The 111214-nt window shown below is 67.8% G+C and carries 112 protein-coding genes (1 of these 112 cut by a window edge); 48 read left to right on the top strand and 64 right to left on the bottom strand.

Features of this window, described 5'->3' with window-relative positions:
- The 7 genes from glmU to OXQ95_RS06790 form a co-directional block, all read left to right on the top strand.
- Positions 1-105, top strand: partial view of a bifunctional UDP-N-acetylglucosamine diphosphorylase/glucosamine-1-phosphate N-acetyltransferase GlmU gene (gene glmU, locus OXQ95_RS06820; protein ID WP_267380932.1) — the end only. Its footprint begins 1251 nt before the window's first position; the window shows 105 of its 1356 coding nt (coding positions 1252-1356); its start codon lies off the left edge, out of view; the stop codon is at positions 103-105.
- Between the two features lie 25 nt (positions 106-130).
- The gene (locus OXQ95_RS06815; RefSeq protein ID WP_242095881.1) at positions 131-361 is read left to right on the top strand and encodes a CopG family transcriptional regulator; all 231 of its coding nucleotides are present in this window, start codon (positions 131-133) and stop codon (positions 359-361) included.
- 4 nt (positions 362-365) lie between these two features.
- Positions 366-731, top strand: a complete 366-nt coding sequence (locus OXQ95_RS06810) for a type II toxin-antitoxin system VapC family toxin (protein WP_267380931.1) — start codon at positions 366-368, stop codon at positions 729-731.
- Positions 732-746: 15 nt separating this feature from the next.
- On the top strand, positions 747-2570 hold the full coding sequence (gene glmS, locus OXQ95_RS06805; RefSeq protein WP_267380930.1) for a glutamine--fructose-6-phosphate transaminase (isomerizing): 1824 nt from the start codon (positions 747-749) through the stop codon (positions 2568-2570).
- On the top strand, positions 2567-3484 hold the full coding sequence (locus OXQ95_RS06800; protein ID WP_267380929.1) for an ROK family protein: 918 nt from the start codon (positions 2567-2569) through the stop codon (positions 3482-3484). The genes glmS and OXQ95_RS06800 overlap by 4 nt, the downstream gene beginning before the upstream one ends.
- Before the next feature lie 65 nt (positions 3485-3549).
- Positions 3550-5427: an EAL domain-containing protein gene (locus OXQ95_RS06795; protein ID WP_242095877.1), complete on the top strand. Its 1878-nt coding sequence runs from the start codon at positions 3550-3552 to the stop codon at positions 5425-5427.
- Positions 5427-7283, top strand: coding sequence for a CHASE4 domain-containing protein (locus OXQ95_RS06790; protein WP_267380928.1), 1857 nt, complete (start codon positions 5427-5429; stop codon positions 7281-7283). The genes OXQ95_RS06795 and OXQ95_RS06790 overlap by 1 nt, the downstream gene beginning before the upstream one ends.
- A gap of 177 nt (positions 7284-7460) precedes the next feature.
- On the opposite strand, the gene OXQ95_RS06785 is transcribed toward OXQ95_RS06790, so the two are convergent.
- Both OXQ95_RS06785 and dinB read right to left on the bottom strand, forming a co-directional pair.
- Positions 7461-8588 carry an SET domain-containing protein-lysine N-methyltransferase gene (locus tag OXQ95_RS06785; RefSeq protein ID WP_267380927.1) on the bottom strand — a complete coding sequence of 376 codons (1128 nt, stop codon included), beginning with the start codon at positions 8586-8588 and terminating at the stop codon, positions 7461-7463.
- A 69-nt stretch (positions 8589-8657) separates the two neighbouring features.
- Entirely contained in the window at positions 8658-9740 is a 1083-nt protein-coding gene (gene dinB, locus OXQ95_RS06780) for a DNA polymerase IV (protein ID WP_267380926.1), read from the bottom strand.
- Positions 9741-9893: 153 nt separating this feature from the next.
- On the opposite strand from dinB, the gene OXQ95_RS06775 reads away from it, so the two are divergent.
- From OXQ95_RS06775 to OXQ95_RS06765, 3 genes are read left to right on the top strand one after another with little or no spacing between them, the layout of a single operon-like run.
- Positions 9894-11312, top strand: coding sequence for a phospholipase D-like domain-containing protein (locus OXQ95_RS06775; RefSeq protein ID WP_267380925.1), 1419 nt, complete (start codon positions 9894-9896; stop codon positions 11310-11312).
- The gene (locus OXQ95_RS06770) at positions 11309-13045 is read left to right on the top strand and encodes a copper resistance system multicopper oxidase (protein WP_267380924.1); all 1737 of its coding nucleotides are present in this window, start codon (positions 11309-11311) and stop codon (positions 13043-13045) included. The genes OXQ95_RS06775 and OXQ95_RS06770 overlap by 4 nt, the downstream gene beginning before the upstream one ends.
- Positions 13042-14070 (top strand): copper resistance protein B, encoded by a 1029-nt coding sequence (locus tag OXQ95_RS06765; RefSeq protein ID WP_267380923.1) that lies wholly within the window; start codon positions 13042-13044, stop codon positions 14068-14070. Before OXQ95_RS06770 ends, OXQ95_RS06765 begins: the two co-directional genes overlap by 4 nt.
- On the opposite strand, the gene OXQ95_RS06760 is transcribed toward OXQ95_RS06765, so the two are convergent.
- The 10 genes from OXQ95_RS06760 to OXQ95_RS06715 all read right to left on the bottom strand — a co-directional run bounded on the left by OXQ95_RS06760 (position 14067) and on the right by OXQ95_RS06715 (position 19925).
- On the bottom strand, positions 14067-15674 hold the full coding sequence (locus OXQ95_RS06760; protein ID WP_267380922.1) for an AraC family transcriptional regulator: 1608 nt from the start codon (positions 15672-15674) through the stop codon (positions 14067-14069). The genes OXQ95_RS06765 and OXQ95_RS06760 overlap by 4 nt on opposite strands.
- Positions 15675-15828: 154 nt before the next feature.
- Entirely contained in the window at positions 15829-16284 is a 456-nt protein-coding gene (locus OXQ95_RS06755) for a hypothetical protein (RefSeq protein WP_267380921.1), read from the bottom strand.
- Positions 16281-17351, bottom strand: coding sequence for a hypothetical protein (locus OXQ95_RS06750; protein ID WP_267380920.1), 1071 nt, complete (start codon positions 17349-17351; stop codon positions 16281-16283). The genes OXQ95_RS06755 and OXQ95_RS06750 overlap by 4 nt, the downstream gene beginning before the upstream one ends.
- A 16-nt stretch (positions 17352-17367) precedes the next feature.
- Positions 17368-17718 carry a hypothetical protein gene (locus tag OXQ95_RS06745; protein WP_267380919.1) on the bottom strand — a complete coding sequence of 117 codons (351 nt, stop codon included), beginning with the start codon at positions 17716-17718 and terminating at the stop codon, positions 17368-17370.
- Positions 17719-17745: 27 nt separating this feature from the next.
- Positions 17746-18399, bottom strand: a complete 654-nt coding sequence (locus tag OXQ95_RS06740; protein WP_242095866.1) for a RebB family R body protein — start codon at positions 18397-18399, stop codon at positions 17746-17748.
- Positions 18399-18605 (bottom strand): RebB family R body protein, encoded by a 207-nt coding sequence (locus OXQ95_RS06735; RefSeq protein ID WP_242095865.1) that lies wholly within the window; start codon positions 18603-18605, stop codon positions 18399-18401. The genes OXQ95_RS06740 and OXQ95_RS06735 overlap by 1 nt, the downstream gene beginning before the upstream one ends.
- Before the next feature lie 47 nt (positions 18606-18652).
- Positions 18653-18967, bottom strand: coding sequence for a RebB family R body protein (locus OXQ95_RS06730; RefSeq protein WP_242095864.1), 315 nt, complete (start codon positions 18965-18967; stop codon positions 18653-18655).
- 45 nt (positions 18968-19012) lie between these two features.
- Complete coding sequence (locus OXQ95_RS06725; protein WP_242095863.1) at positions 19013-19279, bottom strand: RebB family R body protein; 267 nt, start codon at positions 19277-19279, stop codon at positions 19013-19015.
- A 38-nt stretch (positions 19280-19317) separates the two neighbouring features.
- The gene (locus OXQ95_RS06720; protein WP_242095862.1) at positions 19318-19587 is read right to left on the bottom strand and encodes a RebB family R body protein; all 270 of its coding nucleotides are present in this window, start codon (positions 19585-19587) and stop codon (positions 19318-19320) included.
- A gap of 41 nt (positions 19588-19628) precedes the next feature.
- A complete protein-coding gene (locus tag OXQ95_RS06715; protein WP_242095861.1) occupies positions 19629-19925 on the bottom strand; it encodes a RebB family R body protein in 297 nt (98 codons plus the stop codon).
- A gap of 321 nt (positions 19926-20246) precedes the next feature.
- On the opposite strand from OXQ95_RS06715, the gene OXQ95_RS06710 reads away from it, so the two are divergent.
- Genes OXQ95_RS06710 through OXQ95_RS06700 form a run of 3 tightly spaced genes read left to right on the top strand, consistent with a single transcriptional unit; the run spans position 20247 to position 22495 of the window.
- Positions 20247-20972: a Crp/Fnr family transcriptional regulator gene (locus OXQ95_RS06710; RefSeq protein WP_267380918.1), complete on the top strand. Its 726-nt coding sequence runs from the start codon at positions 20247-20249 to the stop codon at positions 20970-20972.
- Between the two features lie 6 nt (positions 20973-20978).
- Positions 20979-21188, top strand: coding sequence for a hypothetical protein (locus OXQ95_RS06705; RefSeq protein ID WP_242095859.1), 210 nt, complete (start codon positions 20979-20981; stop codon positions 21186-21188).
- 29 nt (positions 21189-21217) lie between these two features.
- A complete protein-coding gene (locus tag OXQ95_RS06700) occupies positions 21218-22495 on the top strand; it encodes an MFS transporter (RefSeq protein WP_242095858.1) in 1278 nt (425 codons plus the stop codon).
- A 3-nt stretch (positions 22496-22498) separates the two neighbouring features.
- Here the strand turns inward: OXQ95_RS06700 and OXQ95_RS06695 are convergent, their stop codons facing one another.
- The 7 genes from OXQ95_RS06695 to OXQ95_RS06665 all read right to left on the bottom strand — a co-directional run bounded on the left by OXQ95_RS06695 (position 22499) and on the right by OXQ95_RS06665 (position 29995).
- On the bottom strand, positions 22499-24115 hold the full coding sequence (locus tag OXQ95_RS06695) for an alpha-glucosidase (protein WP_267380917.1): 1617 nt from the start codon (positions 24113-24115) through the stop codon (positions 22499-22501).
- A gap of 57 nt (positions 24116-24172) precedes the next feature.
- Positions 24173-25513, bottom strand: coding sequence for a HAMP domain-containing sensor histidine kinase (locus OXQ95_RS06690; RefSeq protein WP_267380916.1), 1341 nt, complete (start codon positions 25511-25513; stop codon positions 24173-24175).
- A 24-nt stretch (positions 25514-25537) separates the two neighbouring features.
- A complete protein-coding gene (locus OXQ95_RS06685; protein WP_267380915.1) occupies positions 25538-26257 on the bottom strand; it encodes a response regulator in 720 nt (239 codons plus the stop codon).
- A gap of 52 nt (positions 26258-26309) precedes the next feature.
- Complete coding sequence (locus OXQ95_RS06680; RefSeq protein ID WP_267380914.1) at positions 26310-26852, bottom strand: hypothetical protein; 543 nt, start codon at positions 26850-26852, stop codon at positions 26310-26312.
- Positions 26853-26949: 97 nt separating this feature from the next.
- On the bottom strand, positions 26950-27723 hold the full coding sequence (locus tag OXQ95_RS06675; protein WP_267380913.1) for a thioesterase family protein: 774 nt from the start codon (positions 27721-27723) through the stop codon (positions 26950-26952).
- On the bottom strand, positions 27720-29237 hold the full coding sequence (locus tag OXQ95_RS06670; RefSeq protein WP_267380912.1) for a class I adenylate-forming enzyme family protein: 1518 nt from the start codon (positions 29235-29237) through the stop codon (positions 27720-27722). Before OXQ95_RS06670 ends, OXQ95_RS06675 begins: the two co-directional genes overlap by 4 nt.
- Positions 29238-29311: 74 nt before the next feature.
- A complete protein-coding gene (locus OXQ95_RS06665) occupies positions 29312-29995 on the bottom strand; it encodes a glutathione binding-like protein (protein WP_242095851.1) in 684 nt (227 codons plus the stop codon).
- A gap of 152 nt (positions 29996-30147) precedes the next feature.
- Here OXQ95_RS06665 and OXQ95_RS06660 point away from each other — a divergent pair, with 152 nt between their 5' ends.
- Positions 30148-31368 carry an acyl-CoA dehydrogenase family protein gene (locus OXQ95_RS06660; RefSeq protein WP_267380911.1) on the top strand — a complete coding sequence of 407 codons (1221 nt, stop codon included), beginning with the start codon at positions 30148-30150 and terminating at the stop codon, positions 31366-31368.
- An 82-nt stretch (positions 31369-31450) separates the two neighbouring features.
- On the top strand, positions 31451-32509 hold the full coding sequence (locus OXQ95_RS06655) for an acyl-CoA dehydrogenase family protein (protein ID WP_267380910.1): 1059 nt from the start codon (positions 31451-31453) through the stop codon (positions 32507-32509).
- Positions 32510-32674: 165 nt separating this feature from the next.
- On the opposite strand, the gene OXQ95_RS06650 is transcribed toward OXQ95_RS06655, so the two are convergent.
- From OXQ95_RS06650 to cysD, 3 genes are read right to left on the bottom strand one after another with little or no spacing between them, the layout of a single operon-like run.
- Positions 32675-33838: a CaiB/BaiF CoA-transferase family protein gene (locus OXQ95_RS06650; RefSeq protein WP_267380909.1), complete on the bottom strand. Its 1164-nt coding sequence runs from the start codon at positions 33836-33838 to the stop codon at positions 32675-32677.
- 17 nt (positions 33839-33855) lie between these two features.
- Complete coding sequence (cysN, locus tag OXQ95_RS06645) at positions 33856-35757, bottom strand: sulfate adenylyltransferase subunit CysN (RefSeq protein WP_267380908.1); 1902 nt, start codon at positions 35755-35757, stop codon at positions 33856-33858.
- Positions 35757-36800, bottom strand: a complete 1044-nt coding sequence (cysD, locus tag OXQ95_RS06640) for a sulfate adenylyltransferase subunit CysD (RefSeq protein ID WP_267381110.1) — start codon at positions 36798-36800, stop codon at positions 35757-35759. The genes cysN and cysD overlap by 1 nt, the downstream gene beginning before the upstream one ends.
- On the opposite strand from cysD, the gene OXQ95_RS18795 reads away from it, so the two are divergent.
- The gene (locus OXQ95_RS18795; protein ID WP_267381124.1) at positions 36759-37235 is read left to right on the top strand and encodes a hypothetical protein; all 477 of its coding nucleotides are present in this window, start codon (positions 36759-36761) and stop codon (positions 37233-37235) included. The two genes, cysD and OXQ95_RS18795, sit on opposite strands and share 42 nt — an antisense overlap.
- 117 nt (positions 37236-37352) lie before the next feature.
- Here the strand turns inward: OXQ95_RS18795 and OXQ95_RS06630 are convergent, their stop codons facing one another.
- From OXQ95_RS06630 to rpsF, 10 genes are all read right to left on the bottom strand, one after another.
- Entirely contained in the window at positions 37353-39440 is a 2088-nt protein-coding gene (locus OXQ95_RS06630) for a catalase (RefSeq protein ID WP_242095844.1), read from the bottom strand.
- An 86-nt stretch (positions 39441-39526) separates the two neighbouring features.
- Positions 39527-40000: a DUF4142 domain-containing protein gene (locus OXQ95_RS06625; RefSeq protein WP_267381109.1), complete on the bottom strand. Its 474-nt coding sequence runs from the start codon at positions 39998-40000 to the stop codon at positions 39527-39529.
- Between the two features lie 41 nt (positions 40001-40041).
- Positions 40042-40827 carry an SDR family NAD(P)-dependent oxidoreductase gene (locus OXQ95_RS06620; RefSeq protein ID WP_267380907.1) on the bottom strand — a complete coding sequence of 262 codons (786 nt, stop codon included), beginning with the start codon at positions 40825-40827 and terminating at the stop codon, positions 40042-40044.
- Positions 40828-40838: 11 nt separating this feature from the next.
- Complete coding sequence (locus OXQ95_RS06615) at positions 40839-42041, bottom strand: zinc-dependent alcohol dehydrogenase (protein ID WP_267380905.1); 1203 nt, start codon at positions 42039-42041, stop codon at positions 40839-40841.
- Positions 42041-42619 carry an SRPBCC family protein gene (locus OXQ95_RS06610; RefSeq protein WP_267380903.1) on the bottom strand — a complete coding sequence of 193 codons (579 nt, stop codon included), beginning with the start codon at positions 42617-42619 and terminating at the stop codon, positions 42041-42043. Before OXQ95_RS06610 ends, OXQ95_RS06615 begins: the two co-directional genes overlap by 1 nt.
- Before the next feature lie 82 nt (positions 42620-42701).
- Positions 42702-43304, bottom strand: a complete 603-nt coding sequence (locus tag OXQ95_RS06605) for an urea carboxylase-associated family protein (protein ID WP_267380901.1) — start codon at positions 43302-43304, stop codon at positions 42702-42704.
- Positions 43301-44008, bottom strand: coding sequence for a guanitoxin biosynthesis heme-dependent pre-guanitoxin N-hydroxylase GntA (gene gntA / locus OXQ95_RS06600; RefSeq protein ID WP_267380900.1), 708 nt, complete (start codon positions 44006-44008; stop codon positions 43301-43303). Before gntA ends, OXQ95_RS06605 begins: the two co-directional genes overlap by 4 nt.
- Before the next feature lie 183 nt (positions 44009-44191).
- Entirely contained in the window at positions 44192-44779 is a 588-nt protein-coding gene (gene rplI / locus OXQ95_RS06595) for a 50S ribosomal protein L9 (RefSeq protein WP_242095838.1), read from the bottom strand.
- Between the two features lie 12 nt (positions 44780-44791).
- Entirely contained in the window at positions 44792-45016 is a 225-nt protein-coding gene (gene rpsR / locus OXQ95_RS06590) for a 30S ribosomal protein S18 (RefSeq protein WP_010543816.1), read from the bottom strand.
- The gene (gene rpsF / locus OXQ95_RS06585) at positions 45016-45465 is read right to left on the bottom strand and encodes a 30S ribosomal protein S6 (protein ID WP_242095837.1); all 450 of its coding nucleotides are present in this window, start codon (positions 45463-45465) and stop codon (positions 45016-45018) included. The genes rpsR and rpsF overlap by 1 nt, the downstream gene beginning before the upstream one ends.
- Before the next feature lie 194 nt (positions 45466-45659).
- Here rpsF and fabD point away from each other — a divergent pair, with 194 nt between their 5' ends.
- From fabD to mltG, 6 genes are all read left to right on the top strand, one after another.
- Positions 45660-46595, top strand: coding sequence for an ACP S-malonyltransferase (fabD, locus tag OXQ95_RS06580; RefSeq protein WP_267380805.1), 936 nt, complete (start codon positions 45660-45662; stop codon positions 46593-46595).
- Positions 46596-46624: 29 nt separating this feature from the next.
- Entirely contained in the window at positions 46625-47053 is a 429-nt protein-coding gene (locus OXQ95_RS06575; protein ID WP_267380803.1) for a GxxExxY protein, read from the top strand.
- A gap of 2 nt (positions 47054-47055) precedes the next feature.
- Positions 47056-47793 (top strand): 3-oxoacyl-[acyl-carrier-protein] reductase, encoded by a 738-nt coding sequence (gene fabG, locus OXQ95_RS06570; protein WP_267380802.1) that lies wholly within the window; start codon positions 47056-47058, stop codon positions 47791-47793.
- A gap of 89 nt (positions 47794-47882) precedes the next feature.
- On the top strand, positions 47883-48119 hold the full coding sequence (locus OXQ95_RS06565) for an acyl carrier protein (RefSeq protein ID WP_055843503.1): 237 nt from the start codon (positions 47883-47885) through the stop codon (positions 48117-48119).
- A gap of 119 nt (positions 48120-48238) precedes the next feature.
- A complete protein-coding gene (fabF, locus tag OXQ95_RS06560) occupies positions 48239-49495 on the top strand; it encodes a beta-ketoacyl-ACP synthase II (protein WP_242095833.1) in 1257 nt (418 codons plus the stop codon).
- A gap of 4 nt (positions 49496-49499) precedes the next feature.
- A complete protein-coding gene (gene mltG, locus OXQ95_RS06555; RefSeq protein WP_267380786.1) occupies positions 49500-50468 on the top strand; it encodes an endolytic transglycosylase MltG in 969 nt (322 codons plus the stop codon).
- A 19-nt stretch (positions 50469-50487) separates the two neighbouring features.
- On the opposite strand, the gene eda is transcribed toward mltG, so the two are convergent.
- From eda to OXQ95_RS06515, 8 genes are all read right to left on the bottom strand, one after another.
- Positions 50488-51093 (bottom strand): bifunctional 4-hydroxy-2-oxoglutarate aldolase/2-dehydro-3-deoxy-phosphogluconate aldolase, encoded by a 606-nt coding sequence (gene eda / locus OXQ95_RS06550; protein WP_242095831.1) that lies wholly within the window; start codon positions 51091-51093, stop codon positions 50488-50490.
- The gene (gene glk, locus OXQ95_RS06545) at positions 51090-52058 is read right to left on the bottom strand and encodes a glucokinase (protein WP_242095830.1); all 969 of its coding nucleotides are present in this window, start codon (positions 52056-52058) and stop codon (positions 51090-51092) included. The genes eda and glk overlap by 4 nt, the downstream gene beginning before the upstream one ends.
- A 32-nt stretch (positions 52059-52090) precedes the next feature.
- Entirely contained in the window at positions 52091-53902 is a 1812-nt protein-coding gene (gene edd / locus OXQ95_RS06540; protein ID WP_267380785.1) for a phosphogluconate dehydratase, read from the bottom strand.
- Positions 53903-54004: 102 nt separating this feature from the next.
- The gene (gene pgl, locus OXQ95_RS06535; RefSeq protein ID WP_242095828.1) at positions 54005-54709 is read right to left on the bottom strand and encodes a 6-phosphogluconolactonase; all 705 of its coding nucleotides are present in this window, start codon (positions 54707-54709) and stop codon (positions 54005-54007) included.
- 37 nt (positions 54710-54746) lie between these two features.
- Entirely contained in the window at positions 54747-56210 is a 1464-nt protein-coding gene (gene zwf, locus OXQ95_RS06530) for a glucose-6-phosphate dehydrogenase (RefSeq protein WP_267380783.1), read from the bottom strand.
- Positions 56211-56253: 43 nt separating this feature from the next.
- A complete protein-coding gene (argC, locus tag OXQ95_RS06525; protein WP_267380781.1) occupies positions 56254-57186 on the bottom strand; it encodes an N-acetyl-gamma-glutamyl-phosphate reductase in 933 nt (310 codons plus the stop codon).
- Positions 57183-57467: an SH3 domain-containing protein gene (locus tag OXQ95_RS06520; RefSeq protein WP_242095825.1), complete on the bottom strand. Its 285-nt coding sequence runs from the start codon at positions 57465-57467 to the stop codon at positions 57183-57185. Before OXQ95_RS06520 ends, argC begins: the two co-directional genes overlap by 4 nt.
- Positions 57468-57495: 28 nt before the next feature.
- Complete coding sequence (locus tag OXQ95_RS06515) at positions 57496-57816, bottom strand: MarR family winged helix-turn-helix transcriptional regulator (RefSeq protein ID WP_267381108.1); 321 nt, start codon at positions 57814-57816, stop codon at positions 57496-57498.
- A gap of 249 nt (positions 57817-58065) precedes the next feature.
- Here OXQ95_RS06515 and secG point away from each other — a divergent pair, with 249 nt between their 5' ends.
- From secG to OXQ95_RS06480, 7 genes are all read left to right on the top strand, one after another.
- Positions 58066-58413: a preprotein translocase subunit SecG gene (secG, locus tag OXQ95_RS06510; RefSeq protein ID WP_242095824.1), complete on the top strand. Its 348-nt coding sequence runs from the start codon at positions 58066-58068 to the stop codon at positions 58411-58413.
- Between the two features lie 84 nt (positions 58414-58497).
- Positions 58498-60132, top strand: a complete 1635-nt coding sequence (locus OXQ95_RS06505; protein WP_267380777.1) for a CTP synthase — start codon at positions 58498-58500, stop codon at positions 60130-60132.
- Between the two features lie 129 nt (positions 60133-60261).
- Positions 60262-62721: a TonB-dependent receptor gene (locus OXQ95_RS06500; protein ID WP_267380776.1), complete on the top strand. Its 2460-nt coding sequence runs from the start codon at positions 60262-60264 to the stop codon at positions 62719-62721.
- A 382-nt stretch (positions 62722-63103) separates the two neighbouring features.
- On the top strand, positions 63104-64354 hold the full coding sequence (locus tag OXQ95_RS06495; protein WP_242095821.1) for a lipoprotein-releasing ABC transporter permease subunit: 1251 nt from the start codon (positions 63104-63106) through the stop codon (positions 64352-64354).
- Positions 64347-65030 (top strand): ABC transporter ATP-binding protein, encoded by a 684-nt coding sequence (locus OXQ95_RS06490; RefSeq protein WP_267380775.1) that lies wholly within the window; start codon positions 64347-64349, stop codon positions 65028-65030. Before OXQ95_RS06495 ends, OXQ95_RS06490 begins: the two co-directional genes overlap by 8 nt.
- Positions 65027-65617 carry a GNAT family protein gene (locus tag OXQ95_RS06485; protein ID WP_267380773.1) on the top strand — a complete coding sequence of 197 codons (591 nt, stop codon included), beginning with the start codon at positions 65027-65029 and terminating at the stop codon, positions 65615-65617. The genes OXQ95_RS06490 and OXQ95_RS06485 overlap by 4 nt, the downstream gene beginning before the upstream one ends.
- Positions 65614-66093 carry a glutathione peroxidase gene (locus OXQ95_RS06480; RefSeq protein ID WP_267380771.1) on the top strand — a complete coding sequence of 160 codons (480 nt, stop codon included), beginning with the start codon at positions 65614-65616 and terminating at the stop codon, positions 66091-66093. Before OXQ95_RS06485 ends, OXQ95_RS06480 begins: the two co-directional genes overlap by 4 nt.
- 3 nt (positions 66094-66096) lie before the next feature.
- Here OXQ95_RS06480 and OXQ95_RS06475 read toward each other — a convergent pair whose 3' ends face one another.
- Entirely contained in the window at positions 66097-66684 is a 588-nt protein-coding gene (locus tag OXQ95_RS06475) for an HdeD family acid-resistance protein (RefSeq protein WP_267380769.1), read from the bottom strand.
- An 88-nt stretch (positions 66685-66772) separates the two neighbouring features.
- On the opposite strand from OXQ95_RS06475, the gene dnaE reads away from it, so the two are divergent.
- Together dnaE and OXQ95_RS06465 are read left to right on the top strand one after the other, a co-directional pair.
- Positions 66773-70261 (top strand): DNA polymerase III subunit alpha, encoded by a 3489-nt coding sequence (gene dnaE / locus OXQ95_RS06470; RefSeq protein ID WP_267380767.1) that lies wholly within the window; start codon positions 66773-66775, stop codon positions 70259-70261.
- A gap of 31 nt (positions 70262-70292) precedes the next feature.
- On the top strand, positions 70293-71882 hold the full coding sequence (locus OXQ95_RS06465; protein ID WP_267381107.1) for a long-chain fatty acid--CoA ligase: 1590 nt from the start codon (positions 70293-70295) through the stop codon (positions 71880-71882).
- 3 nt (positions 71883-71885) lie between these two features.
- On the opposite strand, the gene OXQ95_RS06460 is transcribed toward OXQ95_RS06465, so the two are convergent.
- The 10 genes from OXQ95_RS06460 to OXQ95_RS06415 form a co-directional block, all read right to left on the bottom strand.
- On the bottom strand, positions 71886-72032 hold the full coding sequence (locus OXQ95_RS06460; protein WP_267380765.1) for a hypothetical protein: 147 nt from the start codon (positions 72030-72032) through the stop codon (positions 71886-71888).
- Positions 72033-72082: 50 nt separating this feature from the next.
- The gene (locus OXQ95_RS06455; RefSeq protein ID WP_267380763.1) at positions 72083-73153 is read right to left on the bottom strand and encodes a PA0069 family radical SAM protein; all 1071 of its coding nucleotides are present in this window, start codon (positions 73151-73153) and stop codon (positions 72083-72085) included.
- Between the two features lie 40 nt (positions 73154-73193).
- On the bottom strand, positions 73194-73931 hold the full coding sequence (locus OXQ95_RS06450; protein WP_267380760.1) for a 3'(2'),5'-bisphosphate nucleotidase CysQ: 738 nt from the start codon (positions 73929-73931) through the stop codon (positions 73194-73196).
- 39 nt (positions 73932-73970) lie between these two features.
- Positions 73971-74189, bottom strand: a complete 219-nt coding sequence (locus OXQ95_RS06445; RefSeq protein ID WP_242095812.1) for a hypothetical protein — start codon at positions 74187-74189, stop codon at positions 73971-73973.
- 66 nt (positions 74190-74255) lie between these two features.
- Complete coding sequence (locus tag OXQ95_RS06440; protein ID WP_267380758.1) at positions 74256-75545, bottom strand: N-succinylarginine dihydrolase; 1290 nt, start codon at positions 75543-75545, stop codon at positions 74256-74258.
- Positions 75542-76561, bottom strand: a complete 1020-nt coding sequence (locus tag OXQ95_RS06435; RefSeq protein ID WP_242095810.1) for an arginine N-succinyltransferase — start codon at positions 76559-76561, stop codon at positions 75542-75544. Before OXQ95_RS06435 ends, OXQ95_RS06440 begins: the two co-directional genes overlap by 4 nt.
- Positions 76558-77757: a hydrolase gene (locus OXQ95_RS06430; protein ID WP_267380755.1), complete on the bottom strand. Its 1200-nt coding sequence runs from the start codon at positions 77755-77757 to the stop codon at positions 76558-76560. The genes OXQ95_RS06435 and OXQ95_RS06430 overlap by 4 nt, the downstream gene beginning before the upstream one ends.
- Positions 77758-77795: 38 nt before the next feature.
- Positions 77796-78698: a DUF481 domain-containing protein gene (locus OXQ95_RS06425; RefSeq protein WP_267381106.1), complete on the bottom strand. Its 903-nt coding sequence runs from the start codon at positions 78696-78698 to the stop codon at positions 77796-77798.
- Between the two features lie 49 nt (positions 78699-78747).
- On the bottom strand, positions 78748-79245 hold the full coding sequence (locus tag OXQ95_RS06420) for an RNA pyrophosphohydrolase (RefSeq protein ID WP_267380753.1): 498 nt from the start codon (positions 79243-79245) through the stop codon (positions 78748-78750).
- Between the two features lie 22 nt (positions 79246-79267).
- Entirely contained in the window at positions 79268-80245 is a 978-nt protein-coding gene (locus OXQ95_RS06415) for an alpha/beta hydrolase (protein WP_267380751.1), read from the bottom strand.
- Positions 80246-80313: 68 nt separating this feature from the next.
- On the opposite strand from OXQ95_RS06415, the gene OXQ95_RS06410 reads away from it, so the two are divergent.
- The 3 genes from OXQ95_RS06410 to OXQ95_RS06400 are packed head-to-tail and all read left to right on the top strand — an operon-like array spanning position 80314 to position 83877.
- Positions 80314-81213 (top strand): histone deacetylase, encoded by a 900-nt coding sequence (locus OXQ95_RS06410; protein WP_267380749.1) that lies wholly within the window; start codon positions 80314-80316, stop codon positions 81211-81213.
- Between the two features lie 43 nt (positions 81214-81256).
- Positions 81257-82621, top strand: coding sequence for a deoxyribodipyrimidine photo-lyase (locus tag OXQ95_RS06405; RefSeq protein WP_267380747.1), 1365 nt, complete (start codon positions 81257-81259; stop codon positions 82619-82621).
- A gap of 41 nt (positions 82622-82662) precedes the next feature.
- Entirely contained in the window at positions 82663-83877 is a 1215-nt protein-coding gene (locus OXQ95_RS06400; protein ID WP_267380745.1) for a cyclopropane-fatty-acyl-phospholipid synthase family protein, read from the top strand.
- Here the strand turns inward: OXQ95_RS06400 and OXQ95_RS06395 are convergent.
- On the bottom strand, positions 83874-84584 hold the full coding sequence (locus tag OXQ95_RS06395; protein WP_267380743.1) for an SDR family NAD(P)-dependent oxidoreductase: 711 nt from the start codon (positions 84582-84584) through the stop codon (positions 83874-83876). The genes OXQ95_RS06400 and OXQ95_RS06395 overlap by 4 nt on opposite strands.
- 16 nt (positions 84585-84600) lie before the next feature.
- Positions 84601-86058: an amidophosphoribosyltransferase gene (gene purF, locus OXQ95_RS06390; protein WP_242095802.1), complete on the bottom strand. Its 1458-nt coding sequence runs from the start codon at positions 86056-86058 to the stop codon at positions 84601-84603.
- Positions 86059-86162: 104 nt separating this feature from the next.
- Here purF and hisI point away from each other — a divergent pair, with 104 nt between their 5' ends.
- Genes hisI through OXQ95_RS06370 form a run of 4 tightly spaced genes read left to right on the top strand, consistent with a single transcriptional unit; the run spans position 86163 to position 89272 of the window.
- Positions 86163-86519: a phosphoribosyl-AMP cyclohydrolase gene (gene hisI, locus OXQ95_RS06385; protein WP_267380738.1), complete on the top strand. Its 357-nt coding sequence runs from the start codon at positions 86163-86165 to the stop codon at positions 86517-86519.
- On the top strand, positions 86516-87004 hold the full coding sequence (locus OXQ95_RS06380; protein ID WP_267380736.1) for a hypothetical protein: 489 nt from the start codon (positions 86516-86518) through the stop codon (positions 87002-87004). The genes hisI and OXQ95_RS06380 overlap by 4 nt, the downstream gene beginning before the upstream one ends.
- A gap of 32 nt (positions 87005-87036) precedes the next feature.
- Positions 87037-87465 carry a MerR family DNA-binding transcriptional regulator gene (locus OXQ95_RS06375; protein ID WP_242095799.1) on the top strand — a complete coding sequence of 143 codons (429 nt, stop codon included), beginning with the start codon at positions 87037-87039 and terminating at the stop codon, positions 87463-87465.
- A gap of 4 nt (positions 87466-87469) precedes the next feature.
- Positions 87470-89272: an acyl-CoA dehydrogenase C-terminal domain-containing protein gene (locus OXQ95_RS06370; protein ID WP_267380732.1), complete on the top strand. Its 1803-nt coding sequence runs from the start codon at positions 87470-87472 to the stop codon at positions 89270-89272.
- A gap of 124 nt (positions 89273-89396) precedes the next feature.
- Here OXQ95_RS06370 and OXQ95_RS06365 read toward each other — a convergent pair whose 3' ends face one another.
- Genes OXQ95_RS06365 through OXQ95_RS06355 form a run of 3 tightly spaced genes read right to left on the bottom strand, consistent with a single transcriptional unit; the run spans position 89397 to position 92823 of the window.
- Complete coding sequence (locus OXQ95_RS06365) at positions 89397-90614, bottom strand: cell wall hydrolase (protein WP_267380730.1); 1218 nt, start codon at positions 90612-90614, stop codon at positions 89397-89399.
- On the bottom strand, positions 90614-91534 hold the full coding sequence (cysK, locus tag OXQ95_RS06360; RefSeq protein ID WP_267380728.1) for a cysteine synthase A: 921 nt from the start codon (positions 91532-91534) through the stop codon (positions 90614-90616). Before cysK ends, OXQ95_RS06365 begins: the two co-directional genes overlap by 1 nt.
- The gene (locus OXQ95_RS06355; protein WP_242095932.1) at positions 91531-92823 is read right to left on the bottom strand and encodes an MFS transporter; all 1293 of its coding nucleotides are present in this window, start codon (positions 92821-92823) and stop codon (positions 91531-91533) included. Before OXQ95_RS06355 ends, cysK begins: the two co-directional genes overlap by 4 nt.
- 148 nt (positions 92824-92971) lie before the next feature.
- Here OXQ95_RS06355 and pdhA point away from each other — a divergent pair, with 148 nt between their 5' ends.
- The 4 genes from pdhA to OXQ95_RS06335 all read left to right on the top strand — a co-directional run bounded on the left by pdhA (position 92972) and on the right by OXQ95_RS06335 (position 96665).
- The gene (gene pdhA, locus OXQ95_RS06350) at positions 92972-94018 is read left to right on the top strand and encodes a pyruvate dehydrogenase (acetyl-transferring) E1 component subunit alpha (protein WP_242095795.1); all 1047 of its coding nucleotides are present in this window, start codon (positions 92972-92974) and stop codon (positions 94016-94018) included.
- Complete coding sequence (locus OXQ95_RS06345) at positions 94018-95439, top strand: pyruvate dehydrogenase complex E1 component subunit beta (protein WP_267380725.1); 1422 nt, start codon at positions 94018-94020, stop codon at positions 95437-95439. Before pdhA ends, OXQ95_RS06345 begins: the two co-directional genes overlap by 1 nt.
- The gene (locus OXQ95_RS06340; RefSeq protein ID WP_267380723.1) at positions 95436-96110 is read left to right on the top strand and encodes a squalene/phytoene synthase family protein; all 675 of its coding nucleotides are present in this window, start codon (positions 95436-95438) and stop codon (positions 96108-96110) included. Before OXQ95_RS06345 ends, OXQ95_RS06340 begins: the two co-directional genes overlap by 4 nt.
- 75 nt (positions 96111-96185) lie before the next feature.
- Positions 96186-96665, top strand: coding sequence for an EF-hand domain-containing protein (locus OXQ95_RS06335; protein WP_242095792.1), 480 nt, complete (start codon positions 96186-96188; stop codon positions 96663-96665).
- A 136-nt stretch (positions 96666-96801) separates the two neighbouring features.
- Here the strand turns inward: OXQ95_RS06335 and trmFO are convergent, their stop codons facing one another.
- Positions 96802-98115 (bottom strand): methylenetetrahydrofolate--tRNA-(uracil(54)-C(5))-methyltransferase (FADH(2)-oxidizing) TrmFO, encoded by a 1314-nt coding sequence (trmFO, locus tag OXQ95_RS06330; RefSeq protein ID WP_267380721.1) that lies wholly within the window; start codon positions 98113-98115, stop codon positions 96802-96804.
- Positions 98116-98174: 59 nt separating this feature from the next.
- Here trmFO and OXQ95_RS06325 point away from each other — a divergent pair, with 59 nt between their 5' ends.
- Positions 98175-98606 (top strand): DUF488 domain-containing protein, encoded by a 432-nt coding sequence (locus tag OXQ95_RS06325; protein ID WP_267380719.1) that lies wholly within the window; start codon positions 98175-98177, stop codon positions 98604-98606.
- 10 nt (positions 98607-98616) lie between these two features.
- On the opposite strand, the gene OXQ95_RS06320 is transcribed toward OXQ95_RS06325, so the two are convergent.
- The 5 genes from OXQ95_RS06320 to yaaA all read right to left on the bottom strand — a co-directional run bounded on the left by OXQ95_RS06320 (position 98617) and on the right by yaaA (position 103710).
- Positions 98617-98973 carry a DUF952 domain-containing protein gene (locus tag OXQ95_RS06320; RefSeq protein WP_242095789.1) on the bottom strand — a complete coding sequence of 119 codons (357 nt, stop codon included), beginning with the start codon at positions 98971-98973 and terminating at the stop codon, positions 98617-98619.
- Entirely contained in the window at positions 98970-101738 is a 2769-nt protein-coding gene (gene gyrA, locus OXQ95_RS06315; RefSeq protein ID WP_267380718.1) for a DNA gyrase subunit A, read from the bottom strand. The genes OXQ95_RS06320 and gyrA overlap by 4 nt, the downstream gene beginning before the upstream one ends.
- A gap of 107 nt (positions 101739-101845) precedes the next feature.
- Complete coding sequence (locus OXQ95_RS06310) at positions 101846-102181, bottom strand: hypothetical protein (RefSeq protein ID WP_242095787.1); 336 nt, start codon at positions 102179-102181, stop codon at positions 101846-101848.
- 96 nt (positions 102182-102277) lie between these two features.
- The gene (locus OXQ95_RS06305; protein WP_267380716.1) at positions 102278-102961 is read right to left on the bottom strand and encodes an SDR family NAD(P)-dependent oxidoreductase; all 684 of its coding nucleotides are present in this window, start codon (positions 102959-102961) and stop codon (positions 102278-102280) included.
- Positions 102958-103710 (bottom strand): peroxide stress protein YaaA, encoded by a 753-nt coding sequence (gene yaaA / locus OXQ95_RS06300; protein WP_267380713.1) that lies wholly within the window; start codon positions 103708-103710, stop codon positions 102958-102960. Before yaaA ends, OXQ95_RS06305 begins: the two co-directional genes overlap by 4 nt.
- 160 nt (positions 103711-103870) lie before the next feature.
- Between yaaA and OXQ95_RS06295 the strand changes: the two genes are divergently transcribed.
- Positions 103871-105160 carry a hypothetical protein gene (locus OXQ95_RS06295; protein ID WP_242095784.1) on the top strand — a complete coding sequence of 430 codons (1290 nt, stop codon included), beginning with the start codon at positions 103871-103873 and terminating at the stop codon, positions 105158-105160.
- 72 nt (positions 105161-105232) lie between these two features.
- On the opposite strand, the gene OXQ95_RS06290 is transcribed toward OXQ95_RS06295, so the two are convergent.
- A complete protein-coding gene (locus OXQ95_RS06290) occupies positions 105233-105700 on the bottom strand; it encodes an Lrp/AsnC family transcriptional regulator (RefSeq protein ID WP_242095783.1) in 468 nt (155 codons plus the stop codon).
- Positions 105701-105886: 186 nt separating this feature from the next.
- Here OXQ95_RS06290 and OXQ95_RS06285 point away from each other — a divergent pair, with 186 nt between their 5' ends.
- The 4 genes from OXQ95_RS06285 to OXQ95_RS06270 all read left to right on the top strand — a co-directional run bounded on the left by OXQ95_RS06285 (position 105887) and on the right by OXQ95_RS06270 (position 110874).
- A complete protein-coding gene (locus OXQ95_RS06285; protein WP_267380710.1) occupies positions 105887-107629 on the top strand; it encodes a HAMP domain-containing sensor histidine kinase in 1743 nt (580 codons plus the stop codon).
- A gap of 16 nt (positions 107630-107645) precedes the next feature.
- The gene (locus OXQ95_RS06280; RefSeq protein ID WP_267380709.1) at positions 107646-108635 is read left to right on the top strand and encodes a WalW protein; all 990 of its coding nucleotides are present in this window, start codon (positions 107646-107648) and stop codon (positions 108633-108635) included.
- Between the two features lie 63 nt (positions 108636-108698).
- Positions 108699-109016, top strand: a complete 318-nt coding sequence (locus tag OXQ95_RS06275; RefSeq protein WP_267380707.1) for a hypothetical protein — start codon at positions 108699-108701, stop codon at positions 109014-109016.
- 130 nt (positions 109017-109146) lie between these two features.
- Entirely contained in the window at positions 109147-110874 is a 1728-nt protein-coding gene (locus OXQ95_RS06270) for a tyrosine-type recombinase/integrase (RefSeq protein WP_267380705.1), read from the top strand.
- Between the two features lie 8 nt (positions 110875-110882).
- Here the strand turns inward: OXQ95_RS06270 and OXQ95_RS06265 are convergent.
- A partial coding sequence (locus OXQ95_RS06265) for a hypothetical protein (protein WP_267380703.1) occupies positions 110883-111214 on the bottom strand: 332 nt, incomplete at its 5' end.

Here is a 111214-nt window from a genome sequence, read left to right as displayed (position 1 = left end):
GTCGAGGCCGACGCGCTGGCGCTGGTGCGGCCGCCGCAGGAGGCCAAGCCTGGCTGGGCCAGCCGCTTCCGCGAACGCATGGCCGCGAAGAAGGCTGGCAAGTGATATCGTGCCCCGATATCATATGGTCATGAGAACCCTGGTCGATCTTCCCGAAGACGATATCCGCTGGCTCGATGCGCGGGCCGGCGAGGTGAAGACGTCGCGCGCCGCGCTGGTGCGCGAAGCGGTCGCGGCCTTTCGTGCCGAGACCAACAAGGACTGGATCCGCCGGGGTGCGGGCTATTGGAAGGGGCGCACCGACATCGGCGACACCGTGGACTATCAGCGCGCGGTGCGCGAGGATCGGACCGTCGACTAGCCCCATGGAGGAACCGTTCTTCGATACCAGCATCCTCATCGACTGGCTGATCGGTCGTCCGCAGGCGGTCGACGAACTGGAGCGTTTCCCGCGGCACCGGATCAGCCGGATCGTGTGGACCGAGGTGCTCGCCGGAGAGGCGCCGGAGACGCGGCACCGCGTCCGCGACCTTCTCGCTTCGTTCGAGCTGGTCGAGGTGGACGGTCCGATCGCGCTGGCCGCGGCCGACATCCGCCATCAAAGCCGCATGAAACTGCTCGACGCATTGATCCTTGCCACCGCCTGGGTAAACGGGTCCGTGCTCGTCACCCGCAACACGAGGGACTTCCCGGCGACCATGCCGGGAGTCCGCATTCCCTATACCCTCTAGTCCAAGAGCAGCCCCATGTGTGGAATCGTAGGTATCCTGAGCACCGAGGACGTGGCCGACCGGCTGCTCGACGGGCTGAAGCGACTCGAATATCGCGGCTATGATTCCGCCGGGATCGCGACCGACCATGATGGCGCGATCGATCGCCGCCGTGCCTCGGGCAAGCTCGTCAACCTGGCCAAGGAACTCGCGGCCAACCCGCTGCCGGGCAAGACCGGTATCGCGCACACCCGCTGGGCGACGCATGGTGGCCCCACCACCAACAACGCCCACCCGCACGCGACGGGCGAGGTCGCAGTGGTGCACAACGGCATCATCGAGAATTTCAAGGCGCTGCGCGACGAACTGATCGCGCGGGGCCGCACCTTCACCAGCGAGACCGACACCGAAGTCGTCGCGCATCTCGTCAGCGAAAAGGTGGAGGCGGGCATGGAGCCGGTCGACGGGGTCCGCGAGGTGCTGCCACGCCTGCACGGCGCGTTCGCGCTCGCGATCCTGTTCCGCCGGCATCCCGATCTGCTGATCGGCGCGCGGCTCGGTTCGCCGCTGGTGATCGGGCACGGCGATGGCGAGATGTATCTGGGATCCGATGCGCTGGCGCTCGCCCCGCTGACGCAGCGGATCGCCTATCTGGACGAGGGCGACTGGGCGGTGCTGACGCGCGACGGCGTTCAGGTTTATGACCAGGCGAACGCGCCCGTCGAGCGGCCGATCACGATCTCGGGCGTGACGGGGGAGCTCGTCTCCAAGGGCAACCACCGGCATTACATGCTGAAGGAGATTTACGAGCAGCCGATCGTCGTCGCGCAGACGCTGCGATCCTATCTCCAGCGGCTGGAGGGCAAGGTGGTGCTGCCGATCCCGGACTTCGACCTGTCGGGAATCAAGCGCGTGACGATCGTCGCATGCGGGACGAGCTTCTATGCGGGCATGGTCGCCAAATACTGGTTCGAGCAGTTCGCGCGCGTGCCGGTCGATCTCGATGTCGCGAGCGAGTTCCGCTACCGCGCGCCGGTGATGGAGCCGGGCGGGTTGATGATCGTCATCAGCCAGTCGGGCGAAACCGCTGATACGCTCGCGGCGCTGCGCCACGCGAAGTCCGAAGGCCAGACGATCGCCGCGGTCGTCAACGTGCCGACCAGCAGCATGGCGCGCGAGGCCGATCTGTTGCTGCCGACGCATGCCGGGCCCGAAATCGGCGTCGCGTCGACCAAGGCGTTCACCTGCCAGCTTGCGGTGCTCGCCGCGCTGGCCGCCAATCTGGCCAAGGCCAAGGGCCGGCTTTCCGAAGCCGACGAACGCCAGCTCGTGCGGCATCTGGCCGAAGCGCCCGCCTCGATCAACGGCGCGCTGGCCTATGACGATGCGATTCAGGCGATGTCCGGCGTGGTCGCGGTGGCGCGCGACGTGCTCTATCTCGGGCGCGGCACCGATTATCCGCTGGCGCTGGAGGGTGCGCTGAAACTGAAGGAAATCAGCTACATTCATGCCGAGGGCTATGCCGCGGGCGAGATGAAGCACGGGCCGATCGCGCTGATCGACGAGAATGTGCCGGTGATCGTCATCGCGCCCTCCGGGCCGCTGTTCGAGAAGACGGTGAGCAACATGCAGGAGGTGCAGGCACGCGGCGGCAAGGTTATCCTGATTTCGGATTATGACGGCATCCAGGCGGCGGGCGAGGGCTGTGTGGCGACGATCACCATGCCAAAGGTGCATCCGCTGATCGCGCCGATCGTCTATGCGGTGCCCGTGCAGTTGCTCGCCTATCACGTGGCGGTGGCCAAGGGGACCGATGTCGACCAGCCGCGCAACCTCGCCAAGTCGGTGACGGTCGAATGAGCGAGGCCCCTCTCGTCGCCGGCATCGAACTCGGCGGCACCAAGATCAACTGCATCCTCGCCAGCGGCCCCGACACGATCGAGGACGAGGTGCGCATCCCCACCACCCGGCCCGAGGAGACACTCGCCGCGGTGGAGGCGGTGCTCGATCGCTGGAGCGGGTTCGTGGCGATCGGCATCGCGAGCTTCGGCCCGATCTCGATCGACCGGCATGCGAGCGATTACGGCCACATCACCTCGACGCCCAAGCCCGGCTGGGCGGGCACCGACATCGTCGGGCGCATCCGCAGCCGGTACAACGTGCCCGTCGGCTTCCACACCGATGTGGTGGGCGCGGCGCTCGCCGAGGCGCGCTGGGGTGCGGCGAAGGGGCTGGCCGACATCGCCTATGTGACGATCGGCACGGGCGTCGGCGCGGGGATGATCGCGGGTGGGCGGCCGGTGGACGGGCTCACCCATTCCGAGCTCGGCCATATCCGCCCGGTGCGCGCGCCTGGCGACGACTGGCTCGGCATTTGCCCGTTCCACGGCGCCTGCCTCGAAGGACTGGTGTCGGGCCCGGCGATCGCCGCGCGCACCGGCATCGCCGCCGAAGACCTGCCCGCCGCGCATCCTGCCTGGGAGACGGTCGCGCAGGCGATCGGGCAGTTGCTCCACACGCTGGTGCTGACGGGCATCCCGCGGCGGGTGGTGATGGGCGGCGGCGTGATGGTCGGCACCAGCCACCTGTTCCCGAGCGTGCGTGCTGCGATGACGCGCAGTCTGGGCGGTTATATTACCTTGCCCGAGGTGGCGCTGGCGGACAGCTATGTCGTTCCGCCCGCGCTCGGGGGAAGGGCCGGCCCGCTGGGGGCGATCGTGCTCGGCGCCCAGGCGCTCGGCGAACAGCTGCAGAGTTCGTTTACGGCGCCTTAACCGCGCCTGGCTACCACCGTCCGACCAAGGCGCAGCGATCCCGGCTGCGGAAGGACGATGACCGCATGCGCATTCTGATCGTCGACGACGAACCCGCGATGCATGACAGCTATGCGCGCAGCCTAGCGCCGCGCGCCGCAGAGGGCGCCGCGCTGTCGGCGATGGCGGCCGAATTGTTCGGGGACGACGACGATGCCGAGCCGGACGGGCCGGAATTCGATCTGACCCACTGCCACCAGGGCCTGGACGCGATCGCCGCCGTGGAAGCGGCGCTGGCGGCCGGCACGCCCTATCCGGTGGCGTTCATCGACGTTCGCATGCCCCCCGGCATCGACGGCCGCGAGACTGCGCGCCGCATCCGCGCGCTCGATCCCGAGATCAACCTGGTGATCGTCACCGGCTATTCCGATTTCTCGCCGATCGAGATCAGCAAGGTGGCCGGGCCGCCCGACAAGATCTTCTATATCGCCAAGCCCTTCGAAGTGGCCGAGATCGTGCAGACCGCGACCGCGCTCGGCAAAAGGTGGGAGGTCGATCGCGAACTGGCGACCGCACGCCGCATGCTCGGCGCGCAGGTCGCGCTGCTGGAGGAGCAAAGCCTCGAACTCGCCGCGAACGAGAGCCGCGCGATCCATATGGCGACGCATGATTCGCTGACCGACGCGCCCAACCGCCTCGCCTTTCTCCGCGCGCTCGGCGATCGGGTGAAGCGCGACGGCCCCTATGCGACTGCGATGGTCGATCTCGACCGGTTCAAGCTCGTGAACGACACGCTCGGCCATCTGGCCGGCGATGCGCTGATCCGCGACGTGTGCGCGATCCTGCAGGCGTCGGCGCCCGAGGGCGCGATCGTCGCGCGGCTCGGCGGCGACGAATTCGGCATCCTGTTCGACACGCCGGGCGAAGAGGCCGCGGTGATGGCGTGCGACCGGATCGTGTTGGCCTGCACCGGCACGCATCAGGTGTTCGGCAATTCGGTTCAGAGCGGTGCGTCCGCCGGCCTCGTCGTGATCGACGGCGCGGGGTGCGACCCGATCGACGCGATGCGCCGCGCGGATCTCGCGCTCAACGATGCCAAGCGCGCCGGGCGCGGCGTCACCCGCCTGTTCGACGAAAGCATGGACGAGGGCATCCGCTTTCGCCGCCGCGTTGAGCACGGGCTGGGCCAGGCGATCGCACGGGGCGAGCTGAGCCTCGTCTATCAGCCGATCGTCTCGCGCGATGCGATCCAGGTCATGGGTTTCGAGGCGCTCGTGCGCTGGAACACCCCCGAATATGGCCCGATCAGCCCGGCGACGTTCATCCCGATCGCCGAGGAATCGAACGTCATCCACGAACTCGGCGACTGGATCCTCGACGAGGCGCTGGCGGTGCTGAAGCGCTGGCCCGATCAATATGTCTCGGTGAACTTCTCGCCGCGCCAGTTCCGCCGCCACAATTTCGTCGGCCATATCATGGAAAGCGTGCAGCGCGCCGGCGCCGTGCCATCGCGCGTTCAGATCGAGATCACCGAGACGGCGATCTTCGACGATGCCGAACGCGCTGCCGAGACGCTCTACAAGCTGCGCCAGATGGGCTTCCGCATCGCGCTCGACGATTTCGGCACCGGCTATTCCTCGCTCTACAATATCCGCAAGTTCGCGCTCGATTCGCTCAAGATCGATCGCAGCTTCATCGACGGCATGGGCCGCGAGCGCGAAAGCGCGGCGATCGTCCATTCGATCATCCATCTCGGCCGCGCGCTGGGGCTGGAGGTGATCGCCGAGGGCGTGGAGACCGAGGCGCAGGTCCAGGCGCTGCGGATTGCGGGCGCCAGCCATCTCCAAGGCTATTTCTTCTCGCGGCCGGTGGCACCCGACATCGCGTGCGAACTCGCGCTCCAGCGCTTCCTCGGCGGCGCGGACGATCGCGGCGACGAACCGGGCACCGGAACGCTGGGTTGATGCGGATGCCCGGCCGGTCGGCGCGCGCGGGCCGCCTGATTCGCAGCCCGGCTTCGCTCGGCGCGAAGCTCGTCCTGTTCATGACCGGCGTCGGCATCGCCGGCGCGGTGGGCATCACGCTGATGCTCGCCGCCGTCATCACGCCCAGCTTCGACCAGCTGGAGGCCAAGGCGATCGCGGGCCATGTCGAGCGCACGCGCGCGGCGCTCGCCGAATATGCCTCCAAGGCCGAGAGCGCGGTGCGCGATTATGGCGACTGGAACGACAGCTATCTCTACATGGCGCATCCGACCGCCAAGTTCGAACGCGACAGCTTCTCCCCGCTCGCGATGACCAATCTGGGCGTGCAGGGTATGGCCTATGTCGCGCCCGACGGCCGCGTGGTGATCGCGCGCTGGCTGGGGCAGGGCGGTGCGGGCCAGCCGGCGATGCGCGATGCGCTCATCGCGGTCACCCGACGCGTCTCGCTCGCACGCGCGATCGGGCACAGCAATTCCGGTCGCTTCTATGCGCGGCTGGGGCCCGAGGTGGCGGCGATCGGCGTGGCGCAGGTGCGCCGGTCCGACGGCACCGGAGTCCCGCGCGGCTATGTGCTGATGGCGCGCACGATCACGTCGCGGCGCCTGTCCGAACTGCTCCAGCTGGGCGCGCGGATCGATCCCGCGATCGCCGACCGGGAGGTGACCACGCCTGGCCACGCGACGATGGGCATCGCGGTGCCGATCCGTGGTGCCGACGGCCATGCGGTGGCCAGCGCGCGTTTCAGCGTGCCGCGCGACATCTCGCTGCTCGGGCGGCGCATGCTGATGCTCGCGGTCGCGGGATCGACGCTGCTGCTGCTGATCGTGCTGATCGTGCTGCGGCGGATGATCGGCCGGCTGGTGCTGCGCCCGCTCCACCGCGTCGAGAGCCATATGCAGCGGGTGCGCGCCTCGGGCTCGATGAGCATGCTGGAGGAGGAGGATCGCCGCGACGAGATCGGCTCGCTCGGCCGCAGCTTCAACGCGATGTTGCGCCAGTTGAAGGATCTGCGCGAGCAGGTGGAGGTGCAATCCTTCGCGCTCGGCCGCAGCGAAAGCGCGGTTGCGGTGATGCACAACGTCCGCAACGCGCTGAACCCGATCAGCACCATCCTGAGCCAGGGCGTCGGCCAGGCGCCGCCGATCGACCGCGCCACGATCGCGCGCGCGATCGGCGAACTGGCGCGCGACGATCTGCCCGCGCCGCGCCGGCAGAAGCTCGTCGCCTTCGTCGCCGCCGCGTTCGAAGCCGACGACAGCAGCCGCGAGGCGACGCGCAGCGAGCTTCGGGTGGGGCGCGAGGCGATGGCGCATGTGCTCGAGATCATCGGCCAGCAACAGGCACACGCGCACGAACGCCCCGCGCTGGAAGTGTGCGACGTGACCGAGATCGTCGCGCGCAACGCCACGATCGCGCGCTATGCCCCGCAGGCCTCGATCGCGTTCAGCTTCCCCTCCGGCTTCCACCGCGCGCTCGCCGCGCGCGTGATCCTCAGCCAGGTGATCGGCAATCTGTTCGGCAATGCCGCCGAGGCGATCGCCGCACGCGGCACGGGCAGCGGATCGATCGCCGTCTCCGTCACCGAGACGGCCGAGCATGTGACGATCGCGATTCGGGACGATGGCGAGGGCTTCGATGCGGAAACGGGGGCGACCTTGTTCCAGCGCGGCTTTTCCACGCGGGCGCACAAATCGGGCGGGCTGGGGCTCCACTGGTGCGCCAATGCCATGAACGCGATGGAGGGATCGCTGCGCCTCGAAAGCGAGGGCCGCGGCTGTGGTGCGGTGGCGATCCTGACGCTGAAGCGGCCCGCCGAGCTGGCGGTCGCGGCATAGCCGGACGTAACGTCTGGAGCGGATGACGGTCGTTCCAGTGTCCCACTCCGTTCGTGCCGAGCTTGTCGAAGCACGCTCTCCCCAATCGAGCCGTCGCCATGCGGCACAGGCCCCCTTCGGCGGAGCTCAGGACAGGCTTCGACAAGCTCAGGGCGAACGGAGCAAGGGAACGATAGGCTAGGCAGCCTTCTCCCGCGCCGGTTCACGCAGATAGGGCGCCACCAGGTCGCGCTCGCGGAACCAGGCCTGGCGTTCGGGCGGAAGCGTGGCGAAGTCGCCGATCGTGCCGCGGCATTCGGGCGCGCCGCAGCGGCATTCCATCTGCCAGTGCGAATTCTGCAGCGTCGTCGAATAATCCCAGACGATCTCCTCGCCGGCCGGGATCGCGCGGATCGCGACCAGCACCACGCCCTCCGGCGTGAAGCGCACACCGGCATTGGGTGCGCAGCTATGGTTGATGAGATCGTCGATCCGGCCCGAGGGCCCTAGATAGCGATCGGGCGCGACCTGGACGAAGCGGTCGTCCGCGCCGCTGACCCCGCCCGGCAGCCGCGCGGCCGCCACCTGCCGGCCACCGAAGCGGACGATCGTCTCGCCCTCGGCCAGCCCCTGCACCGCGTAGACGGCCTTGCCGAGATGCGTCTCGCGCACCGCGAAGGGATTGCCGCGCTCCATCGCGTCGAGCACGCGCAGCCGCCCGTCGCGATAGCCGAAGGCGCGCACCGGGTTGAGGGTGCCGAGGCCCACCATCAGCCACACGCTCGCATGGCAGAGCAGCTCGACCAGGATATAGCTATATTCGCCAAGGCCAGACCCATGGCCGTGAGTCGCCACGAGCAGGGTGGCCAGATCGCCCAGCGTCCACAGCCCCCAGGCGGGCGAGCGCTCGCGCGCGCGATCCGCCCACACGCTTTCCCAAGTCGGCCAGAAACTGATCGGCACCGCCGCGACGACGAGCATATGCGCCCAGAATGCCTCGCGAAAGACGAGCCACAGCAGGATCGCTGACAGGGCGGCCGTCATGCACAGCCCCTCGACCGGCGTCGGCCGGCGCCAGCGCGAGCGCCCCCACATCGACAGCGTGACCGTCACGCAGGCGAGCGCTGACAGGCCGAACACCCAGGCCTGCGGCGCGCCGGGGTTGACCGCGGCATAGGTCGCGGCCTCGACGCCCGTCGCCGCGCTCCAGATCAGCCAGGAGGCGCGGTTCGGCTCGACGAGATGCCGCGTCAGCCCGACGATATAGACGCCGTACCCTGCAAGACTCGCCACCATCGCTGCGATGAACCAGGGTTCGATCGTCATGCCCCGCCCGTTGAATGCCCGGGAACGTGGTAAACCAAAGGTTAAAATCCGTCCATGGCGATGCGCGGATCAAAGCGGCAGGCTGGGCTGCACCTCCGGTGCCTCGTCGACGATCCCCGACAGGGTGAGGCCGAGCAGCCGGACGCCGTCCGCAACTGGCAGTTGCGCGGCCAGCAGCGCGCGGCCGATGGCCAGGAACCGGGCCTGGTCGCAAACCGGCTCGGCCAGCGACCGCGCGCGCGTGATCGTGCGGAAATCGGCGTGGCGCAGCTTCAGCGTGACGGTGCGCCCGAGCGTGCCCGCCCGCGCGATCCGCACCCATGCCGCCTCCGCCACGCGCGCGAGCCCCGCGTCGAGATCGGCGGGATCGGTGAGGTTGGTCTCGAACGTGCGCTCGGCGCCCACCGATTTGCTCGGCCGGTCGGCGCGCACCGGGCGATCGTCCTGCCCGCGCGCCGCGCCGTACAGATAATCGGCATAGGCGCCGAAATGCGCCTGGAGAAAGGCGAGCGGACGATCGCGCAGGTCCGCGCCGGTCAGGATGCCGAGCGTCTCCATGCGCTTGGCGGTGACCGGGCCAACGCCGTGGAAGCGTTTCACCGGCAGCGAGGCGACGAAGGCAGCACCCTTGGCGGGCGGGATGACGCAGACGCCGTCAGGCTTGTTCTGGTCCGAGGCGAGCTTGGCGATGAACTTGTTGTAGCTGACCCCGGCGGAAGCGGTGAGCCCCGTATCGCCCTTGATGCGCGCGCGGATCTCGTCGGCGATGGCGCGCGCCGAGCCCAGGCCGCGCACGTCCTCGCTCACGTCGAGATAGGCTTCGTCGAGCGACAGTGGCTCGATCAGCGCGGTATAGTCGGCGAAGATGGCGCGGATCTGTTGCGAGATGCCGCGATACACGTCGAAGCGCGGCGAGACGAAGACGAGATCGGGGCAGCGCCGGATCGCGGTGACCGAGGGCATCGCCGATCGCACGCCGAAGGCACGCGCCTCGTAGCTCGCCGCCGCCACCACGCCCCGCGCGCGCGATCCGCCCACCGCGACCGGGCGACCGCGCAGGCCCGGATCGTCGCGCTGCTCCACGCTCGCGTAGAAGGCGTCCATGTCGACATGGATGATCTTGCGCGGCGGGAAAGGGGCATCGTCGGCCATCCGACTGACAGCGTTAAAGAAATACCGGGCAAAGGGAAAGTGTTCCGCTTTCGTTCGTGCGCGCCGTGTGGCCGGCGGGGCGGCGCGGGCGGCAATCGGTTTGCCTTTGCCCGCGCAAGCCGACATGGGCCGGCCGACAGCGGAGGAGGGAACATGCAGCCGGGTCGCGATTGCTGGCGGATCGAACGGGCCGACGCCATGTCGGTGATCGTCGATGCCGCGGATTATTTCCGCTACGCCCGCCGCGCGATGCTGGGCGCCAAGCGCCGGATCATGATGGTCGGCTGGGATTTCGACGCGCGGATCGTGCTCGACAGTGAGGCGACCGAAGGGCCGGCGACGATCGGCGAGTTCGTCTATTGGCTGGTGGAGCGCAATCCCGATCTCGAAGTGTTCCTGCTGCGCTGGGACGTCGGGGCGCTGAAGGCCGTGCTGCGCGGCACGACCGTGCTGACGGTGCTGAAATGGATGCGCCATCCACGGATCCACACCCGGCTCGACGGGCATCACCCGACGGGTGGGTCGCATCACCAGAAGATCGTGATCGTCGACGATTGCCTTGCCTTTTGCGGCGGCATCGACATGACCAGCGACCGGTGGGATACGCGCGAGCACCGCGACGGCGATCCCGGCCGGATGACGCCGCGCGGCAAGCCCTACAAGCCCTGGCACGACGCGATCAGCGCGGTGAACGGGCCGGTGGCCGCCGCGCTCGGCGAACTGGCGCGCGACCGGTGGCGCGTCGCGGGGGGCGGCACGCTCGAGGCCGTCACGACGGCAGGCCCTTGCTGGCCCGAGGGGCTGGCGAAGGACTTCACCGGGGTGGACGTGGCGATCGCGCGCACCGTGCCGCGGATGAAGGACCAGACCGAGGTGCGCGAGAACGAAGCGCTGTTTCTGGCGCAGATCGCGGGGGCGAAGCGGCATCTGTATATCGAGAGCCAGTATTTCGCCTCGCGCCGCGTGGCCGAGGCGGTGGCGCGGCGGCTGGACGAGGCGGACGGGCCCGAGATCGTCGTCATCAATCCCGAACATGCGCAAGGGTGGCTGGAGCCGGTGGCGATGGACACCGCCCGCGCGCGGCTGATGGAGGCGCTGCGCCGGCGCGACCGGCATGGGCGGTTGCGGATGTATCATCCCTATACCGCGGCCGGCGCGCCGATCTATTGCCACGCCAAGATCCTGATCGCCGACGATCGCGTGCTGCGGCTCGGCTCCTCCAACGTGAACAACCGCTCGCTCGCGCTCGACACCGAATGCGATCTGGCGATCGCGGTCGAGGCGCCCGAGCAGCGCGCCTGCGTCACCGCGATCCGCGACGGCCTGATCGCCGAGCATCTGGGCACCGACCGCGCGACCGTCGCCGCCGCGATCGCGGCGCGCGGCTCGCTGATCGGCGCGATCGAGCATCTGCGCGGCACCGGCAAGACGCTCGGCTCCTACCATATTCCGGACCTGAGCAGCGTCGAGACCTGGCTGGCCGACAATGAGGTGCTCGATCCGGAAGGCCCCGAGGAAATGTTCGAAGCGCTGTCGAAACGGGGATTGTTCCGGCGCTGGCGCCGGGCGTGAGCCGCGCCGTCGATCGGCGGAGCGTGCTGCGCGGCGTTGCGGGCACGGCGGCGCTGGCGGCGTGGCTGCCGGCCTGGGCGCAGCCGGTGTCGGCGGGGATCGCGGCGCCGCTGCCGGTGGTGTCTGGCACCGACATCGCGCTGACGATCGCGGGGCAGACGCTGGTGATGGACGGCCGGGCGACGCGCGCGATCGGGATCAACGGCACGGTGCCCGGGCCGCTCATCCGGCTGCGCGAGGGGCAGGACGTGCGGCTCCACGTCACGAACGGGCTGGACGAGGACAGTTCGCTCCATTGGCATGGGCTGCTCGTGCCGGCGCGCTATGACGGGGTGCCGGGCATCTCGTTTCCCGGCATCGCGCCGCACACCCGCTTCACCTATGCGTTTCCGGTAAACCAAGCGGGCACCTATTGGTATCACAGCCATTCGGGATTGCAGGAGCAGCTGGGCGTCTATGGCCCGATCGTGATCGATCCCGCAGCCCCCGACGCCGCGCCCTATGATCGCGAGCACGTCATCGTCCTGTCGGACCATAGCGCGCAATCGCCCGAGGCGATCCTGCGCCGGCTGAAGCTGCAGCCGGGCTATTATGATAATCAGCAGCAGACGCTCCGCGGCCTGCTCGCCGGGCGCGACCAGCCGCTTGCCGAGCGGTTGCGCTGGGGGCGGATGCGGATGGACCCGACCGACATCGCCGACGTGACCGGCGCGGCCTATACCTATCTCGTCAACGGCCATGGCCCGCGCGACAATTGGACGGGCCTGTTCGCGCGCGGCGAGCGCGTGCGGCTACGGATCGTCAACGCCTCGTCGATGACGACGTTCGACGTGCGTATCCCGGGCCTGCCGATGACGATCGTGCAGGCCGACGGGATGGACGTGAAACCCGTCACCGTGGACGAGTTCCAGATCGGCGTGGCCGAGACCTATGACGCGATCGTCATTCCGCCGGACGATCGCGCCTATACGCTCGTGAGCGAGAGCGTCGACCGGTCGGGCATAGCGCGCGCGACGCTCGCGCCACGCGCCGGGATGGTCGGGGCGGTGCCGCCGCTGCGCCGCCGCCCGGTCGCGACCATGGCGGATATGGGCATGGCGGGGATGGCGGAAGGGCATGCCATGACGGGCATGGCGATGCCGGCAGCGGCCACGCCCGCACCGATGGCGATGGGTGCGATGCCGATGCGCGACTTCGCGCGCACGCCGCAGGTCGCGCGCGATTCCGGCGTGCAGACGATCGCGCCGATGCCGGCCGACCGCACCGGCGATCCCGGGCAGGGGCTGGCCGATGCAGGACACCGCGTGCTCACCTATCGCGACCTCGTCGCGGCGGCGCGCAACCCCGATGTGCGCGCGCCGGGGCGGACGATCGACGTCCATCTGACGGGAAATATGGAGCGCTATATGTGGTCGTTCGACGGCATGAAGATGTCGGACGCGATGGAGCCGCTGCCGTTCGTGCTGGGCGAACGCGTCCGCGTCCGGCTCGTCAACGATACGATGATGGCGCATCCGATCCATCTTCACGGCCATTTCTTCGAGCTGGTGACCGGACAGGGCGACCATGCGCCGCGCAAGCATACCGTTATCGTCCAGCCGGGCGGCACCGCCAGCTTCGACCTGACCGCGGATGCGGTGGGCGACTGGGCGTTCCACTGCCACATGCTCTATCACATGCATGCGGGAATGATGCGCGTCGTGAGCGTCAGGCCCGCGGGCGAGGCGGCATGAGATGGCCGCTCGGGCTGGTCGCGCTGCTGCCCGGCATGGCGGCGGCGCAGGCGATGCCGGGCATGACGATGCCGATGCCCGTCAGGCCCTCGGCGCCCGTCAGGCCGATCGTCAAGCACCCGGCGCATCATCCTCCCATGCACGCAGACCGGCATCCCGCCGTCCCCGCGCACGCTGAACCCCTGAAGGCCGAGGCGAAGCCGGATGCCATGTCGGCCATGGACATGACGGCGATGCCGGGGATGACCATGCCGCCGGCTGCGCAAGCCTTAGCCGGAACCGCGCTGCCAGCCGGCGACGCACCCGCGCCGGCGGCACCGCGCGACCATTATGCCGATCGCGACTGGCCCGTCGCCGCGATGGCGGCGGCGCGGCGGCGGATGATGGCCGAGCAGGGGGGGCAGGTGTTTTACCAACTGCTCTTCAACCTGGCCGAGTTGCAGGTACGCGATGGGCGGGTCGGGTATCGCTGGGACGGCGAGGCGTGGATCGGCGGCGACCGCGATGGGCTGGTGTTGAAGAGCGAGGGTGATGGCGGCCGCCACGGCGTCGATGCCGCCGAGCTCCAGGCGCTGTATTCGCGCGCGATCGGGCCCTATTTCGATCTTCAGGCCGGACTTCGCCACGATGTCGCGCCCGCGCCGCGCAGCTATGCGACGCTCGGGATCGAGGGACTGGCCCCCTATATGGTCGAGACCGAAGCCGCGTTGTTCCTGTCCGATCGCGGCGACCTGCTCGGGCGGATCGAGGGCTGGTACGACGAACGCCTCAACCAGCGCCTCGTGCTTCAGCCGCGTGTCGAGCTGAACCTCGCCGCGCAGGACGTGGCGCGCAGCCGCATCGGCGCGGGCCTGTCGAACGCCGAACTGGGCCTGCGGCTGCGCTACGAGATCGCGCGCGAATTCGCCCCCTATGTCGGGCTGTCCTGGGACCGACGGCTCGGCGCCACCGCGCGCTACGCACGGGCCGATGGCGAGGATCCTTCGCAGGCGAGCCTCGTCGCCGGGGTGCGCTTCTGGTTCTAGCCGCCCACCTGTGCGCGGCGGAAGGCGCGTGGCGGCTGGCCGACGATGCGGCGGAAGCTGCGTTCGAAGTGGCTGAGATCGGCGAACCCGACGCTTAGCGCCACGTCGGTGACGGGGCGGCGGTGATCGCCGCCGAGCAATTCGCACGCCTTGTGGATGCGGATATGCGCGAGCAGCGTCTTGAACGGCATGCCGATCCCGCTGCGAAACAGGAAGCTCAGATGCGAGGGACTGACCCCCGCCGCCCAGGCGAGCTGGCCGATACTCAGCGGATCGGCGAAATGTCGGCCGAGATGCGAGAGCGCGCGGGCCAGCGCATCGTGCAGGCCCTGCGTACCGCTGCCGTCGCCGAGCGCCGCACGCACCCAGCGCGCAGCGTCGGCGGCGGGCGCTTCGTCGTCGCCATCGTCCTCATATCGTGGCGGATCGGGATCGTCGTCGGCCACGAGCCCTGGGGCATGGTCGCGCACCGCGCGGCGGTCGATCGGCCTGCCCTCGGTCATCACTGCGAGCCGCGCGATCGTCCGGTCGAGCTCGAACAGGTTTTCGGGCCAGTCATGCGCCTGGCACAGGCTGACCAGCGCGTCGGTGCGCTTGTCCTCCGCGCGATAGCCGTTGCGTTCGAGGACATGGCCGATCAGCGCGGCGATGTCGGCGGCGCGTTCGCGCAAGGGTGGAATGGTGGCGGATAGATAGTCGAGCTCCGTCAGCAGCGCGCGCGAGAACCGCCCCTCCGCCGCGCGCGCGTGAAGATCGGCGGTGGTGGAGGCGATCACGCGCACCGACCGGTCGCCCCGCCGATCGAGCCATTGGCCGAGCCGCGACGGAAGATATTGCGGCAATTGGCGTTGCAGCTTGGGGTCGAGCGCGTCGATGTCGTCGAGATAGAGCGTGCCGCCCGCCGCGCGATCGACCCAGGCGCCGGGGCCGCCGTCGGGCTCGGCGCAGTCGATCTGGACGAACGGCCCGTCGCCCCGCGCGCCGCAGCAATGGAGCGTGGCGGCGAGCTGCGCCTTTTCGGTGCCGAACTCGCCGCGCAGCAGCACCGGCAGGTCGCCCCGCGTCGCGATCTCTAGAAAGCGTTCGAGCGTGCGCAGCGGCCGGCTCATGCCGACGAGCATCATCGGGCAGCCGAGCCGCGCCTCGCTCCAGCGTCGCACCTCGTAGCGCTTCACCAGCGGCCCGAGATTGGCGGCGACCTGGCGGATCAGGCCGTCGACCGCGCCGCCCGGCGGCGGCGGCGAAGGCAGATCGAGCCGCAATTCGCCGAGCGGCTGCCCGGCATAGGCGATCGCATAGACCTGCTCGCCCGCGGTGGACGCCGGTGCGTTGGGATGGATCCGGGCAATCTGCGTCGCGACCAGCGCATCGATCGACTGCGCTGCTGGTTCGGGGGATTCGCTCAGCCAGTCCGACACCGTCTGTCCGCCATGATGGCCGATCACCAGCGTGCCGTGCCCGCGCAGCCGGATCGACCCGCCGCGCGGCGCCACCTGCGCGGCCACCGCCCGCATGACCGCTTCCAGGAGATCGGGCAGGGTGCGGTGTGCATCCCCCAGGCCGTGCAGGAGGGCGTCGACCTTCGGATCGCTCGAAAAAGCCAAAGGATCGATCCCCCCCCCACTCCGGCATGCGCGACGCCGCCAATGCCTGCCATGGGTTAGAAGGCGATCGGCCCGGCGGAGCAACAGCCGGCGCATCCGATGCGGACCATCGATTGCTCCGGCGTGGTGGCTTGTGCGGCGTCCGGCCGATGGCTTAGCCGCGCCAGGTGCCGCTACCCGGCTGAAGCGCCATCGCCGCCATCGCCTGCCTCACCGCGGTATCCGCGGCGGCCAGCGACTGGTCGATCATTGCGACGTTCTGCACCAGCGCCGCGCGCGTCGCGCGCAGGGCGGCGTTCATCGCCATCGCGGCCGCGTCGGACGACGAGGGCGTCGCGGCCGACGCGCCGGGGATGGGGCCGGGGAACGGCGCAGGCTGTGAGCGCGACGCCGCGAGGCCGGGGCTCTGTTCGGCCTCGCGCACCGGATCGGCGCTGCCGTCGCCGAGGCCCGGCTCGTTCTCGGCGGCCTGCACGTCCGTCTCGCTCGCGGCGACGCTGCCGTCGCTATACGGGGCGGCCATGTTGCCCGGATGATAGGCGGTCATGAGCTTTGCCATTTCCGCCTGCAGATCATTGTAATTCTGCGTCAGCGATCGAACGTCGGTCATCGATAGGGCTCCTCGGCCGGGGTTGTTGACGGTGTCTGCGGTGCATGGGCGAGGCGCGCGAGCGTGATGATGCCCGTCGCGCCGAGCTCGACGATCGCCTCGTCGGTGTGCGACGCGATGTCGAAGGTGCAGGAGGCGCCGTCCTGGCCCAGCCGCCCACGGCCGAGGTCCGGATCGCCCAGCAGCACGCGTCCGCGCGCCAGATAATCGCGCACCAGATCCTGCGCGGCGGTGCCGGTCTGATCGGTATAGCCGGCATGCGCCACGATCTGCTGCACGGCCAGCGATGCGCGCGCGAAGCCGACCTGCCGGCCCATCAGCAGCCATTCGGCGATAGCCGCGCTCACCTCCCACGGCGCCACCAGTCCGGGCACGCTTGGGGAATCGAGTGCGGCGAAGCTGAGCGGGAGCAGCGTGTCGAGCGCGCGCTGCATCGCCGACGCCCGGTCCGCCGCGGTAACGGGCGCGCCGGGCCGCATCGCGAAGGCGAGATAGGCACGCGTGTAATCGATGAACTCGAGCGGGGTGCGCGCCTGCGCGACGCCGAACGCGGCCGCCTCCGCCATCATCCCTACAGGCGGCGGCGTGGCGCGCGCGTCGAGGTCGAGCGTGCGCAGCGCCAGCCGGTCTTCCAGCGTCAGCACCTGGAACACGGGGCGATCGCCCAGGCCGATCTGCGACAGCAGCGCGGTGCCGTCCGCAAGCTGCGCCGCGGTGACCAGACCGTGCGTCGTCAACACGCGCGTCAGCTCCACCGCGGAGGGCGGCGTGCCCGTGCTGGCTTCGGCCTGTGCCAGGATGCGCAGATCGGCGATGCCCGTCGCCATCAGCTTCGCCGGGCTGACGAGGACGCCGGTCTTCGCCAGCAGCACGAACGGTGCGCCGTGCAGCCCGGACTGGACCGCGCAGACCAGCGCGACCTCGTCCGCGAACTGATAGCGGGCGTGCTGGTCCGCCATCGCCCAGTCGATCCATTGGCGGCCGCCATCGATGAAGGCCAGCACCAGCCGCCCCAGATCGGACAGCCCGGACGGCCGGTACAGCCGGCTTGCGACGGAGACGGTCATGGCGCCATTCCCTCTCTCAGCCCGCTGGGAAGTCGCTGAGGATCTTCGCCGCGGCGGCGCCGATCAGGCTGAAATCGTCGGTGGCGCTCTTGACCAGATCCTGGGCGTAGGTGAGCGCGGTGGCGTATTTGGGCTCGCCCGTCGCCAGGAACTGCGCGATCGCGACGCCGGCCGCGGTGGTGGCGATCGTCGAGATGTGGCGCAGCGCATCGGCCGCGTCCTGCACCGCGATGGCGCTGGATTGGGCGACCGACTGGTACGCCTTGCCGGCGCCGCTGGTCAGCACGACCTGATGCGCCATCGTCGCCTTTTGCGACTGGGTGATGACGTCGATCACCTGGGGATTGACCTCGACGGGATCGGGCATGACGCGTCCTCGGATTGGGGTGGCGACTTAACGGAGCGGGGGTGGCACGGGCGGTTCGGTGGCCTTGTCCGCGAGGTTGACGGGCACCGTCTGCGACGTGATCGAGATGGCCGTCGTGGTGGCTTTGGCGACGGCGGCCGGGTCCACGCTGGGCGTTGGATCCGTAGCGGCCGCCGTTGGGCGCATGCCCGGCGCGAAATAGCCTGGGGTCTTCGCAGCAGCGGCCGATGGGGCGACGGCCGGCGGCACGAGCCCCTCCGTCGCCGCCCGCGCCGCGGCGACATTGCGCTCGGCGGCGGCCTCCTCGTCGCGCAGGCGGGCCACCGCATCGGCCATGTCGGCGGTGGCCTCGGCGATGATCGTGGCGGGCGATTTGGGCACCGGTTCGAGCGGCTGGACGCCGTGCGGCGGCAGCGGATCGGGGATGGGCGGCACCGGCGGCGGCGCGGCCACGCCGAACGGCGTGCCGAGCATCTTGGCGCAGGCCGCCGTCACCGCCGCGGAGCCGATCATGCTGGCGCCCTGCTGGCGCGAGACGGCGTTGTACATCGCCATGCCCAGCGTCTCGATCATCACCGTATCGAGCATCGCGAACGCCTGGGCCGGGGCCTGTCCCCCGGTCAGCGTGACGACGTTCGAGACCGAATCGACGATCTGGCTGTTGACGGTTCCTTCGGACATCAGCTTGCGCCTCCCTTGGCGACGATGAGGACGAGTATCTGTGCGAGCGCCGCGCCACCCAGCACTTGCCCGCGCTGCTGGGCGGCGACCGCATTGGCCATCGCCAGGCCGATACTGTCCGCCCCGGCAACATAGACCATGCCCATGGCGATGGCGGGCGCATCGGCGACCGAGAGGAAGTCGGCGGTGGAGGGCGTATCGGCCATGCGGCGCCGCTTCGGGATCGCTCATGCGCCCCGGCGACCGACTGCGATCAGTAATGCAGCCCCGCCACCCCGCGCGTCCGTGTCGTCTTGGTGCCGCTGCCGTCGATGTCGCTCGTCGCCGAGCCATCGGACGCGGTGTCGATCGACAGCAGCGTCGAGACCGCCTGCGTGGTCGAAGCCTGCATCGTCACATAGCTTTGCTGCTGGTTGTTGGTCGCGTTGTGGGCGGCGTTGGAGAGCGCCTGGCCGGTCGCGACGAACAGATTGCCCATCGCAACGGCGGGCGCCCCGCCCAGCACTTCGGTGTTGGCCTGCGCGACGGAGTCGGTGATCTGATCGTTGATGGCGGTCGGGAATGCCATGATGGTTCCTCCTCATGAAAGCGGCGGCTCGGGCGGGCGCCCGGTTCAGCCAAGGATCTTCTTGGTGGCGACGCCGTCCGACGCGGTGCCGAGCGAATAGAGCAACGCGACGCCCGTCGTGGTCGCCGCCTGCGCGGTCACGTACATCTGCTGCTGCGCCATCGTGGCGTTGTGCGCGGCGTTGGCGAGCGCCTGGGCAGTCGCCTGGTACAGATTGCCCATCGCGACCGCCGGAGAGACGGCGAGCACCTGCGTGTTCGCCTGCGTCACCGTATCGGTGATCTGGTCGTTGACGGCGGTAGGATAGGCCATGCGGCAAGGTCCTCAGGCGCGGGAACGGGAAACCGCGGTCAGGCGGTCAGGATCGTCTTGGTGGCGATGCCGGTCGACGCCGTGTCGAGCGAGTAGAGCGTGGCGACGCCCATCGTCGTCGCGGCCTGCGCCGTCACATAGCTCTGCTGCTGCGCGTTGGTCGCATTGTGCGCGGCGTTGGCGAGCGCCTGGGCGGTCGCTTGGTACAGATTGCCCATCGCGATCGCGGGGGCGTCGCCCAGCACCTTGGTGTTGGCCTGGGTGACGGAATCGGTGATCTGGCTGTTGACGGCGGTGGGAAAGGCCATGGTGCGGTCCTACTCGGTTGAGAAATCCTGGGGGCGGTCGATCAGCCAAGGCCGCGCGGCGGGCGCGGGATGCTGTCGAGGATGTCCTTGGTGGCGACGCCCGTCGACGCGGTGTCGACGGCATAAAGCGTGGCGACGCCCATCGTCGTCGCGGCCTGCGCCGTCACATAGCTCTGCTGCTGGGCGCCCGTCGCATTGTGCGCGGCATTGGCGAGCGCCTGGGCGGTCGCCTGATACAGATTGCCCATCGCGATCGCGGGGGCGTCGCCCAGCACTTTGGTGTTGGCCTGCGTGACCGAATCGGTGATCTGGTCGTTTACGGCGGTTGGAAAAGCCATCATGTCCTCCTCGGCTGCGATCCGGCGGATGGATCGTCGGTACGGGGCGATCTTAGGTGGGCGCGGTGCCGCGCGATTGGGCGAACCGCGCAAACTTGCAGCGCCGGTCGCGGAATCGATGCCCTGCGATGCGCCGATCCGCCGCTACCCGGCACAATCGCGCAAAGCTCCGTGGCATTTCGACGATCGGTCGTCCCGGCGGCGGACGGGTGCGTGCCGGTTTGCCGATTGCCTCTGCGCCCCCTGCCGCGTTATTCCCCGCGCACGCACGATCGGGATCCGGGCGGGCATGGGACTGGGGACCTGAAGTTGGATAAGGATATGCTGACCGCCCGCTGGCTTCTGGGGCGAGGGCGCGATCAGCTCGACGGGGACGAGCTGCGCGCGATCGAGGATTCGATCTCGGCGGTGCGCGAACTCCGCCCGCGCATGCAATTGGTACGCGCCGGCGAACGCGTCGAGACGAGCACGTTGCTGCTGGACGGGTTCATGTGCCGCTACATGGACGATCGCGATGGCGAGCGGCAGCTCGTGGCGATCCACGTCCCCGGCGATTTCGTCGATCTCCATGCCTTTCCGATGCACCGGCTCGATCACGACGTAGCGACGATCACGCCTTGCACGATCGCAGTCTATGATCATCGCACCTTGACCGAACTGACCGAGCGGATGCCCCATCTCGCGCGGATGCTGTGGTTCAGCACGCTGCTGGATGCCGCGATGCACCGCGAATGGATCTTCCGCCTCGGGCGACTGGGCGCGGAGGGCCGCGTCGCGCATTTCTTCTGCGAGGTGAACGCGCGGTTGGACATGGTCGGGCTCGCGAGCGGCGGCCGCTTCGCGCTGCCGGTGACGCAGACCGACCTGGCCGAGGCGTGCGGGATCACCGGCGTTCACGTCAACCGCGTGCTGCGGACCTTGCGGGAGCGCGGGCTGCTGACCTTTCGCCAGGGGCAGGCGACGATCGGCGACGTCGCGGCGTTATGCACGATCGGAGAGTTCGATCCCGGTTACCTCTATGGGACCGCCGCAGAGCGGAAGGAGTAGGTTCACATGCCGATCAAGCAGAACAGTCCCCAGACCGAGCCGGGCGTCGTGAGCGTGGAGCAGGGCCAGATCATCCTCGACGGGCCGGATGGCGTCGCGGTGGCGATGACCGCGGCGGCCGCGGCCGAGACCGGGCGCCGGCTGATCGCGGCCGCCGAGCAGGCGACCGGGAGCGATCGCGACGCTGGCGAACCGGTCGACGGGTTGCTGGCCTGAGCGGCCACGCGGCCCCGGCCGGATCGTCGGTGCCGGGCCGCGGCGTCCGGCTGCGGTCGATCCTGGGCGGATCGGCCGGCAATCTGGTCGAATGGTTCGACTGGTATGCCTATTCGGCGTTCGCGCTGTATTTCGCGCCCGCATTCTTCCCCGCCGGCAACCGCACCGCGCAATTGCTGAACACCGCCGCCGTCTTCGCGGTCGGGTTTCTGATGCGGCCGGTGGGGGCATGGGCGATGGGCGTCTATGCTGATCGTCACGGGCGCAAGGCGGCGCTGACGCTGTCGGTCACGCTGATGTGCGCGGGCGCCTTCCTGATCGCGCTGTGCCCATCGTACCGGACGATCGGCTGGGGCGCGCCCGCGGTGCTGGTCTTCGCGCGGTTGCTGCAAGGGTTGAGCGTCGGCGGCGAATATGGTGCGAGCGCGGTGTATCTGTCCGAGATGGCGGAGCGGTCGCGGCGGGGTTTCTATTCGAGCTTCCAATATGTCACGCTGATCGCCGGGCAGCAGGTCGCTTTGTGCGTGCTGCTGATCCTCCAGGCCTGGCTTCCCGAGGCTGCGCTCGACGCCTGGGGCTGGCGGATTCCGTTCGCGATCGGCGGGCTGCTCGCGATCGCGGTCTATCGGATCCGGCGGGGGCTGATCGAGACGCCCTCGTTCCGCAACGTTCAGCGCGGCGACGGGGCGCGATCGAGCGGGATGGCGCTGCTGCGCGATCATCCGCGCGAGGCGCTCACGGTGATGCTGCTCACCGCCGGCGGCACGCTCGCCTTCTACGCCTATACGATCTATCTCCAGAAATTCCTGGTGAACACCTCAGGGCTAACGCGGCAGAGCGCGACCGGGGTGATGGCGGTGGCGCTGACGCTCTACATGCTGCTCCAGCCGGTGGCGGGCGCCCTCTCGGATCGGATCGGGCGCAAGCCGCTGATGGTCGGCTTCGGCGGTGCGGGGGTGGCGTTCACCATCCCGATCTTCCTCGCGCTCGAACGGGTGCGAAGCCCGCTCGCCGCACTGGCGCTGGTCTGCGCCGCGCTGGTGATCGTCACCGGCTATACCGCGATCAACGCGGTGGTGAAGGCCGAACTCTTCCCGGCGCATATCCGCACGCTGGGCGTGGCATTGCCCTATGCGCTCGCCAACACGCTGTTCGGCGGCACCGCGGAATATGTCGCGCTATGGCTGAAGAATGCCGGACTCGAGCGCGGCTTCTACGTCTATGTCACCGCGATGATCGGCGTGTCGCTGGTCGTGTATCTGCGCATGGCGGATACGCGCACGACCAGCCGGATCGTCGAGGATTGAGCCTCAATCGGCCTCCGCGATGCACGCGCCGAAGCCGCCGAAGGTCCAGTCGCCCACCTGGTTGACCCGCTCGGCGATGCGCCACCGCTCGGGATCGGCCGGCGCCCAGCGTACCGGCTCGCGGCGCATGTTGAACACGCAGAGCAGCCGCTCGCCGGGCGCGGTGCGTTCGATCGCGAGGATCGTGTCGCTCGCCTCGACCACGCGCAGTTCGCCGCGAGTCAATGCCACGCTGTCCTTGCGGATATGGAGCAGATGGCGGGTGAGATGGAGCAGCGAATGCTCGTCGCCCTCCTGCCGGTCGACCGCGAGCGCGGGATGGTCGTGTCCGACGGGCAGCCACGGCTTGGCGGTGGAGAAGCCTGCGTAGCGCTCGTCCGCGCGCCACGGCATCGGCGTGCGCGCGCCGTCGCGCGACAGCGTCAGCGGCCAGTTGGCGATCGCTTCGGGATCCTGCAGATCCTCATAGGCGATGGTCACCTGCGGGAGCCCCAGCTCCTCGCCATAATAGAGGAAGGCGTTGCCGCGCAGGCAGAGCAGCAGGAGCATCTTCATGCGCACGAACGCGTCGTGATCGGCGGCGTCGCTCCAGCGTGTCGGCGCGCGGGGCACGTCGTGATTCTCGAATGCCCAGCTCGGCCAGCCTTCGTCGGCATGCCCCGGCCAGCGTCCGATCGCATCCGCCACGGCGCGCGGCGTGAGCGCGGGCGTGTAGAGCAGTTCGAAGCCATAGGCGCTGTTCAGCCGATCGTCGCCGCGGGTGAAGAGCTTCATCTCGCGGTCGCTGTCGGCGCCGCCCACCTCGGCGACGGTGAAGCGCTCGCCCGGATAGGTGTCGAGCACCGCGCGCAGCCGCTCGAGAAAGCGCGGGATGTCGGCATGGCCCTGGTTGTGGACATGGAGCTGAAAATCGAACGGCCGGGTGCGGGGCGTTCCGTCGTCGGGTGCGGGTGGATTGTCGGTCAGGGCCGGATCGTGCATCGCGAAATTGATCGCATCGAGCCGGAAACCGTCGACGCCGCGATCGAGCCAGAATCGCGCGGTGTCGCACAGCGCGCTCTGCACCGCTTCCAGATGCACGTTGAGCTGCGGCTGCTCCTTCAGGAAATTGTGCATGTAATATTGGCGGCGGCGCGCGTCCCATGTCCAGGCGGCGCCCCCGAACACCGATTGCCAGTTGTTGGGCGGCGATCCCTCGGGCTTGGGATCGGCCCACACATACCAGTCGGCGCGCGGGTTGGTGCGATCGGCGCGGCTTTCGGCAAACCAGCCGTGCTGGTCCGAGGTGTGCGCATAGACCTGATCGATGACGACCTTCAGCCCCAGCGCATGCGCGCGGGCGATCAGCGCGTCGAAATCGGCGAGCGTGCCGAAGATCGGATCGACATCCTCGTAATCCGCCACGTCATAGCCGAAATCGGCCATCGGCGAGGTGAAGAACGGAGACAGCCAGATGCCGTCCACGCCCAGCGCCGCGACATAATCGAGGTGCCGCGTGATCCCGACGAGATCGCCCACGCCGTCGCCGTTGGAATCGGCGAAGCTGCGCGGATAGATCTGGTAGATCACCGCGCCCTTCCACCAGGGATCGGCCGCGGGCGAGGATGGGGCATCGGTCATGGCAGGGCTCCCGGTCGTTCGGCAGGGCAACGTCGTTGCGCCTTTGCCGATCCCCGATCAGCGCGGCAAGTGGATCGTGGCCAGCAGGCCTCCGTTCGGGCGATTGGCGAGCACGATATCGCCGCCCGCCTCGCGCACGATCGCGCGGGCCAGCGCGAGGCCCAGGCCAATCCCGCCGGTCTCGCGGTTGCGCGACGTCTCCAGCCGGGTGAAGGCATCGAACACATCGCCCAGCCGGTCTTCGGGAATGCCCGGCCCCTGGTCGGCGACCGCGATGGTCACCGCATCCGCGTGGCGGGCGACGCCCACCGTCGCGGAGCCGCCATATTTGACGGCATTCTCGATGAGGTTGCGCACCGCGCGGCGGATCAGCGACGGCCGCAGCCGCAGCGTCAGCCGGCCTGCCTCGAGGAAGGTGACGTCGGCGCCGAGATCGCGAAAATCCTCGACCACGGCATCGACGAGCGCGGCCAGATCCACCTCGGTCGGCGCTTCGCTCGGACGGCCGAGGCGCGCGAGCGACAGGATGTCGTCCAGGGTGCGGTTCATCTCGGCGACCGTGTCGATCATGCGTGCCCGGTCGGTATCGTCCTCCACCGATTCGATACGCACGCGAAGCGCCGCCAGCGGGGTGCGCAGATCATGGCCGATCGCGCCCAGCATCCGGTCCTTCTCGTCCAGCATCGCATCGACGCGCGAGCGCAGCGCGTTGAAGGCGGCAATCACCGCCGCGACGTCATGCGGCCCGCTGAGCGGCAGCGGCGCGGCGCCGTCGCCCGGGCGGAAGCGGCTCGCCGCCAGCGCCAGTCCCTCGAGCGGGCGCGAGATGTGCCGGCCGATCCACAACAGCGGCACCAGCACCATGCCGTAGAGGAGCAGCGTCTGCGCGACGAGCCGCCAGATCAACCAGCCGTCGCTGCCGGGCCACGGCACACGCTGCACGAACCATCCCCGCCCGGGCTGCTCGACCGCGACCAGCAGCTCGTAATCGGTCCATCGCGGACGGGCATGATGGTGGCGCGGCGCCGGCAGGTCGGGCGGCGCGCCGGGTTGCGCCGGGCGGATGCCGGTGGCGATCCGGCCGACGCGGACGCCGTCTTCCGCCAGCTCGCGGCGCAGATCGGATTCGACGCGCGCCTCGCGCGGCAAGCGCGGATCGATCGGATCGGCATCGAGCCGCCGCACGCGGCCGTGATCGCCATCGGGCGCGCGGCCCTGCGCGGCGCGGTCGATCGCGTCGGCCACGCGCGCCGCGACCGGGCCCGCCACCTGTTCGTAGCGCAGCGTGCGCCGCTCGTGCAGGATCAGCGCGAAGTTGATCGCCTGCGCCACGAACAGCGCGATGCCGACCAGCAGGGCGAGCTGCCCCGCCAGCCGTCCGGGCCAGAGCCGCCTCACGAAACGTCGATCACCGGCGGCGCGTCACAGGCGCGTGACCTCGGTGGCGAGCATGTAACCGCCGCCCCACACCGTCTTGATGATCTCGGGCGCCTTGCCGTCCGCCTCGATCTTGCGGCGCAGGCGGCTGATCTGGTTGTCGATCGCCCGGTCGAACGCCGCCGCCTCGCGGCCTTGCGTCAAGTCGAGCAACTGGTCGCGCGTCAACACCTGGCGCGGGCGGGTGACGAGCGCCAGCAGGAGATTGTATTCGCCCGTCGACAGCGGCACCGAGACGCCCTCGCGGTCGATCAGCACGCGCTCGCCCGATCGCAACAGCCAGCCGGCAAAGCCATAGGCGCCGCTTTCGGGCGCATGCTGCCGCGTGCTGCCCGCGATGCGGCGGCGCAGCACCACCTTGATCCGCGCCGCCAGCTCGCGCGGCGAGAAGGGCTTCACGACATAATCGTCCGCGCCCATCTCCAGCCCGACGATCCGCTCGGTTTCCTCGGCGCGCGCGGTGAGCAGGATGACGGGCAGGTCGCTGGTGGCGGCGATGTGGCGGCAGAGGCTCAAGCCGTCCTCGCCGGGCATCATGATGTCGAGGATCACCAGATCGATGGCATAGGCCGCGATCCGCGTCCGCGCGGCAGCGGCGTCCGCCGCCTGGGTCACGCGAAATCCCTGCTTGGCAAGGTAGGCAGCGAGCGGCTCGCGGATCGAGCGCTCGTCGTCGACCAGCAGGAGGTGGGGCGGTTCGCTCATCGCGGTCGGCATGCCACCGGCCGAAGAGGGCGTCGGTCGGTGGCGGGGCGCTTCACTGCGCGCCGGGGGTGCCAGGCGCGGGCGGCGGCGGTGTGTCGCCGTCGCGGCGCTCGTGCCGCATCTCGCGCATATTGGCGATCTCGGTGCGGTCGATGCGGCCGTCATGGTTGGCGTCCATCCGGTCGAACCGCTCGGCGGCGTGCGCCATATAATCGTCGCGGGTCATGTCGCGGCCGCCACGGGGACCGCCGCCGGGCCCGCGACCGTCGTGCCGCATTTCGCCCGACGGGGGTGAAGGCGGGGGCGCCGGGCTGGCGCCATCGGCGATCCGGCGATCGCGCATCGCCTGACGATAGGCCTCGCGCTCCCCGGCGGTGACGTGGCCGTCGTGATCGGCATCCATCTGCGCGAACCGCTGTGCGGCATCGGCCAGATATTCCTCGCGCGTGACGACGCCGTCGTGATTGGCGTCCGCCGCCATGACGTTCATGCCCGGCGGCCCCATGGGTGCCGGCCGCGGCGGCGGCGTCTGGGCACCGGCTGCGGCGGCGATGCTGCCGCCGGCGATCGCGAGCGCGAGAAGAGCGGTCTTCATGGGTTCACCTTTTCTGTTTGGCTGGCACCGGGATAGGCGGCCGATGTCGCCGCGCTGTGTCGCGCGATCGACCCAAGTGTCGCAACATGTATCCGCGTCAGGCGAAGATCGCCACGCTCTGCATGCCTTCCGCGACGAGTTCGCCGGTGGCATTCCACATCCGCATCGTCTGGCTCGATCCGCCCGCCCGCGCATGATCCGCCCGCGCCGACAACAGCCACCAGCCATCGCGGGTGGCGGGCGTGGCGGTGAGCAGGTTGACGATCCAGGTGAGCGAACTCACCGGGGCGGGGCCGCCACCCAGCAGCTTCAGCGCCGCGGGCGGCAGCGCGTCCGCGATCGCCATCAGCTCGACCATCGGATCGAGACCGTCGCGCGCGCGCAGCCGCACCCAGCGCTGCCATTCGGCTGGCGAATGCGCGCGCTTGCGATCGAGGAACTCGAAATTGCCGGTAAAGAAATCGGCCGGCCCGACGTAAAGCGCCGCATCCGGTTCGGGCGGCCCATCGGGCGCCGCCACGCGCGCGTCGTGCGCGATCGCGGAGTCGCGTTCCGCCATGAAGGTGTAGGTCGCGCGGTAGCCGAGCCCCGCCTCCGACACGATGTCGGCCTGAACGAAGGCGGCGTTGCGCCCGCGCCGCAGCACCTGCGCGGTGACGCTCACCATGCCCGCCAGCGGCCCGATGAACGCGACGAGCGCGCTGCGGAGCGGCGGCAGATCCTCGTCCGCGCCACGGGCGGCGTGGATCGCCAGCGCGCTCGACAAGCCGCCATAGGCGGTGCGGCCCTGCAGCCAATTGGCCGGGATCGTGGTGCGAAACCCGCCGGCGATCGGCTCGGCGCCCGCCAGGATCGCGGCGATGGCGGTCATGCAAGCGAGTCGCGGAGTTCGCGCTTCAGCACCTTGCCAATCGCGCTGCGGGGCAGTTCATTGACGCGGTGCAGCGCGGAGAGCCGCTGGGTGCGGCCGAGGCGCGCGTTGGTCCAGCCGAGGATGTCGTCCGTCGCCGCGCCGCCCGCGCGCCCGACATAGACGCCGACGGGCGTTTCGCCCCAAGCCTCGCTCGGCATGCCGATCACCGCGCATTCCACCACGTCGGGATGCGTCGCGAGCACCGCCTCGAGGTCGGTCGGGTAGATGTTGAACCCGCCCGAGATCACCAGATCCTTCTTGCGGTCCATCAGGATCAGGAACCCGTCCTCGTCGAACCGGCCGACATCGCCGTGGCGGATATAGCGGTTGCCCGCCGCATCGTGCCATTCGGCGTCGTGCGTGGCAGCGTCGCGGCCGTGATAGCCGTTCATCATTGCCGGGCTGCGGCCGACCACCTCGCCCATCGCGCCGGGGGGCACCTCGCGTCCGTCATCGTCGATCAGGCGGATCTCGTGACCGGGCATCGGCTGGCCGACGGTGTGGAGCTTGTCGGGAAAGGCGGTGGCGTTCAGCCCGCACGACGCGCCGCCCTCGGTCATGCCGTAATATTCGACCAGCAGCCCCGGCCAGCGCGCGACCACGTCCGCCTTCAGCGCCGCGGAAAAGGGCGCGCTGGTGCTCGTCTTGAAGCGGAAGCTCGCCAGATCGAACGCGTCGAAATCGGGCAGCGCCATGATCCGCTGATATTGCACCGGCACCAGCATCGTGTGCGTGGCGCGGTGGCGCTCGGCGAGTTCGAGATAGCGGCGCGCGTCGAACTTCGCCATCAGCACCACCGTGCCGCCCCAGCCGAGCGTCGGCAGAAAGCTGACGAGCGTGGTGTTCGAATAGAGCGGCGTGGCGATCATCGTCACCGCACTGTCGAACCCCGCCGCGGCGTTGCGCGAGATATGCTGCCAGCGCATCGCGTGGCTCTGCACGATGCCCTTGGGCGTGCCCGTGGTGCCCGACGAATAGATGATGTTGAACCCGTCCTCCGGCGCGACCGCGACAGGCCGGGGGCTGGCGCCCTCCGGCGCCAGCCAGTCGTCCAGCCCCTCGGGCAGCGACACCAGCCGCGCCGGGATCGGCCGACCGCCCAATGCCGCGCGGTTGGCGGCATCGGCGAAGAGGATCGGCGCGCCGCTATCCGCGACCATCGCGGCAATCGCGTCGGGGGTGGCCGAGGGCGCGATCGGGGTGGCGACGCAGCCCGCGCGCACCGCGCCCAGGAACAGCGCGGCATAAACGGTAGAGGGTGCGGCGAGGATCGCCACCGCCTGCCCGTTCGCCACGAAGTCGCGCTGAAGCGCCGCGGCCACGCGGTCCATCATGGCATCCAGCGCGGCATAGGTCAGGGTGCCGGCATCGTCCGCCACCGCGATCCGCTCGGGGCGTTCCAGCGCGTGGGCGCGGATCAGATCCGGCAGCGTGGCGAAGCCGGAGGCGAGCATGTCGGGTGCCGTCGTCATGCCGTATCGCTAGGCGAACCGACCGGCGAACGCCATACGCGATCTTCTAAAACGCGACGCGCCGGGGTAAAGCCTCAGCGCTGGCCGAAAAGCACCTTGCGCTGTTCGTCGGTCATCTCGGGCGGGCTCGCCTGGATCGCGGCGCCCTTGGCATAGGCAGCCGCGGTGGCGGGTCGTTCGGCGATCGCCTCGAACCAGCGCTTCACGTTCGGAAAGTCGTCCAGCGACTGGCCCTGCGCTTCGTGCGGCACGATCCAAGGATAGCAGGCCATGTCCGCGATCGAATAGTCGCCGGCGACGAACGCCCGGCCCTCCAGCCGGCGATCGAGGACGCCGTAGAGCCGCCGCGTCTCGTTCACATAGCGGTCGATGGCGTAGGGGATCTTCTCGGGCGCGTAGCGATTGAAATGATGGTTCTGCCCGAGCATCGGGCCGAGGCCGCCCATCTGCCACATCAGCCATTCGGTCGTCGCCGTGCGGCCGCGCAGGTCCGGCGCGATGAAGCGGCCGGTCTTGTCGGCGAGGTACAGCAGGATCGCGCCCGATTCGAAGACGGTGACGGGTTCGCCGCCATCGGCGGGCGCTCGATCGACGATCGCGGGCATGCGGTTGTTGGGCGAGAAGGCGAGGAACTCGGGCGCGAATTGCTCGCCCTTGCCGATGTTCACCGGGTGGATCGCGTAATCGAGCCCGGCCTCTTCGAGAAACAGCGCGATCTTGTGGCCGTTGGGGGTGGGCCAATAATGAAGTTCGATCATGCGCGCGCTCCTGGAGTGTGGGTTGCGGGACGAAGATGGTGTGCCTGCTCGGCCCGGCAAGCGCGGCCCTCAGCAAAGCGCTGGCGATCCGCGCCGATCCGTGGCATGGGCGGCCATACCCGATCTTCGGATTCGGCCCCAGGAGACATGCCATGGCGACCGCCGCCGAGCTCGACCGACCCGCAAACGCGACCGACGCTTTCCGTGAAGAGGCGCGCGGGTGGCTGGCCGCGAACTTCCCGCCCGCGCTGAAGGGCAAGGACAATGCGATGTCCGCGATCGACGGCCCGGCCGAGCCGAGCGCCGACGAAGCGGCATGGACCAAGGCGATGGGCGAAAAGGGCTGGGGCGTCCCCACCTGGCCTGCGGCCTATGGCGGCGGCGGGCTCGACCGGGCGCAGGCGCGCGTGCTGACCGAGGAGATGGCGCGGATCGGCGCGTGGAACCCGATCGGCGGCATGGGCGTGATGATGTTCGGCCCCACGCTCCTGGAATATGGCAGCGAGGCGCAGAAGCTGGAGCATATCCCCGGCATCGCCACCGGCAAGGTCCGCTGGTGCCAGGGCTATTCGGAGCCGGGCGCCGGATCGGATCTCGCCGCGCTCCAGATGTTCGCCGAAGACCAGGGCGATCATTATGTCGTCAACGGGCAGAAGACCTGGACGAGCGGCGGCCAATGGGCCGACAAATGCTTCGCGCTGGTCCGCACCGATCGGACGAAGAAGCATGAAGGCATCAGCTTCCTGCTGATCGACATGGATGCGCCCGGCGTCGAGGTGAAGCCGATCCGGCTGATCTCGGGCTCGTCGCCCTTTTGCGAGACCTTCTTCACCGATGTCCGCGTGCCCAAGGCCAATCTGGTCGGCCGGGAGGGCGAGGGGTGGACGATCGGCAAGCGGCTGCTCCAGCACGAACGCTCCAGCCTGTCGGGCGGCGGCGGCTCGGCGGGGCGGATGCTCACCGGCAAGACGGTGAGCGAACTCGCCAAGGATTATCGCGGCACCGACGAACAGGGGCGGCTGGCGGACGCCGATCTGCGCATGCGGATCGTGCGCCACGAGATGGACACGCGCGCCTTCATGCTGACGCTGCGCCGCGCCGCGCTGGAGGCCAAGTCGAACCAGGGCCCGTCCGCCGCCACGTCGATCATGAAGAATGTCGGCGCGCGGATCATCCAGGACAAGGCCGAACTGGGCGTCGAGATCATGGGCATGAACGGCCTTGGCTGGGAAGGCGAGGGCTTCGACCCCGCCGAGATCCAGCAGACCCGCACCTGGCTGTGGGGCAAGGCGGTGTCGATCTATGGCGGCTCCAGCGAGATCCAGAACAACGTGATCGCCAAGCGCATCCTCGGCATGCTCGATCACCAGTAAATTCACGGTTTGGAGAGGGGAGAGGCGGGGGGCCGGTTTCGGCCGGACCCCCCGCCGCCACTCCGCAACAGGGTAGAGGCACATGGCCGTTCTGAACGACGAACAGACGATGCTGCGCGACATGGCGCGCGAATGGGCGGACAACGAAGCGCCCGTCACCGCGCTGCGCCGGATGCGCGACGTCGGCGACACCGCGAGTGCCAGCTGGGGCGAGATCGGCCAGATGGGCTGGGCGGGGATCGTCGTTCCCGAGGAGCATGGTGGATCGGCGTTCGGCTATCTGTCGCTGGGCCTCGTGCTCGAACAGCTTGGCCGCAATCTCTCTGTCACGCCGCTCGCCTCCACCGGCCCCGCCGCGACGGCGATCGTGATGGGCGACGATGCGGGCGCCAAGGCCGAATGGCTGCCGAAGATCGCGGCCGGCGATGTCATCGCGACGCTGGCGATCGACGAGGGGCCGTTTCACGATCCGGCCCGGCTCGCGACGACGGTCGAGGACGGACGGCTGACGGGCACGAAGGCGTTCGTCGCGGAGGGCGATGCCGCGACGCTCTTCGTCGTCTCGGCCGAGGACGGGCTGTATCTCGTGGCGGACGGCGAAGGAGTCGCCCGTGCGCCGCGGCACATGGCGGATTCGCGCGATCATGCCGAACTGCGCTTCGACGCTGCGCCTGCGATCCGGCTGGGTGGTCCCGAACTCACCGCCGCTATCGTCGATCGCGCGACGGCGGTGCTCGCCGCCGAGATGCTGGGCATGGCGGAACAGGCGTTCGCGACCACCAACGACTATCTCAAAACGCGCGTTCAGTTCGGCCAGCCGCTCGCCAGCTTCCAGGCGCTCCAGCACAGGATGGCGAAGATGTTCACCGAACTCGAGCTGATGCGATCGGTGGTGGAGGGTGCGCTGGAGGCGATCGACGCCGGCCGTTCCGATCTCGACCAGGCGGTCAGCCTCGCCAAGGCGGTGGCGGGCGACACGCTGAAGCTCGTCAGCCGCGAGATGGTGCAGCTTCACGGCGGCATCGGCATGACCGACGAGCATGACGCCGGCCTGTACATGAAGCGCGCGGCGGTGTTGGAGACGATGTGGGGCAACGCCGCCTATCACCGCGAACGCTTCGCGCGCCTCAACGGTTATTGATCGGACGCGGGCACCTCGCACAGGATGACGCCGGCGAGTTTCCCCCAGTTTCGTTCGTGCCGAGCTTGTCGAAGCACGCGCGCTGCAGCCGCACCGTTGCTCGCGGCGCAGGCGCTTCGACAAGCTCAGGGCGAATGGCGAGGGGTAGTTCGGCCTGAAAGATCCCTAGCGCGGCAGCCAGACCGCGCCGGCATGCTCGCCCAGGCGTGGCGAGGGGCGGCCCGATCCCATCCGTTCGCCGTCGATCACGATCGGCGGCGCGAGCCCGGGCAGCGTGCCGCCGGCCTTTTCGGGCAGGGAGAGCGCCATCGCCCGCGCGCGGACCTGCGGATCGGCGAACACCTGATCGATCCGGTTGACCGGCCCCACCGGCACCCCCGCCGCCTCCAACGCGGCGAGCAGGCCGGCGCTGGTCGCCAGCACGGTGCGCGCGGTCACCAGCGGCAGCAGCGTCGCGCGGTTCGTCACGCGCGCGGGGTTGGTGGCGAAGCGCGGGTCGGCGGCGAGGTCGGGTATGCCCAGCACGTCGCATAGCCTGGCGAACTGGCGGTCGTTGCCCACCGCCACGATCAGGTCGCCGTCCGCGGTCGGGAAGCTCTGATAGGGCGCGAGGTTCGCATGACCGTTGCCCATCCGGCCCGGCACCACGCCGCTTGCCATCCAGTTCAGCGCCTGGTTGCCGAGCGCGCCCACCTGCGTGTCGAGCAGCGCCATGTCGATAATGCCGCCCCGGCCGGTCGCGTGGCGCCGCTCGATCGCCGCCATGATCGCGACGACCGCATAGACGCCGGTGAACAGATCGGCATAGGCGACGCCGGTCTTCTGCGGCGGCCCGTCGGGCTCGCCCGTGATCGACATCATCCCCCCCATGCCCTGCACGATGAAGTCGTAGCCGGCGCGCGGCGCATAGGGGCCGGTCTGGCCAAATCCCGTGACCGAACAATAGACCAGCCGCGGGTTGCGCGCGGTGAGCGCCGCGGCGTCTAGGCCGTATTTGACAAGGCCGCCGACCTTGTAATTCTCGATCACCACATCCGCTTCGTCGGCCAGCGCGCGCACCTCAGCCTGCCCCGCGTCGGTCGCCAGATCGATCGCGACCGATCGCTTGCCGCGGTTGCAGCTATGATAATAGGCCGCGCCCAGATCGGTCCCGTCCGCGGCGCTCAGGAAGGGCGGACCCCAATGGCGGGTGTCGTCGCCCTCGCCGGGGCGCTCGACCTTGACGACGTCGGCCCCCAGATCGGCGAGCAACTGCCCCGCCCAGGGTCCGGCCAGGATGCGCGCGAGTTCGAGGACGCGGAGGCCGGCGAGGGGAAGGGGAGCGGTCATTCGTTGCGCCTAGCACATCAGCCGAGCCCGAGCAGCGCCTCCACGATCTGCTGCGCCGCGGCCTCCGGGCTGGTCGTTCGCGTGTCGATCCGCAGCTCGGGCGCTTCGGGCACCTCATAGGGGCTGTCGATGCCGGTGAAGTTGCGCAAGCGCCCGGCGCGCGCCTTGGCGTAGAGCCCCTTCACGTCGCGCGCCTCGGCATCTTCCAGCGGCGTGTCGATGAAAATCTCGAGAAACTCGCCCGGCGCCATCATCTCGCGCACCATCTGCCGTTCGGCGCGGAACGGCGAGATGAAGGCGGTGACGACGATCAGCCCGGCATCGGTCATCAGCCGTGCGACCTCGCCGACGCGGCGGATATTCTCGATCCGGTCGGCATCGGTGAAGCCCAGATCGCGGTTGAGGCCGTGCCGAACATTGTCGCCGTCGAGCAGGAAGGTGTGGCGGTTCATCAGCGCGAGGCGCTTCTCGACCAGGTTCGCGATGGTCGACTTGCCCGCACCCGACAGGCCGGTCAGCCACAGCACCGCGGGGCGCTGGTTCTTCAGCGCGGCATGGTGCGCACGGCCGATGTCGGTCGCCTGCCAATGGACGTTCTGCGCGCGGCGCAGCGAGAAGTTGAGCATCCCCGCCGCCACCGTCGCATTGGTGATGCGGTCGATGAGAATGAAGCCGCCCAGCGCGCGGCTTTCGCCATAGGGCGCGAACACGATCGGGCGGTCGGTGCTGAGCGTCGCCACGCCGATCGCGTTCAGGTCGAGCGTCTTCGTTGCCAGATGTTCGAGCGTGTTGACGTTGACCTGGTATTTGGGCGGCTGAAGCGTCGCGGAGACGGTCTGCGTCGCCAGCTTCATCGCATAGGCGCGGCCGGGCAGCAGCGGCTCGTCCGCCATCCAGACGATCGTCGCCTCGAACTGGTCGGCCACCTTCGGCGGATCGCCGGCGGCCGCGATCACGTCGCCGCGCGAGCAATCGATTTCGTCGGCGAGCGTCAGCGTCACCGACTGACCGGCAACCGCGTGCGGCAGATCGCCGTCCATCGTCACGATCCGCGCGACCTGCGACGTCTTGCCCGATGGCAGCACGCGAATGGAGTCGCCCGCCGCGATCCGCCCTTCGGCAACGAGCCCGGCGAACCCGCGAAAGTCGAGATCGGGGCGCGACACCCATTGGACGGGCATGCGGAACGGCCGCCCCTCGGTTTCGTCCTCCAGCGGCACCGTCTCCAGATGCGCCAGCAGCGCGGGGCCGGCATACCACGGCGTGTTCGCGCTCGCCGCGGCGATGTTGTCGCCCGCGAAGCCCGAGATCGGGATAGGGGTGAAGCCGGCGAGCCCCACGCTTTCGGCAAAGGCGGCGAACTCGGCCACGATCGCGTCATAGCGAACCTGGTCGTAGCCGATCAGGTCCATCTTGTTCACCGCGAGCACGAAGCGCCGGATGCCGAGCAGATGCGCGAGATAGCCATGCCGCCGCGTCTGGGTCAGCACGCCCTTGCGCGCATCCACCAGGATCACCGCCAGATCGGCGGTGGAGGCCGCGGTCACCATGTTGCGGGTATATTGTTCGTGGCCCGGCGTGTCGGCGATGATGAACTTGCGCGCGGGCGTCGCGAAGAACCGGTACGCCACGTCGATCGTGATGCCCTGTTCGCGCTCGGCCGCCAGCCCGTCGACCAGCAAGGCGAAGTCGATCGCCTGCCCCTGCGTCCCCATCCGGCGGCTATCGCGCTCCAGATCGGCGAGCTGATCGGCGAAGATCGTCTTGGAATCGTAGAGCAGCCGGCCGATCAGCGTGGACTTGCCGTCGTCCACCGATCCGCAGGTGATGAAGCGGAGCAGCGCCTTGTCGCGGTGCGCGGCGAGATAGCCGTCGATGTCGGACGCGATCTGCGCGTCGGGGCGGTAATCCTGGCCCATCAGAAATACCCCTCCTGCTTCTTCTTCTCCATGCTCGCCGCCTGATCCCGGTCGATCGCGCGGCCCTGGCGCTCGGACGTGGTGGTCAGCAGCATTTCCTGGATCACCTGCGACAGCGTCGTCGCCTCGCTCTCCACCGCACCGGTCAGCGGATAGCAGCCGAGCGTGCGGAAGCGGATCGAGCGTTCGACGGGCACCTCGCCCGGTTCGAGGCGGAAGCGGTCGTCGTCCACCATCAGCAGCATGCCGTCGCGTTCGACAGTCGGGCGGGGGGCGGCGAAATAGAGGGGGACGATCGGGATCGCCTCGGCCTGGATATATTGCCAGACGTCCAGTTCGGTCCAGTTCGAGATCGGGAAGACGCGGATGCTCTCGCCCTTCGCCTTGCGCGCATTGTAGAGATGCCAGAGCTCGGGACGCTGGTTTTTCGGATCCCAGCGGTGGTTGGCCGAGCGGAACGAGAAGATCCGTTCCTTGGCGCGGGCCTTCTCCTCGTCGCGTCGCGCGCCGCCGAACGCCGCATCGAAGCCGTGCAGGTCGAGCGCCTGTTTCAGCCCCTCGGTCTTCCACAGATCGGTGTGAAGCGCGCCATGGTCGAACGGGTTGATCCCGCGAGCGAGCGCATCGGGATTGCGGTGGACGAGCAGCTCCATCCCGGCATCCGCCGCCATCCGGTCGCGCAGATCGTACATCGCGCGGAACTTCCACGTCGTATCGACATGAAGCAGTGGGAAGGGCGGCGGCGCGGGGTAGAAGGCCTTGCGCGCGAGATGCAGCATCACCGCCGAATCTTTGCCCACCGAATAGAGCATCACCGGTCGTTCCGCCTCGGCGACGACCTCGCGCAGGATGTGGATTGATTCGGCTTCGAGGCGCTGAAGATGGGTGAGGATCGCGGTGGGCATGCCGCGCGTCTTGCCATGATGCGGCGGCCGATGGGGAGCAGCATTTCTTTTTCGCCGCCAAGCCGCATAGACCGACCCGCCGCAATGGAGAGACGCATGGAAACGCCGACCGAGAGACTGAACCGCATCCGCGACGATTGCCGCCGCATGGTCACGCGCCGTGCGCTGATGGCGGCGGGCGCGTCGGTGGTGCCGGTGCCGGGCGCGGACATGGTCGCCGATATCGGCATCCTGACGACCTTGCTGCCCAAGATCAGCGAGCGTTTCCGACTCGATCACGCCCATGTGGCGAAGCTCGATCCGCAGAACGCGCAGAAGGTTCTCGTGTTCGCCTCGACACTCGGCAACAGCGTGATCGGAAAGACGATTTCGCGCGAGATCGTGGTGCGGCTGCTGAAGCGGTTCGGTATCCGGCTGGCGGCCGGTTCGGCGGCGAAATATGTGCCGCTGCTGGGCTCGGCGCTGGCCGCGGGTATCGGCTTCGGCGCGATGAAGCTGATCGGCAACCGTCATATCGACGATTGCTACCGCACCGCGCTGGCGATGGCGGAACAGGGCAAGCTGGAGGCCTGACATAGTCGTTCCCCAGCGGAGCCGGGGCCCAGTCGAGAAGGCCGGAGTGGCGGAGCGTATTCCCGCCATCAGCGCTCCACACCTGGGCCCCGGCCTCCGCCGGGGAACAGGTGGCTTTTACGCCAGCGTGCGGACCTTCGGCTCGCGGTCCCAGTAACGCTTCTTGGCCGCCTCGACGAAGCCATCGAGATCGGTGACGCCTTCGTCGGGCTCCACGCCTGCCTTATCGAGCAGCGGCTGGGCGTCGGCGTTGGCTCCGATCGCCTTCAGGTGGCCGAAGCCATCCATCACCCACTGTACCGCCGCGCCTTCCTTGACCAGCTTCGCGCACGCTTCGGCCGACAGGATGACCGCGCAGGCATCGACAGTGGGTGAGGGCTGGCCGAAGAGCTGGGCATCCGCGGCGACCGCGCTGCCGTCCGACAGCGGCACCTTGCCGACCTTAGGCGCGATGATCTTGGCATGGCCCTTGGCCGCCGCGATTGCGCTCGTCACCGCGTTCAACGCCGCCGCATCGGTGCCGTCGGCGATCAGGATGCCGACCGTCTTGCCCTCCAGGCTGTGCATCTCGAGCGGGCCGCGGATGATGCGCAGCGCAGGCGAGGGATCCATGTCGATCACCGGCGCCGCGGTCGGCGAAGCCTCGGGCAGGTCCATCGCCAGACCATCGGCGACGCGCGTGGCGAGACCTTCGTCCACGTTGCGCAGATTGGCCATCATCTGCAGACGGACATGATCGAGCGACACCTTGCTCAGCTCGAACACGAGCGCCGACGCGATATGCGCCTGCTCGGCCGGGTCCATCGAGCGGAAGAACAGCCGCGCCTGGCTGTAATGGTCGGCGAAGCTCTCGGGGCGGATGCGCAGCTTCTGACCCTGTTCCTCGGACGGGAAGGTCTTGTAGCCGTTGTCCGGATCCTCGCGGAACCCGCCGGGCTCGCCCGCCTTGGCCAGGCTGTTCGGCTCGTAATTGGCGCGGCCCTTGGGCACGCCCATCTGCATATGGCCGTCGCGCTGCTGGTTGGAATAGGGGCTGCCGCTCGCGGTGGCCTTGGCGGCGTTGATCGGCAACTGGTGGAAGTTCACCGAGCCGAGCCGCGAAAGCTGCGTGTCGGTATAGCTGAACAGGCGGCCCTGCAGCAGCGGATCGTTGGAGAAGCCGATACCGGGCACGACATGGCTCGGCACGAACGCGGCCTGCTCGGTCTCGGCGAAGAAGTTGTCGGGATAGCGATCGAGCACCATCTTGCCGACGATGCGGACGGGCAGCACCTCTTCGGGGATGATCTTCGTGGCGTCGAGCACGTCATAAGGCTGGCTGTTGGCGAAATCCTCGTCGAAGAGCTGCAGGCCCAGCTCCCACTCGGGATAGTCACCACGCTCGATCCGCTCGAACAGGTCGCGGCGCTGGAAATCGGGATCGGCGCCGGCGATCTTTACTGTCTCGTCCCAGATCGTCGAGGCCAGGCCCGCCTTGGGTTTCCAATGAAACTTCACGAAGGTCGACTTGCCCGCCTTGTTGACGAGGCGGAAGGTATGGACGCCGAAACCTTCCATGTTCGCGAAGGTGCGGGGCAGCGTGCGGTCCGACATCGCCCACATGATCATGTGCGTCGATTCGGGCATCAGCGAGATGAAGTCCCAGAAGGTATCATGCGCGGTCGCTGCCTGCGGATAGCCGCGATCGGCCTCCATCTTGGCGGCGTGGATCAGGTCCGGGAACTTGATCGCGTCCTGGATGAAAAACACGGGGATGTTGTTGCCGACCAGATCCCAATTGCCCTCGCGGGTGTAGAATTTCACGGCGAAGCCGCGCACGTCGCGCGGGGTGTCAATCGATCCGGCGCCGCCCGCCACGGTCGAGAAGCGCGTGAACACCTCGGTGCGCTGCCCCTTCTTCTGGAACAGGTCCGCGCAGGTGATGTCGGCAAGGCTCTCGGTACATTCGAAATAGCCGTGCGCGGCCGAACCGCGCGCGTGGACGATACGCTCGGGGATACGCTCGTGATCGAAATGGTTGATCTTCTCGCGGTAGATCTCGTCCTCGAGCAGGACGGGGCCGCGGTCACCGGCCTTCAGCTGGTTCTGATTGTCGGCGATCGGCGTGCCGTGGTTTGTCGTCAGCACGGGATGCTCGTCGTCGTTGCGCTGGTGCGTCTCGCCGCCATTGCCGGGGTTGAGCGAAGCGGGGGTGAAATCGGTCATGGCGGCAGTCTCCGGATATAAAGGACGCGGCCGGTTTCCCGGCCGCGTGAAACGTCATGAACGGGCGACCATCGGCCGCCCGATCCTTACATGGACTGGAGCATCGCGATGTGGCCCTGCACGACGGGCACGATCTTCGATGCGGCCATCTTGAGCGGATCGACCGTGCCGTTGTCCGCATAGGTCTGATGCAGCGTCAGCGCCTGCTGATGCGCGGCCTTCTGCTGGGTCACGTACAGCCGATCACGCGCGGTGCCCTTGGCGGCGCGCAGCTTGGCCAAATCGCTGCTCTGCATCGCGTTCAGATGGGGCGGCGCCACTTTCATGCCGGCCTGCATCGCCGCGGCCTTCACGTCGTTGGTGCTGGTCGTGTGATCGGTCACCATCTGATTGGCGAAAGTCTTCAGATCGGCGTTCTTGGTGGAGGCCATCTCGACCTTGGCGGACTCGATCTCGAACAGGTCGCCAGCACCCGCCTTCATCACATAGGTCGTACCGGTCATCGCCTGCGCACTGGCCATCGTCGGCATCGCCAGCAGCGCGATCGCGCCCAAAATCATCTTCACGGCATTTCTCCTCTGTTCATCCAACGTTACGCGCATCAGTCGTTCGCGGTTCCGGGCTCGGCCATCTTGCGATGCTGCTCGGCCAGAATGGCGTTGGGCGTGACGTTCGCGATCGCCGACTGGATCTTGTTCTTCCAGCCCGAGGCGACCGCGGCCTTGCCCGCCATCAGCGCGTCCCAGCCATCCTTGGCGACATCGGCCGGATCGCTCTTGCTGTCCGACGCGCCGACCGAGGTGTCGAGCATGTCGCCGCGCGCGAAGAACTCGGTCTCGACCGGACCCGGCATCAGATTGGTGATGGTGACGCCGTCGGAATCCTTCAGCTCGTTCTGGATGGCGGCGACGAAGCTGTCCACGAAGGCCTTGGTGCCGTTGTACACCGCCTGGAACGCACCGGGAATGTAGCCCGCGATCGAGCCGGTGACGAGCACCTTGCCCCCGTTGCGCGCGACCATTGGCGGCAGCACCTTCTGGAGCAGATAGAGCGTGCCGACGATATTGGTGTCGACGACATGACGCCAGTCGGCAAACTTCTGGTCCAGGAACGCGTGGCCGAGGCCATGTCCGGCGTTGGCGCAGAGCAGATCGACCTGACGCCCGTTCGTGGCGGCCAGCAGGCTGTCGACGCCTTCCACGGTTGACAGATCGGCGTTCACCGACGTGACGGCCGTGCCGAACTGCTTGAAGTCCTCGGCCGCGGCATCGATCAGCGGCTCGTTCGCCACCACGAGAATGTCGTAACCGTTCTTGGCGGCGAGCGTCGCCAGTTCAAAGCCGATGCCCGTCGAGGCCCCGGTGATGATCGCGAATTTGTCAGCCATATCCATTCTCCTCAAGCGGGCATTTCGACTTTGGTCTTCGCCAGACCAGGCTTCAGCACGATCTTGGTCGCGACATCCTGATGGTCGTGGAACAGCTTGTAGCCGTCCGCCGCGTTCTCCAGGGGCAACCGGTGCGAGATCAGGAAGGTGGTATCGATCTTCTCTTCCATGATCGCGTTCAACAGGCCCGGCAGATAATGCTGGACGTGCGTCTGCCCGGTCTTGAGCGTCAGCCCCTTCTCCATGAAGGCGCCGAGCGGGAACTTGTCGACGAAGCCGCCATAGACCGCAGGCATCGACACGCGGCCACCCTTGCGGCAGGCGATGATCGCCTGGCGGATCGAATGCGGGCGATCGGTGCCGAGGAACATCGATGCCTTGATCTGGTCGATCACATTGTCGACGAACAGGCCGTGCGCCTCCAGGCCGACGGCATCGATCACCGCATCGGGGCCGATTCCGCCCGTCATCTCCATCAGCGCCTCATAGACCGCGCTTTCCTTGAAGTTGATCGTTTCGGCGCCGAAGCCTTTGGCGAGCTCGAGCCGGTGCGGGAAATGGTCGATCGCGATGACGCGCTCGGCACCCATCAGGAACGCCGACTGTACCGCGAACAGGCCGACCGGGCCGCAACCCCATACCGCCACGGTGTCGCCGGGCTCGATCTGCGCGTACTCCGCCGCCTGCCAGCCCGTGGGCAGGATGTCGGAAAGGAACAGCACCTTGTCGTCCTCGATTCCATCGGGGATGACGATCGGGCCGACATCGCTGAACGGCACGCGAACATATTCGGCCTGGCCGCCGGCATAGCCGCCGGTCATGTGGCTATAACCGAACAGGCCGCTCATCGGCTGGCCGTACAGCTCCTGCGCGATGTCCTGATTGTCGGCGGGCAGGCCGTTGTCGCACGCCGAATATTGGTGTTTGCCGCAATGATAGCAGCTTCCGCATGCGATCGTGAACGGCACGACGACGCGTTGGCCCTTCTTCAACGTCGATTTGGATCCGGTCTCGACCACTTCGCCCATGAACTCGTGGCCGAGAATGTCGCCCGCCTTCATGGTGGGGATATAACCGTCGTAAAGGTGGAGGTCCGAGCCGCAGATCGCGGTCGAGGTCACCTTGATGATGCAGTCGCGCTGGTTGACGATCTCGGGATCGTCCACCGTATCGACGCGAACGTCATGGCGGCCGTGCCAGGCAAGTGCGCGCATCAGCCCAGTTCCTCTTCATGTTCGGCGACGGTGCGCGCAGACGTCGCGATCTCGCCGGTTTCCATCAGTTGCTTGAAGCGACGCAAGTCGCGGCGTGCCTGGATCGCGGGTTCACGCTGAAACATCTTGGCGATCACCTTGCCGATTAGTCCGGCGGGCGGGTCGTAGAGGATCGTGGCGGTCACAACGGTGCCGCGGGCGCCCGCGTCGCGGAAGTCGACCCGGCCGCTGTTCGCGATGTCGGCGCCCTCCTCGGCGGTCCATGCGATGAAACGGTCCTGCGCCTCGTCAGTCACGCGTGCGTTCCACTCGACCGTGCGGCCGCCGGGAGCCTTCACCACCCAATGCGAGCGCGTGGCGTCGAGCGTGTCGATCCGCTCCACATTCTCCATCACCCGCGCCAGATTGGAAAAGTCGCGCCAGAAGGCGAAGAGTTCAGCCGCGGGGCGGTTGATCGTCACCGCGCGGCCGACGATCGAGTCGCCTTGCGCATCGGGAAACAGCACGCCGGCGCGTTCGACCGCGTCGCTGTCCTTGGATGCGGTCAACGGCGCATCGTCGGGGTGGGTGTGAGACATGCGTCGCTCCTGTGTTCGTCGCTGATTTCAAGCGCTTCACGACACGCGATGTTCCCCCCGCTTTCGGCCTAATCACCAAGAGTTAACCAGGATCAGCACGATCGATGCGGTAATGGATCGGCTTGAAGCTGCCGCCGTTCGAGGCCGGCGCCGAGCACGCCGTGAGGCCGATCACGAGATCCATCGCGGCGCGGAACACGATGCGGTCACCCGCCTTGCTGGTGGGGGGCAGGACCGAGATCTTGCCGGTTTCGGCATCGACCGGCACGTTCATGAAGCAGTTGAACGCGATCGGGATCCGGTCCGGCACGATCCCATAGGGCTCCAGCGCCTCGGCCAGATTGCCGAAACAGCCGCGATGCGGCGGCAGGTCGGGATAGAAATGGTGGAACGTGTCGTAGGAACAGGGCGTGAGCAGGAAATCATGCCGGCCGACATCGTCCGCAACGATCTCCAGCATCACCGACGAGCGGTTGGAATAGAGCCGATTCCCGACCGTGAGCCGGATCGTTTCGGCATAATCGAGCGTGCGGCCCGACGAGATCGCCTCGTGGATGTCATGCGCGTTGAAGGCGAGGAGGTCGGACACCTGTTCGCCGCGCGGATCGATCACGCTCAGCAGATCGCCCTTGGCGAGCGTGAACGCCGCCCCGCTGCGTTCCGGGATCTCGATCGTGTCGCTCAAGAGGGCTCGCCCGAATAGGAAAAGGGGCAGCGCCAGCCTTCGCCGACCATGCGGCCGCTATATTGCCGCGCTTCGCTCGCCTCGCCGTGGCGCGCCAGCATGGGGTTGCGCGTGCCGGCGATCGCCTCGTCGCGCACCATGATCTTCTCGCGCATACCCTCGTAACGCCCCTGCGCGCGCAGCGTCTCGAACTGGTCGTGCAAGTTGAAGACGAGCGTGGGCCGCGCGAAGCGTCGCGCCGGGCGGCTGGCCTTGGGGTGAAGGCCGACGATGAAGAACGCCTCGCCGCCGAAGCTCAGCGAGAAATGCGGGCTCTCCGGATCGGTCGCAACCGTGCCGTCATAGGGTTGCCCGCGCCACACATCCTTGTCGGACAGCGACTGGACGCGACGCCACAATGCGGCCTCGAACGCGGCCTCGTTCAGATCGTCGGGCCCTTCGAACACCACCGCGAAGCTGCGGAAGAGCGCGGGCTGCTCGCGATACGCCTCGGCGAAGCGCAGAAGGCCGTCATGGATGCGGAGATCGTCCCAGGCGCTGTCGATCGCGTTGCAGGCGAGCACGTGGAGCGTGCCCTTGGCGAGCGCCGCCTTCGCGCCGACGCAGGGAAACGCCCGATCATCGACGAACCGGTGCATCATCCGTTCGAGTTCGTCCTGCGCATCGTGGCGCCACGGGAATAAGGGTGTGATGGATCTGGTCATGGGTCCGGACACTACGAAGCGTCGCACGGCCCTGTTCCGAACGATCGTGTTGATCGAAGTCAACGAGTACGGCTTCGTCCCACCGCGAGACGGGATGCGCGGAGGCCCAGACGCAAAGAGACCGCCCGGATCGCTCCGGACGGCCCCTGTGTGCGACGATGTCTGTCCGACGCGGCGAAGGGCTCAGCCCTGCGCTTCGTCTCCGGAGACTTCGGCGGTCGCGCCGGGCTCGGCGTTGGGATCGTAATCCTCGACGAAGCCGGCCTCGTCCTTCTCGAACATCGCTTCCATGACGTTGACGCCCGACGCCTGCATCTCGGCCTCTTCGGGCGAGCGTGCGACGTTGACCTTGACGTTCACGGCGACCTCGGGATGCAGCGCCACCTTCACGGTGTAAACGCCGATCGCCTTGATCGGCTTGTCGAGCGCGATCGCGGAACGGGCGACCTTGTGGCCGTCCGCCTCGAGCGCCTCGATCAGATCGCGCACCGCGACCGAGCCGTAAAGCTGGCCGGTGTTCGACGCCTGACGGATCAGCGTGACGGAGGCGTTCTCGAAACCCTTGGCTTCCTTCTCGGCATCGGCGCGGCGCGTGGCGTTGTCCGATTCGATCCGGGCGCGGTTGGCCTCGAACACCTTGCGGTTGGCTTCGTTGGAACGAAGCGCCTTCTTGTTGGGGAGAAGATAGTTGCGGGCGAACCCGTCCTTGACCTTCACCACGTCGCCGATGGCGCCGAGCTTCTCGACGCGCTCCAGCAGAATGACGTCCATATCGGGCGCTCCTTACTTAACGATGTAGGGCAGCAGGCCCAGATGACGCGCGCGCTTGATGGCCTGGGCCAACTCGCGCTGCTTCTTCGCGCTCACCGAGGTGATGCGCGAGGGAACGATCTTGCCACGCTCGGACACGAAGCCCTGGAGCAGCCGGACGTCCTTATAGTCGATCCGGGGCGCGTCCTTCGCGGAGAAGGGGCAGCTCTTGCGGCGGCGGAAAAACGGACGGGCCATTATGCGGCTTCCTCTTCACGGTCACGACGGGGGCGGTCGCCACGATCCGGACGATCGCCGCGCGGGCCGCCATCGCGTCCACCGTCACGGCCACCTTCACGGTCGCCACGACGCTCGCGATCGCGCTCCTGCTTGCGCATCATCACGGTCGGGCCGGTCTCCAGCTCGTCGACCTTGACGGTCATGTAGCGGATCACGTCCTCGTTGATCTGGGTCTGGCGCTCCAGCTCGGCGACCACCGCACCCGGTGCGTCGATCTCGAGCATGACGTAATGCGCCTTGCGGTTCTTGGCGATCTTGTAGGCGAGCGAACGCAGGCCCCAGCTCTCGGTCTTGACGACCTTGCCCTTGTTGTCGGTGATGATCTTCGCGGCGTTTTCCGCCAGCGTGTCCACCTGCGCCTGTGCCAGATCCTGGCGCGCAAGGAACACGTGCTCGTAGAGAGCCATGCCCGTCCTCATATCTTGGCCGATCGCTGACGGACGCCCCATGCGCCACGCCCCTCCGGCTGTCGTCTCGTATGACGGACGGGCCACTGCCACGTCCGAAGCGGCGCCTATAACGCGAACGGCCGCAAAAGCAACCATTGCCCCGCGCGGCGGATTGCCTCTAACCGCAACACCACGACAATGCAGGAGAGGTCATGCGCGCATTCGTTTTCCCGGGGCAGGGCAGCCAGGCGGTCGGCATGGGCGCCGCGCTCGCGGACGCCAGCGCGGTGGCGCGCGCGGTGTTCGAGGAGGTGGACGAGGCGCTCGGCCAGCATCTCTCGCGGCTGATGCGCGAGGGTCCCGCCGAGACGCTGCAACTCACCGAGAACGCGCAGCCCGCGATCATGGCCAACGCCATCGCGACGCTGCGCGTGCTGGAGCGCGAGGGCGGCGTGCGCCTTGCCGACAAGGCCGATTTCGTCGCCGGCCACAGCCTGGGCGAATATACCGCGCTCTGTGCGGCGGGCGCGATCGACCTCTCGACCACCGCGCGGCTGCTGAAGCATCGCGGGCAGGCGATGCAGGCGGCGGTGCCGGTGGGCGTCGGCGCGATGGCGGCGCTCCTCGGCGTCGATCTCGCCAAGGCGCAGGCGATCGCGGATGCGGGCGCCGAGGGCGAAGTGTGCACCGTCGCCAACGATAACGATCCCGGCCAGGTGGTGATCTCGGGCGCCAAAGCCGCAATCGACCGCGCAGTCGCCAGCGCCAAGGATCACGGCGCCAAGCGGGCGCTGCTGCTGCCCGTCTCCGCGCCGTTCCACTGTCCGTTGATGCAGCCCGCGGCCGATGCGATGGCGACGGCGCTGGCCGATGCGCGGATCGACGCGCCGCTGGTGCCCGTCTTCGCCAACGTCACCGCAGCGGCGGTGTCGGACCCGGACACGATCCGCCGGCTGCTGGTGGAGCAGGTGACGGGAATGGTCCGCTGGCGCGAGTCGGTGCTGGCGATGCAGGCGGCCGGCGTCGAGCGCTTCGTCGAATTCGGCGGCAAGGTGCTCGCCCCGATGGTCAAGCGCACGGCGCCCGAGGTGGAGACGACGAGCGTGGTGACGATGGACGACATCGAGGCACTGATCGGCCGGTTGTAGTTTTCGCGCAAAGACGCGAAGACGCCAAGATGTTTGACCTGGAGGCAGCGGCAGCGGACGTCGTCGATGTGTCGCCGCGGCTGCACCGGGATCTCGGCCCCGGTCTCCTCGAAAGCGTCCATGAGGCCGTGCTTGCAGCTAAGCTGCGGGGCATGGGCTATCGGGTCGAGCGCCAACGATCGATCGCGATCGAGTTCGAGGGGCTGCGTTTCGACGGCGCGTTCGAGGCCGATCTGGTCGTCGGCGGAACCCGGCTCGTCGAGATCAAATCGATGGTGCGGTTGAGCGCTGTGCATGCCAAACAGCTTCTGACCTATCTCAGGCTCACCAGACAGCCGCTGGGCTTGCTCATCACCTTCGGCGGCGCGACGCTCGAGGAAGGGATCCGCCGCCTCGTCAACGGATACCACCCCTTAGCGTCTTCGCGTCTTTGCGCGAACAGGATCATCGGAGAATAGACATGTTCGACCTTACAGGCATGACCGCACTCGTCACCGGCGCGTCCGGGGGGATCGGGTCGGCGATCGCGCAGGCGCTGGCGGGGCAGGGCGCGCGGCTCGCGGTTTCGGGGTCCAATGCCGGCAAGCTGGAGGCGTTTCGTGTGTCGCTGGGTGCGGATCACGTCGCGCTGCCGTGCGACCTGTCGGACGGCGGCGCGGTCGATGCGCTGGTGCCGGCCGCGGCGGCGGCGCTCGGGCGGCTCGACATCCTCGTCAACAATGCCGGCGTCACGCGCGACAATCTGGCGATGCGGATGAAGGACGACGAATGGGACCAGGTGATCCGCGTCAACCTGGAGGCCGCGTTCCGGCTGATGCGCGCCGCCGCCAAGCCGATGATGAAGGCGCGTTTCGGGCGAATGATCTCGATCACCTCGGTCGTCGGCACCACGGGAAATCCGGGTCAGGCGAACTATGCCGCGTCCAAGGCGGGCCTGGTCGGCATGAGCAAGGCGATGGCGCAGGAACTCGCCAGCCGCCATATCACCGTCAACTGCGTCGCGCCCGGCTTCATCCGCTCCGCCATGACCGATGCGTTGCCCGACGCGCAGAAATCCGCGCTGCTGGCGCGCATTCCGGCGGCCGATCTCGGCGGCGGGAAGGATATCGGCGCGGCGGTCGTCTATCTGGCCAGCCGCGAGGCGGGCTACGTCACCGGGCAGACGCTTCATGTGAACGGCGGGATGGCGATGATCTGAGGCGCGCGGATACTTGCGCGCGCCTTGGCCCCGTTCTACGGGCGTTCAGGTAATCGAAGAAACACCCCATACGTGAAGAGGGAATGACCATGAGCGAGACCGCCGACCGCGTGAAGAAGATCGTCGTCGAGCATCTCGGCGTCGAAGCCGACAAGGTGACCGAGGATGCCAGCTTCATCGACGATCTGGGTGCCGACAGCCTCGACATCGTCGAGCTCGTCATGGCGTTCGAGGAGGAATTCGGCGTCGAGATTCCCGACGATGCCGCCGAGAAGATCACGACCGTGAAGGACGCGATCACCTATATCGACGAGCACAAGTCGTAAGACCTGGCGCACGGCCAAACCCAACAGGGTGATCCTGCCTATCGGGCTGGATCGAACGGCTTCCCGTCCGGGTCTACCGGTGCGGGGAGCCGTTTCGTTTATGGAAACTGGAGAGTGAGATGCGGCGCGTTGTCGTAACCGGATTGGGCCTTGTGACTCCGCTCGGCGCGGACGTCGAGACGGCATGGGCGAACATCATCGCCGGCAAATCGGGCGCCGGGCCCATCACCCGTTTCGACGCGTCGGACCAGAAATGCACCATCGCGTGCGAGGTCAAGCCGGCGGATCATCCTTACGGCTTCGATCCCGACAAGCGCGTCGATCATAAGATCCAGCGGCAGGTCGATCCGTTCATCATCTACGGCATCGACGCCGCTGGCCAGGCGCTGGAGGATGCGGGCCTGACCGAGATGACCGAGGCCGAGCGCTTCCGCGCCGGCTGCTCGATCGGATCGGGCATCGGCGGCCTGCCGGGCATCGAGAGCGAATCGCTCGTCCTGGCGGAAAAGGGGCCCAAGCGCGTCAGCCCGCACTTCGTCCATGGCCGTCTCATCAACCTGATCTCGGGTCAGGTCTCGATCAAATACGGGCTGATGGGGCCGAACCACGCGGTGGTCACGGCCTGCTCGACCGGAGCGCATTCGATCGGCGATGCCGCGCGGATGATCGCGATGGACGATGCCGACGTCATGCTGGCGGGCGGCGCGGAGGGCACGGTGTGCCCGCTCGGCATCGCCGGTTTCGCGGCGGCGCGCGCACTCAACACCAGCTTCAACGATCGGCCCGAACAGGCCAGCCGCCCCTATGACCGCGACCGCGACGGCTTCGTGATGGGCGAGGGCGCGGGCGTGGTGGTGCTGGAAGAATATGAGCGCGCCAAGGCACGTGGCGCCAAGATCTATTGCGAGGTGGTCGGCTACGGCCTGTCCGGCGACGCCTATCACGTCACCGCGCCCGAGCCCGAGGGTTCGGGTGCGTACCGGTCGATGCAGATGGCGATGCGCAAATCGGGATTGGCGCTATCCGACATCGACTACATCAACGCGCATGGCACGTCGACGATGGCCGACATGATCGAGCTCGGCGCGGTCAAGCGGCTGTTCGGGGATGCGGTCGGCGGCCTGTCGATGAGCTCGACCAAGTCGGCGATCGGCCATCTCCTCGGCGGGGCCGGCGCGGTCGAGAGCATCTTCTGCATCCTGGCGATGCGCGACCAGATCGTGCCGCCGACGCTCAACCTCGACAATCCATCGGAGGGCGCCGAAGGCATCGATCTGGTGCCGCACGTCGCCAGGAAGCGCGAGGTCCGTGCGGTGCTGAACAACTCGTTCGGCTTCGGCGGCACCAACGCCTCTTTGGTGATGCGGGCGCTCTAGGCCGGTGCGCAGGCTCGGCTGTTTCGGCCTGATCGCGGCGATCGCCGTCCTCGTGGCGGCGTTCCTGATGATTCACGGCTGGGGCGGCGCGGGCCCGGCACCGCGCACCCTGACCGTCAGCGTGCCCGAGGGCGCGACGCTGGCCGGGGCCGCGCGCGACCTCGAACGCGCGGGCGCGATCCGCTCCGCCACGCGCTTCCGCCTGCTCGCCCGCGTGTTCGGATCGGGCGCGCCGATCAAGGCGGGCGAATACCGCATCCCGGCGCATCTGAGCCAGTCGGACATCCTCAGCCTGCTTCAGGGCGGCAAAACGGTGCAGCGCCTGGTGGTGGTGCCCGAGGGCTACCCCTCTGTGCTGGTCCATGACGCGCTGATGAAGGCCGATGGCCTGGTCGGGCCGGTGGCGGTGCCCGCCGAGGGATCGATCCTGCCCGACAGCTATGCCTTCGCGCGCGGCGACACGCGTGCGTCGGTGGTGACGCGGATGCAGCGCGCGATGGACGTCTATCTCAAGGCCGCCTGGGCGAGGCGCAAGCCGGGCATCGCGGTGACGACGCCGCGCCAGGCGATCATCCTCGCCTCGATCGTGGAAAAGGAAACGGGTAAGCCCGCCGAACGCCGCATGGTGGCCGCGGTCTATGGCAATCGGCTGCGCATCGGCATGCCGCTCCAGGCCGACCCGACCGTCATCTATCCGATCACCAAGGGCCGTCCGCTCGGCCGCCGCATCCTGCGCTCCGAATTGCAGGCCAAGAACGGCTACAACACCTATGCCAGCGCCGGGCTGCCGGTGGGGCCGATCGCCAATCCCGGCCGCGCGTCGATCGACGCGGTGCTCGATCCGGGCACGTCCAAGGCGCTGTACTTCGTCGCGGATGGCACCGGCGGCCATGTCTTTGCCGACACGCTGGCCGAGCATAATGCCAATGTGAAGAAATGGTACGCGATCCGCCACGCCCGCGGCGAGATGTGACCGGAGCGACGCCCGGCGATCAGCCCCGCAGGGCGTTCGCCGCGCGCGCCTTCATCTCCACCTCGGCCATGGTGCCGCCCGTCACCCAGCTTCCGCCGACGCAGCGCACCGGCTTGAACGCCAGCCATTCGGGCGCCGAGGCTTCGGTGATCCCGCCCGTCGGGCAGAAGCTGCACTGATAGAAGGGCGCGGCGAGCGCCTTCAGCGCCTTCAGCCCGCCGCTGGCCTCGGCCGGAAAGAATTTGAAGTTGGTAAGGCCCAGATCCAGCCCGCGCATGATGTCGCCGGCATTGGCGATGCCCGGCAGATAGGGGATGCCGCTTTCGAGGATCGGCGCGGCCAGCCGCTCGGTGAGGCCGGGCGAGACGATGAATTCGGCGCCTGCGTCATGCACGGTGCGGAATTGCTCCGGGTTCACCACGGTGCCTGCGCCGACGATCGCGCCCTCCACCTTTTTCATCTCGGCGATGGCTTCCAGCGCGCAGGGCGTGCGCATCGTCACCTCCAGCACGCGCAGCCCGCCGGCGACCAGCGCCTCGGCGAGCGGTCGCGCGGTGGCGGCGTCGTCGATCACCAGCACGGGGATGACGGCGCTGGTGCGCATGATGTCGGCGATGTCGGTCATTGCGTATGCTCCTGGGCGAAGGCGGCGGCCGCGCCGAACAGGCCGGGCTGCGGATGCGTGATGAGCTTGACGGGGATTGCCGCCATCAGCGTCTGGAAGCGGCCTTTGGCCTGGAACCGCTGGTCGAAGCCCGAACGGATCAGCCGGTCCTTGATGCGCAGCCCGAGCCCGCCTGCGATCACGACACCGCGCGCGCCATGCGCCAGCGCGAGATCGCCCGCCACCGCGCCGAGCGCGAGGCAGAAGCGGTCAAGTGCTGCGAGCGCGATCGAATCGGTGCCCTCCAGCGCCTCGGTCCAGATCGTCTTGTCGTCGCGGCTGTGGACCGGGCGGCCCTCCATCTCGGCGAGCGTCTCGTAGATTGCGACGATGCCTGGCCCCGACACGATTCGCTCGGCCGACACGCGCGTGAAGGTCTTGCGCAGTCGCGTAAGGATCGCATCCTCGATGCCGTCCAGCGCGGCATAGTCGATATGCCCGCCCTCGGTTTCCAGCACTTCGTAGCGGTCGTGCCGCCGCAGCACCTGCGCGACGCCGAGCCCGGTGCCCGGGCCGCAGACGGTGGTCACGCCCTTGGACGGCAGCGGCGTATCGGGACCGCAGAGATGCTCGAAATCCCCTTCGGGCAATTGCGCGACGGCATGGGCGATCGCGCCGAAATCGTTGACGACGACATAGGTGTCGGCGTGAAGCCGCTCGTGGATCAGCGACTGGCGGATGATCCACGGGTTGTTGGTCAGCCGGATCACGTCGCCGGTGATCGGCGAGGCGACCGCGATCGCCGCCGCGCGCGGCAGTCGGCCGCCTTGTGTAGAATGGAATGCCTCCCACGCGGTCTGCAAACTCGCATGATCCGCGGTTTTCAGCGTCACCGGTTCGCCCAGATGGACGACCTTGCCATTCTCCACCTCGGCAATGGCGAAGCGTGCGTGCGTGCCCCCGATATCCGCTGCGACGACGTCCATCTGCGTTCCCTTCGTTCCCTTGGGCGTGCGGTTCAGAGCCCGGCGGCAGCCAGCACCGCCGATGCGCCCTTCTCGGCCTCGTCGGCAAGTCCGCGGAACAGGCCGAACAGCTCGCGGCCCATGCCCTCGGCCGGCCCCGGTGCCGCATCCGGCACGCGCGCCGCCCATTCGGCCGGGTCGACCAGCGCCTCCAGCGTGCCGTTCACCGCATCGACGCGGATGAGATCGCCGTCGCGGATCCGGCCGATCGCGCCGTCCAGCAGCGCCTCGGGCGAACAATGGATCGCGCACGGCACCTTGCCGCTGGCGCCCGACATCCGCCCGTCGGTGACCAGCGCCACCTTGAAGCCGCGATTCTGCAACACGCCGAGTGCCGGCGTCAGCTTGTGAAGCTCGGGCATGCCGTTCGCGCGCGGGCCCTGGAAGCGGACGACCACCACGACATCGCGTTCGAGCTTGCCCGCCTTGAACGCCTCCAGCACGTCGAGCTGATCGTCGAAGACCGCAGCCGGCGCTTCGATCACCCAGCGTTCGCGCTCGACCGCGGAGACCTTGATGCAGGCGCGGCCGATATTGCCTGCCAGGATGCGCATCCCACCATCCGCCGAGAACGGCGCCGCGGCGGGGCGCAGGATGGTCTCGTCGCCGCTGTCGGGTGTATCGCGCCAGCCGAGCGTGTCGCCGTCGATCACTGCGGTCTTGGCATAGGCCGGCAGCCCGTCGCCGGCGACGGTCAGGATGTGGCCGTGCAGATGGCCGCTGCCGAGCAGCTCGCGGATCACATAGGGCATGCCGCCCGCCGCCTCGAAGCCGTTCACATCGGCCGATCCGTTGGGATAGACGCGCGCGATCAGTGGCACCGCGCGCGAGAGCCGGTCGAAATCCTCCCAGTCGATCACGATCCCCGCCGCGCGCGCGATCGCGGGCACGTGGAGCAGATGGTTGGTCGATCCGCCCGTCGCGAGCAGGCCGACCGCCGCGTTCACGATCGCGCGTTCGTCGACGCAGGCACCGATCGGCCGGTAATCGTCGCCACGCACGCCGATCCGCGCCAGCCGGTGGACGGCGGCGCGGGTGAGTTCCTGGCGAAGCTTGGTGCCCGGATTGACGAAGGCGGCGCCGGGCATGTGCAGGCCCATCACCTCCATCATCATCTGGTTGGTGTTGGCGGTGCCGTAGAAGGTGCAGGTGCCCTTGGAATGATAGGCGCCGATCTCGGCATCGAGCAGTTCCTCGCGGCCGACCAGCCCCTCGGCGAACTTCTCGCGCACCGCGGCCTTCGCCTTGTTGGGCAGTCCGGTCGGCATCGGGCCGCCGGGGATGAGGATCATCGGCAGGTGACCGAAGCGCAGCGCCCCCATCAGCAGCCCCGGCACGATCTTGTCGCAGATGCCGAGCAGGGCTGCGCCCTCGAACGTGCCGTGGCTGAGCGCGATCGCGGTCGACAGCGCGATCGTGTCGCGGCTGAAGAGCGACAGCTCCATGCCCGGATAGCCTTGGGTCACGCCGTCGCACATCGCCGGTACGCCGCCCGCCACCTGCGCGGTGGCGCCGGCCTCGCGCGCCCACACCTTCATCAGCTCGGGATAGCGGTAATAGACCGCATGGGCGGAGAGCATGTCGTTATAGGCGGTGACGATGCCGATGTTCATGCCCGTATCCGCCTTCATGGCGTCGCGGTCCTCGTCGGTGCCGGCATAGGCATGGGCGAGGTTGGCGCAGCCCAGACTGGGGCGGCGGATGCCGTTTTCGCGCTCGCGCTCGATCAGCGCGAGATAGGCCGCGCGGCTCGGCCGCGAGCGTTCGATGATGCGGTCGGTGACCGCCAGGACTTCGGAATTCATGCCGTCACTCTTACCGTTCGTGCTGAGCTTGTCGAAGCACCGTTCTTCTTGGCTACGGGCGGGACAGCCCTTCGACAAGCTCGGGGCGAACGGGGAAGTGGATCACGCCGCCCAGTGGATGTCGACCGGCAGCTCCACCTCGGAAAGCACGCGGCCGATCGGATAGGGCGACGACGGGCCCTGTTCGATCGCCTGTTCGAGCAAGGTGCGCTTGTCCTGCCCGGTCAGCGCGATCATCAGCGCCCGCGACGAGGCGATCGCCGCGCGCGACAGCGTGACGCGCGGGACGGGGGCTTCGGGCGGCAGCGGCTCGGGCATCACGCCCAAGGCGCGGCGCTCCTTGGGGCCGTTCAGCGCCTCGTCGTAATCGGGGCCGGGGAAGATCGACGCGGTATGGCCGTCGCCGCCCATGCCGAGCAGGCAGAAATCGAGCGGCCAGTGGAGATCCTGCATCAGCGCGTCCGCCGAACGCCCCGCCGCCTTGTAGTCGGGCACGGCCTTGGGGACGATCGGCATCACCCGCGCCCCCTTGGGCAGGAAGATCTTGGCGAGCTGCGTGACGTTCGACAGCGCGTCGCCCAGCGGCACGATCCGCTCGTCGCCGGGGATGATCGTCACCTTCTTCCAGTCGAGCTTCGCCGCGCTCAGCTTTTCATAGGCGGGGAAGGGGGTCTTGCCGCCCGCCAGCGCGATCACCGCCGAGCCGCGCGCGTCGATCGCGCTCTCGATGATGAACTGGATGTCGCCCGCCACCGCCGCGGCCATTTCGGCGGCGTCGTCATAATCCCACCATTCGATCTCGGTCATGTGCGTTCCTTCAATCTCGTCGTTCCCGAAAACGGGATCAGTCGTCCTGCCACGTAACCCCGTCGCGCTCGGTCAGCGCGATCGCGGCGGATGGGCCCCAGCTTCCCGAGGCATAGCTTTTGGGCTTGGTGCCGTTCGCGTCCCAGCCGGCGCGGATCGAATCGATCCACGTCCACTGCGCCTCCACCTCGTCGCGGCGGACGAACAGCGTCTGGTCGCCCTCGATCAGGTCGAGCAGCAGCCGCTCGTACGCGATGCGGCGGCGCGTGCCCTTGAACTCGCTGTCGAGGCTGAGGTTGAGCGGCACCTCCTTCAGGCGGATACCGTCGCGGTCGAGCCCCGGCTCCTTGGCCATCACCAGCATCTGGATATATTCCTCGGGCTGGAGGCGGATAACGAGGACGTTGGGCTGAAGCATCCCGCCGCGGTTCGAGAACATCGAATGCGGCACCGGCTTGAACTGGATCGCGATCTCGCTGCGGCGCGCGGGCATGCGCTTGCCGGTGCGCAGATAGAAGGGAACGCCCTGCCAGCGCCAATTGTCGACATGCGCCTTGATGGCGACGAACGTCTCTGTGGAGGACGGCTTGCCGAGTTCGGCGACATAGCCCTTCACGATCTTTCCGCCGGACGCGCCTTCGGCATATTGGCCCGTCACCGTGCAGTGCGGCACCTCTTCGGGCGTCATCTGCCGGAGCGAGCGGAACACCTTGGCCTTCTCGTCGCGGATGGCGGTGCCGTCGAAGCTCGCGGGCGGCTCCATCGCCACCAGCGCCAGCAACTGGAGCATGTGGTTCGCCACCATGTCGCGCAGCGCGCCCGCCGTGTCGTAATAGCCGGCGCGCTCTTCCAGGCCGACGGTCTCGGCAATCGTGATCTGGACGTTGTCGATCCCGCGCGCGTTCCACACCGGCTCGAAGAAGCTGTTGCCGAAACGGATCGCGAGGATGTTCTGCACCGTCTCCTTGCCGAGATAATGGTCCAGGCGGAAGATCCGGTCTTCGGTGAAGGCGGTGGCGACGGTGTCGTTGATCTCCTGGCTCGACGGCAGATCGTAGCCCAAGGGCTTTTCAAGCGCGATCCGCACCGTGTCGCCGGCAAGGCCGACCTTTTCCAGCCCCTCGACGGCCGATTCGAACAGAGACGGCGCGGTGGAGAGATAGATGGCGAGCCCGCCGGAGATGTCGCCCAGCTTGTCGGCGAGCGGCTGGAAGCCGTTCGGGTCGGACAGGTCGATCGGCTGGAACTGCAGCCGGTCGAGAAAGGTGCCGAGCGCGCTCTCGTCCTTGCGATCGTCGGGCAGGAACTGGTCGAGCGCCTTCTTGGCGAACTCCTTGTAGCTGGCGTCGTCATAATCCGAGCGCGCCGATCCGGTGATCGTCAGCGCGTCGGGCAGCAGGCCGTCGGCATGGAGGCCATAGAGCGACGGCAGCAGCATGCGCTGCGCGAGATCGCCGGTCGCGCCGAACAGGAGCAGCTTGGCTACGGTATTGCGTGGCATAAGGCTTCCTTGGGTCTGGACCGTGAAATCGGTGGACGGGGAATCAGAGGACGAGGCCGGCCAGTGGATCGAGCCCGGCCATGATGTTGAGATTCTGCACCGCGGCGCCACCGGCGCCCTTGCCGAGATTGTCGTAGGTGGCGATCAGCCGCGCCTGGCCGCTGCCCGGATTGCCGAACACGCGCAACGTCATCCGATCGGTGCCCGCATCCTCTTCCAGCCGCACCGCAGCCGTGTCACCCGCCTCCGCCACGCGGACGACGCCCCCATCGGCATAGGCCGTGCGCAGCGCTGCGTCGATCGCCCCGATCGTCGGCGCGCCGGGCAGGCCGTGGAGCGCGAGCCCCACCTCGCCCAGCATGCCGCGATAGGCGGCGGCGACGGCGGGGAGGAAGATCGGCGGGTGCGCGAGGCCGGCATGGTCGCGCATCTCGGGCAGATGCTTGTGCGTTAGGCCAAGGCCATAGGCGCGAAAGCCGGTGGCCGCCTCGCCGCCCTCGAATTCGGCGATCATCGCCTTGCCGCCGCCCGAATAGCCCGACGCGCCCGAATAGACGAGCGGCCAGTCCGCGGGCACCAGCCCCGCACGCACCAGCGGGCGGACGAGAGCGAGGAAACCGCTGGGCCAGCAGCCCGGATTGGTGACCCGCGCCGATCCAGCGATGCGCTCGGCCTGATCGGCCTCGAGTTCGGGAAAGCCATAGGTCCAGCCCGGCGCGACGCGGTGCGCGCTCGATGCGTCGATCACGCGGGTGCGGCCATTGTCGATCAGCGCCACCGCCTCACGCGCGGCGTCGTCGGGCAGGCAGAGGATCACGAAATCGGCGTCGTTCAGCGCCTCGCGCCGCGCGGCGGCATCCTTGCGGCGATCGTCGGGGATGGTAATGAGCGCGACGTCCGCGCGCCCAGCAAGCCGCTCGCGGATCTCCAGGCCCGTGGTGCCCGCGGCGCCGTCGATGAACACGCTGGCACTCATGATGCGATCCGATCGAGCGCGGTCAGGTCGACATAGCCGACCAGCCCCGATGCGGTGGCTATGCCCCAGGCGTGCGATCCCGAAATGTCGAGCACGTCGATCATGTCTCCCTTGGCCAGCACCGCCAGCGTCGCCGAATCCGTCTCGGGCGTGGCGCGCAACGGGCAATCGCAAACGACGGGCCGTGCCATCGCCTCAGCATAATGCGGCGCGAACACGCGTTCCGCCAGCCGCACGTCGGCGATATCGGGGCGCACCGCATGGGTGAGGGGATCGAGCACGGCCGAACGCCCCGTCAGCGCGAACCGCCTACGCGCTGGCGGTTCGGGCGACGGGGGCATCGCCTTCGCCGATGAAATGCCCGAACTCTTCAAGAAAATCTGCCCCTTCTTCGGTGCGCGCCACGAAGATGTTGCGCTTGTCGCGGTCGTCGCGCTGGCGGCGCAGATAGCCGAGCGCACCCAGTCTGTTCAAGGCACGCGTCACCACGGGCTTCGAGACGTTCAGCGCGCGGGCGAGGCCGCGCACCGTATGGGGCCCGGGATCGAGATACACGACCATCAGCAGCGCCATCTGGCGATTGGTGAGATCGGGCTCGCCCGACCGGACATAGTCGACCAGCGCCGTCATCCAGGTCGATAGCGCACCGGCAGCGGTGGAGGCGATGGTGGATGCCACTAATTCGATCCGCCGTTGGCTGTGAGAGATATGGGCGTCATTACGCGGTCATAACGCCCGCCCGTCCCGCGAGTTTCGTGGCGCCGCCGGTCAATTGCGATCGGCGTGTGCGGGCGAGCGCGGTTGATCGTCGCGGCGCGCTGGCCTATGTGCCGGCCTTCGTCGCCGCGGGAGACCCCCGCGCCAATTGGGATGTGCCGCTTGTTCCCCTTCCTTCTCGTCGTCCATGCCCTGATCGCCGCAGGCCTCGTCACGGTGATCCTCATGCAGCGTTCGGAGGGTGGTGGACTTGGCATGGGCGGCAGCCCGTCGGGGCTGATGTCGGCACGCGGTGCGGCGGATTTCCTGACGCGCGCGACGACGGTGCTGGCCGCTTTGTTCATCGGCCTCTCCATCCTGCTCGCCATGCTGGCGGCGACTCACCGCGGCAGCATCAACACGATCGACACGTCGCTCGCCCGCACCCGTCCGGCGGTGCAGCAGACGGCGCCCGGCGCGGCTCCGACGACGGCGCCCGCCGACAATTCCGCGGTCCCGCTCGCCCGCTAAACCCACCCATTCGCCGATAAAGCCGCCCGTGCGATCCGCGGGCGCTTGTCGTTCGTCCCCAACACACGCTACGAGACTCCTCCCATGGCCCGGTACATCTTCATCACCGGCGGCGTGGTTTCGTCGCTCGGCAAAGGACTCATGGCGGCATCGCTCGCCGCGCTTCTCCAGGCACGCGGCTACTGCGTCCGGATCCGCAAGTTCGATCCCTATCTGAACGTCGATCCGGGCACGATGAGTCCGTATCAGCATGGCGAGGTGTACGTCACCGACGACGGCGCGGAGACCGATCTCGATCTCGGCCATTACGAGCGCTTCACCGGCGTGCCCTCGCGCCAGAGCGACAACGTGACCTCGGGCCGCATCTACCAGCAGATCATCCAACGCGAGCGGCGCGGCGACTATCTGGGCGCGACCGTCCAGGTGATCCCGCACGTCACCGATGCGATCAAGGCCTTTGCCCGCGCCGAGACGGACGATCTGGATTTCGTGCTGTGCGAGATCGGCGGCACCGTCGGCGACATCGAATCGCTCCCCTTCATCGAGGCGATCCGCCAGTTGAAGAACGAGGAGGGGCGCGGCAACGCCATCAGCATCCACGTCACGCTCGTTCCCTATATCGCTGCGGCGGGCGAGCTGAAGACCAAGCCGACACAGCATTCGGTGCGTGAGCTCGCCGCATTGGGTGTTCAGCCCGACGTGCTGGTGTGCCGCTGCGAACATCCGCTGCCGGCCTCCGAACGCGCCAAGATCGCGCTGTTCTGCAACGTGCGCGAAAGCGCGGTCATCCCCGCGCTCGATGCGAAGAGCATCTATGCGGTGCCGCTGCAATATCACGCCGAGGGCCTCGATTCGGAGGTGCTGCGCGCCTTCGGGATCGAGCCGCAAGGCGCCCCTGATCTGTCGCGCTGGTCCGACATCGTCGATCGGCTGACCAACCCCGAGGGCGAGGTGACGATCGGCGTCGTCGGCAAATATGTCGGGCTGCAGGACGCCTATAAGTCGCTCAACGAAGCGCTCGTGCATGGCGGCATCGCCAACAAGGTGAAGGTCAATATCCGCTGGATCGACGCCGAGCTGTTCGAGGCGGCAGGCAACGACATTGCCGGCCAGTTGGAGCCGTGCGACGCGATTCTGGTGCCCGGCGCCTTTGGCGAGCGCGGCGCGGAGGGCAAGATCGCCAGCGTCCGCTTCGCGCGCGAACGCGAGATCCCGTATTTCGGCATCTGCTTCGGCATGCAGATGGCATGCGTCGAGGGTGCGCGCGATCTGGCCGGCATCGCGGACGCCTCGTCCACGGAATTCGGCCCGACGAGCGAGCCGGTGATCGGCCTCATCACCGAATGGATGGGCCGCACCGGCCTCGAGAAGCGCGCCGAGGAAGGCGATTTGGGCGGCACCATGCGGCTCGGCGCCTATGATGCGCGGCTGGCGGGCAACAGCGTCGTGGCGTCGATCTACGGCGACACCGCCATCTCCGAACGCCACCGTCACCGTTACGAGGTGAACACCCATTATCGCGAGGCGCTGGAGCAGGGCGGGCTCGTCTTTTCCGGCATGTCGCCCGACGGCACGCTGCCTGAAATCGTCGAGCGGCCCGACCATCCCTGGTTCGTCGGCGTGCAGTTCCACCCCGAGCTGAAGTCGAAGCCGTTCGATCCGCATCCGCTGTTCGCCAGCTTCGTCGCCGCGGCGGTGAAGCAGAGCCGGCTGGTCTGACGCCGCCGGCGCGGCGGTTAAGCACGCGCTTTCAAGGCGATGAAGCTGACCTTGACCGGCAACAAGATTCACGCCGGTTGATCGCCTAGCGATTTGATGGAGTTTCGGGCGAGGTTCCCGGAGAAGTCGATGTCGCTTACGCTCGCCCTGTTGCTCGCCGGACAGGCGGTCGCGCCCGCCGCTATAGATGCGCCCGTTCCGCCCGCCGGGCAGACCACGCCCGACGAGGCCGGCCGGCTCGGCACCGCGCAGCAGGGCGGAGGCGGGGACGTCGTGGTCACCGCGCGGCGCCGCGCGGAAACGGTGCAGAGCGTGCCGATCGCGATCTCGGTGATCGGCGGCCAGGCGCTGGCCGAGACCGGCGCGTACAATGTCGCGCGCATCACGCAGCTACAGCCCACGCTGCAATTCTATTCGACCAACCCGCGCAACTCCTCCGCCAACATCCGTGGCCTCGGATCGCCCTTCGGCCTCACCAATGACGGGATCGAACAGGGCGTCGGCATCTATGTCGATCAGGTCTATTACAGCCGGATCGCCTCGGCGACGTTCGACTTCACCGATACCGAGCGGATCGAGATCCTGCGCGGGCCGCAGGGCACGCTGTACGGCAAGAACACGACGGCGGGCGCGATCAACATCACGACGCGCAAGCCCAGTTTCGAGCCTGAGGCGCGGATCGAGCTGAGCGGCGGCAATTATATTTTCTTCCAGGGCAAGGCCTCGGTCTCGGGGCCGCTGATCGACGACAAGCTGGCCATCCGCCTGTCCACCTCGGTCACCACGCGCGAGGGGACCATCGACAATGTCCGCACCGATCAGCATCTGAACAGCCAGGACAATCTAGGCTTTCGCGGCCAATTGCTGTGGCAGGCCGCGCCCAATCTCGATCTGACCCTCTATGGCGATTACAACCGGCAAAACCCCAATTGCTGCGTCCAATATTATGTCCGCACGGGGGCCACGCAGCGCCCGCTCAACCGGCAATATGCCGCGTTGGCGGCGGCGCAGGGCTATGCCGTCCCCTCCACCGACGCGTTCGATCGGCTGACCGACGTCGACACGCCGCTGCGCGCGAAACAGTCGCTCGGCGGCACGTCGCTGGTGGCCAATTGGGATCTGGGCGGGGCGACGATCACGTCGGTGAGCGCATGGCGGTTCTGGAACTGGGATCCCTCCAACGACCGCGACTTCATCGGCCTGCCGATCACCACCGTATCCGCCAATCCGTCGCAGCAGGAACAGTTCAGCCAGGAGTTGCGCATCGGGTCGAACGGCAAGCACCGGCTCGATTACACGCTCGGCGCCTTCTATTTCTACCAGACGATCGACACGCAGGGGCTTCAGGTCCAGGGCCCCGCGGCCAGCGCCTTCCTGCTCAACCCGACGAGCGCGGACGGACGCAACCCGGCGGTACTGAACGGGTTGACCGCTCGCAACGCGATTGGTTTCCGGAACACCAGCGCGGCCTTGTTCGGCAAGCTCACCTGGCACGTTACCGACCGGTTCCAGATCGCGCCCGGCCTGCGGCTCAATTACGATGAGAAGACCGGCCAGTATCTCTCCGTCGTGACGACAGGGACGGGGGCGACGCTCAGTTGCTCCGCCGCCGCGCAGGCGGCGAGCGCGGCGGTGAAGGACCAGTGCGGCGTGCTCTCCCCGCAGAATTACGATCCACGCTTCCATAACTGGAACGTCTCGGGCGACATCACCGCGGCCTATACGGTGACACCCGACATCCATGCCTATGCGACCTATGCGCGCAGCTACAAATCGGGCGGGATCAACCTGTCGGGCCTGCCGCTCGACACCAACAACGCGCCCATCCTGACGGCGGCGACGGTGAAGCCCGAAAAGGTCAACCATTACGAGCTGGGGCTGAAGACCCAGGTGTTGGATCGCCGCGCGACCGTGAACCTCGCCGGCTTCTGGACGGAGATCACCGATTATCAGGCGACCGTCACCAACGGCCAGCTGGGCGTGCTGCGCGGCTATCTCGCCAATGCGGGCAAGGTGCGCACGCGGGGGATCGAGGCCGACTCGGCGTTCCGGATCAATTCGCGGCTCAACATCTATGCCAATGGCGCCTTCACCGATGCGAAATACGTCAAGTTCGTCGATGCGCCTTGCCCGCCCGAGCTGAGCGGCGGCACGATCGCGGCGGCGGGGCAGGCGGCGAGCGCGCCCGGCACCCCCGGCGGGATCAGCCCGCAGAATTGCGACATTTCGGGCCAGCGGCTGCCCGGCGTCTCCAAATGGGCGTTCTCCTATGGTGCGGAATACGACCTGCCGGCGCGTATCGCCGGGCTCGATGGGCAATTCTATGTCGGTTACGACGGCAATTACCGGTCGGGCTTCTCGTCCAACCCGTCCGAGTCGCTCTACACCGATGTTGGCGGCTATGCGCTCAGCAACTTCCGCCTGGGCTTTAAGGCGCGCGAGAGTTGGAACGTCTTCGGCTGGGTGCGCAACGCGTTCGACCGGAATTATTACGACGTGCTCGCGCTCCAATCGGGCAGCACCGGCCTGGTGGTCGGCCAGCCCGGCGATCCGCGCACCTATGGAATGACGATCTCGCGGTCGTTCTGACGAGGTTGTCCTACACGCGCGGAACCCGGCAAACGGCACGCTGCGCCCGTCTTGTCCCAGTCAAGTGTCGGGAGGCATAGCCGGTCGCGGCGCAAGCAACGCAAAAGCAAACGCCCGGACCGTTTCCGATCCGGGCGCCTGCGTGACGATCGCTCGTCAGCCCCCTTAGTTCCACCTCCGCAGCACGCTTCTTCGAGCGGCGCTGAAGGCTTTCCCCGAACCACGGCCGTTGCCTGTGTGTCAGTGACATCGTGCTAGGTCAGGCCGATCCGCTTGTCATCGGCCTTGTGACATCCGGGGAACGATTGCGACAAGGCTGTGACGATTCGGCAACATGGCGCCATGGTTGCCAGCACCGGCGCCACCCCCTAGGGCCATGCGCATGATCCTCTCCTCCTACGAACGGATGATCGCCCGGCGCTATCTGCTGCCGGGCAAGGGCGAGGCGTTCATCTTCCTCGTCGCCTCGATCAGCCTCGTCGCGGTGATGCTCGGCGTCGCCGCGCTCGTCATCGTCATGAGCGTGATGAACGGCTTTCGCGCCGAACTGTTCGACAAGATCGTCGGCCTGAACGGCCATGCGGTGATCCAGGGTGTGGGCGGTCGTCTGCCCGACTGGCGCGAGATCATGGCGCAGGCCAAGGCGACGCCGGGCGTCACTTCGGCGGTGCCGCTGATCGAGCAGCCGCTGATGACGACCTATAACGGCCGTGTGGAGGCGGTGCTGGTGCGCGGCATGCGCGTCGACGACATCCGCCACAATTCGACGATCCAGAGCAAGGTGGTGATGGGCAGCCTCGCCAGCATTACGCCGGGCAGCGGCCGGATCGCGATCGGATCCCGCCTCGCCGAGTCCCTGGGCGCCGAAGTCGGCAGCGAAATCTCGCTCATCAGCCCGCAAGGCCAGACGACGCCCTTCGGCACGGTGCCGCGGATCATCACCTATACCGTCGGCGCGATCTTCGAGATCGGCGTGTACGATTACGACAAGGCCTATGTGGTGATGCCGATCGAGGATGCGCAGACGCTGCTCCTGATGGGCGATGCTGCCGGCATGGTCGAGGTGAACACGGTCGATCCCGATCGCGTGGGTGCGATCCTCGCGCCGCTCGCGCCCAAGCTTGGCGGTCGTGCGGTGATCCAGGATTGGCGGGCGATGAACGCGCAACTGTTCGAGGCGCTGGCGGTCGAGCGGGTGGCGATGTTCACCGTGCTGTCGATCATCATCCTGGTCGCGGTGTTCAACATCCTGTCGTCGCTCATCATGCTGGTGCGCGCCAAGACGCGCGACATCGCCATCCTGCGCACGATGGGCGCGACGCGCGGCGGACTGATGCGGATCTTCATGGTGGTGGGCACCACGATCGGTGCGCTCGGCACGGTGGCGGGGCTGGGGCTCGGCTTCGTGTTCCTCTTCTACCGGCAGGGCGTGGTGAATTTCGTCCAGTTCGTCACCGGCCAGAATTTGTGGGATCCCTCGATCCGCTATCTTACCGAGCTGCCGTCGAAGACCGACCCGGTCGAGGTGCTGGTCATCACGCTGATGGCGCTGGGATTCAGCTTTCTGGCCACGCTTTATCCGGCGTGGAAGGCGGCGAGCACCGATCCCGTTCAGGTGCTGCGTTATGAATGAAGCGAGAGCGTCCGTCCTGCAGACCGCCGGTCTCGCGCGGCATTTCGTTCAGGGTGGCGAGCGGATCGACGTGCTGCGCGGTGTCGATCTGTCGGTCGGCGCGGGCGAGATCGTGGCGCTGCTCGGCCCATCGGGCTCGGGCAAATCGACGCTGCTCCAGGCGGTCGGCCTGCTCGAGGGCGGCTTCGAGGGATCGATCCGGATCGCGGGCGCCGAGGCGGCGAAGCTCGATGCGCATGGCCGCACCGTGGTGCGCCGGGACTCGCTCGGCTTCGTCTATCAGTTCCACCATCTGCTCCCCGACTTCAACGCGACCGAGAATGTAGTCCTGCCGCAGATGGTGAAGGGCGTGGATCGCGCGGAGGCCGATGCGCGCGCCCGCGACCTGCTGACGCAATTGGGGCTGGGCCACCGGCTCACGCATCGGCCGAGCCAGCTCTCGGGTGGCGAGCAGCAGCGCGTGGCGGTGGCCCGCGCGCTCGCCAACCGCCCTGCGCTGGTGCTGGCGGACGAGCCGACCGGCAATCTCGACGAACACACCGCCGATCTCGTGCTGGCCGAGTTCCTGCGCCTCGTCCGCGAGGAAGGCTCCGCCGCGCTGGTGGCGACGCACAACGAACGGCTGGCGGCGAAGATGGACCGGGTGGTGCGCCTGCACGAGGGGGTGCTGGCATGAGCGACTGGCGCGAAACGCCGACGCTGATCGGCCGCCACGTCACGCTGCGCCCGCTTGAGCGAGCGGACCGGGATGCGATCGTTTCGGCCTTCGCGGTCGGGCTCGAAGACGTGTTCGCGACAATCGTTCCCGACGCGGCGACGATCGAAGGTTGGTACGATCGGCTGGAAAGCGAACGGCAGGCTGGACGGGCGCTGCCGTTCACGGTGGTGGATCGTGACGGTCGCGTGGTGGGCGTCACCCGCTTCATGCGGATGGCCGAGGCGCATTGCCGGCTTGAGATCGGTGGCACCGTCTATGCTCGCGCGGTGCACCGCACCGGCGTCAACACCGACGCCAAGCGGTTGCTGCTCGGCCACGCCTTCGATGCTCTTGGCTGCCGCTGCGTGCAGCTGCGAACCAATTTCCTCAACCGGTCGTCCCGTGCGGCGATCGAGCGACTGGGCGCTCGAATGGACGGCGTGCTGCGCGGCCATATGGTGACGCCCGACGGCGCGTCGCGCGACAGTGTGGTTTATTCCATCCTCGCCCATGAATGGCCGCAGGTGCGGCGCAATCTGGATGGATTGCTGCGGAGGCACGAATGACGGCAGTTACCGCATTCACGGTGAAAGACGCGCGTGGCGAGCCGGTGAGCCTTAAGGCCCAAGCGGGCAAGGTGCTGCTGATCGTCAACACTGCGTCCAAATGCGGGTTCACGCCGCAATATGCCAAGCTGGAGGAACTGCACCGCAGATATGCTCCCCAAGGCTTCACCGTACTCGGTTTTCCCTGCAACCAGTTCGGCGCGCAGGAGCCGGGCGATGCGGCGGAGATCGCCAGCTTCTGCTCGCTCACCTATGACGTGACGTTCCCGCTCTTCGCCAGGATCGACGTCAACGGACCGGCGGCCGACCCGCTGTTCGTCGCGCTCAAGGATGCCGCACCGGGGCTGCTGGGTTCGAAGGCGATCAAGTGGAACTTCACCAAGTTCCTGGTCGATCGCGACGGGCGGGTGGTGAAACGCTACGCGCCCACCACCAAGCCGGCCGATATCGAAGCGGACATCGCCGCGTTGCTGTAGCCTTTAGACCGCGAAGGCCGCGGCGCCCTTGCGGTGTGCCAGCGCCGAGATGATCGACGTGATCCCGCCGAACAGGAAGCTGATCCCCAGGATATACCCCGGCAGCGTCAGCGCCGACCAGGGCATCGTGCCGAGCACGAACAGCGCGAGCAGGATATTGACCAGCCCAAGGGCGATCAGCATGCCGCGGTGACGCCGCGACTTCGTGCCCCAATAAAGCTCCAGCGCGCCGCGTGCGCCGAGCCAGATCGCCACCAGCAACGTGAGCGACAGCGCACCCGTCGCGGGCTCGAAGATCATGACGAGCCCGATCACGAGCGCCACGATCCCGAGCAGCGTGGCATAGACTCGTCCCTCATGCCCACGCCCGAAAATCCCCGCGCCGATCGAGACCGCCCCGGCGGCGAGCAGGAACGCTCCGATGATGAGCGTGGCCGCGATCGTCGCGGAGAAGGGCCATGCGAACGCCATCAGACCGAGGATGGCCGAGACGATACCCGATGCCAGCACCCATCCCCAACCCGCCCCGATCGGGTGGGTGGCATCGGCATAGGTGACGTTGCGTCCGACATCGTCGCGCGGGTCGGTCATGTTCATCCTCCGGTCGATCATCGAACGGGCCGCCCGGTCGCCGGTTCCGGCGCTGGTCGAATCGCGGGCAAGCGCCTAGGGTCGAGCGATGCATGCAGGCTTCGTTCCGCTTCGGATTTTTTCGTCCTACACGATGCTCGACGGGGCCATCGAGCCCAAGGCGATCGCGAAACAGGCGCGGAGCCTCGGTTTCCCCGCGGCGGCGCTCACCGATCGCAACGGGCTCTATGCGGCGATGGCGTTTTCCGATGCCGCCAAGAAGGATGGCGTCCAGCCGATCATCGGCACGATGCTGTCGGTGTCGCGGCCGGACATGCCCGACGGCGTCGAGGCGCCGATCGACTGGATCGCGCTCTACGCACAGGACGCGCGGGGCTATGACAATCTGTGTGCGCTAGTCTCGGCCGCGCATCTCGACCGGCCGATCGAGCAGGCGGCGCACGTCTCCTTTGCGACGCTGGAGGGGCGTAGCGACGGGTTGATCGCGCTGACGGCGGGCGGCGAGGGGGCACTCGCGCGGCTCTTCGCGGATGGCCAGCCGGCGCGTGCCGAAGCCTATGCGGACCGGTTGCAGGCGCTGTTCGGCGACCGGCTCTTCGTTGAGATCGCACGGCGCGGCGATGCCACCGAACAGGCGTCCGAGGCGGCGCTGATCGAACTGGCCTACGCCCGCGGCCTGCCGCTCGTCGCGACCAATCCCTGTTGCTTCAGCGAAACCGCGTTCGGCGATGCGCACGACGTGATGCTGTGCATCGCAAGCTCGAGCTATGTCGAAACCAAGGATCGTCCGCGGAGCTGCCCCGAGGCCTGGCTGAAGCCGGCCGACACGATGAAGGCGCTCTTCTCGGACCTGCCCGAAGCCGTGGCGAACACGCTGGTCGTCGCGCAGCGCTGCGCGGTGATGGCGCCCTATCGCAAGCCGATCCTGCCGACGCTTGCGGGCGATCTCGCGGGCGAGGCGCAGATGCTGCGCGACGATGCCGCCGCCGGGCTGGAGGCGCGGCTGGATCGTATCGCGGCGCTTCACGGCGAGGGCGAGGCCGGGTGGCGCGACGTGTATCGCGAACGGCTGAAATTCGAAGTTGACGTCATCGTCCAGATGGGGTTTCCCGGCTATTTCCTGATCGTCGCCGATTTTATCAAATGGGCCAAGGATCACGATATCCCGGTGGGTCCGGGTCGTGGCTCGGGCGCGGGCTCGGTGGTTGCCTGGGCGCTGACGATCACCGATCTCGATCCGATCAAGCTCGGGCTGTTGTTCGAACGGTTCCTCAATCCGGAACGCGTGTCGATGCCCGACTTCGACATCGATTTCTGCGAAACGCGGCGCGGCGAAGTCATCCGCTACGTCCAGGAAAAATACGGCCGCGATCAGGTCGCGCAGATCATCACCTTCGGAAAGCTGAAGGCGCGCGCGGTGCTCAAGGACACCGGCCGCGTGCTCCAGATGAGCTATGGCCAGGTCGATCGGCTCGCCAAGCTGATCCCCAACCATCCGACCGATCCCTGGACGCTGGAGCGCACGCTGAACGGCGTGGGCGAGTTCGCGAAGGAATATGCGAACGACAATCAGGTTCGCCGCCTGATCGATCTGGCGATGAAGCTGGAGGGACTGCCCCGGCACAGCTCGACTCACGCGGCGGGCGTGGTGATCGGCGACCGCCCGCTTGCGCAACTCGTCCCGCTCTATCGCGATCCGCGCTCCGACATGCCCGTCACCCAGTTCGACATGAAATATGTCGAGGGTGCCGGGCTGGTGAAGTTCGACTTTCTCGGGCTCAAGACGCTGTCGGTGCTGCAGAAGGCCGTGCAGCTTCTCGCCAAACGCGGCGTGACGATCGATCTGGACGCGCTCGAATGGGACGATGCCGCCGTCTATGCGCTGCTGCAGAAGGGCGACACCGTGGGGGTGTTCCAGCTCGAATCCGAGGGCATGCGGCGGACGCTGTCGGCGGTGCGCCCGTCCAATTTCGGCGACATCATCGCGCTCGTGTCGCTGTACCGGCCGGGGCCGATGGACAACATCCCGAGCTTCGGCCGCCGCAAACAGGGCACCGAGCCGATCGTCTACCCGCACAAGCTGCTGGAGCCGATCCTGTCGGAAACCTACGGCATCTTCGTCTATCAGGAACAGGTAATGCAGGCCGCCCAGGTGCTGGCGGGCTACAGCCTCGGCGGCGCGGACATGCTGCGGCGCGCGATGGGCAAGAAGATCAAGGCGGAGATGGACGCGCAGCGCGCGGGCTTCGTCGAAGGCTGCCTGAAGGTGAACGGGATCAAGGCCGCGGAGGCCAATGCGCTGTTCGACCTGATCGACAAATTCGCCGGCTATGGCTTCAACAAGAGCCACGCCGCTGCCTATGCGTTGCTCGCCTATCAGACGGCCTGGCTGAAGGCGCACCATCCGCACGATTTCTACGCCGCGTCGATGTGCTACGACATGGCGCAGACCGACAAGCTCGCCATCTTCGTCGACGATGCGCGGCGCATGGGGGTCACCATGCTGCCACCGTGCATCAACGCCAGCGCGGCCGATTTCGACGTGCAGCCCACCAGCGACGGGCTGGGCGTCCGCTTCGCGCTCGGCGCGCTGAAATCGGTCGGCGAGGGCGCGATGGAAAAGCTCGTCGTCGAACGCAGCAATGGGCCCTTTGCCGGGCTGGACGATCTGGCCAAGCGCGTCGATCCCCGCCTGCTGAACAAGCGCCAGCTCGAGACGCTGGCGGCGGCGGGCGCCTTCGACGCGCTGGAGCCGAACCGCGCCGGCATCCACGCCGTGGCCGAGACGATCCTGGCGATCGCGGCGCGCATCCACGATCAGAAGGTCAGCGGCCAGGGCGGGTTGTTCGGCGAGAGCGAGCCGGCCGGCGACGCGATCCGGCTGCCGCCGGGTGCGCGGTGGACGCTCAGCGAGCGGATGGAGCAGGAAAAGGAAGCCTTCGGCTTTTATTTCTCGGCGCATCCGGTCGATCGGCACGCGCATATCGCCCGCGCGCATGGCGCCCGCGCCTTCAGCGCGCTGGCTGAACTCGCCATCCCCGACGACGGCAGCCGGGCGGGCGCGACGATGGCGGTGCTGGTCGAGGATGCGCGCTGGCGAACCTCGGCGCGTGGCAAACGCTACATGATGGCGCAACTGTCGGATGCGAGCGGCCAGTTCGTCGCGACCTGTTTCGACGATGCGGTGGCCAAGGATCTGGAGGAGGCGGCGCGGGCCGGGGGCTGCGGGCTGGCCACGGTCGAGCTGGACCGGCGGCCGGGCGAGGATACGCCGCGTGTGACGGTCAAGCGGCTCCAGCCGTTCGAGGGATTGGCCAACACCGCCCGCTTCGTGGCGACCGTGACCGTGACCGACATGGCGGCGCTGGAGAGGCTGTCGGCGCTGTTCGCCGATCATCGTGGGGCGCGGGGCGAGGTGCGGGCAAGGCTGCCGCTTGGCGATGGCCGCACGGTCACGCTGTTGCTCGCCCGCGACGTCCGGCTCGACGAGGAGCTTGCAGGCCATATCGAGTCGTTGCACGGTGTCGGCGGCGTGACGCTCGAGACCTCGCAGACGAGGCTGGCGCTCGTCGGATAGGTGCGGTTCCGGCCGGGCTCGGGAGATGGTGATGCTTGGCGCGATGCAGGATTTCGAACTGAGGGTGCCCCGGCTGATCGATCATGCCGCGCGGGAACATGGCAGCCGCGCGATCGTCACGCGCTGGGCCGACGGACGCGAGACGCGGACGAACTGGGCCGGCATCGCGCACGACGCCAGAAGGCTGGCCCAGGCGCTCGAAACGCTCGGCATGAAGCCGGGCGACCGGATCGCGACGCTGGGCATGAACCATGCGCATCATCTGGCCGCGTGGTACGGCGTGATCGGGATGGGCGGGATCGTGCACACGATCAACCCGCGCCTGTTCGACGAGCAGCTCGTCTATATCGCCAACCATGCCGAAGACCGCGTGTTGCTGTACGACCGCGCCTTCGCGCCGCTGGTCGAACGGCTCCGCGCCCGCTGGACGACGATCGAGCATTTCGTGATGTTCGATGGTGACGGTCCCGATGGGTATGACGCGTTCCTCGCGCCCCATGATGGCGATTACGCTTGGGTGGAGGGCGACGAGCGCGATCCGTGCATGCTCTGCTATACGAGCGGGACGACGGGCGATCCCAAGGGCGTGCTTTACGAGCATCGCTCGACCCTGCTTCATGCGATGGCGGAGGTGGCGCCCGCGGTTATGAACCTGTCGTCGCGCTCGGTGGCGTTGCCCGTGGTGCCGATGTTCCATGCCGCGGCCTGGGGGCTGCCGTTCGCCGGCGCGCTGGCGGGCGTCACGTTTGTGTTGTCCGCGGTGAACGATGCCGCGGTCCTGTGCGCGCTGATGAACGCCGAGCGAGTGACGCATTCGGCCGGCGTGCCGACGGTCTGGCTCGCGCTGTTCGGCCATATCGATGCCACCGGCGAGGCGCCACGCTATCTGGAGCAGGTGACGATCGGCGGTTCGGCGGCACCGCGCGCGATGATCGAGCGGATCATGAACATGGGCGTTCGCGTGGCGCATCTCTGGGGCATGACCGAGACCTCGCCGATCGGGACCGCCGGATCGCCGCCGCCCGAATGGGATATGATGACGCCCACCGCGCAGATCGACCTGGTGTGCAAACAGGGACAGATCCCGTTCGGCATCGAGCTGCGGATCGTGGATGACGCGGGCGTCTCGCTGCCGCGCGACGGCGTCGCTTCGGGACGGTTGCAGGTGCGCGGGCCCTGGGTGGTGAAGCGCTATTTCCGGGCTGAGCGCGACGCGGTCGATGCGGACGGATGGTTCGACACGGGCGATGTGGCGGTGCTGCACCCCGACGGGTCGATGCAGATCACCGACCGTTCCAAGGACGTCATCAAGTCGGGCGGGGAGTGGATCAGCTCGGTCGAGCTGGAAAATGCCGCGATGGGCTGTCCGGGCGTGGCGGAAGCCGCCGCGATCGGGTTGCCGCATCCCAAATGGGACGAGCGCCCGCTGCTGCTGGTCGTGCGAAAGCCGGGTGCCACCGTCACCGACGCCGATGTGCTCGCGCATCTGGCCGGGCATGTCGCGCGATGGTGGCTGCCCGATGCGGTGGTCTTCGTCGAATCCTTGCCGCATACCGCGACGGGGAAGTTGCTGAAACTGGCACTGCGCGAGCAGTATAAGGACTTCCCCGTCGCGGCGTGACCGTCAGCGCTGGTCGCTGTTCATGCCGTTCTCGCCAGGCTTTTCCGTTCCGCCATTTTCGGCGTTGTTTCCGTAGCCTGCACCCGATTCCTCGGTAACGGACTCATCATCCTGATCGGGGGTCGGCGCGGTGTTCGGGTCGGTCATCATGTCCACTCCTTGCTGCCTGCCTCGAACGAGCGGTCGGCCCGCTGCGTTCCTCAGAACAGTTCGCCTTGCGGCCCTGTGGGCGGTCGGAACAGGTCGGTGCGGAGACTCAGCCGTTCGCGGTTGAGCCCATGGCGGCGGCAGGCGATGCGGAACCGCGTCTGCAGCAGCTCGGCCCAGGGCCCGCTCCCGCGCATCCGCGTGAAGAAGGCGGGATCATTGTCCCGCCCGCCACGCATCGCCGCGATCGTCGCCATCACCTTGGCGGCGCGATCGGGAAAATGCGTGTCGAGCCACGCACGGAACAGCGGTGCAACCTCGTGCGGCAGGCGGACGGGAATGAAGAAACAGCCACGTGCGCCGGCCTGCGCGGCACGCTCGACCAGATGCTCGATCTCGTGATCGGTGATGGCGGGGATCACGGGCGCGATCGCGACATGCGTCGGGATGCCCCCATCGACGAGGCGCCGCACCGCCGCCAGCCGGCGTTCGGGCGTCGGCGCGCGCGGCTCGAGCGTGGCGGCGAGCTGGCGGTCGAGCGAGGTCACCGAGATCGCGACCGAGACGAGGCCCTTTTCCGCCATCGGCACCAGAAGATCGAGATCGCGCACCACCCGATCCGATTTGGTGGTGATGGTCAGCGGGTGGTTCGTCTCGGCGAGGATCGCGATCAGCGCCCGCGTGATGCGCCACTCCGCCTCGATCGGCTGATAGGGATCGGTGTTCGTGCCCAGCGCGATCGGCGCGACCGCATAGCTCGGGCGGGCGAGTTCGGCGCGCAGGAGATCGGGCGCATCCGGCTTCGCGAACAGGCGGCTTTCGAAGTCCACGCCCGGCGACAGGTCGAGATAGGCATGCGTCGGGCGCGCGAAGCAATAAATGCAGCCATGTTCGCAGCCACGGTACGGATTGATCGAGCGATCGAAGCCGATGTCGGGCGAGGCGTTGCGGCTGATGATCGTCCGCGGATGCTCCACGGTGACCATGGTGCGCACCGGCGGCGGCGCGCCGTCCAGATCCTCACGCGCATCGGCCCAGTCGCCATCCGGTTCGGTGCGCGGCAAGGCGAACCGCGCGCTCGCGTGGTTGAGCGTCGCGCCGCGGACGGGACGAATTCTGGCCATACGGCGAGAATAGCACTCCGCCGGAACATAGCAAGAACGATCAGCCGGCGGCGATCGCCGCCAGCACCTGCGCCGCAAGCTCCGGGCGGCAGATCAGCAGATCGGGCAGCAGCGGGTCGGCGCAATTGTACACGAGCGGGCGGCCGTCGATCCGCGACGCGTGGAACCCCGCCGCCAGCGCGACCGCCACCGGCGCGCAATTGTCCCATTCGAACTGACCGCCATCGTGGAGATAGATCTCGGCATCACCCGCCACAACCGCCATCGCCTTTGCCCCCGCCGAGCCCATCGCGATCGTGTCCGCCCCGATCGCCTCGGCCACTCGCAACGCAATCCCGGGCGGGCGCGAGCGGCTGACGACCATCCGCGGGCGGGCGGGAAGGGGCCCATGCGGCACGCGCGCATCGTCCGTCGCGAAGACCGTCCCGGTCGCGGGCAGCGCCACCGCGCCGATCTGGGCCGCACCGTCGATCGCCAGCGCCACATGGACCGCCCAGTCCGCGCGGCCCTCGGCATATTCGCGCGTGCCGTCCAACGGATCGACGATCCACACCCGGCTGTGCGCGCAACGCCGCCGATCGTCGCCCGCTTCTTCGGACAGGATATGGTCGCCCGGCCGCTCGGCACGGAGCCGCGCGAGGATCGCCGCATTGGCTTCCGCGTCGCCAGCCGCGCCCAGCGCCTTGCCCTCCAGATCGCCGCGCAGGCGGATCGCGCAGAGCAGCCGGCCGGCTTCCTCTGCGACACTTCGGGCGAGAGCGGCGTCGGAGATCGTCATGGCGCGATCATGCCACGCGCCGCTGCGGCGGGCGAGTGCTCAATCCAGCGCCGCGCGCTCTACCGAGTCGAGGATGCGCGCGCCGGCCATGAAGACGGCGACGGGGCAGCAGGCGAACAGTGCCCAGCCGCCATAGCCGGGATATTGCTGCAGATAGTGCATCCCGCGCTCGATCGATCCCGCGCCAAGGCCGTAGATGACGAGGAACGCCTCGAACTTGGTCTTGATGACGAACAGGCGTGCCAGACGAATTCCCATGCCAACTGGTTAAGCACACACCGTGCCACCCACGGTTTCGGGCCGGTCCCGCGTTGACGAACAAGGTTACCCGTCAATTAACCCGACACCCTTGATGGAGGCGTCGAGCGATGCCGGATCGATCCCCAGCTCCTCCAGCAGCGCGAGGCGGGCTCGCTTCGCGGCGGGCCAGGCGCCCAGCCGGGCATGGTCGTCGGCATCCACCCGCTCGGGCCAATGCGCGGCGATCACGGTGGCGATCCGGTCGAGCTTGGCATGATCGACCAGAAAGCGCGGATCGACGGTGGCGGGATCGCACACCACGCGCAGCCGCAGGCAGGCGGGGCCGCCACCGTTCGCCATCGATTCGCGCACGTCCACGGCGACGAGTTCGCGGATCGGGCCGTTGCCCGCCACGAGCGTTTCGAGCCAGCGCCAGACATGCGGCCGGTCGCGCGCTTCGGTGGGCAGCACCAGCGCCATGCCGCCTTCTCGCCGCGTGACGAGCTGGGCGTTGAACAGATAGCTGCCGATCGCGTCGGCCAGGCTGATCGCCGCCGCGGGCACCTCGACGATCGCGACCGAGGGCAGCCGGTCTCGCAGCGCGTCGTACAGGCGATGGCGATCGGCAAAGGCCTGTTCGTGCGTGAACAGCACCTGTTCGTTGGCGACCGCGACGACGTCGTTGTGGAACGCGCCGGCGGCGATCGCCTCGGGCGCCTGCGCCACATGGAGCGTTTGCGCGGGATCGAGCCCGTGGCGGCGCGCGATCGCCGCGCCGGCTTCGCGGTGCTGGCGGGCGGGAAAGCGTCCGCCGGGAATGCCGTGCACGAAGATCTCGACGCCCGGTGCGCCGTGCGCGGGCGCCAGCCGCATATGGTTGGCCGCGCCCTCGTCGCCAAAACAGGGCGGCACCGGCGCGTGAACTGCGAAGTGGCGATCGTCGGCGAAGGCGAGCCGGATCTGGGCGAGCGTCTCGGGCCATTCGTGCGAGCGGTGCGGCATGGTGACGAGATTGGCGACGCTCAGATGGCAGAGGCCGTCGCCGGTATCGGGCGCGGGGGAGACGGTGGCGGCGTTGGCGGCCCACATCGCCGAGGCCGAACTCGCCATCGCCCAGAGCCCGGCGGCGCGATCCGGGGCGGCGCCGAGGCGCGCGAGCCACGCCGTATCGGGCCGTCGGTGGGGAAGCAGAACGCCCTGCACCAGCCCCAGGTCGAGCGCCGCGCGCATCTTGGCGACGCCTTGAAGCGCGGCGGCGCGGGGGTGGGAGACGGCGCCGGCATGCGCGGTGGCCGCCAGATTGCCGGGGCTCAGCCCTGCATAATTGTGCGTCGGGCCGACGATCCCGTCGAAGTTGATCTCGACGAGGCTCATAGCCGCGCCACATGGCTGACGGCTTCGTCCTCCGCCACGCCCAGCGTCTCGGCGCATGCGCGGGACAGCATGATGCCCCCGTCCGCCGCGCGCACATGGCCATAGGCGCAGCGGAATGCCGCGAGCCGCCCCGTCGCCACCAGCGCTTCCATGCCGCCGCCCTCGTCGTCGATCGCCACGATCCGGTCCGTCCGGGCATCGCGGATCGCCTTCACCTGGTCGGTGCGCGCGGTCATCGTCGGGCCGCCGTCGAAGATGTCGATATAATTCTCGAAGCGGAACCCCTCGTTTTCCAGCATCCGCATGGCGGCGCGGCCCGAGGGGTGCGGCAGGCCGATCGCGGCCCGCGCCGCCTCGGACAGCATGGCGGTGTAGATCGGGTGCTTGGGCATCAGGTCGGCGATGAACTGATGGCCGTTGACCGCATTGAAGCGGTCCGCGTCCTGGAAGTTCATGCCGAAGAACCGCCCTGCCAGCCCGTCCCAGAAGGGCGACCCGCCGGCCTCGTCGATGATGCCGCGCAGTTCGGCGAGCACGCGATCGGCGAACCGCGCGCGGTGTGCCCGAATGAACAGATAGCGCGCGCGGGCGAGCAGCAGGCCCAGGCCGCCGGCGCGCTCACCCGGATGAAGGAACAGGCCGCCGACCTCGCTCGATCCCTCGAGATCGGTGGTGAGGCTCAGCATCTCGGCGCGGAAGGTGCGCGACAGCGCGCGGCTGTGCTGCGTCAGGGTGCCCAGCCGATAGCTGTAGAACGGATGCAACTGCCCGACATGCGTGAAGATCTGGCAGGTGCCGCGCACCTCGCCGGTCTGCGCATTCTCCAGCACCAGCACGAACAGTTCGTCGGCGATGCTGTCGACGTCGCTGGCGAACGCCGCATGGCTACGATCGAGCTTGGCCTTCAGCGCTACGCGATCAGGCGGCAGGTTGGTGAAGCCGCCACCCGTCAGCTTGGCCATTTCATAGAGGTGCGCGAGATCCTCGTCGCGCGCGGCCCGGATGCGGAAGGTCAAACCCGGCCCCTTTCGGCGATGTGGAGGAGAATGCGGGTCGACAGCGCGGCACGCTCGGCAAGGCTTTCCGGGATCAGATACTCGTCCGGCGAGTGGATCGCGCCGCCGCGCACGCCCATCGTGTCGACCACCGGCACGCCCGCCGCGGCGATCAGATTGCCGTCGCACACCCCGCCGGTGTCACGCCAGGCGATGGCGAGGCCCAGCTCGGCGCCGCTTTCGCGCACCAGCGCGAACAGCCGCGCGGCGCCCGCGTCGATTGGCTTGGGTGGTCGGTTGAAGCTGCCATGGACGCGTATGTCTACGCCGTGCGCCGCGGCGACCGCGGCGGTGGCGGCATCCAGATGCGCCTGCGCACGCACGATCGCGGCATGATCGGCGGGCCGGAAATTGATGCGCAGCACCGCCAGATCGGGCACGACATTGTTGGGGCCGCCGCCCTCGATCCGCGCCGGGTTGACGGACAGACCGGGCGACGTGGCCGCGGCGAGCCGCACCGCGAGATCGGCGGCCGCGACGATCGCGTTGCGGCCCTCGTCCGGGTTGCGGCCGGCATGGGCGCTGCGCCCGCGCACCACGATCGAGAAATTGCCCGTGCCGCCGCGTGCGCCCGCCAGCGTTCCGTCGGCAAGCGCGGGTTCGTAGGTGAGCGCCGCCATCTTGCCGCGGGCGGCCTTGGCGATCAGCCCCGCCGAGGCGAAGGAGCCCGTCTCCTCGTCCGATCCGATCACCACCGCATAGCCGATCCGGTCGGCGAGCGGGCTGGTCTCCAGCGCCCGCAGCGCGGCGAGCATCACCGCGAGGCCGCCCTTCATGTCCGCGACTCCCGGGCCGTTCAGATGGCCCTCGGGCGTGTAGGCGAGTGACTGGAAAGGGTGATCGGCGGGATACACCGTGTCCATATGCCCGGTCAGCAGCACTTGCACCGGTGCCTGCGGGCGGACGACCAGATGCAGGTGCCTCCCATGATCGATCGCCGCGACCGTGCCATCGGCGCCCACCTGTTCGGCCGCAGCGGGATCGACCAGCGCGAGATCGCCCGGCAGGACGGCGAACGCATCCGCCAGCACACCCACCATCGTCGCCAGCCCCGCCAGATTGCGCGTGCCGCTGTTGATCGCCGCCCAGGCCTCCACCTGCGCGAGCATCGGGGCGGCACGGGCATGGTCGAGCGCGTGGGCGTGAGTGAGCGTCATCCCTCGACCCTAGAGCATCGGCGGATGGAGGTGAACGGCTAGAAGGTGTAAACCAGACCGGCGCGGCTGGTGGTGTTGGTGCGCACCGATCCGATCGGCGGCTCGCTTTCATACTGAATGTTGTACGACAGCTGCGCCGACAGGGGGCCGATCAGCTTTGCGCTGACCGCGCTGGTGCCGCCGAGCGAACTGTCATAGCGCTGGAGATAGGCGGACGCGGCCTGGGTGAAGGTCAGCCCCGGCGTCAACTGCCATTTGAAGTTCAGCGTGCCGCGCGCGGCGGGGCTCGCCTGTTCGGTCTGGTCGGTGAAGCTCGTATCGCGAAACGCCGGCCCGAGTTCGAGATCGAGCGCCATGCCCGGCCGCTTGATCGCGCTGTAGCCAAGGCCCACCGACGCCGAATAGCGATCGAGGAAACCCAGCGTCCGGTCGCTTTCATATTGCGTCGCGCCATAGACATAGGCGCGGTCGTCGATCTTGTAGTTGGGCTCGTAGCTGGCGAGGAAATGGCGCCGCGTCGTGACGCCCAGGCTTTCCTGATAATCGATCTGGCCATGGAATTTCTGGCGCCAGCGAATGCCCTCGCGCGTGGCCGAGACGGCGCCGGTCACGCCCTCGGTCTCGCTGCTGCCCGTCGTCAGGAATCCGCCCAGTTCGGCCTTGCCCGACCAGAGATCGAGGAAATTGGCCTGGCGGATATGCTCGGTGCGCTGGTCGTCGCGCGCGTGGCGCCAGGCATCGGCGACCGCCAGCACCGCATCGCCGCTGAGCGGATCGGCGGCGCGCGCATATTTGACGATCGTCGCGATGTCGCTCTCGTTCCCGCTGGCCAGCGCCGCATCGAGCATCGCCCGGATCGTCTCGGGGATCGGTACGTTCGCCGGATCCGGCGCGGGTGCGTTCGCCATGGCGACGGGCAGGATGAGCAGGGCGGCGAACATACGGGTCACGCCAGCCTGTCTAACGTCGGCATCGTGGCGTGCAAACCGGTCAGCGATGCGGCGATGCGGTGAGATGTGGTGCGAAAGCGGCGAGCACGTCCTCGTAGAGCGCGCGCTTGAACGGCACGATGAGCATGGGCAACTCCGCCGGGTCGATCCACCGCCAGGCGCGGAATTCGGGATGCTTGGTCGCGATGTTCACGTCGCTGTCGGTGCCGTTGAAGCGGAAGAGGAACCAGCGCTGACGCTGGCCGCGCCACTTGCCCTTCCACACCTTGCCGACGAGTTCGGGGGGCAGGTCATAGGTGAACTCGCCGGGCGCCTGGGCGATCAGCTCGATCTGGTCGGGCGCGATGCCGGTCTCCTCGCCCAGCTCGCGGATCGCGGTGTCGAGCGGATCCTCGCCGGGATCGATCCCGCCCTGCGGCATCTGCCACGCCTCCAGCGTCGAGTCGCAGCGTTGCCCGACGAACACCTGGCCTTCGCGGTTCAGCAGCATGACGCCCGCGCAGGGGCGATAGGGAAGGCTGGTCGGATCGATCGTCATTCTCTCACTCCGTGCAATGCCGTCAGCCCGCCGCCTGGCGCATCGTGCGATCGCCCTCGGTCTCCACGATCACCGCCTTTAGCGCGGTGAGGAACGCGGTGGTATCGCCCACGCTCGACGGCACCGCCTGACGCAGATTGGCGAAGCCATGGACGTTGCCCACCGCCTCGCGAAACACCGTCGGCACGCCCGCCTGGATCAGCGCGGCGGCATAGGCGCGGCCCTGGTCGCGGATCGGATCGAGGCTCGCCGTCATCACCACCGCGGCGGGCAGGCCGGACAGATCACCCGCCAAGGGCGAAGCGCGCGGGTGCGTGACGTCGGGGCGATAGGCGGCCATGAACCATTCCATGCCTTCGCGCGTCAGCAGATGGCCCTCGGCGAACTGCGCGTAGGAGGGATATTCCTTCGTCGCGTCGGCCGCCGGATAGAGCAGCGCCTGAACCAGCACGGGCAGGGCGGCGGGCTCGTCGCGCAGCGCCATCGCCGTGGTGATCGCCAGCGCGCCACCCGCGCTGTCGCCGCAGAGCACGAGGCCGGTGACGCCACGCCCCAGCTCGGCGGGTGCGCTCGCCACCCAGCGCGTTGCCGCCTCGCAATCCTCGGGCGCGGCAGGCCAGGGATCTTCGGGCGCGAGCCGATATTCGACCGACACCACGGGAATGTCGAGCGCGCGCGAGATCGCCGCGCACAGGCTGGCATGGGTCTCGATATTGCCGATCACGAAACCGCCGCCGTGGAAGAACAGCATCACCGGCCCCGGCGCGCGCGACGCCGCCACGTCGAACAGCCGGGCCGGGATGGCGCCGGCACTTCCCGGGATCGTGAGATCGACGATGGTGGCGAGTTCCCCGAGCGGCAGATCCGCCACGTCCTTCATCGCCGTGTACACCGCGCGGGCCGAGGGTGCGTCCATCTCGTGCATCTTGGGCCCGGGCACGGCGTTCAGATAGGCCAGGAACCCCGCGACATCGGGGCGGACGTAAGGCGTGGCGTTCATCGGGCTCTCCAGTTCATCCAACGGGTTGGCCCATTGGGTTCGGGCGTCGAACGCCTACCTAGTCCGACGTGATCCCCGTCGTCCACCATCCCGCCTATGTCTCGCCGGCTCCGCCGCGCAGCACCTACAAATGGAGCAAGAACGGGCTGATCCGCGATCTGCTGCTGGGCGAGGGCGATCGGATCGCGTGGACGGTGCCCGCGCCGATGCCGCAGCGCTGGCTGGAGGCGGTGCACGATCCCGATTATGTCGCGCAGGTCCTGTCCGGCACCGTGCCTCCCGACAAGGAACGGCGGATCGGCTTTGCGGTGACGGCGGCGGTGGCCGAGCGCGCGCGGGCGGTGCCCGGCGGCACCTGGGCGGCGGCGCGGCTCGCGCTCGAACACGGTTTCGCCGCGAACAGCGCGGGCGGCAGCCATCACGCGCTGGCGGATACGGGGGCGGGCTATTGCGTCTTCAACGATCTGGCGGTCGCGGCGGTGCGGCTGGTGGAGGAAGGCGACGCCGCCAGCGTGCTGGTGGTGGATTGCGACGTGCATCAGGGCGACGGCACCGCGGCGCTGCTCGCCGGTCGGCCGGGTATCGCGACCTATTCCATCCATGCCGAAAAGAATTTCCCTGCGCGGAAGGCGCGCTCGACCTGCGACGTGCCGCTGGCGGACGGGATCGGCGACGAGGCCTATCTGGCAGCCCTGGCGGCGACGCTCACGCCGATGGTCGACGCAATGCGGCCCGATCTGATCCTCTATCAGGCAGGCGTCGATCCCTTCGCCGAGGACCGGCTCGGGCGCCTGTCGCTCTCGCTCGACGGGCTCGTCCGCCGCGAACGGCTGGTCGCGGGGCTTGCGCGCGCGCGGCGCATTCCGCTCGCGAGCACCGTCGGCGGCGGTTACGGCGACGACGCGCTCGCGATCGCCCGCCGCCATGTCACCGCGATCCTGACGCTCGGCGAGGCGTTCGGCCTGTAATCCGCCGCCGGAACAAGTGAGCCGGGGCGGGGGTAGTGGCGGGATGACCGAACCGTCCCTGCTCTGGCTCCGCCAGGATCTGCGCCTTCACGATCAGCCTGCCCTCGCCGCCGCGATCCATGACGGGCCGGTGATCCCGGTCTTTATCCTCGACGATGCGGCACCGGGCGCGTGGCGTATGGGCGGCGCGCAACGCTGGTATCTCCATCACGCGCTGGAGGCTCTTGCCGGAGCATTCGAGGACAAAGGCGCGAAGCTGATCCTGCGGCGCGGCGATGCGGCCGAGACGCTGCGCGCGTTGATGGCCGAGACGGGAGCCACCCGCATCCACGCCATCCGCCATTACGAGCCCTGGTGGCGCAAGGCAGAGGATGCGCTGGGCGACGCGTTGATCCGCCATGACGGCAATCATCTTACGCGGATCGAGGATATCGTCACCGGATCGGGGGCGCCGTTCAAGATCTATTCCTCCTTCTGGAAGGCGCTCTCCACGCACATGCCGCCCGATGCGCCGCTGCCCGCGCCCGACCATGTTCCGGGCCCGAAGCATTGGCCGAAGAGCGAGCGGCTGACGTCATGGCGGCTGCTGCCGACCAGGCCCGATTGGGCGAAGGGCTTTGCCGAATGGACCGCGGGCGAGGCCGCGGCGGATGCGGCGCTCCGCGATCTCGCCGGGCGGATCGACGCGTATGACGAGGCGCGCAACATGCCGGCCGAGGAAGGCACGTCGCGCCTCTCGCCGCATCTCCATTTCGGCGAGGTGAGCCCGCGCACCGTGTGGCATGCGATCGACAGCCGCAGCCAAGGCGCGGCGACGTTCCGCAAGGAACTGGCATGGCGCGACTTCACGGACGGCGTGGTGATGGCGATGCCCGATTATGCGGACGCGAACGGCCGGCCCAAATTCGATCGGCTGCCCTGGCGCGACGACGCGGCCGCCAAGGCCGATCTGAAGGCGTGGCAGCGGGGGCGAACCGGCTATCCGATCGTCGATGCCGGGATGCGCCAGCTCTGGGCCACCGGCTGGATGCACAACCGGGTGCGGATGATTACCGCGAGCTTCCTGGTGAAGCATCTGCTGATCGACTGGCGCGAGGGCGAACGCTGGTTCTGGGATTGCCTGATCGACGCCGACTACGGCAACAACAGCGTCAACTGGCAATGGGTCGCGGGCACCGGCGTCGACTCCAACATGTTCGGGCGGATCATGGCGCCGCTGGTCCAGTCGGAGAAATTCGATGCGGGCGACTATATCCGCGAATGGGTGCCCGAGCTGAAGGCGGTGCGCGGCGACGCGATCCACGATCCCGATGCCGTCGGATGCCGCCCGCCCGCCTATCCGGCCAAGATCATCGGCCACCGCGAAGGCCGCGAGCGCGCCCTGGAGGCGGGCCGCGCGGTGCGTTAGCCACTTTCCTACCGCCGGGCTCTGTTGCATGAGCGCCCGCGATGAACGCGCCTTCCACCATCACGCCGGATGACCGGGGCAGTGCCGTCGCGCGCGCGGTGGCGCCCGTCTTCCACCGGTTGCTCGACCGAATCGACACCGGGCTGGCCGAGGGCGGGATCGAGGCGAGCCTGCCCGACGGCACGCAGCGGCTGCTGGGCGGGCGCCGCGCGGGGCCGATCCCGGTGGTGCACGTCCATCGCTGGCGCGCGCTCGTCCGGCTGGCGAGCGGCGGATCGGTCGGCTGGTACGAGGGCTGGGCGGCGGGCGACTGGTCGAGCCCCGATCCGGTGCCGCTGTTCGACCTGTTCATGCGCAACCGCGTGTCGCTGGGCGGCGCGGCGCGTGCGGGCGGGTTCGTCCGACTGGCGGCGCGCGGCTGGCACCATCTGCGCCGCAACCATCGCCGCGGTGCACGGCGCAACATCGCCGCGCATTACGACCTCGGCAATGATTTCTACCGCGAATGGCTGGATCCGAGCCTCACTTATTCAAGCGCGCTCTTCGCGCCCGGCGAGACGCTCGAGGCCGCGCAGCGCCGCAAGCTCCAGGCGATCCTCGATCGCACCGCCACGCGCGCTGGCGAACGGATCCTCGAGATCGGCTGCGGCTGGGGTTCGTTCGCGGCGCTGGCGTCGCAGAGCGGCCGCCGCGTCCACGGGCTGACGCTCTCGACCGAGCAGAAGGCGCAGGTCGAGGCGCTCGCGCTGCCGGGCGTCACGATCGGCCTCACCGACTATCGCGACGCGAACGGCATCTACGACGCGGTGGCCAGCATCGAGATGGTCGAGGCGGTGGGGCAGGCCTATTGGGGCGCCTATCTCGACACCATCGCGCGCGTGCTGAAGCCCGGCGGCCGGGCCGCCATCCAATTTATCGCGATCGCCGACGACGTTTTCCCGGCCTATGCGGACGGGGTCGACTTCATCCAGCGCTATGTGTTTCCGGGCGGCATGCTGCTGTCCGAAAGCCGCTTCCACGCGCTCGCCGAGGCGCGTGGCCTCACCTGGACGGACCGGCACGGCTTCGGCCTCGATTATGCCGAGACGCTGCTGGAATGGCGTCGGCGCTTCGATGCGGCCGTCGACGAGGGGCGGCTGCCCGCCCGGTTCGACGCGCGGTTCGTGGCGCTGTGGCGCTATTACCTGATGTATTGCGAGGGCGGTTTTCGCGGCGGCGGGATCGACGTCGCGCAGGTCACGCTGGTGAAGGCCTAGCCGACGCGCTCGAAATGGCCGTCGGCATAGCCTTCGACCGCCAGCGCCGCGATCCGGTCGCCCACCACTTCGGGCGGCTTGACCGAACGCGGCTCCTCGCCCGGATAGGCGCGCGCGCGCATCGCGGTGCGCGTCGCGCCGGGATCGACGAGCGCGACCCGGATCGCGCTGATTTCGGCCATCTCATCGCCGTAAGCGAGCAGCAGCGCCTCGAACGCCGCCTTGGATGCGCCGTATGAGCCCCAAAACGCGCGCGGCTTGCGGCCGACGCTCGACGTCACGCCGATCACGCGGGCCAGGGTGGACCGACGGAGCAGTGGGTCGAATGCCGCGATCATTGCCGCCTGCGCGCTCACGTTGAGCGTCAGCACGCGCGCCATTTCCTTGGGATCGATGGCGGGCACCGCCGATAGCGAGCCGAGTTGCGCGGCGTTCAGCACCAGCACGTCCAGCGCCTGCCAACGGTCCTCGATCGCGGTGGCGAGCCGGGCGATACTCTCGGGCTCGGTCAGGTCGAGCGGGGCGATCGTGGCGGAGCCGCCCGCGGCGTGGATCGCCTCCTCCACCTCCTCCAGCCCGCCCGCGGTGCGCGCGGTGAGCACGACATGCGCGCCCATCGCGCCCAGCGCGCGTGCGGTCGCGGCGCCGATGCCGCGGCTGGCGCCGGTGACGAGCGCGAGGCGGCCAGCGAGAGGATTTTCGGTCATGCGCTTTGCCCTTTGTTCAGATCACGCGCTCTTCGAGCATCGCGAACTGGTCGACATCGGCGCTCTCGTCCTGATCCGTCAGCGTGGTCGGATAGTCGCCGGTGAAGCAGGCATCGCAATATTTCGGGCGGATATCGGCGCGCTTGGCCTCGCCCAGCGCCTTGTAGAGCCCGTCGATCGACACGAAGGACAGGCTGTCGGCATGGATGAAGTCGGTCATGCCGCCGAGATCGAGTTTGGCCGCCAGCAGCTTGGCGCGCTCGGGCGTGTCGACGCCGTAGAAGCAGCTATGCCGCGTCGGCGGGCTGGCGATCCGCATATGCACCTCGGCCGCGCCGGCATCGCGCATCATCTGCACAATCTTCAGGCTGGTGGTGCCGCGGACGATCGAATCGTCGATCAGCACGATCCGCTTGCCTTTGATGAGCGCACGGTTGGCATTGTGCTTCAGCTTGACGCCCAGATGGCGGACCTTGTCGCCGGGCGAGATGAACGTACGCCCGACATAATGCGAGCGGATGATGCCGAGTTCGAACGGGATGCCCGATTGCTGCGCATAGCCGATCGCCGCGGGCACGCCCGAATCGGGAACGGGGATGGTGAGGTCCGCCTCGACCGGCGACTCGATCGCGAGCTGCGCGCCGATCGCCTTGCGCACGTCGTACACCGAGCGATCGCTGTCGATCGAATCGGGGCGCGAGAAGTAGACCCATTCGAAGATGCACGGCCGCGGCGCCATCGGCGCGAACGGGCGGATCGAGCGGATCTCGCTGCCCTGCACGATGATGAGTTCGCCGGGTTCGACCGAGCGTTCGAACGTCGCGCCGACCACGTCGAGCGCGACCGTCTCGCTGGCGAAGATCACCGCATCGTCCAACCGGCCCATCACGAGCGGGCGGATGCCGAGCGGATCGCGGCAGGCGATCATGCCTTCGGGCGTCATCACGATCAGCGAATAGGCACCCTCGATCTGCTTCAGCGCGTCGATGAAGCGGTCCATCAGCGTGCGGTAGTTGCTGGTGGCGACGAGATGGATGATCGTCTCGGTATCGCTGGTCGACTGAAAGATCGATCCGCGCCGCACCAGCTCGCGCCGCAGCCGCATGGCATTCGAGATGTTGCCATTGTGCGCGATCGCGAAGCCGCCGGTGGCAAGGTCGGCGTAGAGCGGTTGCACGTTGCGCAGCGCCGTCTCGCCCGTCGTCGAATAGCGGACATGGCCGCAAGCGACCGTGCCCGGTAGCGCGCGGATCACGTCGTCGCGGTCGAAATTGCCCGCCACATGCCCCATCGCGCGGTGCGTGTGGAAGTGCGCGCCGTCGAAGGTGGTGATGCCCGCGGCCTCTTGGCCCCGGTGCTGCAGCGCGTGAAGCCCCAGCGCCACCAGCGCCGCGGCGCCTTCGGTGGCGGAAACGCCGAATATCCCGCACTCCTCGCGGAGCTTGTCGTCATCGAAAGGATGTGTGGTCAGCATGGATAACCCGTCCGCAGCGTGCGAGCGCCATATAGGGGGGCGATGCGGGTTTGTCGCTACCTTGTCATGGTTACGCAACATCGGCTTGGCTGCTAGGAGGCGGCATGACCGATCCGCGCGACACCGGCCTCGTCCTCGATCCCCGCTATGACGCGGCCGGGCTCATCACCGCCGTTCTGACGGATTCGGCCGGCGCCCTGCTGATGGTGGCGCACATGAACGCCGAAGCGTTCGCCGCTACCCGTGCGAGCGGCGAGGCGGTCTTCTGGTCGCGCAGCCGCGGGCGGCTCTGGAAGAAGGGCGAAACGTCGGGCCATGTCATGCGCGTGATCGAGATGCGGATCGATTGCGACCAGGATGCGCTGTGGCTGATCGTCGAACCCGCGGGCCCCGCCTGCCACACCGGGGCGGCGAGCTGCTTCTACCGGCGGATCGACGGCGACGGCCTCGCGCCGATATGAGACGGGCGCTGGCGCTGGCGCTGCTGCTCGCGGGCTGCGCGAAGCCGGCAGCGCCCGCCGCATCCGATTCGCCCGGCGCACGACTGGAGGCGGCGGCGGTTTCGGCGGGGCTGGTCGCCGATCCGGCGGGCTCGATCGCGGGGTCCTGGGCACGCGGCACCGATCGGCTCTGCGTGATGGGCTCTGGCGCCACCGCCACGCGAGTCGGTGCGCTGGTCGATTATGGCGAGGGGCAGAGTTGCGCCGCATCGGGCACGCTGCGCCGCTCGGGATCGCGGCTCGACATGGTCTTCGGCGACTGCCGGATCCGTGCGATCTTCGATGGCGAACGGATCGTCCTTCCGCCCGAGGTTCCGCCCGAATGCGACGCGGTGTGCGGAGGCCGCGCGTCGCTCGCGGCGATGGCGGTCGATCGGGTGAGCGCGTCCCTCGCCGAGGCGGCGACGCTGCACGATGGTGCCGGTCGCGCGCTTTGCGGCGGTTGACGTTGACGTAAAGGGTAGGTAGAGAGCGGCTCATGGCTGTCGCTGTCGCCCATGCTGTCGTTCCGCCGCGGCCCGATCGCGCGAATTTCACCATATCCGATCTCTCGGCGGAATTCGGCATCACCGCACGCGCGCTTCGCTTCTATGAGGACGAGGGGCTGATCGCGCCCGAGCGGCGCGGCACCGCGCGGATCTATTCGCACCGCGACCGCGCGCGCCTGGCCTGGATCCTGCGCGGCAAGCGCGTCGGATTCTCGCTCGGCGACATCCGCGCGATGATCGATCTCTACGATCTCGGCGACGGTCGCCGGACGCAGCGTCAGGCCGCGATCGACCGGTGCCGCGACCGCGTTGCGCTGCTCGAATCGCAGAAGCACGACATCGACGCCGCCATCGCCGAACTCACCGGGTTCATCGCCGTGCTCGAAGCCGGCCGCAGCCACGACATCCAAGGACATTGATCGCATGCCCCAATATACGCCTCCCGTCCGCGACACGCGTTTCATCCTCGAACATGTCGTCGGGCTCGCGCAGCATTCGAACTTGGAGGGATTCGCCGCCGCCACGCCCGACGTGGTCGATGCGGTGCTGGAGGAAGGCGGCCGCTTCGTCGCCGAAGTGCTGTTCCCGCTCAACCAGTCGGGCGACCAGCAGGGCTGCACGCGCCACGACGACGGCAGCGTGACCACGCCCGAGGGCTTCAAGGCCGCCTATGCGCAGTTCGTCGAATCGGGCTGGGGCACGCTCAGCGCGCCCGAGACGCTCGGCGGCCAAGGCATGCCGCACGTCGTCTCGACCGCGTTCCAGGAATATATGATCTCGGCCAACATGGCTTTCGCCATGTATCCGGGCCTGACGCACGGCGCGATCGCCGCGCTGATCGCGAAAGGCACGCCCGAGCAGCAGGCGATGTACGTGCCCAAGATGGTGTCGGGCGAGTGGGGTGGCACGATGAACCTGACCGAGCCGCAATGCGGCACCGATCTGGGCCTGATCCGCACCAAGGCCGAGCCGCAGGCGGACGGCTCCTATGCGATCACCGGCACCAAAATCTTCATTTCGTCGGGCGAGCACGACCTTACGAGCAACATCATCCATCTCGTCCTCGCCAAGACGCCGGGCGCGCCAGACAGTTCGAAGGGCATCTCGCTCTTCGTCGTGCCCAAGTTCCTCGTCGATGCCGACGGCAATCCCGGCGCGCGCAACGGCGTGTCGTGCGGCTCGATCGAGCACAAGATGGGCATTCACGCCAATTCCACCTGCGTGATGAACTATGACGGCGCCACCGGCTGGCTGGTCGGCGAGGAGATGAAGGGCCTCGCCGCGATGTTCATCATGATGAACGCAGCGCGGCTGGGCGTCGGGCTGCAGGGCTTGGGCGTCGCCGAGACCGCGTACCAGAATGCGGTGCAATATGCGCAGGACCGCCGCCAGGGTCGCGCGCTCACCGGCCCCAAGGAGCCCGGCGAAAAGGCCGACACGCTGTTCGTCCATCCCGATATCCGCCGCATGCTGATGGACGCGAAGGCGTGGACGGAGGGGCTGCGCGCGCTTTGCCTGTGGGGTGCGCTCCAGGTCGATCTCGAACATGCCGCATCGAGCGAGGAGGATCGCCAGATGGCGTCCGACCTGATCGGTCTGCTGACGCCGGTCATCAAGGGCGTCGGCACCGACAAGGGCTATGAGGTCGCGACCAACGCGCAGCAGGTCTATGGCGGCCATGGCTACATCGCCGAATGGGGCATGGAGCAATATGTCCGCGATGCGCGGATCGCGATGATCTACGAAGGCACCAACGGCGTGCAGGCGATGGATCTGGTCGGTCGCAAGCTGGCACAGAATGGCGGTCGCGCGGTGCAGGCGTTCTTCAAGGTGGTGGCGGACGACGTCGCGGCCGGCAAGGCCGAGCCGGCGACCGCCGACTTCGCCGCGGCACTGGAAAAGGCCAATGGCCAGCTTCAGGCGGCGACGATGTGGTTCATGGCCAACGGCATGAAGAATCCCGACAATGTGGGTGCGGGTGCGGTGCCGTACATGCACCTGATGGGGATCGTCGCGGTGGGCGTGATGTGGCTGCGCATGGCGACGGCGGCGGCCAGGCTGAAGGCGGCGGGCGAGGGCGATGCCGCGTTCCTCGACGCCAAGCTCGTCACCGCGCGCTATTTCGCGGAGCGGATCATGCCGCAGGCGGGTTCGCTGCGCCGCCAGATCGAGGGCGGCGCGGAGGCGCTGATGGCGCTGCCGCCCGAGATGTTCATGGCGGCCTGACGCCTCGCGGCCCTCGTCCGATGGCGGACGAGGGCCGTGACGGTCGAAGCCTTGCTCCGTTCGCGTTGAACTTGTCGAAACACGAACGGATCGCGCTAGAGGATCGACGTAGCGGCATTTCGATCTATTCGGGCGCCTGGCTATTCGTCGGCGGAGGCTCGATCGTCGATTTGCGCCGGACCCCGCCCAGATCCGGAGCCGGTGTGGCGGCGGCGTTCGGCAGCACCGTCTGGCGCTTCATGCATTCGGCGGGGTTGGCGCGGCGCACCGTCTGACAGTTCCACAGCGCCTTGTCATACCCGCTCGCCCGATCGTGGAGATAGCTGAAGGCGAGCGTCGAGACCTGTTCCGCCGTCAGCGGCAGCGCGGTCGCAACGAGCGCGGGATCGGTCCAGCCCATCACCTGGCAATGCGCGCGGATGCCGCACAGGCGCAGTGCCATCGCCTTGTACGAATCGGCGGGCTGGCCAGCCGGCAGCAGCAGCAGGAAGGCGTCGGGATCGGAGTCGGTCGGCAGCACCGCCTCGCCGTCGCCGCTCACGGGCAGGTCGTCCGCACCGGCGATCTCGGTGGCGGTGCGGTGCGCCTCGGACAGGGCGGCCAGATGCGCGATCACCGGCTCGTCGCTGCTGACCTGACGGTTGAACGCGGGCGGCGTGCCCCACCAGCCAGCCCAGCGAAAGAACAAATGCGTGTGGACCGCCGCGATCTTGTCGAGGCTGGACTGCCAATAGGGCACCACCCAGTCGGTATGGTAATGCGTGGCATAGCCCACCGGCCGGTCGACCGATCCGGCCAGCGCGGCGTGCGCCACCTCGCGCGCCCGGCGCCATGCCGCATCCGACGGATGCCAGCGATCGAGCGCGCCGTCGCAGGCGAAAGTGAACTGGCAACCGGTGCTGCGCTCCTGCCCCTGGAACACCACGCCGCACACGGTCTTTGGGAAGGCCGGGTGGCGCAGCCGGTTGAGCACCACCTGTGCCACCGCGCGCTCGCCCTCCGCATCGTCCCCCGCCTCATAGACCACCGCCGCCGCGAGGCAGTCGGTCGCGCGCGCTTGCGCCTCGGGCGGCCCGCTCATCCGGAAAGGACGCGCGGCGGGGTTCGGCTCGGTCGAGAAGGGCACGTCCGCATTATACGCGCGCGCTTCGTCGGGCGACATATCGATGAACGCCACCGGCTCGACCGGCGGCACCTCGGCCATCGGCACGATCCGGCGCTTCGGCAGCGCGACCGGCCGGACGATGCGATCGGGTATCGCCGGCGGATGGGTGACGACGATGGTCGGCGCGATCACCGCCAGCGCGGCGATCGCGACGGGCACCGCATCGATGCGACGCATCAACTTTCGGGCAGGAAGTCGGGCACCGACAGATACCGCTCCCCGGTATCGTAGTTGAAGCCCAGGACGCGGACGTCGTCGGGCAGGTCGGGCAGCTTCTGCAGGATCGCGGCCAGCGTCGCGCCCGACGAGATGCCGACCAGCATGCCTTCCTCGGTGGCGGAGCGGCGTGCCATGTCCTTGGCGACCGCGGCGTCCACCTCGATCACGCCGTCGAGCGCCTGGGTGTGGAGATTGGCCGGGATGAAGCCCGCACCGATGCCCTGGATCGGGTGGGGCCCCGGCTGGCCGCCGGCGATCACCGGGGAGGCGGCGGGCTCGACCGCGAACACCTTCAGCCCCGGCCAGCTTTTCTTCAGGGTCTCGGCGACGCCGGTGATGTGGCCGCCCGTGCCGACGCCCGTGATGAGCACGTCGATCGGCGTATCGGCGAAATCGGCAAGGATTTCCCGCGCCGTGGTGTGGACGTGAACGTCGATGTTCGCCGGGTTCTCGAACTGCTGCGGCATCCAGGCGCCGGGGGTTTCCTCCACCAGCTGAAGCGCGCGTTCGATCGCGCCCTTCATGCCCTTTTCGCGCGGAGTCAGGTCGAAGCGTGCGCCATAAGCCAGCATCAGGCGGCGGCGCTCGATGCTCATGCTTTCGGGCATGACGAGGACGAGCTTATAGCCCTTCACCGCGGCGACCATGGCGAGGCCCACCCCGGTGTTGCCGCTGGTCGGTTCGATGATCGTGCCGCCGGGCTTCAAACGGCCATCGGCTTCCGCCGCCTCGATCATCGCCAGCGCGATCCGGTCCTTGATCGATCCACCGGGATTGGAGCGTTCGGACTTGATCCAAACCTCCGAGTCCGGGAACAGCTTGGACAGGCGGACGTGCGGCGTGTTGCCGATCGTCTCCAGGATGGTGTTGGCCTTCATGGCACCGAGACTCCGTTCTGGGCAGGAAATTCGGGTTCCGCTGGCGGATCAAAGCTCCGCGCCGCCTTCAGTTCCGGGAACAGGCGGGACCAGGCGAGCGTCACCACGATCGCGCCGACCCCGCCGAACACCACCGCGCCTACTGGGCCGAGCAGGCTGGCGAGAAGGCCGCTTTCGGCCTCGCCCAGCTCGTTCGACGCCGAGATGGTGAGCTGCGACACCGCGCTCACCCGCCCGCGCATCGCGTCGGGGGTATGAAGCTGGATCAGCGACTGGCGGACATAGACCGACACCATGTCCGCACAGCCCGCCACGATCAGCGCGGCAAGGCTCAGCCCGAACGAGCGCGACAGACCGAAGGTGAGGATGGCCGCGCCGAACACGATCACCGCGGCTAGCATCTTGCGGCCGACATCGACCGTCATCGGCCGCACCGAGAACCAGATCGCCGTCGTCGCCGCGCCGATCCCCATGCCGGCGGCCAGGATGCCGAGCCCGCGCGAGCCGACGTGCAGGATGTCGCGCGCGAACACCGGCAGCAGCGCACTCGATCCGGCCAGCAGCACCGCGAAGAGATCGAGCGTGATCGTCGCCAGCACCAGCCGGTTGTGGCGGACATAGGCGAAGCCCTCGACGATCCGGGCGAGCGGCCGGTGATCCTTCTCGACCGGCGGCTGCGGCACGGGGCCGATCAGAAAGATCATCAGCAGCGCGACCGCGAACAGCAGGGTCGCCGTGCCGTACGCCACATCGGGGTGGATCGCGTAGAGGATGCCGCCGACGCTCGGCCCGGCGATCGTGCCCACCTGCCATGCGATGGAGCTGACCGCAATCGCGGTCGGCAGGCTCTCGCGCGGCACGAGATTGGGGGCGAGCGCCGAATAGGCCGGCCCAGAAAACGCCCGCGCGATCCCGAACGCCACGGCCGCGCCGAACAGCGCGACCAGCGACAGGCTGCCGGAGAGCGTCAGCAGGCCAAGAGTTCCCGCCGTCGCCAGCAACAGCAAGGTGGTGGCGCGCACGATCCAGCGGCGATCCACCGTATCGGCCACCAGCCCGACGATCGGCGTCAGGAGGAACAGCGGGACGAACTGGGCGAAGCCGATCATGCCGAGCAGGAACGCGGCTTCCTTGATCGGCATCGTCTCGCGCGCGATGTTGTACACCTGCCAGCCGATCACGATCGACATGGAACTCAGCGCGATCGTGCCGGTGAAGCGCGACAGCCAGTAGGCGCGGAAGTTCGCGAGCCGAAACGGGTGGATGGGCCGGGCGGGCGTTGCGATCATGTCCATCGTCCGGCGCGCTTTGGCCGCTCCCCGTAGAAAGGGCAACCGCTCGTGCGCTGGGCTCTCGCGAAAGCGGGCAATTGATACGGGGCGTCATCCGCGCCTATAGGCGCTCATTCGTCCTCCCCGGAACCAAGGTTTCCCCAACGTGGCCAAAGCCCCCGTCCGCGCGCTCAGCGAGCCGCCCATTCCCAACCGCGAACGCCCCGCGGACCCTGCGCCCTATGCGGCGACCAGGGACGAGCTTCTTCAGTTCTACAAGGAGATGCTGCTGATCCGCCGGTTCGAGGAAAAGGCGGGCCAGTTGTACGGCCTCGGCTTCATCGGCGGTTTCTGCCATCTTTATATCGGGCAGGAAGCGGTCGCGGTCGGGCTGCAGTCGGCGCTCGACGGCGACAAGGATTCGGTCATCACCGGTTACCGCGACCATGGCCACATGCTCGCTTACGGCATCGATCCCAAGGTCATCATGGCCGAGCTGACGGGGCGTGCCGCAGGCATATCCAAGGGCAAGGGCGGGTCGATGCATATGTTCTCGACCGAAAAGCGCTTCTACGGCGGCCACGGCATCGTCGGTGCGCAGGTGTCGCTCGGCACCGGCCTCGCGTTCAAGCACAAGTACAGCGACGATGGCGGCGTCTGCCTCGCCTATTTCGGCGACGGCGCGGCCAATCAGGGCCAGGTGTACGAAAGCTTCAACATGGCCGAGCTGTGGAAGCTGCCGATCATCTATGTGATCGAGAACAACCAATATGCCATGGGCACCAGCGTCAACCGCGCGTCGGCCGAAGACCAGCTCTATCGCCGCGGCGAAAGCTTCCGCATTCCCGGCATCCAGGTCGACGGAATGGACGTGCTGGCGTGCCGCGGCGCGGCCGAAGAGGCGCTCGCCTGGGTGCGCGCGGGCAAGGGGCCGATCATCCTCGAGATGAAGACCTACCGCTACCGCGGCCATTCGATGAGCGACCCCGCCAAATATCGCAGCCGCGAAGAGGTGCAGGCGGTGCGCGACAAGTCCGACCCGATCGAGCACGTCAAGAAGCTGCTGGACGAACAGGGCGTGACCGAGGCCGAGCTGAAGACGCTCGAACAGGAGATCCGCAAGACCGTGAACGAAGCCGCCGATTTCGCCGAAAGCACGCCCGAACCCGAGCATGCCGAACTCTATACCGACGTGCTGGTGGAGCGTTACTGATGGCGATCGCGATCAAGATGCCCGCGCTTTCTCCCACGATGGAGGAGGGCACGCTCGCCAAATGGCTGGTGAAGGAGGGCGACACCGTCAAGTCCGGCGACATCATGGCCGAGATCGAGACGGACAAGGCGACCATGGAGTTCGAGGCGGTCGATGAAGGCACCGTCGCGCGGATCCTCGTCGCCGAGGGCACCGACAATGTGAAGGTCGGCACCGTCATCATGGAGCTGGCCGGCGACGACGAATCGGCCGACACCGGCGAGCGCGCGGGCGACGCCGCGAACGCGAGCCCCAAGGAAGAGCAGCCCGCCGATGCGGCGCCCACCGCACCCGAGAGCAACACGCCGCACAAGGTGGAAACTGGCGCGCGCCAGATGTTCGACGCCGCGCGGCACGATGCCGATGTGAGCGATCCCGCGATCCCGGCAGGCACCGAGATGGTGAAGATCACGCTGCGCGAGGCGCTGCGCGATGCGATGGCCGAGGAGATGCGCCGCGACGATCGCGTGTTCGTGATCGGCGAGGAAGTCGCGCAATATCAGGGCGCGTACAAGGTGACGCAGGGCCTGCTGGACGAATTCGGCGAGCGCCGCGTGATCGATACGCCGATCACCGAATATGGCTTTGCGGGCGTCGGCACGGGCGCGGCGATGGGGGGGCTTCGTCCCATCGTCGAGTTCATGACGTTCAACTTCGCGATGCAGGCGATCGACCACATCGTCAATTCGGCCGCCAAGACGAACTATATGTCGGGCGGGCAGATGCGCTGCCCGATCGTGTTTCGCGGGCCCAACGGCGCCGCCAGCCGCGTCGGCGCGCAGCATTCGCAGAATTATGCGCCCTGGTATGCGAGCGTGCCCGGCCTGATCGTGATCGCGCCCTATGATGCCGCCGATGCGAAGGGCCTGTTGAAGGCGGCGATCCGCACCGAGGATCCGGTCGTGTTCCTCGAAAACGAGCTGCTCTATGGCCGCACCTTCGAGGTGCCCAAGCTCGACGACCATGTCCTGCCGATCGGCAAGGCGCGGATCATGCGCGCGGGCAAGGACGTGACGATCGTCAGCTATTCGATCGGTGTCGGGCTCGCGCTCGAAGCCGCCGAGACGCTGGCGGGCGAGGGGATCGATGCCGAGGTGATCGACCTGCGCACGCTGCGTCCGCTCGACAAGGCGGCGGTGCTCGAAAGCCTAAAGAAGACCAATCGGATGGTTGTCGTCGAAGAGGGCTGGCCGACCTGCTCGATTTCGTCCGAGATCATCAGCATCGCCATGGAGGAAGGGTTCGACGACCTCGACGCGCCGGTGATGCGCGTGACCGACGAGGACGTGCCGTTGCCCTATGCGGCCAATCTCGAAAAGCTGGCGCTCGTCACCGCGGCGAAGGTGACCGAGGCGGTGAAGGCGGTGTGCTACCGCAAGTGAACGCCGCCGTGGGGGAGGGGGCGGCTCAGGCCGAGCGCGCCCTCGCTCTCTCCTATGCGGCGGCCGGGGTGCGGGGCGCGCTGGAGGCGCTGTTCGCGCTGGACGGCCGGCTGGCCGCGATCGTGCGGGCCGCGCGAGATCCGATGGTCGGGCAGATGCGGCTCACCTGGTGGTACGAGGCGCTGATAGCGCTGGATTCGACCACGCCGCCGGCCGAACCCATCCTCAGCGCGCTGCATGCCGCCGTCCTGCCAGGCGGTGTCTCGGGGCGGATGCTCGCGGAGATGATCGACGGCTGGGAGCTGCTGATCGACGGCGTACCGCTCGATGCCGAAGCGCTGTCGGCCTATGGCGCCGCGCGGGGCGGCACGCTCTTCGCGGCGGCAGCCCGTATCTGCGGTGCGGACGAGGCGCAGCCGCGATCGGCGGGCGAGGGTTGGGCGCTGGCCGACCTCGCCATCCATCTGCGCGACCCGGAAGAGGGCGCGCGCGCGAAGGCGATGGCTGGCGAGCAGATTGACGTCGTGTTCCGGCAGCGCTGGGTCCGGTCTACGCGCGCGCTCGGTGCGCTGGCGCTGCTCGCCCGTTTCGACCTGATGCCCGAGCCCCCGCCCAAGGCTGGTCCACGCCGCGTGCTGCGCCTGTTGCGGCATCGCTGGAATGGGACTTGAAATCGACCCTTTCGCGGTTGCCGCCGCCATGTGGCGCGTTAGCCTGTCGTGCGAGGGCAGGCGGGGAGTGGGGCGATGTGGCGTTACCTGATCGGCGCGGTGGCGGCGTTGGCGCTGGCGGGCGCGGGGCTGCTGTTCTTTCGCGGCGATGCGCGGCCGGGCGCGGTGTTGCCGGCGCTCGCGGCGTCGTCGCCGCAAGCCGGTGCCGGCGCGAACGATCCGCTGCCCGATCGCGCGCCCGAGGCGACCGAGCGCACCCGCGAGCAGAAGCGGTTCGACCGGTATGACAAGGATCGCGACGGCAAGGTGACTCGCGAGGAATATCTGGCGGCCCGGCGCAAAGCCTTCGCCAAGCTCGATGCCAATCATGACGGCCAGCTCTCGTTCGACGAATGGGCGGTGAAGGCGGAGGCGAAGTTCGCCGGCGCCGATGCGGACCATTCGGGTGCCATGACCCCCGCCGAATTCGCCGCGACCGCCGCCAAGCGCAGCAACCGCGCGCGGGTGAAATGCGCGCCCGCTGCGGCCCCGGCCGCCGCCGCGGACGACAGCTAGGCCGCCTTGCATCGGGCTGATCGAGTCTCTCCACCGTTCGTGCTGAGCTTGGTCGAAGCACGTTCTCCGCAGTCGCGCCTTCGCACGTGGAGCACGCCCTTCGACAAGCTCGGGGCAAACGGATCAAGATAATGTTCTAGGCCGCCATCCACGCCGCCAGCGCCGCACGCCCGCGATCGGTGTACATCCGCTTGCGATCCGCCTTCTTGGTGCGGCCGGGGATCGGCGGGAACAGGCCGAAATTGACGTTCATCGGCTGATAGGTCTCCACCTCCGCGCCGCCGGTGATATGGCCCAGCAGCGCGCCGAGCGCCGTCTCCACAGGCGGTGGGGCGAGCGTGCGCCCCGAGAGTTCCGCGGCGGCGAAGCGCCCCGCCATCAGCCCGATGCCCGCGCTTTCGATATAGCCCTCGCATCCCGTGATCTGTCCGGCGAAGCGCAGGTTCGGTCGCGACTTCAGCCGCAGGGTCGGATCGAGCAGTTCGGGCGAGCGGATGAAGGTGTTGCGATGAAGCCCGCCCAGCCGAGCAAACTCGGCATTCTGCAAGCCCGGAATGGTCCGGAACAGCCGCACCTGCTCGGCATGTTTCAGCTTCGTCTGAAAGCCGACGATGTTCCACAAGGTGCCGCTCGCATTGTCCTGCCGCAACTGCACCACCGCGTGCGGCCAGCGACCGGTCCCGGGATCGTCCAGCCCCACCGGCTTCATCGGGCCGTAGCGCAGCGTGTCCACCCCGCGCTCGGCCATCACCTCGATCGGCATGCAGCCCTCGAAATAGGGCGTGTCCTTTTCCCAATCCTTGAACGGTGTCGTCTCGCCCGTCACCAGCCCGGTATGAAAGGCGAGATATTCGTCCTTCGTCATCGGGCAGTTGATGTAATCCTTGGTCTCGCCCTTGTCCCAGCGGCTGGCGAACCAGGCGATGTCCATGTCGATGCTGTCGCGGTGGACGATCGGCGCCAGCGCGTCGAAAAAGGCGAGCGCCTCGGCGCCGGTCGCCGCCCCGATGCCCTGCGCGAGCGCGGTGGCGGTCAGCGGCCCGGTCGCGACGATCGCGGGGCCGTCGGGCAGCGCATCGACCCGCTCGCGCACCAAATTGACGTTCGGGTGCGAGTCGAGCGCCGCGGTCACGCCCGCCGCATAGCCCTCGCGATCGACCGCGAGCGCGGAGCCCGCCGGTACGCGGTGCTTGTCCGCCTCGCGCAGGATCAGCGAGCCGAGCGCGCGCATCTCCTGGTGGAGCAGCCCCACCGCGTTCGCCTCCGCATCGTCCGATCGGAAGCTGTTCGAGCAGACGAGTTCGGCCAGATCGTCGCTCTGATGGGCGGGCGTGGCCTCCCCGCTGCCGCGCATCTCGGACAGCCGGACCTTGAAGCCGGCTTCCGCCAATTGCCAGGCGGCTTCGGATCCGGCGAGGCCGCCGCCGATGATGTGGATATCATGAGTCATGCGCGCCGCGATAGCGCGCGCGCGTTGCGCTGTCAGGCGGGCAATCCCACTTCGATGCCATGACCATCTATACCATCGGTTACGAGGCCACGACGATGGCCGACTTCCTCACCGCGCTGGAGAAGGCCGGGGTGAAGCGCGTGATCGACGTCCGCGCCCTCCCGCTTTCGCGCCGGCCGGGCTTCTCCAAATCGTCGCTCGCGGCCTCGCTCAAGGAAGCGGGGATCGGCTATCACCATCTGAAGGCGCTCGGCACGCCCAAGCGCGGACGCGATGCCGCCAAGAAGGGCGACGTCGCGACGCTCGAAGCGGTCTATGCCGAACAGCTCGAACTGCCCGAAGCACAGGCGCAGGCCGCGATCATGCTGGGCCTCGCCGCGGAGATGCCGAGCGCGCTGCTCTGCTACGAGCGCGACCCGTGCCACTGCCACCGCACGCTGCTGCTGGCGGCGGTGGGCGAGGGCGCAGAGGTGGTGGACCTCTACGCCTGATGCCCGGATCTCACCCCGCGATCGGCAGCTTGACGCGTCCATCGTCGTCGCGCTTCAGCGGACCGTAGGCGATCACCGTCTCCAGCGGCAGCGGGCCGTAGAGATGCGGGAAGAGCTGCCCGCCGCGGCTTTCCTCCCATTTCAGCGTCTCGCCGAATGCGCCCAGATCGACCGCGGCGACATGGAGGTCGGTCTGGCCGGCGAAATGCTTGTCGACCGTTTCGGTCAACTGCGCGGCGGTGGAAAGGTGGATATAGCCATCCGCCAAATCCACCGGCGCACCCGCGAAATTGCCGTCCCTCTCCAGCGTCGCCATCTGTTCGGCCGTCAGCACCTTATACGCGGTGGTCTCGGATGCGGCGCTCATTCGCCGTCCGCCGGGCCGGCGGCCTCGTCTTCGCCGATCGTCGCGCCGGTGTCGGGCACGGGATCGATCGTCTTCTCGTCGGCCAGGTTTACCTCGGCCTCCTCCACCGTCTCCTCGACGCGCGCCGCGGACACGACATGCTCGTTCTTCGCCACGTCGAACAGCCTCACGCCCGCCGAATTGCGGCTGATGACCCGCAGGCTGCCAAGCGTGGTACGGATGAGCTTCGCCTGATCGGTCACCATCATCAACTGGTGGCCCTTGGACGCCGGGAAGCTGGCGACCACGGGCCCGTTGCGCGCGATATTGTCGATATTGGTGATGCCTTGGCCACCGCGCCCGGTGCGGCGATAGTCATAGGCGCTCGACAGCTTGCCATAGCCGTTGGCGCACACCGTCAGGATGAACTGCTCGTGGCTGCGCAGTTCCTCGAACCGGTCCGGGCGGAGTTCGGGCTCACCCTCCTTCTCGCCCTTCCAGGGAGCGAAGCGGAGATAGGATTCGCGCTCCTCCGGCGTTGCGCCGACGCCGTGAAGCACGGAGAGCGAGATGACCGCATCGTCGCCCTTCAGCGCGATGCCGCGCACGCCGGTCGCGGTGCGGCTCTGGAACTCGCGCACGTCGTCGCCGGCGAAGCGGATCGCCTTGCCCTCGCGCGTGGCGAGCAGCACGTCGTCGTCCTCGCTCAGCAGCGCCACGCCGATCAGGCGGTCGTCGCTGTCGTCTTCGAAGCGCATCGCGATCTTGCCGTTGGTGGGCACGTTGGTGAATGCGTCCATCGAATTGCGGCGCACGCTGCCCTTGGCGGTGGCGAACATGACGTGGAGCTTGCCCCATTCCGCCTCGTCCTCGGGAAGCGGCAGCACGGTCGAGATCGTCTCCCCCTCCGCCAGCGGCAGCAGGTTCACCATCGGACGCCCGCGCGTGGCCGGGCCGCCCTCGGGCAGGCGCCACACCTTCTTGCGATAGACCTTGCCGTGGGTCGAGAAGAACAGCACCGGCGTGTGCGTGCTCGTCACGAACAATTCGGTAACGACGTCTTCGTCCTTGGTCGCCATGCCGCTGCGGCCCTTGCCGCCCTTGGCCTGGGTGCGGAAGCTGTCGAGCGTGGTGCGCTTGATATAGCCCTGCATGGTCACGGTGACGACCATGTCCTCGCGCTCGATCAGGTCCTCGTCCTCGATCCCGTCCGCCGCGGCGGCGATCTCGGAGCGGCGCGGCGTCGCGAATTCGGTGCGGATCGCGGCGAATTCCTCGCGCATCACCTGGTAGAGCTTCGCGCGATCGGCGAGGATCGCGAGCAGATCGGTGATGGTGACGGCCAGCGCCTTCAGCTCGTCGCCGATCTCGTCACGGCCGAGCGCGGTGAGGCGGTGAAGACGCAGATCGAGGATCGCGCGAACCTGGACGTCGGACAGCCGATAGGTGTCGCCGGTCTGTTCCGTCTCGACCGCTTCGACGAGGGTGAGATACTCCGCGATCTCGGCGATCGGCCAATCGCGCATCAGCAACGCATTGCGCGCCGCCGCGGCGTTGGCGGAACCGCGGATGATCCGCACCACCTCGTCCAGATTGGTGACCGCGATCACCAGCCCCAGCAAGATGTGCGCACGCTCGCGGGCCTTGCCCAGTTCGAACTTGGAGCGGCGCGTGATGACCTGTTCGCGGAAGGTGACGAACGCCGCGATGATGTCGCGCAGGTTGAGCAGTTCGGGCCGGCCGCCGCGGATCGCCAGCATGTTGGCGGGGAAGCTCGACTGCGCCGGGGTGTGCCGCCACAATTGGTTCAGCACTACGTCGGGCGTCGCGTCGCGCTTCAGCTCGATGACGATGCGCACGCCTTCGCGGTTCGATTCGTCGCGGATGTCGCTGACGCCCTCGATCCGCTTGTCCTTGGCGGCTTCGGCGATCTTCTCCACCAGGCCGTTCTTGCCGGTCTGATAGGGGATTTCGGTGAGCACGATCGCGCGCTTCTCGCCGCGGCTTTCCTCGAGCACGTAGCGCGAGCGCACGAGGATCGATCCCCGCCCGGTCTCATAGGCGTTGCGCGCGCCGGTCCGGCCGAGGATGATCGCACCCGTGGGGAAATCGGGGCCGGGAACGATCTCCATCAGCTCTTCGGTGGTGAGCGGCGCACCGCCCTCCACCGACCGATCGAGCCAGGCGAGGCACGCGTCGAGCACTTCGCCCAGATTGTGCGGCGGGATGTTGGTCGCCATGCCGACCGCGATCCCGCCGGCGCCGTTCACCAGCAGGTTGGGGAAGCGCGCCGGCAGCACCGAGGGCTCGCGTTCGGAGCCGTCGTAATTGGGGACGAAATCGACCGTGTCCTTGTCGAGATCGCCGAGCAGCGCATTCGCCACCCGCCCGAGCCGCGCCTCGGTATAGCGCATCGCCGCCGGGGGATCAGGATCCATCGATCCGAAATTGCCCTGGCCGTCGATCAGCGGCACGCGCATCGACCAGTCCTGGCTCATGCGCGCCAAGGCGTCGTAGATCGAGCTGTCGCCGTGCGGATGATATTTACCCATCACGTCGCCGACGATGCGGGCGGACTTGCGATAGGGCTTGCCGGCGACGAAGCCGCTTTCGTGCGCGCCGTACAGGATGCGGCGATGGACGGGTTTCAGGCCGTCGCGGACGTCGGGCAGCGCGCGGGCGACGATCACGCTCATCGCATAGTCGAGATAACTCGACTTCATCTCGTCGACGATCGAGATCGTGGGGGTATCGGAAGGCTCCGCGAGGAGCGTCGCGTCGGTCAAATCGGGCTGCTTTCGGATTGCGTCGTTTCGGTGACGAATCCTAGCCGAGTTGCGCCGACCTTACCACCCCCGCGCGCCTGCGCACGCGGGGGTGGGCGGGCATGTGGTTACTTGCAGGCCTTCTTGGACGCGTTGCCGGCGAGCGAGCAATTGTAGGTGACGGTCTTGCCGTTCGCGAGCTTGGTGGTGACCATCCGGCCCTTGGCGGCGGTCATTCCGCCGGTCGTGGTGTGCGTGGTCGTCGTCTTGGCGACCATCGCGTGCGACGTGGCGGTCGAATGCGCCATCGGGGCCATCGTTGGCATCGGCGTCATTTTCGACATCGGCGCCATTTTGGTCGTTTTCGTCGCAGTGGTGGTCGCCGGCTTGGCGGTCTGCGCGGTGGCACCGGTCGAAACCAGGGCCGCAGTGGCAATCAGTGCGAGCGACAGGGACAGTTTCATCGTCATCCTCCTCCTGACCGACGCCCCATCAGGCGGCGGAGCGCTTAGCGCGTGGCCGGGTATCGCACGCCTTGCCGCCCTGGGAAATCCCCCGGATCACGGCGCGATTTCGGCACCGTCCCACGAAAAGAGCTTGCCGCTGTCGGGCGCGCGGAGCCCATCCACCACGTCGAGCAACTGCACCGCGGCGCGATCGGCCGCGAACAGCCGGCCGGGCTGGACGTTGCCCTGGAACGGGCGCGACAGCGTGGTGTCGACAGTGCCCGGGTGAAGCCCGACGACGATCCCCGAGCCGTTGCGGCGTTTGTCCTCGATGGCGATGGTGCGGATCAGCTGGTTCAGCGCGGCCTTGGATGCGCGATAGCCGTGCCATCCGCCCATCGCATTGTCGGCGATGCTGCCGATCCGGGCGGAGAGCACCGCGAACACGAACCGCCCCGTCCGCGGCATGCGCGGCAACAGATGCTTGGCGACGAGCGCGGGGCCGATCGCGTTGACGGCGAAGTTGCGCGCCATCCATGCCGGATCGATCTCGCGCGTCGCCTTTTCCGGTCCGCGATCGCCCTCATGGAGCAGCCCGGTCGCGACGATCGCCAGCGTGGGCGTGGCGGATCCGAGCGACTCGACCGCGGCGATCACGCTCGCCTCGTCGGTCACGTCGATGTGCCGGGCGCCGGTCCAGGAGCGGGCGAAGGCGTGGACGGTCTCGCCTTCCTCCGCGATCGCCTCGGCCAATGCGGCGCCGATCCCGCCCGACGCGCCGATGACGACCGCGCTCATCGCAGGAACAGCCAGCGATCGTCGGTGCTGCCCTCGGCCCGATAGGCATAGCCGTCGGAGTCGAAGCCCTTCATCGCCTCGATGTCGGTTACATGATGCTCGACCATCCAGCGTGCCATCAGCCCGCGCGCCTTCTTCGCGTGGAAGCTGACGAAGCGCGGGCCGTCGGGCCCGTGTTCGCGGAAATCGGCGGCGACGATCCGGGTCGCGGGCGGCAGGCGCCCGTCGACCGCCGCCCAATATTCCTGGCTGGCCAGGTTCAGCACCGCGCCCGATCCTTCGGCCTCCACGTCCGCGGTGACGAGTTCGGCGATCCGGTCGCCCCACCATTCCACCAGGCTCTTGCGGCGCGGCGCCCAGCGCGTGCCCATCTCGAGGCGGTAGGGTCGCATCGCGTCGAGCGGGCGGAGCAGCCCGTAGAGCCCCGACAGCATCCGCAGGTGATCCTGCGCGAACGTCACCGCCGCCTCGTCGAGCGTTGCCGCCTCCAGTCCGGTATAGACGTCGCCGGCGAAGGCGTAGAGCGCGGGCCGTTCGGGGGCATCGGCGAAGTCGCGGAAGCGATCCGCGTTGAGCTTGGCAAGCGCCGGGGAGATATGCATCAGCTCGCGCAGCCGCGTCTGGGTGAGATGCGATGCCGCGCGGGCGAGCGTCGCCGCTTCCTTTTCCAGTCTCGGGCGGCTCGGCGCGACGGCGGGCAGGGGCGTCTCGTAGTCGAGCGTCTTGGCGGGTGAAAGGAGAGCGATCATCGCCGCCGGGTAGCGGCACGGTCGCGCGCGTTCAATCAGGGTTCACCCCGTTCGCGACAGGGAATGCACGGAACCGGCGTCCGCTTGAACGCGTATCGCCCGCGCGATAGAGCGCATACGAGATCATCACGGCATCCGGCCGCACGAGGAGCATTCCCGCATGAAGACATTTTCCAAGGTTGCGCTTGCCGCGGCGCTCGTCACCGTCGGTAGCGGTATGGCTCTCGTGCCGCCGGCGCTGGCCAAGGACAAGAAGGAGGCCGCCGGCCCCAAATACAGCCCCGACGTGGTGAAGGCCGCCCAGATCGCGCAGCCCGCGATCGCCGCCAAGAATTTCGCCGTGGCCGAGCCCGCGATCGCGCAGATGGATGCCGCCGCGAAGACGGATGACGACCGGTATATCGCCGCGGCGCTGCGTTTCGATCTCGAGCAGCAGAAGGTGGCGGCCCAGCTCGCCGCCAATCCGAACGCGAAGGTGGACGATACCGCGCTGGCCGGCCCGCTCGACACGCTGCTGACCAACCCGGTCACGCCCCGCGACATGATCGGCAAATATGCGTTCCGTCGTGGCGCGCTGTCGTACAACGCCAAGCAATATCCCGTCGCGATCAAGTATTTCGAGCAGGCGCAGGCCGCCGGCTATACCGACAACGACATCGGCATGCTGATCGTGCGTGCGCGCGTCGAGAGCGGCGACACGGCGGGCGGCCTCGCCGCGCTGGACGCCGCGATCACCAAGCAGACCGCGGCCGGCCAGAAGGCGCCGGAGGATTATTACCGCTACGGCATCGCGCGCGCCAACGCCTCGAAGAACCAGGCGCTGACGCTCGAATGGCTGAAGAAATATGTCGCCGCTTATCCCAGCCCCAAGAACTGGCGTGACGTGATCGTCACCTACGGACTGCAGGATCGCAACAGCATCGCGCAGCTCGACAATGCGCAGAAGCTCGACCTCTACCGCCTGCTGCGCGCCGCCAAGGCGCTCGCCGATCAGGCCGACTATGCCGAATATGCCCAGAAGGCATTCGACAAGGGTCTGCCCGCGGAGACGCAGACCGTGCTGAAGGAAGGCGCCGCGTCGGGCAAGCTGCCCGCCAGCAACAGCTATGCCGCGACGCTGGCCAGCAGCGCGGCCCAGTCGCTGCGCAGCGAGGGTTCGCTCGCGCCGCTCGAAAAGAAGGCTGCCGCCAGCGCCGACGGCAAGCTCGCGTCGCAGACCGCCGAGGCATATCTGGGTGCGGACAACAACGCCAAGGCGATCGAGCTCTATCGTCTCGCCTTGCAGAAGGGCGGCGTGAACACCGACGAGGTCAACACCCGCCTCGGTATCGCGCTGGCGCGTTCGGGCGATAAGGCAGGCGCCAAGGCCGCCTTCGCGCTCGTCACCGGCGCTCCGCGTTCGGGGATCGCGAACCTGTGGGTGAGCTGGCTGGATTCGCAGCCGGCCTGAACCCGGATCGGTTTGAACGGGAAAAGGGGCAGCAGCGATGCTGCCCCTTTTTCGTGCCGGCGGTCGAACCGGTCAGTCGGCGGGAACGGGGATCCCCGACAACGCCTTGGCGGTGCGGATCGTCAGCGATGTCTTGACGCTCGCCACGTTGGGTGCTGTCGTCAGATGGGTGGTGAGGATCTCCTGAAAGCCTTTCAGGTCGCTCGCCACGATCTTCAAGATGAAGTCGATCTCGCCGTTCAGCATATGACATTCGCGCACTTCGGGGATCGAGGCGACATGCTCCTCGAACGCGTGGAGGTCGTGCTCGGCCTGGCTGCGCAGGCTGACCATGGCGAACACCGTGATCGGAAAGCCCAAAGTCGCCGCATCGAGATCCGCGTGATAGCCCCGGATCGCACCGGCTTCCTCCAGCGCGCGCACCCGGCGCAGGCAGGGCGGCGCCGTCAGGCCCACGCGCTCAGCCAGATCGACGTTCGTCATCCGGCCATCGGCCTGCAACAGGCCCAAGATCTGTCGATCGATCCGATCGAGCGCCATTACGCAAAACTCCTGTTCCGCAGTGCTCGGCTGCGGTTCGTGCTGGCGTCCTGATAAGATAGTTGCGGCGAAACGCAATTGTCCCACATTGCTACGCGGTGGAATTGGGCGGTTCCGCGCGGCGTCGGGGTGCGTTAAGAATTGGTTGCGAACGGAGCCATCCGCTTTCGTGCCAGGGGATCCGACTTGCGCTTCGACGATAGCCTCAAGACCGTTCTTTCGGGCGATATCGTCAGCGGTCATGGCGCGCAGGCCGCATGGCGTCAGCTCGTCGACCTGATGTCCCGGGGCCGGATCGCCGCCGACGAGCCGGTGATCGCCCGGCTCCGTCTGCTCCGTCAGGCGGTGCCTGCGACGGTGCGGGCCGCGAGCGCGCGGGCGTTGGCGTTCGCGCAGCCGCCGGCCGCGCTGGTCGGTCTGTTCGCGGAGGATGAGCTGGCGATCGCCGCGCCGGTGCTACGCACCGCGACGCTGCCGGGCGACGACTGGATCGACCTGCTGCCGCGCCTCGGGCCGACGCAACGCTCGATCCTGCGCCACCGGCGCGACCTGCCGGGCGCGGTGACGACGGCGCTCGCGGCGTTCGGCGCCACTGATTTCGTCATCGCGCAGGATCCCGCGGCGACCAGCGGGCGCGAGGCACCCGCGCCGGCGATCCCGTCCCCCGCAAACGATGCCGCGCCCGCGCCCGATGCGCCGCTGAGCGAGACGCCGTTCGTGGCGCTGGGCGACGTGACGCGCAGCCTGCCGCTGGTCGCGGAGGCGTTGCGCCAAGCCGATGCCGCGCCGCCGGTCCGCAGTGCGCCGGGCGGCTTCGTGATCTCGGATCTGGTCGCCCGGATCGACGCGTTCAACCGCGCGCGCGAAGAGCCCGCGGCGGTTTCCTCCGCGCCCACGGAAGCGTCGTCGTTCCGCTACGAGACCGATGCGCAAGGCGTGATCCGCTGGGTCGAGGGTGTGGCGCGGGCGGCGCTGGTGGGTGTGTCGCTCGCCTATGGGGCGGCGCAAGGCGTGGTACGCGTCGACGGCATCGCGGCCGGCGCGCTGCGCCGGCGTTCGCGGTTCGGCGATGCGCGGCTCGAGGTCGGCGGATCGTCGGACGCGGCAGGATCATGGCGGATGTCGGGCGTGCCGGTGTTCGATCCCGCGAGCGGCCGCTTCACCGGGCTGCGCGGCACCGCGCGCCGGCCGCGTGCGGACGAAACCGCCGTGCCGCGCGCGCCGGTGCGATCGACGGCGGCGGCCGATTCGCTGCGCCAGCTCGTCCATGAGCTGCGCACGCCCACGAATGCCATCGCAGGCTTTGCCGAGCTGATCGAGACGCAGTTGCTCGGCGACGTGCCCGACCCGTATCGCGAACAGGCCGGAACGATCCGGGCGCAGGCTTCCGCGCTGATCGCCGCGATCGACGATCTCGACGTGGCGGCGCGGATCGAGGGGCGGGCGCTGGAACTGCGCAGCGGCGTCGTGCCGGTCGCGGCGATGCTCGAACGGATCGTGGCGGATCTTCAGCCGCTCGCGTCGCTGCGCGGTGCCACGCTCGTGGTCGACGGCGCATCGGCCTATCCGATCGCCGGGGACGACCGGGCGATCGAGCGGCTCGTCGGGCGGCTGCTGGCGGCGCTCACGTCGGCGTCGAGCGCGGGCGAGCGGGTCGCGGTGCGCTTCGCCGACGAGGGCGGGAACGTCGCGATCGCGATCGACCGGCCGCGCGCGCTCGGCACCGCGGCGGGGGACACGCTGCTCAGCCTCGATACCGAGGAGGACGAGCGCGAGGGCGCGCCGTTGCTCGGCACCGGCTTCGCGCTCCGCCTCGCGCACAATCTCGCGATCGAACTGAGCGGGGCGCTGACGATCGGCGCGGATCGCTTGACATTGCGGCTGCCCGCCGCGCTGAATGCGCCGATGGAGCAGGCTTCCAATCCTTGACCTCGTGAGCGCGGGCTTGCCCTATCGCGAACCGGCACCCGCGCCGCACGAACGGATCGTATGGCCGGAGCGTTTCGGCACCCGCTTCACCGTTTTCGCCGATGTCGAGGAGGAGTTCGACTGGCGGGCGCCGCTCGATGCCGCGGCGCGATCGACCACGGCGATGCAGGCATTCCCGGCGGCGCATCGGCGCTTTGCGGATCGCGGCGTCGGCCTGGCGTGCATGATCGATCACCCGATCGCGACCGATCCCGCCGCCGTCGATATTCTCGCGCGCGTGATCGAGGATGGCCGCTCCACCATCGGCGCGCAGCTTCACGCCTGGGTGAACCCGCCCTTTGCGGACAGCGTCGGTCCGGTCGACAGCTATCCCGGCAACCTGCCGCCGGCGCGCGAGGCCGCCAAGCTCGACGTTCTGGGCGACGCGATCGGAGCGGCGTTCGGCGCCCGCCCGATCGCCTATCGCGCCGGCCGCTACGGCATCGGCCCGCATACCCGCGCGCTGCTCGCCGAGCGGGGTTACCGGATCGATAGCTCGGTGCGCGCGCGTTACGATTACAGCCGCGACGGCGGCCCGGATTTCACCGCAGTCGGCAGCGCGGCATACCACCGCGGCGGCCTGATCGAACTGCCGTTAACCACGGTCTTCACCGGCGCCGCTCACCGCGCCGGACCTTGGCTCCATCCGGCGCTCGGCGCAATTCCGCACGGACGGGGCGTGGCGGCACGGACCGGCCTGTTGTCGCGCGTGGCGCTCACTCCGGAGGATATGCCCATCGCCGCCGCGCTGGAGGCGGTGGCGGTCGCAGTGGGCGAGGGGGTGCGCCTGCTCACGCTGTCGTTCCACTCGCCCTCGCTCGCGCCGGGCCATACCCCCTATGTCCGCGACGCGGCCGACCTCGCGGCATTCCACCGATGGTGGGATGCGATGTTCGCGCAGCTCGATCGGCTCGGCGTCCGCGACGCATCGCTCGCGGAGATCGTTGCCGCGGCGCCATCGCCCTGAGCCCGCTTGGCGCGGATCGCCGATCCGGTTACCCGTGTCGGACGAATTCCGAAGGATGCCATGATGCGATTCCACGTTCCCGATGTCGATGCGGACACCGCCGAACAGACCTGGCATGCGGTGCGCCATCACCTGGCCGATATGGGCATGGCGACGACGGAACGGCGGATCGCGAGCCTCGCGTTCCAACATGACGGCGAACCCACCGAAGCCGCGGTGGGCGGCCGTTATCCCGGCACGCGCGACCACATCCTGCTGATCCTCGAAGCGGCCAAGCCAGGCATCCATTATGTCTGCAGCCCGACACGCGGTGTCGTCGCAGGCAAGCCCTACCGGATCGAACAGGCGGATACGCAAGCGGTGATCTTCGATCCGGAATGATGGTCGGGGAGACAGGATGAAAGGATCGCGGATCAAAACCCACTAAATTAAAATAGCTTGGCTTTTACAGGGAGATATAACGCCCGAGTGCTACGTTGCTATGCTACGTTTTTGGCGCTAACCGGGAGGCATGGCGCTCGAAAACTACCTTTTTAAACGCAAAGGCAGCCAGCACTGGCAACTTCGCTGGATGGTGCCGAAGGCTGCCCGAGGGGTGATCGGCAAGGCCGAGTTTACCAAATCCCTCGGAGTGACGGATCGGCGCAAAGCCGAAGTGCTGGCTTTCCATCAGCTGTCTAAGTGGCAAGCAAAAGTCGCTTTGGCGACCCAACAGTCTGCGCTAGCGGTCGAGCAACCAGCTGTCGAAATCACGGAAACAGAGTTCGACACTTACTTAGTCAACGAACAATACGATCTTGGTCGGCTTGCAACACCCGCTCTTGTCCGGCGGCGCTACAACGACCGTCATCTACCCCTTGCCGAGCAGCAGCTATGGCTGCAAGGCCAAGTAGAGAAAATTAACGAGCGTATCTTTCTTGGAGAAGTTGAAAGTTACTTAGACCTTCCCGCGTTTGCACTTGAACGTCGTGGGTACGTTATGCCGTCCGATCAGGGTTTGCGGCGCACTTTCGCGACTAAGGCAGCGTTAGCGCTTCGGGATGCCCTAGCGTCCAGCTTGGCGACGATGGCGAGCCGGCCAGATGAATATATGCCATCCTCTTTCATCATTAAGGAAAAAGAACGACGAAACAGCGAAGCTAATGACGGTCAAACAATAATGGATCTGTTTGACCGTTATTCGGCGCAGCGCATGATGGAAAAGCGCAAGCGAGCCGATACGGTAACACAAGATAGGAAGATTGTAGAGCAGTTTGCCGAATTTATCGGTTCTAAGCGCAGTGTAGCTTCCGTCACTGCTACTGATATTCGGGACTGGCGCGATACTGTTGCCGCCCTGCCGCCAGCCTTTCGTAAATGGAAAATCAACGACGGTCTAACAATGCGGGAAGCTGCATTCAAAGCCAAGGAAGCTGGTCTAAAGGGCGTAACACCGACGACCATCAATAAATACCTTTCTACCGTGTCTCCTTTTCTAAAGTGGTGCAGAAGCAACAGCTACATCGACAGTGATCCCTGTAACGGTCTCTTTTACGATCTGCAAAAGGTAAAACGCCGCCGCCCTCCGTTTACGACAAAACAGTTGAACGATATTTTGACGTCACCGCTGTTTGTTGGTTTTGAGCGCGACGGCAAGGAGTTTATCCCCGGCACCGTTAAAGCTGACGATTGGCGGTTTTGGGTGCCCCTTGTATGCATGTTTACGGGCGCACGCATAGGTGAGATCGCGCAGCTAAGTCTAGACGACGTGAAAGTACAGGACGATCTGCCATATCTCATGATACGTCATGATGAGGAAATTGGTAAATCCACTAAGTCCGGCTACGATAGACCCGCTGCCGTTCACCCTTTGCTTATTAAAGTTGGCTTCCTAAAATTTGTAGACCGTCAACGCGGCCGCATGCATCGGGATGGAGTTAAGCAGCTTTTCCGCGGCATCAGCTTCAATGAGCGAGGGCAAGCCGCTAAATGCTCGCGCTTTTGGCGGACCTATTTACAGCGTATAGGCTTGAAGGAAGGAGCGGACGGATTGGGCGCTCACTCTTTCCGACATACGTTGGCAGATCAGTTACGGTTGGCTGGCTATCTTGATGATGAGATTGAAGTAGCATTAGGTCACAATCAGATTAGCGTCACCGCAGGCTACGGGCAAGTGCGACAGGGAACGGTCGCCCGACTTGCTAAAATGATGAGCGACGTTGAGTTCGCGGGTATAGAAATTTCTCACCTGATTGCCTAAACATACCTTTATACGGAAATCAGTTCCCTTTGCGCTTCTTGTAGGAGCTCGCCAATGTAACCGATTGGTGGCCACCCTATGTCTTCTCGAAGGGAATTTACGCGGTTGAGCTCACGCTTAACTTTGTTAATTAGCTCGCCCTTTGCGCGCTTCCCTTTTATAAGCCAGACCATCGCCAACCTTCTTGCCATCGAGTAAGCGGCTTCATCGCAAACTCTCGCTACATAAATTATTTTGTTCCATTGATTATCAGTATAATTCTTCAATTTAAAATCCTTTAGAGCCCGACCGAAAATTGAGTTGAGCGATTTCAGTAGCTTGTGATTCACCGGGGGTTGCG

It is taken from the genome of Sphingomonas sp. GC_Shp_6 (genome assembly GCF_026540835.1).
GTDB lineage: Bacteria > Pseudomonadota > Alphaproteobacteria > Sphingomonadales > Sphingomonadaceae > Sphingomonas.
The sequence above is the reverse complement of the archived record's forward strand: the minus strand, read 5'-3'. Positions and strand labels throughout refer to the sequence as shown.

What these genes read in the sequence shown, in the direction of transcription:
- OXQ95_RS06815 (WP_242095881.1), top strand. Translation starts at nt 131, where the DNA reads ATGAGAACCCTGGTCGATCTTCCCGAAGACGATATCCGCTGGCTCGAT.
- OXQ95_RS06810 (WP_267380931.1), top strand. Translation starts at nt 366, where the DNA reads ATGGAGGAACCGTTCTTCGATACCAGCATCCTCATCGACTGGCTGATC.
- glmS (WP_267380930.1), top strand. Translation starts at nt 747, where the DNA reads ATGTGTGGAATCGTAGGTATCCTGAGCACCGAGGACGTGGCCGACCGG.
- OXQ95_RS06800 (WP_267380929.1), top strand. Translation starts at nt 2,567, where the DNA reads ATGAGCGAGGCCCCTCTCGTCGCCGGCATCGAACTCGGCGGCACCAAG.
- OXQ95_RS06795 (WP_242095877.1), top strand. Translation starts at nt 3,550, where the DNA reads ATGCGCATTCTGATCGTCGACGACGAACCCGCGATGCATGACAGCTAT.
- OXQ95_RS06790 (WP_267380928.1), top strand. Translation starts at nt 5,427, where the DNA reads ATGCGGATGCCCGGCCGGTCGGCGCGCGCGGGCCGCCTGATTCGCAGC.
- OXQ95_RS06785 (WP_267380927.1), bottom strand. Translation starts at nt 8,588, where the DNA reads ATGACGATCGAACCCTGGTTCATCGCAGCGATGGTGGCGAGTCTTGCA.
- dinB (WP_267380926.1), bottom strand. Translation starts at nt 9,740, where the DNA reads ATGGCCGACGATGCCCCTTTCCCGCCGCGCAAGATCATCCATGTCGAC.
- OXQ95_RS06775 (WP_267380925.1), top strand. Translation starts at nt 9,894, where the DNA reads ATGCAGCCGGGTCGCGATTGCTGGCGGATCGAACGGGCCGACGCCATG.
- OXQ95_RS06765 (WP_267380923.1), top strand. Translation starts at nt 13,042, where the DNA reads ATGAGATGGCCGCTCGGGCTGGTCGCGCTGCTGCCCGGCATGGCGGCG.
- OXQ95_RS06755 (WP_267380921.1), bottom strand. Translation starts at nt 16,284, where the DNA reads ATGACCGACGTTCGATCGCTGACGCAGAATTACAATGATCTGCAGGCG.
- OXQ95_RS06750 (WP_267380920.1), bottom strand. Translation starts at nt 17,351, where the DNA reads ATGACCGTCTCCGTCGCAAGCCGGCTGTACCGGCCGTCCGGGCTGTCC.
- OXQ95_RS06745 (WP_267380919.1), bottom strand. Translation starts at nt 17,718, where the DNA reads ATGCCCGATCCCGTCGAGGTCAATCCCCAGGTGATCGACGTCATCACC.
- OXQ95_RS06740 (WP_242095866.1), bottom strand. Translation starts at nt 18,399, where the DNA reads ATGTCCGAAGGAACCGTCAACAGCCAGATCGTCGATTCGGTCTCGAAC.
- OXQ95_RS06735 (WP_242095865.1), bottom strand. Translation starts at nt 18,605, where the DNA reads ATGGCCGATACGCCCTCCACCGCCGACTTCCTCTCGGTCGCCGATGCG.
- OXQ95_RS06730 (WP_242095864.1), bottom strand. Translation starts at nt 18,967, where the DNA reads ATGGCATTCCCGACCGCCATCAACGATCAGATCACCGACTCCGTCGCG.
- OXQ95_RS06725 (WP_242095863.1), bottom strand. Translation starts at nt 19,279, where the DNA reads ATGGCCTATCCTACCGCCGTCAACGACCAGATCACCGATACGGTGACG.
- OXQ95_RS06720 (WP_242095862.1), bottom strand. Translation starts at nt 19,587, where the DNA reads ATGGCCTTTCCCACCGCCGTCAACAGCCAGATCACCGATTCCGTCACC.
- OXQ95_RS06715 (WP_242095861.1), bottom strand. Translation starts at nt 19,925, where the DNA reads ATGGCTTTTCCAACCGCCGTAAACGACCAGATCACCGATTCGGTCACG.
- OXQ95_RS06710 (WP_267380918.1), top strand. Translation starts at nt 20,247, where the DNA reads ATGCTGACCGCCCGCTGGCTTCTGGGGCGAGGGCGCGATCAGCTCGAC.
- OXQ95_RS06705 (WP_242095859.1), top strand. Translation starts at nt 20,979, where the DNA reads ATGCCGATCAAGCAGAACAGTCCCCAGACCGAGCCGGGCGTCGTGAGC.
- OXQ95_RS06695 (WP_267380917.1), bottom strand. Translation starts at nt 24,115, where the DNA reads ATGACCGATGCCCCATCCTCGCCCGCGGCCGATCCCTGGTGGAAGGGC.
- OXQ95_RS06685 (WP_267380915.1), bottom strand. Translation starts at nt 26,257, where the DNA reads ATGAGCGAACCGCCCCACCTCCTGCTGGTCGACGACGAGCGCTCGATC.
- OXQ95_RS06680 (WP_267380914.1), bottom strand. Translation starts at nt 26,852, where the DNA reads ATGAAGACCGCTCTTCTCGCGCTCGCGATCGCCGGCGGCAGCATCGCC.
- OXQ95_RS06675 (WP_267380913.1), bottom strand. Translation starts at nt 27,723, where the DNA reads ATGACCGCCATCGCCGCGATCCTGGCGGGCGCCGAGCCGATCGCCGGC.
- OXQ95_RS06670 (WP_267380912.1), bottom strand. Translation starts at nt 29,237, where the DNA reads ATGACGACGGCACCCGACATGCTCGCCTCCGGCTTCGCCACGCTGCCG.
- OXQ95_RS06665 (WP_242095851.1), bottom strand. Translation starts at nt 29,995, where the DNA reads ATGATCGAACTTCATTATTGGCCCACCCCCAACGGCCACAAGATCGCG.
- OXQ95_RS06660 (WP_267380911.1), top strand. Translation starts at nt 30,148, where the DNA reads ATGGCGACCGCCGCCGAGCTCGACCGACCCGCAAACGCGACCGACGCT.
- OXQ95_RS06655 (WP_267380910.1), top strand. Translation starts at nt 31,451, where the DNA reads ATGGCCGTTCTGAACGACGAACAGACGATGCTGCGCGACATGGCGCGC.
- OXQ95_RS06650 (WP_267380909.1), bottom strand. Translation starts at nt 33,838, where the DNA reads ATGACCGCTCCCCTTCCCCTCGCCGGCCTCCGCGTCCTCGAACTCGCG.
- cysN (WP_267380908.1), bottom strand. Translation starts at nt 35,757, where the DNA reads ATGGGCCAGGATTACCGCCCCGACGCGCAGATCGCGTCCGACATCGAC.
- OXQ95_RS18795 (WP_267381124.1), top strand. Translation starts at nt 36,759, where the DNA reads ATGGAAACGCCGACCGAGAGACTGAACCGCATCCGCGACGATTGCCGC.
- OXQ95_RS06630 (WP_242095844.1), bottom strand. Translation starts at nt 39,440, where the DNA reads ATGACCGATTTCACCCCCGCTTCGCTCAACCCCGGCAATGGCGGCGAG.
- OXQ95_RS06625 (WP_267381109.1), bottom strand. Translation starts at nt 40,000, where the DNA reads ATGATTTTGGGCGCGATCGCGCTGCTGGCGATGCCGACGATGGCCAGT.
- OXQ95_RS06620 (WP_267380907.1), bottom strand. Translation starts at nt 40,827, where the DNA reads ATGGCTGACAAATTCGCGATCATCACCGGGGCCTCGACGGGCATCGGC.
- OXQ95_RS06615 (WP_267380905.1), bottom strand. Translation starts at nt 42,041, where the DNA reads ATGCGCGCACTTGCCTGGCACGGCCGCCATGACGTTCGCGTCGATACG.
- OXQ95_RS06610 (WP_267380903.1), bottom strand. Translation starts at nt 42,619, where the DNA reads ATGTCTCACACCCACCCCGACGATGCGCCGTTGACCGCATCCAAGGAC.
- gntA (WP_267380900.1), bottom strand. Translation starts at nt 44,008, where the DNA reads ATGACCAGATCCATCACACCCTTATTCCCGTGGCGCCACGATGCGCAG.
- rplI (WP_242095838.1), bottom strand. Translation starts at nt 44,779, where the DNA reads ATGGACGTCATTCTGCTGGAGCGCGTCGAGAAGCTCGGCGCCATCGGC.
- rpsR (WP_010543816.1), bottom strand. Translation starts at nt 45,016, where the DNA reads ATGGCCCGTCCGTTTTTCCGCCGCCGCAAGAGCTGCCCCTTCTCCGCG.
- rpsF (WP_242095837.1), bottom strand. Translation starts at nt 45,465, where the DNA reads ATGGCTCTCTACGAGCACGTGTTCCTTGCGCGCCAGGATCTGGCACAG.
- fabD (WP_267380805.1), top strand. Translation starts at nt 45,660, where the DNA reads ATGCGCGCATTCGTTTTCCCGGGGCAGGGCAGCCAGGCGGTCGGCATG.
- OXQ95_RS06575 (WP_267380803.1), top strand. Translation starts at nt 46,625, where the DNA reads ATGTTTGACCTGGAGGCAGCGGCAGCGGACGTCGTCGATGTGTCGCCG.
- fabG (WP_267380802.1), top strand. Translation starts at nt 47,056, where the DNA reads ATGTTCGACCTTACAGGCATGACCGCACTCGTCACCGGCGCGTCCGGG.
- OXQ95_RS06565 (WP_055843503.1), top strand. Translation starts at nt 47,883, where the DNA reads ATGAGCGAGACCGCCGACCGCGTGAAGAAGATCGTCGTCGAGCATCTC.
- fabF (WP_242095833.1), top strand. Translation starts at nt 48,239, where the DNA reads ATGCGGCGCGTTGTCGTAACCGGATTGGGCCTTGTGACTCCGCTCGGC.
- eda (WP_242095831.1), bottom strand. Translation starts at nt 51,093, where the DNA reads ATGACCGACATCGCCGACATCATGCGCACCAGCGCCGTCATCCCCGTG.
- glk (WP_242095830.1), bottom strand. Translation starts at nt 52,058, where the DNA reads ATGGACGTCGTCGCAGCGGATATCGGGGGCACGCACGCACGCTTCGCC.
- edd (WP_267380785.1), bottom strand. Translation starts at nt 53,902, where the DNA reads ATGAATTCCGAAGTCCTGGCGGTCACCGACCGCATCATCGAACGCTCG.
- pgl (WP_242095828.1), bottom strand. Translation starts at nt 54,709, where the DNA reads ATGACCGAGATCGAATGGTGGGATTATGACGACGCCGCCGAAATGGCC.
- zwf (WP_267380783.1), bottom strand. Translation starts at nt 56,210, where the DNA reads ATGCCACGCAATACCGTAGCCAAGCTGCTCCTGTTCGGCGCGACCGGC.
- argC (WP_267380781.1), bottom strand. Translation starts at nt 57,186, where the DNA reads ATGAGTGCCAGCGTGTTCATCGACGGCGCCGCGGGCACCACGGGCCTG.
- OXQ95_RS06515 (WP_267381108.1), bottom strand. Translation starts at nt 57,816, where the DNA reads ATGACGGCGCTGGTCGACTATGTCCGGTCGGGCGAGCCCGATCTCACC.
- OXQ95_RS06505 (WP_267380777.1), top strand. Translation starts at nt 58,498, where the DNA reads ATGGCCCGGTACATCTTCATCACCGGCGGCGTGGTTTCGTCGCTCGGC.
- OXQ95_RS06500 (WP_267380776.1), top strand. Translation starts at nt 60,262, where the DNA reads ATGTCGCTTACGCTCGCCCTGTTGCTCGCCGGACAGGCGGTCGCGCCC.
- OXQ95_RS06495 (WP_242095821.1), top strand. Translation starts at nt 63,104, where the DNA reads ATGATCCTCTCCTCCTACGAACGGATGATCGCCCGGCGCTATCTGCTG.
- OXQ95_RS06490 (WP_267380775.1), top strand. Translation starts at nt 64,347, where the DNA reads ATGAATGAAGCGAGAGCGTCCGTCCTGCAGACCGCCGGTCTCGCGCGG.
- OXQ95_RS06485 (WP_267380773.1), top strand. Translation starts at nt 65,027, where the DNA reads ATGAGCGACTGGCGCGAAACGCCGACGCTGATCGGCCGCCACGTCACG.
- OXQ95_RS06480 (WP_267380771.1), top strand. Translation starts at nt 65,614, where the DNA reads ATGACGGCAGTTACCGCATTCACGGTGAAAGACGCGCGTGGCGAGCCG.
- OXQ95_RS06475 (WP_267380769.1), bottom strand. Translation starts at nt 66,684, where the DNA reads ATGACCGACCCGCGCGACGATGTCGGACGCAACGTCACCTATGCCGAT.
- dnaE (WP_267380767.1), top strand. Translation starts at nt 66,773, where the DNA reads ATGCATGCAGGCTTCGTTCCGCTTCGGATTTTTTCGTCCTACACGATG.
- OXQ95_RS06465 (WP_267381107.1), top strand. Translation starts at nt 70,293, where the DNA reads ATGCTTGGCGCGATGCAGGATTTCGAACTGAGGGTGCCCCGGCTGATC.
- OXQ95_RS06460 (WP_267380765.1), bottom strand. Translation starts at nt 72,032, where the DNA reads ATGATGACCGACCCGAACACCGCGCCGACCCCCGATCAGGATGATGAG.
- OXQ95_RS06455 (WP_267380763.1), bottom strand. Translation starts at nt 73,153, where the DNA reads ATGGCCAGAATTCGTCCCGTCCGCGGCGCGACGCTCAACCACGCGAGC.
- OXQ95_RS06450 (WP_267380760.1), bottom strand. Translation starts at nt 73,931, where the DNA reads ATGACGATCTCCGACGCCGCTCTCGCCCGAAGTGTCGCAGAGGAAGCC.
- OXQ95_RS06445 (WP_242095812.1), bottom strand. Translation starts at nt 74,189, where the DNA reads ATGGGAATTCGTCTGGCACGCCTGTTCGTCATCAAGACCAAGTTCGAG.
- OXQ95_RS06440 (WP_267380758.1), bottom strand. Translation starts at nt 75,545, where the DNA reads ATGAGCCTCGTCGAGATCAACTTCGACGGGATCGTCGGCCCGACGCAC.
- OXQ95_RS06430 (WP_267380755.1), bottom strand. Translation starts at nt 77,757, where the DNA reads ATGACGCTCACTCACGCCCACGCGCTCGACCATGCCCGTGCCGCCCCG.
- OXQ95_RS06425 (WP_267381106.1), bottom strand. Translation starts at nt 78,698, where the DNA reads ATGTTCGCCGCCCTGCTCATCCTGCCCGTCGCCATGGCGAACGCACCC.
- OXQ95_RS06420 (WP_267380753.1), bottom strand. Translation starts at nt 79,245, where the DNA reads ATGACGATCGATCCGACCAGCCTTCCCTATCGCCCCTGCGCGGGCGTC.
- OXQ95_RS06415 (WP_267380751.1), bottom strand. Translation starts at nt 80,245, where the DNA reads ATGAACGCCACGCCTTACGTCCGCCCCGATGTCGCGGGGTTCCTGGCC.
- OXQ95_RS06405 (WP_267380747.1), top strand. Translation starts at nt 81,257, where the DNA reads ATGACCGAACCGTCCCTGCTCTGGCTCCGCCAGGATCTGCGCCTTCAC.
- OXQ95_RS06400 (WP_267380745.1), top strand. Translation starts at nt 82,663, where the DNA reads ATGAACGCGCCTTCCACCATCACGCCGGATGACCGGGGCAGTGCCGTC.
- OXQ95_RS06395 (WP_267380743.1), bottom strand. Translation starts at nt 84,584, where the DNA reads ATGACCGAAAATCCTCTCGCTGGCCGCCTCGCGCTCGTCACCGGCGCC.
- purF (WP_242095802.1), bottom strand. Translation starts at nt 86,058, where the DNA reads ATGCTGACCACACATCCTTTCGATGACGACAAGCTCCGCGAGGAGTGC.
- hisI (WP_267380738.1), top strand. Translation starts at nt 86,163, where the DNA reads ATGACCGATCCGCGCGACACCGGCCTCGTCCTCGATCCCCGCTATGAC.
- OXQ95_RS06380 (WP_267380736.1), top strand. Translation starts at nt 86,516, where the DNA reads ATGAGACGGGCGCTGGCGCTGGCGCTGCTGCTCGCGGGCTGCGCGAAG.
- OXQ95_RS06375 (WP_242095799.1), top strand. Translation starts at nt 87,037, where the DNA reads ATGGCTGTCGCTGTCGCCCATGCTGTCGTTCCGCCGCGGCCCGATCGC.
- OXQ95_RS06370 (WP_267380732.1), top strand. Translation starts at nt 87,470, where the DNA reads ATGCCCCAATATACGCCTCCCGTCCGCGACACGCGTTTCATCCTCGAA.
- OXQ95_RS06365 (WP_267380730.1), bottom strand. Translation starts at nt 90,614, where the DNA reads ATGCGTCGCATCGATGCGGTGCCCGTCGCGATCGCCGCGCTGGCGGTG.
- cysK (WP_267380728.1), bottom strand. Translation starts at nt 91,534, where the DNA reads ATGAAGGCCAACACCATCCTGGAGACGATCGGCAACACGCCGCACGTC.
- OXQ95_RS06355 (WP_242095932.1), bottom strand. Translation starts at nt 92,823, where the DNA reads ATGATCGCAACGCCCGCCCGGCCCATCCACCCGTTTCGGCTCGCGAAC.
- OXQ95_RS06345 (WP_267380725.1), top strand. Translation starts at nt 94,018, where the DNA reads ATGGCGATCGCGATCAAGATGCCCGCGCTTTCTCCCACGATGGAGGAG.
- OXQ95_RS06335 (WP_242095792.1), top strand. Translation starts at nt 96,186, where the DNA reads ATGTGGCGTTACCTGATCGGCGCGGTGGCGGCGTTGGCGCTGGCGGGC.
- trmFO (WP_267380721.1), bottom strand. Translation starts at nt 98,115, where the DNA reads ATGACTCATGATATCCACATCATCGGCGGCGGCCTCGCCGGATCCGAA.
- OXQ95_RS06325 (WP_267380719.1), top strand. Translation starts at nt 98,175, where the DNA reads ATGACCATCTATACCATCGGTTACGAGGCCACGACGATGGCCGACTTC.
- OXQ95_RS06320 (WP_242095789.1), bottom strand. Translation starts at nt 98,973, where the DNA reads ATGAGCGCCGCATCCGAGACCACCGCGTATAAGGTGCTGACGGCCGAA.
- OXQ95_RS06310 (WP_242095787.1), bottom strand. Translation starts at nt 102,181, where the DNA reads ATGAAACTGTCCCTGTCGCTCGCACTGATTGCCACTGCGGCCCTGGTT.
- OXQ95_RS06305 (WP_267380716.1), bottom strand. Translation starts at nt 102,961, where the DNA reads ATGAGCGCGGTCGTCATCGGCGCGTCGGGCGGGATCGGCGCCGCATTG.
- yaaA (WP_267380713.1), bottom strand. Translation starts at nt 103,710, where the DNA reads ATGATCGCTCTCCTTTCACCCGCCAAGACGCTCGACTACGAGACGCCC.
- OXQ95_RS06295 (WP_242095784.1), top strand. Translation starts at nt 103,871, where the DNA reads ATGAAGACATTTTCCAAGGTTGCGCTTGCCGCGGCGCTCGTCACCGTC.
- OXQ95_RS06290 (WP_242095783.1), bottom strand. Translation starts at nt 105,700, where the DNA reads ATGGCGCTCGATCGGATCGATCGACAGATCTTGGGCCTGTTGCAGGCC.
- OXQ95_RS06275 (WP_267380707.1), top strand. Translation starts at nt 108,699, where the DNA reads ATGCGATTCCACGTTCCCGATGTCGATGCGGACACCGCCGAACAGACC.
- OXQ95_RS06270 (WP_267380705.1), top strand. Translation starts at nt 109,147, where the DNA reads ATGGCGCTCGAAAACTACCTTTTTAAACGCAAAGGCAGCCAGCACTGG.